106 protein-coding genes and 4 pseudogenes (2 of these 110 running past the window's edge) are annotated in these 115,343 nt (G+C 48.1%); 55 read left to right on the top strand and 55 right to left on the bottom strand.

Translation table 11 applies throughout. The features are described 5' to 3' along the window. Window positions 1–561, top strand: partial view of a pyridoxamine 5'-phosphate oxidase gene (pdxH, locus tag AOT11_RS17955; protein WP_017421353.1) — the 3' portion only. Its footprint begins 75 nt before the window's first position; the window shows 561 of its 636 coding nt (coding positions 76–636); its start codon lies off the left edge, out of view; its stop codon occupies window positions 559–561. A 49-nt stretch (window positions 562–610) separates the two neighbouring features. Here pdxH and AOT11_RS17960 read toward each other — a convergent pair whose 3' ends face one another. Next, window positions 611–1,339: a helix-turn-helix transcriptional regulator gene (locus tag AOT11_RS17960; RefSeq protein ID WP_371286977.1), complete on the bottom strand. Its 729-nt coding sequence runs from the start codon at window positions 1,337–1,339 to the stop codon at window positions 611–613. 555 nt (window positions 1,340–1,894) lie between these two features. Here AOT11_RS17960 and AOT11_RS17970 point away from each other — a divergent pair. The 5 genes and pseudogenes from AOT11_RS17970 (at window position 1,895) to AOT11_RS17990 (ending at window position 8,718) form a co-directional block, all read left to right on the top strand. Beyond that, the gene (locus tag AOT11_RS17970; RefSeq protein WP_026050497.1) at window positions 1,895–2,713 is read left to right on the top strand and encodes an AraC family transcriptional regulator; all 819 of its coding nucleotides are present in this window, start codon (window positions 1,895–1,897) and stop codon (window positions 2,711–2,713) included. Window positions 2,714–2,896: 183 nt separating this feature from the next. Beyond that, window positions 2,897–6,028: a bifunctional proline dehydrogenase/L-glutamate gamma-semialdehyde dehydrogenase PutA gene (gene putA, locus AOT11_RS17975; protein WP_017421356.1), complete on the top strand. Its 3,132-nt coding sequence runs from the start codon at window positions 2,897–2,899 to the stop codon at window positions 6,026–6,028. 11 nt (window positions 6,029–6,039) lie between these two features. Beyond that, a complete protein-coding gene (locus AOT11_RS17980; protein WP_011082014.1) occupies window positions 6,040–6,747 on the top strand; it encodes a 1-pyrroline-5-carboxylate dehydrogenase in 708 nt (235 codons plus the stop codon). Window positions 6,748–6,816: 69 nt separating this feature from the next. Next, window positions 6,817–8,138, top strand: a pseudogene (putP, locus tag AOT11_RS17985) (sodium/proline symporter PutP). Between the two features lie 328 nt (window positions 8,139–8,466). Next, window positions 8,467–8,718 carry a hypothetical protein gene (locus AOT11_RS17990; RefSeq protein WP_072599289.1) on the top strand — a complete coding sequence of 84 codons (252 nt, stop codon included), beginning with the start codon at window positions 8,467–8,469 and terminating at the stop codon, window positions 8,716–8,718. 10 nt (window positions 8,719–8,728) lie between these two features. Here AOT11_RS17990 and AOT11_RS23635 read toward each other — a convergent pair whose 3' ends face one another. Further along, window positions 8,729–8,893: a hypothetical protein gene (locus AOT11_RS23635; RefSeq protein ID WP_017421358.1), complete on the bottom strand. Its 165-nt coding sequence runs from the start codon at window positions 8,891–8,893 to the stop codon at window positions 8,729–8,731. Window positions 8,894–9,258: 365 nt separating this feature from the next. On the opposite strand from AOT11_RS23635, the gene AOT11_RS18000 reads away from it, so the two are divergent. Continuing rightward, on the top strand, window positions 9,259–9,753 hold the full coding sequence (locus tag AOT11_RS18000; protein WP_011082011.1) for an Lrp/AsnC family transcriptional regulator: 495 nt from the start codon (window positions 9,259–9,261) through the stop codon (window positions 9,751–9,753). Between the two features lie 109 nt (window positions 9,754–9,862). Here AOT11_RS18000 and AOT11_RS18005 read toward each other — a convergent pair whose 3' ends face one another. Beyond that, window positions 9,863–10,567 carry a DUF445 domain-containing protein gene (locus AOT11_RS18005; protein ID WP_011082010.1) on the bottom strand — a complete coding sequence of 235 codons (705 nt, stop codon included), beginning with the start codon at window positions 10,565–10,567 and terminating at the stop codon, window positions 9,863–9,865. A gap of 152 nt (window positions 10,568–10,719) precedes the next feature. Next, complete coding sequence (locus AOT11_RS18010) at window positions 10,720–12,579, bottom strand: ABC transporter ATP-binding protein (RefSeq protein WP_026050498.1); 1,860 nt, start codon at window positions 12,577–12,579, stop codon at window positions 10,720–10,722. Between the two features lie 333 nt (window positions 12,580–12,912). On the opposite strand from AOT11_RS18010, the gene AOT11_RS18015 reads away from it, so the two are divergent. After that, window positions 12,913–13,890, top strand: coding sequence for an arginine deiminase-related protein (locus AOT11_RS18015; protein WP_049797993.1), 978 nt, complete (start codon window positions 12,913–12,915; stop codon window positions 13,888–13,890). Window positions 13,891–13,981: 91 nt separating this feature from the next. Here AOT11_RS18015 and AOT11_RS18020 read toward each other — a convergent pair whose 3' ends face one another. The 7 genes from AOT11_RS18020 to AOT11_RS18050 all read right to left on the bottom strand — a co-directional run bounded on the left by AOT11_RS18020 (window position 13,982) and on the right by AOT11_RS18050 (window position 20,010). Further along, the gene (locus AOT11_RS18020) at window positions 13,982–14,410 is read right to left on the bottom strand and encodes a hypothetical protein (RefSeq protein ID WP_026050500.1); all 429 of its coding nucleotides are present in this window, start codon (window positions 14,408–14,410) and stop codon (window positions 13,982–13,984) included. A 222-nt stretch (window positions 14,411–14,632) separates the two neighbouring features. Further along, on the bottom strand, window positions 14,633–15,514 hold the full coding sequence (locus AOT11_RS18025) for an L-ribulose-5-phosphate 3-epimerase (protein ID WP_017421362.1): 882 nt from the start codon (window positions 15,512–15,514) through the stop codon (window positions 14,633–14,635). Window positions 15,515–15,522: 8 nt separating this feature from the next. Beyond that, complete coding sequence (locus AOT11_RS18030) at window positions 15,523–16,170, bottom strand: 3-keto-L-gulonate-6-phosphate decarboxylase UlaD (protein WP_017421363.1); 648 nt, start codon at window positions 16,168–16,170, stop codon at window positions 15,523–15,525. 5 nt (window positions 16,171–16,175) lie between these two features. After that, complete coding sequence (locus tag AOT11_RS18035) at window positions 16,176–16,997, bottom strand: Cof-type HAD-IIB family hydrolase (protein WP_026050501.1); 822 nt, start codon at window positions 16,995–16,997, stop codon at window positions 16,176–16,178. A 4-nt stretch (window positions 16,998–17,001) separates the two neighbouring features. Further along, window positions 17,002–17,694 (bottom strand): L-ribulose-5-phosphate 4-epimerase, encoded by a 693-nt coding sequence (locus tag AOT11_RS18040; RefSeq protein ID WP_017421365.1) that lies wholly within the window; start codon window positions 17,692–17,694, stop codon window positions 17,002–17,004. A gap of 9 nt (window positions 17,695–17,703) precedes the next feature. Further along, on the bottom strand, window positions 17,704–18,180 hold the full coding sequence (locus tag AOT11_RS18045) for a PTS sugar transporter subunit IIA (RefSeq protein WP_017421366.1): 477 nt from the start codon (window positions 18,178–18,180) through the stop codon (window positions 17,704–17,706). A gap of 69 nt (window positions 18,181–18,249) precedes the next feature. Beyond that, window positions 18,250–20,010: a PTS ascorbate-specific subunit IIBC gene (locus tag AOT11_RS18050; RefSeq protein WP_017421367.1), complete on the bottom strand. Its 1,761-nt coding sequence runs from the start codon at window positions 20,008–20,010 to the stop codon at window positions 18,250–18,252. A 386-nt stretch (window positions 20,011–20,396) separates the two neighbouring features. Here AOT11_RS18050 and ulaR point away from each other — a divergent pair, with 386 nt between their 5' ends. Continuing rightward, window positions 20,397–21,152: an HTH-type transcriptional regulator UlaR gene (gene ulaR, locus AOT11_RS18055; RefSeq protein WP_011081979.1), complete on the top strand. Its 756-nt coding sequence runs from the start codon at window positions 20,397–20,399 to the stop codon at window positions 21,150–21,152. A gap of 123 nt (window positions 21,153–21,275) precedes the next feature. Next, entirely contained in the window at window positions 21,276–22,343 is a 1,068-nt protein-coding gene (ulaG, locus tag AOT11_RS18060) for an L-ascorbate 6-phosphate lactonase (protein ID WP_017421368.1), read from the top strand. 45 nt (window positions 22,344–22,388) lie between these two features. Here the strand turns inward: ulaG and AOT11_RS18065 are convergent, their stop codons facing one another. From AOT11_RS18065 to AOT11_RS18080, 4 genes are all read right to left on the bottom strand, one after another. Beyond that, on the bottom strand, window positions 22,389–23,483 hold the full coding sequence (locus AOT11_RS18065) for an alkene reductase (RefSeq protein ID WP_017421369.1): 1,095 nt from the start codon (window positions 23,481–23,483) through the stop codon (window positions 22,389–22,391). 10 nt (window positions 23,484–23,493) lie between these two features. After that, window positions 23,494–24,123: a GrxB family glutaredoxin gene (locus AOT11_RS18070; protein WP_017421370.1), complete on the bottom strand. Its 630-nt coding sequence runs from the start codon at window positions 24,121–24,123 to the stop codon at window positions 23,494–23,496. A 78-nt stretch (window positions 24,124–24,201) separates the two neighbouring features. Next, a complete protein-coding gene (locus tag AOT11_RS18075) occupies window positions 24,202–25,389 on the bottom strand; it encodes an MFS transporter (protein WP_017421371.1) in 1,188 nt (395 codons plus the stop codon). A 100-nt stretch (window positions 25,390–25,489) separates the two neighbouring features. Continuing rightward, window positions 25,490–26,158 carry an SDR family oxidoreductase gene (locus tag AOT11_RS18080; RefSeq protein WP_026050502.1) on the bottom strand — a complete coding sequence of 223 codons (669 nt, stop codon included), beginning with the start codon at window positions 26,156–26,158 and terminating at the stop codon, window positions 25,490–25,492. Window positions 26,159–26,279: 121 nt separating this feature from the next. Between AOT11_RS18080 and AOT11_RS18085 the strand changes: the two genes are divergently transcribed. Continuing rightward, on the top strand, window positions 26,280–27,206 hold the full coding sequence (locus tag AOT11_RS18085) for a LysR family transcriptional regulator (protein ID WP_017421373.1): 927 nt from the start codon (window positions 26,280–26,282) through the stop codon (window positions 27,204–27,206). Here the strand turns inward: AOT11_RS18085 and AOT11_RS18090 are convergent. The 7 genes from AOT11_RS18090 to AOT11_RS18120 all read right to left on the bottom strand — a co-directional run bounded on the left by AOT11_RS18090 (window position 27,182) and on the right by AOT11_RS18120 (window position 34,186). Next, a complete protein-coding gene (locus tag AOT11_RS18090; RefSeq protein WP_017421374.1) occupies window positions 27,182–27,703 on the bottom strand; it encodes a YgjV family protein in 522 nt (173 codons plus the stop codon). The two genes, AOT11_RS18085 and AOT11_RS18090, sit on opposite strands and share 25 nt — an antisense overlap. Window positions 27,704–27,797: 94 nt before the next feature. After that, on the bottom strand, window positions 27,798–28,427 hold the full coding sequence (locus AOT11_RS18095; protein ID WP_005429019.1) for a bifunctional 4-hydroxy-2-oxoglutarate aldolase/2-dehydro-3-deoxy-phosphogluconate aldolase: 630 nt from the start codon (window positions 28,425–28,427) through the stop codon (window positions 27,798–27,800). Window positions 28,428–28,436: 9 nt separating this feature from the next. Continuing rightward, window positions 28,437–29,414: a sugar kinase gene (locus AOT11_RS18100; RefSeq protein WP_017421375.1), complete on the bottom strand. Its 978-nt coding sequence runs from the start codon at window positions 29,412–29,414 to the stop codon at window positions 28,437–28,439. A gap of 3 nt (window positions 29,415–29,417) precedes the next feature. Beyond that, window positions 29,418–30,830, bottom strand: coding sequence for a glucuronate isomerase (gene uxaC, locus AOT11_RS18105; RefSeq protein WP_017421376.1), 1,413 nt, complete (start codon window positions 30,828–30,830; stop codon window positions 29,418–29,420). A 12-nt stretch (window positions 30,831–30,842) separates the two neighbouring features. Then, on the bottom strand, window positions 30,843–32,306 hold the full coding sequence (locus AOT11_RS18110; RefSeq protein ID WP_017421377.1) for a fructuronate reductase: 1,464 nt from the start codon (window positions 32,304–32,306) through the stop codon (window positions 30,843–30,845). A 51-nt stretch (window positions 32,307–32,357) separates the two neighbouring features. Continuing rightward, window positions 32,358–33,659, bottom strand: coding sequence for a TRAP transporter large permease (locus tag AOT11_RS18115; RefSeq protein WP_017421378.1), 1,302 nt, complete (start codon window positions 33,657–33,659; stop codon window positions 32,358–32,360). Between the two features lie 11 nt (window positions 33,660–33,670). Further along, window positions 33,671–34,186, bottom strand: coding sequence for a TRAP transporter small permease (locus tag AOT11_RS18120; protein ID WP_005461368.1), 516 nt, complete (start codon window positions 34,184–34,186; stop codon window positions 33,671–33,673). A gap of 322 nt (window positions 34,187–34,508) precedes the next feature. Between AOT11_RS18120 and AOT11_RS18125 the strand changes: the two genes are divergently transcribed. The 4 genes from AOT11_RS18125 to AOT11_RS18140 all read left to right on the top strand — a co-directional run bounded on the left by AOT11_RS18125 (window position 34,509) and on the right by AOT11_RS18140 (window position 39,156). Beyond that, window positions 34,509–35,492 (top strand): TRAP transporter substrate-binding protein, encoded by a 984-nt coding sequence (locus tag AOT11_RS18125; protein ID WP_026050503.1) that lies wholly within the window; start codon window positions 34,509–34,511, stop codon window positions 35,490–35,492. A gap of 107 nt (window positions 35,493–35,599) precedes the next feature. Next, on the top strand, window positions 35,600–36,391 hold the full coding sequence (locus AOT11_RS18130; RefSeq protein ID WP_011081967.1) for an FCD domain-containing protein: 792 nt from the start codon (window positions 35,600–35,602) through the stop codon (window positions 36,389–36,391). Between the two features lie 129 nt (window positions 36,392–36,520). Continuing rightward, entirely contained in the window at window positions 36,521–37,708 is a 1,188-nt protein-coding gene (uxuA, locus tag AOT11_RS18135; RefSeq protein WP_026050504.1) for a mannonate dehydratase, read from the top strand. A 209-nt stretch (window positions 37,709–37,917) separates the two neighbouring features. Further along, window positions 37,918–39,156 carry a DEAD/DEAH box helicase gene (locus tag AOT11_RS18140; protein ID WP_026050505.1) on the top strand — a complete coding sequence of 413 codons (1,239 nt, stop codon included), beginning with the start codon at window positions 37,918–37,920 and terminating at the stop codon, window positions 39,154–39,156. Between the two features lie 77 nt (window positions 39,157–39,233). Here the strand turns inward: AOT11_RS18140 and AOT11_RS23960 are convergent. From AOT11_RS23960 to AOT11_RS18170, 7 genes and pseudogenes are all read right to left on the bottom strand, one after another. Further along, window positions 39,234–39,404: pseudogene (locus AOT11_RS23960) on the bottom strand (aminotransferase); the annotation flags it as partial. Window positions 39,405–39,424: 20 nt separating this feature from the next. Beyond that, window positions 39,425–39,508: pseudogene (locus tag AOT11_RS18145) on the bottom strand (LacI family DNA-binding transcriptional regulator); the annotation flags it as partial. A 266-nt stretch (window positions 39,509–39,774) separates the two neighbouring features. Beyond that, window positions 39,775–40,464, bottom strand: coding sequence for a hypothetical protein (locus AOT11_RS18150; protein WP_017421380.1), 690 nt, complete (start codon window positions 40,462–40,464; stop codon window positions 39,775–39,777). Between the two features lie 130 nt (window positions 40,465–40,594). Next, the gene (locus AOT11_RS18155; protein ID WP_017421381.1) at window positions 40,595–41,059 is read right to left on the bottom strand and encodes a hypothetical protein; all 465 of its coding nucleotides are present in this window, start codon (window positions 41,057–41,059) and stop codon (window positions 40,595–40,597) included. Then, entirely contained in the window at window positions 41,049–41,585 is a 537-nt protein-coding gene (locus AOT11_RS18160; protein WP_017421382.1) for a type II toxin-antitoxin system MqsA family antitoxin, read from the bottom strand. Before AOT11_RS18160 ends, AOT11_RS18155 begins: the two co-directional genes overlap by 11 nt. 10 nt (window positions 41,586–41,595) lie before the next feature. Next, window positions 41,596–42,024, bottom strand: a complete 429-nt coding sequence (locus AOT11_RS23640; protein WP_017421383.1) for a hypothetical protein — start codon at window positions 42,022–42,024, stop codon at window positions 41,596–41,598. A gap of 145 nt (window positions 42,025–42,169) precedes the next feature. Then, window positions 42,170–42,766, bottom strand: a complete 597-nt coding sequence (locus AOT11_RS18170; RefSeq protein WP_017421384.1) for a tyrosine-type recombinase/integrase — start codon at window positions 42,764–42,766, stop codon at window positions 42,170–42,172. 110 nt (window positions 42,767–42,876) lie between these two features. Between AOT11_RS18170 and AOT11_RS18175 the strand changes: the two genes are divergently transcribed. Genes AOT11_RS18175 through AOT11_RS18195 form a run of 5 tightly spaced genes read left to right on the top strand, consistent with a single transcriptional unit; the run spans window position 42,877 to window position 53,386 of the window. Further along, on the top strand, window positions 42,877–44,580 hold the full coding sequence (locus tag AOT11_RS18175) for a type I restriction-modification system subunit M (protein ID WP_017421385.1): 1,704 nt from the start codon (window positions 42,877–42,879) through the stop codon (window positions 44,578–44,580). Then, a complete protein-coding gene (locus AOT11_RS18180) occupies window positions 44,570–45,865 on the top strand; it encodes a restriction endonuclease subunit S (protein ID WP_017421386.1) in 1,296 nt (431 codons plus the stop codon). Before AOT11_RS18175 ends, AOT11_RS18180 begins: the two co-directional genes overlap by 11 nt. Next, a complete protein-coding gene (locus tag AOT11_RS18185) occupies window positions 45,862–48,630 on the top strand; it encodes an AAA family ATPase (RefSeq protein WP_017421387.1) in 2,769 nt (922 codons plus the stop codon). The genes AOT11_RS18180 and AOT11_RS18185 overlap by 4 nt, the downstream gene beginning before the upstream one ends. A 29-nt stretch (window positions 48,631–48,659) precedes the next feature. Continuing rightward, window positions 48,660–50,114 carry a DUF7017 domain-containing protein gene (locus AOT11_RS18190; RefSeq protein WP_017421388.1) on the top strand — a complete coding sequence of 485 codons (1,455 nt, stop codon included), beginning with the start codon at window positions 48,660–48,662 and terminating at the stop codon, window positions 50,112–50,114. A gap of 14 nt (window positions 50,115–50,128) precedes the next feature. Next, window positions 50,129–53,386 (top strand): type I restriction endonuclease subunit R, encoded by a 3,258-nt coding sequence (locus tag AOT11_RS18195; protein ID WP_017421389.1) that lies wholly within the window; start codon window positions 50,129–50,131, stop codon window positions 53,384–53,386. A 224-nt stretch (window positions 53,387–53,610) separates the two neighbouring features. Here AOT11_RS18195 and AOT11_RS18200 read toward each other — a convergent pair whose 3' ends face one another. Both AOT11_RS18200 and AOT11_RS18205 read right to left on the bottom strand, forming a co-directional pair. Then, on the bottom strand, window positions 53,611–54,300 hold the full coding sequence (locus AOT11_RS18200) for an MOSC domain-containing protein (protein ID WP_026050506.1): 690 nt from the start codon (window positions 54,298–54,300) through the stop codon (window positions 53,611–53,613). Window positions 54,301–54,345: 45 nt separating this feature from the next. Beyond that, window positions 54,346–54,588, bottom strand: coding sequence for a hypothetical protein (locus AOT11_RS18205; RefSeq protein ID WP_026050507.1), 243 nt, complete (start codon window positions 54,586–54,588; stop codon window positions 54,346–54,348). 84 nt (window positions 54,589–54,672) lie between these two features. Here AOT11_RS18205 and AOT11_RS18210 point away from each other — a divergent pair, with 84 nt between their 5' ends. Then, window positions 54,673–55,491 (top strand): AraC family transcriptional regulator, encoded by an 819-nt coding sequence (locus tag AOT11_RS18210; protein ID WP_017421391.1) that lies wholly within the window; start codon window positions 54,673–54,675, stop codon window positions 55,489–55,491. A 61-nt stretch (window positions 55,492–55,552) separates the two neighbouring features. Here the strand turns inward: AOT11_RS18210 and AOT11_RS18215 are convergent, their stop codons facing one another. Next, window positions 55,553–56,248: a VC0807 family protein gene (locus tag AOT11_RS18215; protein WP_015728402.1), complete on the bottom strand. Its 696-nt coding sequence runs from the start codon at window positions 56,246–56,248 to the stop codon at window positions 55,553–55,555. Between the two features lie 380 nt (window positions 56,249–56,628). Here AOT11_RS18215 and AOT11_RS18220 point away from each other — a divergent pair, with 380 nt between their 5' ends. Next, a complete protein-coding gene (locus AOT11_RS18220; protein ID WP_017421392.1) occupies window positions 56,629–58,428 on the top strand; it encodes a hypothetical protein in 1,800 nt (599 codons plus the stop codon). Window positions 58,429–58,485: 57 nt separating this feature from the next. Here AOT11_RS18220 and AOT11_RS18225 read toward each other — a convergent pair whose 3' ends face one another. Beyond that, the gene (locus AOT11_RS18225) at window positions 58,486–59,334 is read right to left on the bottom strand and encodes an AraC family transcriptional regulator (RefSeq protein WP_026050508.1); all 849 of its coding nucleotides are present in this window, start codon (window positions 59,332–59,334) and stop codon (window positions 58,486–58,488) included. A gap of 114 nt (window positions 59,335–59,448) precedes the next feature. Between AOT11_RS18225 and grxC the strand changes: the two genes are divergently transcribed. Together grxC and AOT11_RS18235 are read left to right on the top strand one after the other, a co-directional pair. Then, window positions 59,449–59,718: a glutaredoxin 3 gene (gene grxC / locus AOT11_RS18230; protein WP_011081949.1), complete on the top strand. Its 270-nt coding sequence runs from the start codon at window positions 59,449–59,451 to the stop codon at window positions 59,716–59,718. Window positions 59,719–59,762: 44 nt separating this feature from the next. Further along, on the top strand, window positions 59,763–60,248 hold the full coding sequence (locus AOT11_RS18235; protein ID WP_017421393.1) for a YkgB family protein: 486 nt from the start codon (window positions 59,763–59,765) through the stop codon (window positions 60,246–60,248). 66 nt (window positions 60,249–60,314) lie between these two features. Here the strand turns inward: AOT11_RS18235 and AOT11_RS18240 are convergent, their stop codons facing one another. Then, window positions 60,315–61,043, bottom strand: coding sequence for a hypothetical protein (locus AOT11_RS18240; RefSeq protein WP_017421394.1), 729 nt, complete (start codon window positions 61,041–61,043; stop codon window positions 60,315–60,317). Between the two features lie 520 nt (window positions 61,044–61,563). On the opposite strand from AOT11_RS18240, the gene AOT11_RS18245 reads away from it, so the two are divergent. Both AOT11_RS18245 and AOT11_RS18250 read left to right on the top strand, forming a co-directional pair. Next, window positions 61,564–63,543: a HAMP domain-containing methyl-accepting chemotaxis protein gene (locus AOT11_RS18245; protein ID WP_026050509.1), complete on the top strand. Its 1,980-nt coding sequence runs from the start codon at window positions 61,564–61,566 to the stop codon at window positions 63,541–63,543. Window positions 63,544–63,551: 8 nt separating this feature from the next. Next, window positions 63,552–64,814 (top strand): annotated as a pseudogene (locus AOT11_RS18250) (ABC transporter substrate-binding protein); the annotation flags it as partial. 180 nt (window positions 64,815–64,994) lie between these two features. Here AOT11_RS18250 and AOT11_RS18255 read toward each other — a convergent pair. From AOT11_RS18255 to msrB, 4 genes are all read right to left on the bottom strand, one after another. Further along, window positions 64,995–65,252: a DUF2999 family protein gene (locus AOT11_RS18255; protein ID WP_026050510.1), complete on the bottom strand. Its 258-nt coding sequence runs from the start codon at window positions 65,250–65,252 to the stop codon at window positions 64,995–64,997. 204 nt (window positions 65,253–65,456) lie between these two features. Beyond that, window positions 65,457–65,705 carry a DUF3297 family protein gene (locus AOT11_RS18260; protein WP_011081943.1) on the bottom strand — a complete coding sequence of 83 codons (249 nt, stop codon included), beginning with the start codon at window positions 65,703–65,705 and terminating at the stop codon, window positions 65,457–65,459. 152 nt (window positions 65,706–65,857) lie between these two features. Then, the gene (gene msrA / locus AOT11_RS18265) at window positions 65,858–66,385 is read right to left on the bottom strand and encodes a peptide-methionine (S)-S-oxide reductase MsrA (protein ID WP_017421398.1); all 528 of its coding nucleotides are present in this window, start codon (window positions 66,383–66,385) and stop codon (window positions 65,858–65,860) included. Continuing rightward, the gene (msrB, locus tag AOT11_RS18270) at window positions 66,382–66,837 is read right to left on the bottom strand and encodes a peptide-methionine (R)-S-oxide reductase MsrB (protein WP_026050511.1); all 456 of its coding nucleotides are present in this window, start codon (window positions 66,835–66,837) and stop codon (window positions 66,382–66,384) included. Before msrB ends, msrA begins: the two co-directional genes overlap by 4 nt. Before the next feature lie 195 nt (window positions 66,838–67,032). Between msrB and AOT11_RS18275 the strand changes: the two genes are divergently transcribed. Next, complete coding sequence (locus AOT11_RS18275) at window positions 67,033–68,040, top strand: tetratricopeptide repeat protein (RefSeq protein WP_017421400.1); 1,008 nt, start codon at window positions 67,033–67,035, stop codon at window positions 68,038–68,040. A 35-nt stretch (window positions 68,041–68,075) separates the two neighbouring features. Further along, window positions 68,076–68,501 (top strand): GNAT family N-acetyltransferase, encoded by a 426-nt coding sequence (locus AOT11_RS18280; RefSeq protein WP_017421401.1) that lies wholly within the window; start codon window positions 68,076–68,078, stop codon window positions 68,499–68,501. A 22-nt stretch (window positions 68,502–68,523) separates the two neighbouring features. Here the strand turns inward: AOT11_RS18280 and AOT11_RS18285 are convergent, their stop codons facing one another. Next, window positions 68,524–69,057, bottom strand: a complete 534-nt coding sequence (locus AOT11_RS18285; protein ID WP_017421402.1) for a dihydrofolate reductase family protein — start codon at window positions 69,055–69,057, stop codon at window positions 68,524–68,526. 33 nt (window positions 69,058–69,090) lie between these two features. Here AOT11_RS18285 and AOT11_RS18290 point away from each other — a divergent pair, with 33 nt between their 5' ends. After that, the gene (locus AOT11_RS18290; RefSeq protein ID WP_399462340.1) at window positions 69,091–69,735 is read left to right on the top strand and encodes a GNAT family N-acetyltransferase; all 645 of its coding nucleotides are present in this window, start codon (window positions 69,091–69,093) and stop codon (window positions 69,733–69,735) included. 39 nt (window positions 69,736–69,774) lie between these two features. Next, window positions 69,775–70,401 carry a hypothetical protein gene (locus AOT11_RS18295; RefSeq protein WP_017421404.1) on the top strand — a complete coding sequence of 209 codons (627 nt, stop codon included), beginning with the start codon at window positions 69,775–69,777 and terminating at the stop codon, window positions 70,399–70,401. An 84-nt stretch (window positions 70,402–70,485) separates the two neighbouring features. On the opposite strand, the gene AOT11_RS18300 is transcribed toward AOT11_RS18295, so the two are convergent. Continuing rightward, window positions 70,486–70,914 (bottom strand): MarR family winged helix-turn-helix transcriptional regulator, encoded by a 429-nt coding sequence (locus tag AOT11_RS18300; RefSeq protein ID WP_017421405.1) that lies wholly within the window; start codon window positions 70,912–70,914, stop codon window positions 70,486–70,488. Then, window positions 70,911–71,552, bottom strand: coding sequence for a cytochrome b/b6 domain-containing protein (locus tag AOT11_RS18305; protein ID WP_017421406.1), 642 nt, complete (start codon window positions 71,550–71,552; stop codon window positions 70,911–70,913). Before AOT11_RS18305 ends, AOT11_RS18300 begins: the two co-directional genes overlap by 4 nt. 121 nt (window positions 71,553–71,673) lie before the next feature. On the opposite strand from AOT11_RS18305, the gene AOT11_RS18310 reads away from it, so the two are divergent. Continuing rightward, the gene (locus tag AOT11_RS18310) at window positions 71,674–72,141 is read left to right on the top strand and encodes a c-type cytochrome (RefSeq protein WP_017421407.1); all 468 of its coding nucleotides are present in this window, start codon (window positions 71,674–71,676) and stop codon (window positions 72,139–72,141) included. A 27-nt stretch (window positions 72,142–72,168) separates the two neighbouring features. Next, window positions 72,169–72,843 carry a hypothetical protein gene (locus AOT11_RS18315; RefSeq protein WP_017421408.1) on the top strand — a complete coding sequence of 225 codons (675 nt, stop codon included), beginning with the start codon at window positions 72,169–72,171 and terminating at the stop codon, window positions 72,841–72,843. Between the two features lie 94 nt (window positions 72,844–72,937). On the opposite strand, the gene AOT11_RS18320 is transcribed toward AOT11_RS18315, so the two are convergent. Further along, entirely contained in the window at window positions 72,938–74,905 is a 1,968-nt protein-coding gene (locus tag AOT11_RS18320; protein ID WP_017421409.1) for an alkyl/aryl-sulfatase, read from the bottom strand. A 134-nt stretch (window positions 74,906–75,039) separates the two neighbouring features. Then, the gene (locus AOT11_RS18325; RefSeq protein WP_026050513.1) at window positions 75,040–75,948 is read right to left on the bottom strand and encodes a LysR family transcriptional regulator; all 909 of its coding nucleotides are present in this window, start codon (window positions 75,946–75,948) and stop codon (window positions 75,040–75,042) included. A gap of 444 nt (window positions 75,949–76,392) precedes the next feature. Here AOT11_RS18325 and AOT11_RS18330 point away from each other — a divergent pair, with 444 nt between their 5' ends. From AOT11_RS18330 to AOT11_RS18385, 11 genes are all read left to right on the top strand, one after another. Beyond that, on the top strand, window positions 76,393–77,592 hold the full coding sequence (locus AOT11_RS18330) for a type III PLP-dependent enzyme (protein ID WP_038969292.1): 1,200 nt from the start codon (window positions 76,393–76,395) through the stop codon (window positions 77,590–77,592). Between the two features lie 323 nt (window positions 77,593–77,915). Continuing rightward, window positions 77,916–78,686 carry a transcriptional repressor AgaR gene (agaR, locus tag AOT11_RS18335; RefSeq protein WP_011081930.1) on the top strand — a complete coding sequence of 257 codons (771 nt, stop codon included), beginning with the start codon at window positions 77,916–77,918 and terminating at the stop codon, window positions 78,684–78,686. A gap of 331 nt (window positions 78,687–79,017) precedes the next feature. Then, on the top strand, window positions 79,018–79,806 hold the full coding sequence (gene agaR / locus AOT11_RS18345) for a transcriptional repressor AgaR (protein WP_026050515.1): 789 nt from the start codon (window positions 79,018–79,020) through the stop codon (window positions 79,804–79,806). 8 nt (window positions 79,807–79,814) lie between these two features. Continuing rightward, on the top strand, window positions 79,815–81,122 hold the full coding sequence (locus AOT11_RS18350; RefSeq protein WP_017421413.1) for a D-tagatose-bisphosphate aldolase, class II, non-catalytic subunit: 1,308 nt from the start codon (window positions 79,815–79,817) through the stop codon (window positions 81,120–81,122). Further along, a complete protein-coding gene (locus AOT11_RS18355; RefSeq protein ID WP_026050516.1) occupies window positions 81,122–82,297 on the top strand; it encodes an AgaS family sugar isomerase in 1,176 nt (391 codons plus the stop codon). Before AOT11_RS18350 ends, AOT11_RS18355 begins: the two co-directional genes overlap by 1 nt. 11 nt (window positions 82,298–82,308) lie before the next feature. Further along, complete coding sequence (agaV, locus tag AOT11_RS18360; protein ID WP_011081926.1) at window positions 82,309–82,782, top strand: PTS N-acetylgalactosamine transporter subunit IIB; 474 nt, start codon at window positions 82,309–82,311, stop codon at window positions 82,780–82,782. 16 nt (window positions 82,783–82,798) lie between these two features. Further along, window positions 82,799–83,575, top strand: a complete 777-nt coding sequence (agaW, locus tag AOT11_RS18365) for a PTS N-acetylgalactosamine transporter subunit IIC (RefSeq protein ID WP_011081925.1) — start codon at window positions 82,799–82,801, stop codon at window positions 83,573–83,575. Next, window positions 83,565–84,449, top strand: a complete 885-nt coding sequence (agaE, locus tag AOT11_RS18370; RefSeq protein WP_017421416.1) for a PTS N-acetylgalactosamine transporter subunit IID — start codon at window positions 83,565–83,567, stop codon at window positions 84,447–84,449. Before agaW ends, agaE begins: the two co-directional genes overlap by 11 nt. A gap of 80 nt (window positions 84,450–84,529) precedes the next feature. Beyond that, window positions 84,530–84,985, top strand: coding sequence for a PTS galactosamine/N-acetylgalactosamine transporter subunit IIA (gene agaF, locus AOT11_RS18375; RefSeq protein ID WP_011081923.1), 456 nt, complete (start codon window positions 84,530–84,532; stop codon window positions 84,983–84,985). Then, window positions 84,975–86,168 (top strand): N-acetylglucosamine-6-phosphate deacetylase, encoded by a 1,194-nt coding sequence (gene nagA / locus AOT11_RS18380; protein WP_017421417.1) that lies wholly within the window; start codon window positions 84,975–84,977, stop codon window positions 86,166–86,168. Before agaF ends, nagA begins: the two co-directional genes overlap by 11 nt. After that, on the top strand, window positions 86,159–87,013 hold the full coding sequence (locus AOT11_RS18385) for a tagatose bisphosphate family class II aldolase (RefSeq protein WP_011081921.1): 855 nt from the start codon (window positions 86,159–86,161) through the stop codon (window positions 87,011–87,013). Before nagA ends, AOT11_RS18385 begins: the two co-directional genes overlap by 10 nt. A gap of 266 nt (window positions 87,014–87,279) precedes the next feature. Here the strand turns inward: AOT11_RS18385 and AOT11_RS18390 are convergent, their stop codons facing one another. From AOT11_RS18390 to AOT11_RS18420, 7 genes are all read right to left on the bottom strand, one after another. Next, window positions 87,280–89,436 carry a TonB-dependent receptor gene (locus tag AOT11_RS18390; protein ID WP_017421418.1) on the bottom strand — a complete coding sequence of 719 codons (2,157 nt, stop codon included), beginning with the start codon at window positions 89,434–89,436 and terminating at the stop codon, window positions 87,280–87,282. Between the two features lie 340 nt (window positions 89,437–89,776). Further along, the gene (locus AOT11_RS18395) at window positions 89,777–90,730 is read right to left on the bottom strand and encodes a GntR family transcriptional regulator (RefSeq protein ID WP_026050517.1); all 954 of its coding nucleotides are present in this window, start codon (window positions 90,728–90,730) and stop codon (window positions 89,777–89,779) included. Between the two features lie 168 nt (window positions 90,731–90,898). Further along, the gene (fhuB, locus tag AOT11_RS18400; RefSeq protein WP_017421420.1) at window positions 90,899–92,896 is read right to left on the bottom strand and encodes a Fe(3+)-hydroxamate ABC transporter permease FhuB; all 1,998 of its coding nucleotides are present in this window, start codon (window positions 92,894–92,896) and stop codon (window positions 90,899–90,901) included. Then, window positions 92,893–93,789, bottom strand: coding sequence for an iron-siderophore ABC transporter substrate-binding protein (locus tag AOT11_RS18405; protein ID WP_017421421.1), 897 nt, complete (start codon window positions 93,787–93,789; stop codon window positions 92,893–92,895). The genes fhuB and AOT11_RS18405 overlap by 4 nt, the downstream gene beginning before the upstream one ends. A gap of 17 nt (window positions 93,790–93,806) precedes the next feature. After that, window positions 93,807–94,574, bottom strand: coding sequence for an ABC transporter ATP-binding protein (locus tag AOT11_RS18410; protein ID WP_017421422.1), 768 nt, complete (start codon window positions 94,572–94,574; stop codon window positions 93,807–93,809). A 139-nt stretch (window positions 94,575–94,713) separates the two neighbouring features. Beyond that, entirely contained in the window at window positions 94,714–95,448 is a 735-nt protein-coding gene (locus AOT11_RS18415) for a siderophore ferric iron reductase (RefSeq protein WP_017421423.1), read from the bottom strand. Window positions 95,449–95,651: 203 nt separating this feature from the next. After that, a complete protein-coding gene (locus tag AOT11_RS18420; RefSeq protein WP_017421424.1) occupies window positions 95,652–96,029 on the bottom strand; it encodes a hypothetical protein in 378 nt (125 codons plus the stop codon). Window positions 96,030–96,340: 311 nt separating this feature from the next. Here AOT11_RS18420 and AOT11_RS18425 point away from each other — a divergent pair, with 311 nt between their 5' ends. From AOT11_RS18425 to AOT11_RS18445, 5 genes are read left to right on the top strand one after another with little or no spacing between them, the layout of a single operon-like run. Then, window positions 96,341–97,477, top strand: a complete 1,137-nt coding sequence (locus tag AOT11_RS18425) for an efflux RND transporter periplasmic adaptor subunit (protein WP_026050518.1) — start codon at window positions 96,341–96,343, stop codon at window positions 97,475–97,477. Further along, window positions 97,470–98,741: a TolC family protein gene (locus AOT11_RS18430; RefSeq protein ID WP_017421426.1), complete on the top strand. Its 1,272-nt coding sequence runs from the start codon at window positions 97,470–97,472 to the stop codon at window positions 98,739–98,741. Before AOT11_RS18425 ends, AOT11_RS18430 begins: the two co-directional genes overlap by 8 nt. Next, window positions 98,738–99,952 carry an ABC transporter permease gene (locus AOT11_RS18435; protein ID WP_017421427.1) on the top strand — a complete coding sequence of 405 codons (1,215 nt, stop codon included), beginning with the start codon at window positions 98,738–98,740 and terminating at the stop codon, window positions 99,950–99,952. The genes AOT11_RS18430 and AOT11_RS18435 overlap by 4 nt, the downstream gene beginning before the upstream one ends. A gap of 2 nt (window positions 99,953–99,954) precedes the next feature. After that, the gene (locus tag AOT11_RS18440; RefSeq protein WP_017421428.1) at window positions 99,955–101,238 is read left to right on the top strand and encodes an ABC transporter permease; all 1,284 of its coding nucleotides are present in this window, start codon (window positions 99,955–99,957) and stop codon (window positions 101,236–101,238) included. Window positions 101,239–101,260: 22 nt separating this feature from the next. Further along, window positions 101,261–101,953 carry an ABC transporter ATP-binding protein gene (locus tag AOT11_RS18445; RefSeq protein ID WP_058666317.1) on the top strand — a complete coding sequence of 231 codons (693 nt, stop codon included), beginning with the start codon at window positions 101,261–101,263 and terminating at the stop codon, window positions 101,951–101,953. A gap of 39 nt (window positions 101,954–101,992) precedes the next feature. On the opposite strand, the gene AOT11_RS18450 is transcribed toward AOT11_RS18445, so the two are convergent. After that, window positions 101,993–102,607 carry a 3'-5' exonuclease gene (locus tag AOT11_RS18450; RefSeq protein ID WP_017421430.1) on the bottom strand — a complete coding sequence of 205 codons (615 nt, stop codon included), beginning with the start codon at window positions 102,605–102,607 and terminating at the stop codon, window positions 101,993–101,995. Window positions 102,608–102,972: 365 nt separating this feature from the next. Between AOT11_RS18450 and AOT11_RS18455 the strand changes: the two genes are divergently transcribed. Genes AOT11_RS18455 through AOT11_RS18465 form a run of 3 tightly spaced genes read left to right on the top strand, consistent with a single transcriptional unit; the run spans window position 102,973 to window position 106,162 of the window. Then, window positions 102,973–104,220, top strand: a complete 1,248-nt coding sequence (locus AOT11_RS18455; RefSeq protein ID WP_089529835.1) for a DNA methyltransferase — start codon at window positions 102,973–102,975, stop codon at window positions 104,218–104,220. Beyond that, complete coding sequence (locus AOT11_RS18460) at window positions 104,217–105,341, top strand: DUF262 domain-containing protein (RefSeq protein WP_017421432.1); 1,125 nt, start codon at window positions 104,217–104,219, stop codon at window positions 105,339–105,341. The genes AOT11_RS18455 and AOT11_RS18460 overlap by 4 nt, the downstream gene beginning before the upstream one ends. Next, window positions 105,341–106,162 (top strand): MAE_28990/MAE_18760 family HEPN-like nuclease, encoded by an 822-nt coding sequence (locus AOT11_RS18465; RefSeq protein ID WP_017421433.1) that lies wholly within the window; start codon window positions 105,341–105,343, stop codon window positions 106,160–106,162. The genes AOT11_RS18460 and AOT11_RS18465 overlap by 1 nt, the downstream gene beginning before the upstream one ends. 320 nt (window positions 106,163–106,482) lie before the next feature. Here the strand turns inward: AOT11_RS18465 and AOT11_RS18470 are convergent, their stop codons facing one another. After that, window positions 106,483–107,532, bottom strand: a complete 1,050-nt coding sequence (locus AOT11_RS18470; RefSeq protein ID WP_026050519.1) for a linear amide C-N hydrolase — start codon at window positions 107,530–107,532, stop codon at window positions 106,483–106,485. 82 nt (window positions 107,533–107,614) lie between these two features. On the opposite strand from AOT11_RS18470, the gene AOT11_RS18475 reads away from it, so the two are divergent. From AOT11_RS18475 to AOT11_RS18485, 3 genes are all read left to right on the top strand, one after another. Further along, complete coding sequence (locus tag AOT11_RS18475; RefSeq protein WP_017421437.1) at window positions 107,615–108,616, top strand: GGDEF domain-containing protein; 1,002 nt, start codon at window positions 107,615–107,617, stop codon at window positions 108,614–108,616. 373 nt (window positions 108,617–108,989) lie between these two features. Continuing rightward, entirely contained in the window at window positions 108,990–109,964 is a 975-nt protein-coding gene (locus AOT11_RS18480) for a DUF1852 domain-containing protein (protein WP_026050520.1), read from the top strand. A 30-nt stretch (window positions 109,965–109,994) separates the two neighbouring features. After that, window positions 109,995–111,023, top strand: a complete 1,029-nt coding sequence (locus tag AOT11_RS18485; protein ID WP_086016754.1) for a methionine synthase — start codon at window positions 109,995–109,997, stop codon at window positions 111,021–111,023. Between the two features lie 165 nt (window positions 111,024–111,188). Here the strand turns inward: AOT11_RS18485 and AOT11_RS18490 are convergent, their stop codons facing one another. Continuing rightward, the gene (locus AOT11_RS18490) at window positions 111,189–112,196 is read right to left on the bottom strand and encodes a DUF2955 domain-containing protein (RefSeq protein WP_017421440.1); all 1,008 of its coding nucleotides are present in this window, start codon (window positions 112,194–112,196) and stop codon (window positions 111,189–111,191) included. Between the two features lie 8 nt (window positions 112,197–112,204). Continuing rightward, a complete protein-coding gene (locus tag AOT11_RS18495) occupies window positions 112,205–113,269 on the bottom strand; it encodes an HlyD family secretion protein (RefSeq protein ID WP_026050521.1) in 1,065 nt (354 codons plus the stop codon). Window positions 113,270–113,369: 100 nt separating this feature from the next. Between AOT11_RS18495 and AOT11_RS18500 the strand changes: the two genes are divergently transcribed. Next, window positions 113,370–114,230, top strand: coding sequence for a LysR family transcriptional regulator (locus AOT11_RS18500; RefSeq protein WP_017421441.1), 861 nt, complete (start codon window positions 113,370–113,372; stop codon window positions 114,228–114,230). Here AOT11_RS18500 and AOT11_RS18505 read toward each other — a convergent pair. Beyond that, a protein-coding gene (locus tag AOT11_RS18505; protein ID WP_017421442.1) for a heavy metal sensor histidine kinase crosses the window boundary here: on the bottom strand, window positions 114,224–115,343 show its 3' portion. It continues 272 nt past the right edge of the window; 1,120 of the gene's 1,392 nt are visible here — the last part of the coding sequence; the start codon falls outside the window, past its right edge; its stop codon occupies window positions 114,224–114,226. The genes AOT11_RS18500 and AOT11_RS18505 overlap by 7 nt on opposite strands.

Genomic DNA, 115,343 nt, shown 5'->3' on the forward strand with positions numbered 1-115,343 from the left:
GATCAGTTTAACTTTTGGCTAGAGCAAGCGATCAAGGCGAACTTGAGTGATCCGACGGCCATGACGGTCGCGACCGTGGACAAAGATGGCATGCCTTTTCAACGTATCGTTTTGCTGAAAAACGTCGATAAAGACGGCTTTGTGTTTTATACCAATTTGGGCAGCCGCAAGGCGCAGCACTTAGAGCACAACAGCAAGATCAGCCTTCACTTTCCTTGGCACCCGCTTGAGCGTCAAGTGCACATCACGGGTGTGGCAGAAAAACTGACCGCAATGGAAAACATGAAGTACTTCACTTCTCGCCCGAAAGAGAGCCAATTAGCGGCGATGGCCAGCCGTCAGAGCAGCCGAATTTCCGCTCGTGGCGTTCTCGAAGGTAAGTTTCTTGAGCTAAAACAAAAGTTTGCCAACGGTGAAATTCCGGTGCCGAGTTTCTGGGGCGGATTCCGCGTGAGGCCACAAAGCATTGAGTTTTGGCAAGGGGGCGAGCATCGCCTGCACGACCGTTTCCTTTACAGCCAAGAACAAGGCGAGTGGCATATCGATCGTCTCGCGCCTTAAGCGCTATTTGCACGTTAAGCTTGCACGGTTAGCGCCATTATCATGGCGATCATTGGCTTAAATGATCGCCATTAAGTACCACAGAGAGCTGGGTGTTGAGTAAGCTTTCTGGGATCAAAGATCCAAAGCCTGCTTCTAATGCCTTATCAATCAATTCGTTTTTGCTGTTTGCCGCGAACTTGGTGCGCAGCCTCGCCACGTGACCTTCAACGGTTTTAATTGAAATCCCCATAATGTTGGCGATGTACTGCGGCTTGCGTCCGTACAGTAGCAAAAACAGCGTTTCTTGTTCCCGAGCGGTCAAATCACTGATCGACAAGCTGGCATCATTAAAGCGAAAACGAGGCAGGTTGCCATCGGTAATCCCGGTTGCGCGACAGATCCAATACCCCACTTCTAACACTGCGGTGTCGGTGAGCTCTTGACCATAAAAAATCGTCCCTTGCACTTCGCCGCTGTCGTTGTACCAAGGGGATTTGGTAAAAATATGCGCGTGCCAGCGGCCATCTGGGTAGGGGTGAATATCGAGAATTTTCAGTGTTCGTTCGCTTTCCATCACATATTGATCTTGGCGCTGGAACTCAGCTGCGCATTCTACCGTCGGGCTCGGCATATCGAAGTCGGTGAGGCCAATACAATCTTCAGGGCGACGATGGCCAACCAGCCAAGCGTAATCTTGGTTAGCGTAACGAAAAACCGAGTGGCGATCTTTACAGCCCCAACAGCCGGGAAGTTGGTTAAAAAGGGAAAATTCGATATTGCTCAGACAATTAGACACAGTACAACTCACCTATACAGCACAGTGGTAACGTGTAAATATGCATTTAATTGGTGTGCAATTCTTTGTTTTTAGCCAAGTTATCCCTCGAAAAGCGTCGTTTTTTGTGGAATTTATCAATATTGGTGAAAAAAAATGGAATCGCAGACAAAAAAAGGCCAGCCTGAAGAGGGGCTGGCAACACAAGATATCAATCTTGTCGACGTGTAGAAGAGGTTCTAAATCACATAGCGAGGGTCTTGCTACGCCAATTTAGAGGTATCACAAGATACCAAGAGACAGCGACGTATGCTTGTCACGATCTCTCGCAAACACTGTATGCAAAATTGTTATGTAGCAAAAGGAGGGAAAACCCTCTATTCATCAATGAGATGGATTGCCTCTGTATGATTTGGTCCGTGGAACGATGACCGTAGAACGTCACTACATGATCATCGTTCCGGAACAATGATCAAAGGGAGCGCCATAAAGATCTTTGCACCTCTTCTCGGTTTGACTTGCATGCGGGTTGAGGTGAGGTATCATTCTTCTGTCCTTGTTCTACTCTGCATCCCTATGAACGAAAGCACTAAGCCTCAACCTGAGATCATCGCCAATATCAAGCTGCCCAAGCCGGCAGAGCTGGTGACGTTACCTTCTTACATGGATTGCCATGATCATCTTTACACGCAAATTGTGATTGGTTTGAAGGGGCAGGCGGAGTTTGAAGTGCGAGGGCAGGGTAATCTTGTTGGACCGGGTCAAGGCTGCATTGTCACGGCTTGCTCTGATCACGCGTTTGGTGGCGTGATTGGCCAGTCGGATATCTTAGTGCTAAATATGCCTGTACCCAATGATGATGATCCGCTGCTGCTGCAAAAAATCAATCAAATTGAAAAATCTCACCTTTATTTTCAATTGGATGCGCAAATTCAGAAGTTGATCCAGATGTTGGTGCATGAAATGCAGTCCAACCCCGAGGATCTTTTATTGAGCCGGGCTTGCAACGATACCGTGATGGCGTTGATGCAACGTCATATGTCGGCGTTTGAGACGCCAAGAAAAGAGTCGCGTTTTGATCTCGATGCGATTGATCGCTATATCGAAACCCATCTGAGCCACAAGATCAGCGTGGCGCAGCTTGCTGGCAGTGTTTTCCTTGGGGAAAGCCAGTTCCACAGCCTCTTCAAAGAGCAAATGGGCATTACGCCGCATCAATACCTGCTCGGTAAGCGCATCGATATGGCCAAAGATCTGATTGAAAAAGGCACATTAAGCTTGGGGCAAATTGCCGAGCTGACCGGTTTTTCCGGCCAAAGTACCTTTACCCACTCCTTTACTCGCTTACAGGGCGTTTCACCTTCTCAATACAAAAAGCAATTTGGCGTTAAATAAGTTGCTTTTTACGACACAATATTTTGCTTAAATTCGTGTGATCATGTAGTTGTTTTGTTAAAAAAGCGAGTTTTTAGCAAAAAGCTCGGAGTTTTTGACAAGTAATCCTCTCAGGCTCAAAATACACTGCCAGCCATTGTGTAGCCCCGAAGCGGTTTTCGGGGATGAGATTGAGGAAAACGCATGTTTACAGCAACAGATGTGTTAAAGCCGGAGTTTGTCGCGCAGCCGCTCGATAAGCTATGGGCATTGATCTCCCCATTGTATATGGTGGACGAATCTCAATGGCTGGAGCAGCTCCTGCCACTGGCAACCCCTTCAGCGGAAGAAAAGCAAGCGATCGCCAGCCGAACGACTCAGCTAATTGAAGCGATTCGCGCCGACAAGAAGTCGATTCAACTGATCGATGCACTGTTGTTGGAATACAGCCTAGACACGCACGAAGGCATTTTGCTGATGTGTTTGGCAGAAGCACTGATGCGTATTCCGGATGCGGCCACGGCAGACGCTCTGATCAAAGATAAAATGAGCGTGGCAGATTGGAAATCGCATCTTAAGAACTCAGAATCTGTGTTTGTTAACGCCTCGACTTGGGGCTTGATGTTAACAGGCAAAGTGATTGGGTTAGCAGACGAAGAGACACAAAGCGCAAACCAAGCGCTTAATCGCTTAGTGAACAAGCTTTCTGAGCCAGTGATCCGCAAAGCCATGTATCAGGCAATGAAGATCATGGGTCATCAGTTCGTTCGTGGTCGCACCATCGAAGAGGCGCAGAAAAATGGCCGCCCGATGCGCGATAAAGGTTTCACTTACTCTTTTGACATGCTGGGTGAAGCGGCGCTGACCACAGCGGACGCCAATAAATACTTCAAAGATTATTTGATGGCGATTGAAGCGGTGGGTCGTGAAACTTATGGTAACGACACCAGCCCCGCGCCGTCGGTATCGATCAAGCTCTCTGCCTTGCATCCTCGCTATGAAGTGGCCAATGAGCACCGAGTGATGAGCGAGCTGTTTGACACCTTAGCACAACTGCTTAAACGCGCCGTCGAGCTAGACGTTGCGATCACCATCGATGCGGAAGAAGCCGACCGTCTAGAGCTCTCTCTCAAACTGTTTGAAAAACTCTACCGCAGTGAAACGGTAAAAGGTTGGGGTAAGTTTGGTCTGGTGGTGCAAGCGTATTCCAAACGTGCTCTGCCGGTGTTGGTGTGGCTCAACGCTCTTGCTAAAGAGCAAGGGGATTTGATCCCACTGCGTTTGGTGAAAGGCGCGTATTGGGACAGCGAAGTGAAGTGGTCTCAGCAGCGCGGTTACGATAACTACCCTGTTTACACTCGCAAAGAAGCCACTGATGTGGCGTACTTAGCGTGTGCTCGATTCCTGTTAAGCGATGAAGTGCGCGGCAACATCTTCCCGCAATTTGCTAGCCATAACGCGCAAACCGTTTCCTCGATTGCCACCATGGCGACTCACAGTGACTACGAATTCCAACGTCTTCATGGCATGGGTGATTCACTTTATAACCATGTGATGGAGCAGTATCGTCAGCCAGTGCGCATTTACGCGCCTGTGGGCAGCCACAAAGATTTGCTGCCATACCTTGTACGTCGTCTGCTGGAAAACGGTGCCAACAGCTCGTTTGTCCACCGTTTGGTCGATGCGCGCTGCCCAGTGGCAGAGCTCACCAAACACCCAGTAGAAGCGCTGACCTCATTTGAAACCCTGAACAATACCAAGATCCCATTGCCAGCGGCGATTTTCCCTGAGCGTAAAAACTCCTATGGCGTTAACGTGGATATCGAAAGCGAAGCTAAGCCGTTTGAAGCTCAGGTCGAGTCCTTCTTGGGCAAACAGTGGTTAGCAGGCCCAATCATCAACGGCGCATCACTGGCCGAAAGCATGATCAAGGACGATCAAGCGGAAAGTGTCACAGCGCCGTATGATCGTCGTATCCAAGTGGGGCAAATTGCGTTTTCCAACCTTGATCATGTTTCCCAAGCGATCGACATCGCACAAGCGGCTTTTGCCGATTGGAATCGCACACCGTTGGTGGAGAAAGCGCGTTGCCTAGACAACCTCGCTGACTTGATGGAAGCCAACTTGGCTGAGTTGGTGGCGCTTTGTCACCAAGAAGCGGGCAAGACACTGCATGACAGTATTGATGAAGTGCGTGAAGCGGTCGATTTCTGTCGTTACTACGCTAAACAAGCGCAAAATCTGCAACCTTTTGAACTAGAAGGTTTTGATGGCGTGAAACGCATTGCTAGCCGTGAAGGTTTGGGGGTATTCGTCTGCATTAGCCCGTGGAACTTCCCACTGGCGATTTTCCTTGGTCAAGTGACCGCAGCGCTCGTGGCGGGCAACACTGTCGTAGCGAAACCGGCAGAACAAACCAGTTTGATCGCGGTGCGTGCGGTAGAGCTCATGCTACAAGCAGGTTTCCCAGCAGGCGTTGTTCAACTGATTCCTGGTCGTGGTGCGGATATTGGCTCGGCGCTCACCTCTCACCCTGCAATTGCGGGTGTGGCGTTTACGGGCTCCACCGCCACGGCGCAACGCATCAACGTGACCTTGGCACAACGTGAAGCCAAACCGGTGCCGTTTATCGCCGAAACCGGTGGTCAAAATGCGATGATCGTTGATAGTACTGCGCTGCCAGAGCAGGTGGTGCGTGATGTGATTCGCTCTGCCTTTGCTTCTGCAGGTCAACGCTGTTCGGCATTGCGCGTGCTGTTCGTTCAGCAAGACATTGCCGACCGAGTGATTGGCTTGATCCAAGGGGCGATGAATGAACTGAGTGTGGGCGTGCCGCATCTACACAAAACCGATGTGGGGCCAGTGATTGACGCACGCGCGAAAGAAAAGCTGCTGCAGCATATCGAGCAGATGAACCAAACTCAGAAGCCGATTGCGCAACTGACACTGGCGGACGATTGTCAGCATGGTGATTTTGTCGCACCAACGGCGTTTGAAATCTCAGGCATCGACGTACTTAAAGAAGAGCAGTTTGGCCCGATCCTGCACATTGTGCGTTTCAAAGCGTCTGAACTGACTCGCGTAGTGGAACAAATCAACCGCACAGGCTTTGGTTTGACCATGGGCATTCACAGCCGTAACGAAACTACCTATCGCTGGATCGAAAAACACGCGCGAGTGGGTAACTGCTACATCAACCGTGACCAAGTGGGTGCAGTGGTTGGCGTGCAGCCATTCGGTGGTCAGGGCTTATCGGGGACTGGGCCAAAAGCAGGTGGTCCACACTACTTGTACCGCTTTACCCAAGTGCAATTTAACCAGACTGAGAACGCATAAGGAGCAACATCATGGTTCATCAAGTGACGAGTTTTTCGGATGCTTTCTCAGCATGGGAACAGTGGAATCTGACCAATTTTGATTACAAATGTGAGCACTTGCTTGCATTTAAAGCCGCTCTGGATGGGAAGCATGCGCTGGTTGCCAAGGTGGTTTCTTACCACTTGCAACAAGCCTCTTCGCTATTGGCTGACGCTCACCTTTTGGTTGGGCCTACCGGAGAAACCAACGAGTTGTACACCGCGGGCCGTGGGGTGGCGCTGGTGATCGTTGAAAACGAGCAAAGCGATTCAGAGCAAGCTCTGTACAACGCTTTTGCTTTAGTGACCTGCGCGCTGATTGCTGGTAACAGCGTCATCGTTTGCAGTGATAACTCAGAGTTCAACGGCTTGCTCAGCAGCGCCCTTGAACAGACGCATTTCCCTTCCAACCTAGTACAAATGGTCGCCTACGATGCGCTTTTACAGCTCATCGACCGTGATGTACGCAGTGTCGGTTACGTGGGTAATGCGCAGGTTGAGCATGAGCTCAATCTACAATTGGCCAAACGTGACGGTGCTATCGTCGGTTTGGTTTCTGCAACGGATCAAGCAGGTGCTCTGCTTGCTCATGATCCGCATCTTTCGCTGCGTTTCATTACAGAACGTACGCGTACCATAAATATTACCGCAGTGGGTGGTAACGCAACTCTACTCGAGTTGGGGAACGATACTCACTAACCTTTCCATGCTCCCCCACGCCGTTTGGGGGAGCCAAGGAAGGATTATTATTCTAATGAGGACTATCTAATGATAGAGAGTAGCTTCGCTATTACGGGCACTTTTATTGCCTATTTACTTCTTATGGTGGCAATCGGGGTTTACGCCTATAAGAAAACGTCTAGCTCAAGTGATTATTTCTTGGGTGGCCGTAGCTTAGGTCCATGGCCAGCGGCGCTGTCTGCTGGGGCATCGGACATGAGTGGTTGGTTGTTGTTGGGCCTACCAGGTTACGCGTACGCTGCGGGTATCGAGTCGTTCTGGCTTGCTGGTGGTTTGTTGGTGGGTACTTGGGCAAACTGGTTAGTCAGTGCCAAACGTCTTCGCACCTACAGTATTCAAACGGATGCACTTACATTGCCTGAATTTTTGTCACGTCGCTTCGATGACAAATCAAAACTGATTCAGACAATTTCTGCTTTCTTTATTCTGCTTTTCTTCCTTTTCTATACCAGCTCAGGCTTGGTTGCAGGGGGCAAACTGTTTGAAACTGTGTTTGGTCTAGATTACAGCACCGCAGTGATCATTGGCACCTTGTGTGTGGTTTCGTACACGTTGTTTGGTGGTTTCCTCGCGGTTTCTTGGACGGATTTGGTGCAGGGCCTATTGATGGCGGCAGCATTGATGATTGTTCCTATTGCCGTGATGGAAGGGGGCTTTGGCCAACTGGCAACCGACATGCACAACATTAACCCAGAGCTGCTGACGCTATGGAACGATGCCAAAGGTGAGCCTCTTAGCGCGATTGCGATTATTTCACTGGTCGCTTGGGGTCTAGGTTATTTTGGTCAGCCACATATTTTGGCGCGTTTTAAAGCCTCTCGTACCAACCGTGAATTGGGTACGGCTCGTCGTATTGCGGTGGGTTGGACTGCGCTATCGATGGCGGGGGCAATTCTCGTTGGTTTGGTTGGCCTTGTATGGGTTAACGGCCATCCAGGTACCGAACTGGCCGACGGCGAGAAAATCTTCATGTTGCTGGTGAACACTGTGTTCCACCCAGTGATTGCAGGTATCTTGTTGGCTGCGATTCTAGCAGCGGTCATGAGTACTGCGGACTCTCAACTGTTGGTTTCATCTTCAGCACTGGCGGAAGACTTCTACAAGCAAGTGATCAAGCCAGACGCAAGCTCGCAAGAAATCGTGATGGTGGGTCGTATTGGTGTGGTGGTATCACTATCGTGGTTTGGAAACAATTGACTGGCGGTTGGTTTGACGTGTACGAAATCGTACCGGGAATCATCTTCTCAACCATCGCGATTGTTGGTGTGAGCAAACTAACTGGTGGCGCTGACAACACCGTTCTAGAGCAGCACCGTGAGTTTGAGAAAAAGTTGGTCGAGCTAGAGTAATCTTGATCTCGTGTTCAACAAGAACGAACACGATACTCAATTTACATTGTAAATAATCGAGCCCCTCGTTGGTGATACTGGTGAGGGGTTTGTTTTTTAACGACCGACAGAATCTTTTCTTGCCGCTAACAAATCCGCTAAATGTTTGCTTTATTCTTGCGTTCAATCCGCACGGCATTGGGCGACAAAGATCGCAATTTGTTGAAGTTGCAGAACTATTTTTTGTACCTAGAGCACAAAAATTAAAAAGCGCTTTTTGAGTGTGGAATTAATTTGGTCAAAATGTGTCAATTATCATTAGCAGCATTCGTACATCAGGGGAAGGGTCATGCCACAAATCTATTGCTCAGCGTGTAAAAAAACAACCGCACACAAAGTCGTTATGCGTCGTTGTCAGGTAGAGCAGAGTGATACGTTTTCAAGTCGGCTACACAGTTTTACCCAACTGATGACCAAGTTTGTTTCTGGTGACCACTATTACCACATGGAACCTCAGCATTTCTGCCGTTACTGTAATACGCAGAATACAGCAACGGTGAAATCCCTTTCACCGCAAATGGTTCAACCGACGATCGGCTAGACCTTCTTACTTAAGCGAAATCGCTTTCGAGCTCAGTACACTCTCGGTTGACCTCTACAGGCCAGCCGTAACTCATATACTCTTTCTCTAATGCGTTTGCCAAATCAGTGGAAACGTAAAGAGTCGTCCACTCGCCGATGCCAAAAGGCTGGTATTTAATCATGACGGTTTGCATGCTTTCTCCTGTGTTCAATCGCTTTAAAGTGCCGGTTGAAACTGACGAGTAAAGTAGATTGACAGCAGCTTGAGTTGTTATAAATATCGCTGCGTAAAAACGACATGGGAATATCATTCTGTATGATGCATTATGATTCATATCGTCTGTCTGCATTATCTCTGTTTAGAATAAAGACTCTTTTCTTTCTGGCTCATTAAATTCATCAAGAAGTTCAATAAATAACAGAAAAATAAGAAAAAAATCTTATTAACCATCGAAAAATATCTCTACTGAATAACTCCCTACATTTCATTAAACTCTCAGCTATTGATAGCGAACTGGGTTAGCCAGTAAACTGGCAAAAAAATGATAAGGGACGAAGGATGTCTGGTTACCCGTTGGATCGCATCGATCTGCAAATTTTACGCATCTTGCATTTAAAAGGCCGTTTGCCGGTGGTTGAGCTGGCTAAGCAGGTCAACTTGACCACCTCACCGTGTTCTGAACGCGTCAAACGTTTAGAGAAAGAAGGGTACATCAAGGGGTATCACGCTGAACTCAATGCCGAAAAGTTGGGCTTGGATGTTCAGGTGTTTATTCATATTCGTCTTGATCAAACCAGCTTTTCCATCTTTGAAAAGTTTGCCAAAGCCGTCGCCGATATGCCGGAGATTGAAGAGTGTTACTCATTGTCGGGCGATTTTGACACTATGATCAAAGTGCGTGTCAAAAGCATGAAGGCGTATCAAGAGTTTATGTCGAGCAAGCTCGGTACTCTGCCGGGGGTGATTCAAACGCGTAGCGAAGTGGTGATTGAGGAGCACAAAACGGGCTTTGGTGTGAACCCAGAGCTGTTGTCGACCTTGTACCAAAAGTAACGCGACAGGTCAGCGGTGCGGGATATACCCCAGTGAGGGGGCAAGTCAGCGCCAAAATAGAAGAGGGAAGCACTGGGCTTCCCTCTGTTGTTTCTGCTGCGGTCAGTGGCTAAGCAACGACGGAAGTGATGACACCAATCAGGCCGCCAAACACGCCACCCCAAACCACAAGCCAGCCCAAATGCTGTTTGATCATCTTCTGCACCATCTCTTTCACCAACTTAGGCGTCAACTCGTTAAGACGCTGATCAATGATGTTTTCAATGTTTTGTTGGATCTCTTCCATCATCGCGGGCGCTTCGAGTTCTTCTTTCAATGCCTGCTTGATGGTGTCGCTGTGGCTGAGATCCACCATGGCTTGCTGCATCTTCTCGACAAATGGTTGTTTGAGGGGAATCAAGGCTTCTGTGCCGCCAAACATCGCCAACATGCCCCCAAATTGCGATTGGGCGATAACATCAACCAGCGAGTCGAACGTTGGGTTGAAATCGACTTTGGCAATGATGGGCTCAAGATTGAAGCTCTTGCCACCGGCCATCTCTTTGCTGAGAAACTTATCGATGTTCTCGCTGGTAAAAAACTGTTCCATCATTAGGTTTTTGATCGCCGCTTTAAACTCCTCAAAGCGCGCAGGAATGACGCCTGAGCCGTATAACCCCGGCACTTTTTCAAACAGCATATGAATCGCTAGCCAGTTGGTAATGGCGCCAGAGAAGGCAAACAAGCCAGCATAAAGAAGGTAGTCGTTTTTCAGCGCGAAACCTGCTGCCAAAGCCGCTAAGGCAATCACGTTGGTCAATAAGCTTTTGTTCATTTTATCGTGTTCGTTTTTATCGTTGGTTATTCGGATGGCGGAATTCTAATCCTAATTGGTGCTGGTTGCCACAGGATGGGGGGAAGTGTTGGTATGTAAATGACAACGCCCTGTGGTGAACAGGGCGTTGATTTGATGGTATTTAACGTCGATTAAGCGATTTGGTTCTCTTCCATTTCTGGGCAATCGTCGGCAAGAAAACCGCCGGTTTGGTGCGCCCACAACTGCGCGTAAATACCGTTTTTTTGCAGCAGTTCTTGGTGCGTGCCTTGCTCGACAATATTGCCCTTATCCAGCACGATCAGGCGATCCATCTGTGCGATGGTCGACAAGCGGTGGGCAATGGCAATGACGGTTTTGCCTTGCATCAGCTCGTTCAAGCTCTCTTGAATGGCCGCTTCCACTTCCGAGTCGAGGGCTGAGGTGGCTTCATCCAGCACCAAAAGTGGCGCGTCTTTGAGCAGTACGCGAGAAATCGCGATGCGCTGACGTTGACCACCCGAGAGTTTCACCCCGCGCTCGCCCACTTGCGCATCGTAGCCGACATTGCCAAACGGGTCGGTGAGGGTTTCGATAAACTCATGCGCGTGCGCTTGCTTGGTGGCGCGCAACAGCTCTTCTTCGCTGGCATCGGGATTGCCGTAAAGAATGTTCTCGCGAATCGAGCGGTGCAGCAGTGAGGTGTCTTGCGTCACCATACCAATTTGCGCACGCAGCGAATCTTGCGTTACCTCAGAGATGGTTTGGCCATCGATCTTGATTTTGCCGCTCTCCACATCGTGGAAACGCAGCAGTAGGTTAACCAGCGTTGATTTGCCCGCGCCAGAGCGCCCTACTAGGCCAATTTTCTCACCCGGTTTGATGTGCAAATTGAGATGGTTAATCACGCCTTTGTTTTCGCCGTAGTGGAAACTCACGTCGTCAAACTCAATGCCGCCCTGCTTCACCACGAGTTCAGTGGCCTGTGGTTTGTCTTGAATATCAATCGGTTTGGATAGCGTCTTCATGCCATCGACCACAGTACCCATGTTTTCAAATAGCGAACCGACTTCCCACATGATCCACATCGACATCCCGTTGATACGCAACGCTAAGCTCACCGCAATGGCAATCGCGCCAACGCTGATCGCACCGCCTAACCAAAGGTGGATGGAGAGCGCGCCAATCGAAAACACCAGCACATAGTTGGTCACTTGCACCGCAATATTGAAGCCGGTTACCAAGCGCATTTGACGATGAACCGTGTCTAAGAATTCGCGCATGCCACTCTCGGCATACTCGGTTTCTCGTTTGCTATGAGAAAACAGTTTCACCGTTTGGATATTGGTGTAGCTGTCGACAATGCGACCGGTCATAGTAGAGCGGGCGTCTGCTTGCGCCGAAGCAACATCTTTGAGCTTAGGGACAAAGTAAACTTGAATGCCGATGTAGATCAGCAGCCAAATCACCATTGGCACCATCAAACGCCAGTCGGCCGCCGCGAGCATCACAATGATGCTGGTGAAATAGACGGACACGTAAACAAACACGTCCATGGTTTTCATCACCGATTCACGCACCGCCAATGAAGTTTGCATCACTTTGGTGGCGACACGCCCGGCAAAATCATCTTGATAGAAGTTCAAGCTTTGATTAAGCAAGTAGCGATGCGCCAGCCAGCGGATCGACATTGGGTAGTTGCCCAGCAGACTTTGATGCACCAGCAGTGAGTAACCCACGATCAGGGTTGGCATCACCACTAAAAGTATCACGCCGTAATAAATCAGCTCACTTTGGTTTTGCTCAAGGAAGGTTTGTGGATCGCTGTTGCTCAGCCAGTCCACTAGCTGTCCCATGGCACCAAACAACGACACCTCGACAATCGCGACGATGGTGGACAGCAGTGACATCAAAATCAGCGGTTTTTCAAACCCACGAGTGTAGTGGCGGCAAAAAGCCAGTAACCCTTCAGGTGGTTGTTCCGGCGTTCCGGCCGGAAACGGATTGGTAAAACTTTCAAATCGTTTAAACATAACGCTTCCTAAAAATAACAACGCCCACACTGCCAGAAGGTGCGGTAAAAAAGAAGTGGTGGAAGGGCGAAAAGTAGTCTAACGGATTGACCGGCTAAATGTAACCAGTTGGTTATCACTTTGCGGCATATCCTAAGGGATTTCTCAGCCTTATCGCAGCGAAGTGCGCAGTGAAGTGGCAATATATCGTAAGGGTGGCCATAAAAATTGCTATCAAATGCCTTTTATGCAGCAATTATTACTTTACGTTGTGTTTGGAAAGCTGAAATTCAGCAAAAACAGAGTTAACAATAAATTTACAATCTGCCTTATCTAGTGATAAGGAATGAACAGATGCTGTTACCGAATGAGACAATACGACCTCAGCTTGATGCGACCCAAAATGCAGACTGTGTGGTAATGGTGCCGCCAAAAGAGTTTCGCTTTAATGAAGAAACCGCGCGTGACAACGAATTTCAGAATCAGATCGCCCTCTCTCAGGAAGAGGTAAGAAGCAAAACATTGGCCGAGTTCCGAGCAATGGTGAGCAAACTTCGTCAGGAAGGGGTGCAAGTGGTGGAGTTTGACTACCCTGAATCGGACATTGCGACCCCCGATGCGGTATTCCCCAACAACTGGTTTAGCACCACGGCGGAAGGGGGCTTTTATACCTTCCCGATGGCGTGTGAAAACCGCCGTGAAGAAGTGCGCCCACAAGCCTTGATTGAAGCACTGACGGCCGCTGGCCGCGAAGTGCATCGCCAAGATTCTTTGACCTATTACGTGACGGAAGAGGCGTTTTTAGAAAGCACAGGCGTGATGGTGATTGACCATCTGAATCGCACCATTTATGCCGCATTGTCGCAGCGTTGTGATCGCCTTGTATTAGAAGAGTACGCCAAACGCATTGGTTACGAGCGAGTGATCTCCTTCCAAACCCTGTTGCCATCGGGAAAACCGATTTACCACACCAACGTAATGATGGCGATTGGTGAGCAATTTTGTGTGATTTGCGATGAAGTGATCCCTGAGTTTGAGCGTCGTTTCGTCTTGAAATCACTGGCCAAAGACAAGCAGGTGATCTCCATTTCCATTGAACAGATGAACCGTTTCTGCGGCAACATTTTGCAACTGGAAACGGTCAATGGCAGCAAAGTGATCGCGATGTCGCAATCGGCCTATGATGCGTTTTCAGAAGCGCAGCGTAATCAGTTGGCAACGCACGGTAAGTTGCTGCCATTTGACGTAACGACCATTGAAGATATTGGCGGCGGTTCAGTGCGCTGCATGCTTGGGGAAGTCTTTTTACCCAAACGCAAAGCGGTGTTGTAACGACGCGGTTTCACCCTGAAAGACACCAAATCATGAGCGAACAAGGGAGATGCCACATCTCCCTTTTTTCTTAGGAAGGGATTGGGATTGTTTACGCACTCATGATTTGGGCAAATTTGCTGTATGTGCTGACTTTGCCATTAATGTATTCAATGCCGCAGTGAATGTTCTGCTCTTTGTTTCCTACGATTTGATACTCGACAATAAACTCGCCACTGATCACTTTGATAAACAAAAAACCGTCTATGACTTTCCAAAGCCCCTGAAGGGCTTTTTCGCTGAAGAGATCTTTTTCCACCAACGTACCATTGGGTTTTAGATGCAATGTGGAAGAAAAACCGTCGACATTCACTTTTAACCAAGCGTGCTGATGTACTTCATAGCTCAGAATTTTGCGGCGAGTTTTCGCCCACTCGCGCAGCTCTTTTTCTTGCGCAGGGGTAAGAATGGGTAGGTCTTCCATCTCCAGTAAGGTGTGATGTTTTTCGTACCAGAACAGTTGTAGATGGAGTAATTTCATTAAAATCAACAGAGTTTCATAAGGCAAGATCGCCACTGTGCGCTAAGCAAAATAGTAAGTCAACCAATCAGATGAAAGAGTGCAGTTTTCTACGGGGGGCAAAACTGCACGTTCCCAGTGTGGGAAAATTCGGCGCCCACTCCCTGAACGCCGAAACAGAAAAACGATATTAGGGTCTGTTGGCCTTTTGAGATGATTTTTTCCGCCGTTGGTGGTGTTGCACTAAGCGGCAAACAACCGAGGTAAATCTGCGTGGTCACAAGCTCGGTTTAAGCGTTGCTGCGCAGTATGAATGTGCGCACGCCAATCTTCGTCTTGTGCCCACATTTCTATCACCAATGGCACCACACAGTCGGTCTCTTTTAAGGTTTTAAAAATCGCATCAAAGTTCACTTCGCCATCACCAATCACTAAGTCTCGGAACTGCCCCTGCGAGTCAGGTGTCACGCGGTGTGTATCTTTGAGATGGATTTGCGTAATGTGGGGCTTACTCAGTTTCAGCTCGGTACAGACGTCGTAGTTCCAGCCCGAGATGTTGCCGACATCCGGATAAGCGGTGAAATACGGAGAGTTGACTTCACGATTAAGCACTTCAAATTTGCTGAGTGAATTCAGGTAGTCGGTATCCATGATTTCAACTGCCAGCATCACGCCTGCTCGCTCAGCCAGTTTGGCCGCCAGTTTCATCCCCTCAATAAAGCGCAGATGGGTAGCACGATTCGCCGGTTCGTAGTAAACGTCGTAACCTGCCAACTGAATCGTGCGAACGCCGAGCTTATAAGCCAAGGCAATGGCTTTTTCCATGTGCAGCAACGCTTGCTCACGGATTTTTGCATCGGCCGAGCCAAATGGAAACTTGCGGTGTGCGCTTAAACACATGGAATGCAGCGGCAGTCCGTAGCGCTCGCATTGGTGACGCAGGGCGTAGATCGTCTCGTCGTCCCAATCAAGGCGGCTGCGTCGTTCGTCTGATTCATCCACAGAAATCTCGAGAAAGTCAAAACCAAGCTCTTTGGTGACGCGGAGTTTTTCTTCCCAGCTCAATGAGTTTGGCAGCGCTTTTTCATATAAGCCGACACGATGGCGTTGTAAGTTCTGATACATACCTCCCCCTAATTCCAGTAGCGGTTGATTTGTGCTTTCAGTGCTTCTGCGGTTTGCTGCCCTTGTTCGCCTGCGAGTGCACGCCCGGCAATAAAGGTTTTTGCTTTGATGCCTTCAAACAGATAGATATCTTCAGGCACGATGCCGCCTGTAATCGAAAGCTCAAGGCCCAGTTGAGACAGCTCTCTCATTTTATTGAGGTCGGCCTCTGTCCAGCCCACGCCAGCGAGTTCAGCGTCGCGAGAACGGTGGTAAATCGCTTGAGTGATGCCTAAATCTACCCACGCTTGCGCATCTTGCATGGTCCAGTTGCCATAGATTTCGATTTGGATTTCACCATTGAATTCGTCGGCGACTTTTTTACACGCTTTAATCGTCGCAATGTGCGCCGCGGCTGAAACTGTTATCCAATCGGCGCCGGCTTCAAAGGCCATGCGAGCCAAAATTGCGCCGCCGTCAGTGGTTTTCATATCACACACCAGAATGTGATCCGGGTGGTTCTCACGCAATGTCGATACGGCGTTCATCCCTTCGGCAAACGCTAAAATGGTGCCGACTTCAATCACATCGACATAGCTGTGAACGTTGCTTGCCACGGCAATGGCATCGGTAAGATTGGTTTGATCGAGGGCGATTTGGATCATTGGTTTGGTCATGATGCTTATCCTTGAATTTTTTCACGTATCAGACGGGCTAATCCGTCATGGTTGTTATCGGTTTCGCAAACCAAGCGAGCGTTCGCACGCACTGTTTCGTCTGCATGATTCATGGCAACGCCTAATCCGGCGTAACGGAGCATGGAAATATCATTGTGGTTATCCCCCACGGCAATGACATGATTCGGGTGATAACCCAGCTCAGAAACGTATTCCGCCAGTCTTAAGCCTTTGCTGTTGCCTTTTGCTGCAAAGTCGATGCGATTCGACCATGAGCGTTCGCCGTTAAATTTTGCGCTGACCCATGGGTTTTCGAGTAAGCGTTCAACCGAGCTTGGCAGCCCTTCCACCACAAATTTCCAGACATATTCCGTGTCACGAACTTGATCGCTGAATGAGTCGATTTTGTAGATCTTCGGCTGGTGGTGTTTGGGGGCCGTTTTGGCCCACTTTTCCAGCGCTTCCATATAGTGAATAGGGTTGTAGTTGGAGTAGGTCATCGCATCGGTCACGTACATCACCATCTTGACCTGAAACTCTTTCGCCAGCGCGATGAAGGTCAGTGCGTCTTCTTTGTCGATGGAGTTGTGTTTCAATACTTGGTCATTGTGGTAGTCATAGACATAAGTGCCGTTGCAGCAGATGATCGGCGTGGTCAAGCCCAGTTCATCGTAATACGGGCGCGCCGCTGTATGATGGCGTCCAGTAACGATCACCACGTGACACTTGTGTTTTGCCTCCATAATCGCGCTTTTTACTTCCGGATGAATGCTGTGATCATCGGTGAGCACAGTTCCGTCTAAATCTAACGCAAGCACTTTGTACATCTTGTTACCTCTGTCCGTAGTAGGCATTTTCACCGTGCTTACGCAGGTAATGTTTGTCTGACAATTCTGGCTGGATCTTGATGCCGCTGTTGAGCGAGCGAGTGGCGAGAGCCATGGCCGAAATCTCTTCCAGTACCACTGCGTTGTGCACCGCATCATCGGCATTGGTACCCCAAGAGAAAGGTGCATGACCTGCGACAATCACGCTTGGGACAGCCATTGGATCGATGCGACGATGACGAAACTCTTCCACAATCACTAACCCGGTGTTCTTCTCGTACTCTTGCGCAATCTCGCTTTGCGACAGTTTTCGCGTGCAGGGAATGTCGCCATAAAAATAGTCGGCGTGAGTGGTACCGAGTGCCGGAATGTCGATCCCTGCTTGTGCCCAAATCGTTGCGCTGCGTGAGTGGGTATGAACCACGCCCCCAACGTCTGGAAACGCTTTGTAGATTTCGAGATGCGTCGCGGTATCGCTAGAGGGATTCAGCTTGCCCTCAATGATGTTGCCATCGAGATCAACCACAACGATGTGCTCTACCCGCATTCCCTCATACTCAACGCCTGATGGCTTAATCGCGATCACGCCGCGTTCACGGTCAATCTCAGAGACATTGCCCCAAGTAAAAGTGACCAAACCGTACTTGGGCAGTTTGAGATTGGCTTCGAGCACGCGTTGTTTCAGTTCGCTATACATGATTCCTCCTTAGGCTGTCATAGCCAGAGCGTCATCTATGACGTTGAAGACATCAGTGAGGCTGCGGCAGCGGCGAAGTTTATCCAGATCAACGCCAGTATCGCTCTCTTCATCATCCAAGACCTGGGTCACTTCCATTAGCCCTTCCATGTGTTCGTCAGAAGAGCTGCCCGCGAGAGTGATGAGCACATCGACAGGTTCGTCTTCACCGTCGAAGTAGATGGGTGTTTCTAGAGTCACGAGTGCGAAAGCGGTACGATTTACGCCGTTTTCTGGACGTGCGTGTGGCAAGGCGAGGTTAGGCGCGATGCAGATGTAAGGACCGAGCTCTTCAACGCTGCTGATGATCGCGTCATGGTAGCAAGGCTCTATCGCGCCAGAGGCAATCAGCATATCTGTACCAATCTTGATCGCGTCGCGCCAGTTAGACGCTTGCGCTTGTAACTTAATTGAGTTGTTTTCGATCAGTGATTGTTTTAATCCCATTGTTCTATCTCCAGGTTGGGTGCCAGCTTTACTGGCACCTCATTTGTTATAAGTTATTGAGTCATTAGGCTATTTGGCTGAGACGAAGTTCTTGTTGATGATGTCGAGCAGCTCATCTCCAAATGAATTCGGGTTCAGCATGTTTTGCACCCCAAGAACAAATTTGCCTTCGCCAGGTTCCATCTCAGCAGACAAGTGCTTTGAGGAGACGATGATGTCGGTGCTGGCCAGTTTCGACTTGTAGTCAGAGACGGCGCATGAATCCATCACATGAGGAATGCCTTTTTTCTCTAGATATTTGCCGATCTTCATCTTCATCATCATTGATGAGCCTTGGCCGTTGCCACACACGGCAAGAATGCTGACTGGGCGCACACCATCACTGGCTTTGATGGCTTGTTCCACCGCTTCAATGACGTCAGGCTCTTCACTGACCATAAGCGTGCCTTGTGCATCTTCTTCTGCGCGCAGCTTGCGTGATGCGAAGAACATATAAACCAGAGATAGGCCAACCAAGACAAAGAAGAACATTTTCGATGCAGAGAGACCTTGCATGATTGGTGGGAAGACCAGTGCCCAGTCTGCCATCCCCATCCAACCGTTGAACTCGGTGCCTTGTTGGTTAAAGAGGTGGATAGCCCAAGCAGAGCCGACGACTTCAATAATGCCCATGACGAAACAGATCTTCATCACCGCTTTCCAGCCACCGAAGTGGTTGGCAAAAACACCGATGGTCGCGTTGGAGAAGAACATTGGGATAAAGCCGGGAATGATCATGATTGGCGCATCGAAGGCCAACATGGCCAACACGGCGGTAAACTGACCCACAGCACCCCACATGAAACCAAACACCATCGCATTAGGAGAGAAGGCGTAAATAGCAGCACAGTCAATCGCCAGTACGGCATTGGGGATGACCCGTTCAGAAATACCTTTAAATGCTTCAGACAGCTCAGCAACGAACATGCGCACACCAGCCACGATGACTTGAATAGCAACCGCAAATTTCAAACCGGTTTCGAGAATGTAGATGCTCCAGTGGGTGCTGCCCGCCATGGCTTGCAGATTATCCAAACCAAAAGACAATAAAATGATGCCGAAGAAGACGGTCATGACGATAGCGGTTGCCGCGATACTGTCGTGGAAAATGTGCAGCCATTTCGGCAGTTCTAGATGATCGACGCTGTCATTTTTGTCACCCAGTTTGGGGGCCACTTTGGTGGCGATCCAAGAGGCCACTTGTTGTTGGTGACCAATCGAGAAGCCTGCACCGCCCGTCACTTCCTCTGTGGGTTTAAACATGATGTTGGATGAAATGCCCCAGTAGAGCGCCATCAGCACTGCCGAGTAGATGATGGTTTCCCACATGCTTGCACCAAGCACAAAGTAGAACACCGCAATCAAGCCCGCTTGCTGGAACATGATGTGACCAGTCAGCATGATGGTGCGGATCCCCGTGTAGCGGCGGAACAGCACTAAAAGAATGTTGATACCCAGTGCAAGCAGCACCGTGTAACCAACCCAAGAGTAGTTGTCACCCATGGCTTCCATGGTGGACATCATCGATGTGTAGGGATCGATGACGGAACCCGTCAGTCCATGAAACTCAGAAAGTTTGGAAATCACAGGTTTAAAGCCAGCGACGAGGGTGCCCGCCCCAACTTGAACCAGCATGAAACCGACGATCGTCTTGATCGAACCTTTGATGATGGTCGTGGTGTCTCTTCTTAGCAGCCAGTAGCCAATTAATGTCACTAAGCCCAGTAGCAACGGGGCTTTGGTCATGACTTGGCTGTAAAAAATATAGAAGATGTCGTATAAGAACTCCATATCTTTACCCCTTGATGGATTTGTATTTGTAATCGTTTGTAGGTCAGAGAGGATTCCTTTGTAGGGTAAGAATCTACTCAGTTATTGCTCACGAAATAAACTTTAACAATCAAAAGTAATCATGCAATGCTCATTTGTGATTATTTTGATTTTTGTCAATTTCGCCGCTTAAAAAAGGCAATAAATGGTATTTTGATCACATCGCAAATATTGAATTTCTTTAAATACAATGGCTTAATAAAATTTGTGATGAATTCGAGATTTTATGAACACCTTGATTTGACAATCAAGAGCGTGATTAATAGAATCAAAACGAATCACAGGTAATCACCATGTAATCACTAGATAGACATTTCGGTGAATTTGAATTGAATAAGGTGATAGTTATGAATGAAGTGCAAAGGCACAACGGCATTCTCTCTCTGCTTGAAGAAAATCAGACGATTAACGTTGCGCACATCATTGAACGTTTTAATGTGTCGCCAGCAACGGCGCGACGCGACATTTCGAAGTTAGATGAGCTAGGCAAGTTACGCAAAGTACGTAATGGCGCAGAGCGTGTTGAAGCGAAAAAGAGAAAGTGGTCACCACTGAACATCAATAGCACTGAGCATTATGAAGAAAAGTCGCTCATTGCCATGCAAGCGGCGGAGCTCTGCCAACCGGGCGACAGTGTGGTGATCAACTGCGGTTCGACCGCATTCCTGCTTGGGCAAAGGCTCTGTGGTCAGGATGTGCAAATTGTGACGAACTACTTTCCTTTGGCCAGCTATTTAATCAACGAAGATCATGACGACGTGATCATCATTGGTGGCCAATACAATCGCTCGCAAAACATCTTTCTTAATCCCGCGCCGAACTCGTTAGGCGGTTATGCGGGCAACTGGATGTTTACGTCTGGTAAAGGCCTGACGGAAGCGGGGCTATACAAAGCCGATATGCTGACCGCGGTTGCAGAGCAACAGATGCTTGAGCAAATCGACAAGTTAGTGGTGGTGGTCGATAGCTCGAAAGTGGGGCAGCGCACAGGCATGCTTTTCTGCCCAGCGGAGAAAATTGACATTTTGATCACCGGTAAAAGCGCGAATCCCGATGTCATCAAAGCGATAGAAGCAAAAGGGACGAAGGTCATTTTGGTGTAACGCGACCTCGTTTCTTTCTCAAATCACGAACACAATTCTGCTCAGTGCCTTAATCACCCTTTAAGGCGCTTGGCTCCCTACATCCTAAATTTAATAAAAGTTGTGAAACAAGAAGGTGTTGCTATGAGTAAAGTAAATGAAATTACACGCGAGTCATGGATCCTAAGTACCTTTCCTGAATGGGGAACTTGGCTGAACGAAGAGATCGAAAACACAGTAGTAGAGCCGAATACATTCTCCATGTGGTGGTTGGGTTGTACTGGTATCTGGTTGAAAAGTGAGGGTAACACTAATATTTCCATCGATTTTTGGTGTGGAACGGGCAAAAAAACGCAAAAGAACGCCTTTATGAAAAACCAGCACCAAATGATGCGCATGGGAGGCGTGGAAGCACTGCAACCGAACTTACGTACAGCAATCTTCCCGCTTGATCCCTTTGCGATTAAAGAGATTGATGCCGTGTTGGCATCTCATGATCATGGTGATCATATTGACGTCAATGTCGCGGCGGCGGTGCTGCAAAACTGTGGTGAACACGTGAAGTTTATCGGCCCGCAAGCGTGCGTCGATCTTTGGATGGGATGGGGGGTGCCAGAAGAGCGTTGCATCGTGGCCAAAGTTGGCGATGTGCTGGAAGTGGGCGATATGAAAATTCGTATCCTCGATTCGTTTGACCGCACAGCACTTGTGACCCTTCCGGAAGGCGTCTCTTCTTACGATAAAGAGATCTTAGATGGAATGGACAAGCGTGCAGTGAACTACTTGATTGAAACCAGCGGTGGTTCCGTTTACCACTCGGGTGATTCTCATTACTCCAACTACTACGCAGCGCACGGCAATGAATACCAAATCGATGTGGCTTTATTGTCTTTTGGTGAAAACCCACGTGGTGTGACCGACAAAATGACCTCATCCGACATTCTACGTGCAGCGGAGTCGTTAGATTGTGAAGTCGTGGTGCCATTCCATCACGATATCTGGGCAAACTTCCAGAACGATCCGCGTGAGATTGAAGTGCTATGGAACATGAAAAAAGACCGCTTACAATACAAGTTTGCGCCGTTTTTCTGGCAAGTCGGTGGTAAGTACACCTTCCCAACCGATAAAGGCCGTATGCATTACCAACACTTCCGTGGCTTCAGTGACATCTTTAAAAATGAACCTGAACTGCCTTACAAAGCGTTCCTCTAAGCAATACAAACAAAGGGAGATGGCCACATCTCCCTTTTCGTTCACTCACACATGCAAAGCCGTGTAATCTGTATAACCTCGTTCATTGCCGCCAAATAGGGTTGCTCCATCCAGTTCTGCCAGAGGTTGTTGATGCTTTAAGCGTGCCACCAAATCTGGATTAGAGACAAATGGGCGGCCAAACGCCACTAAATCTGCATACCCTTTCTCAAGTACCTCATCGGCTCTCGCTTGAGTGTAACTGCCAGCGACGATAATGGTGTTGGTGAAGTATTCACGCAATTCGATGCGGAAACTCTCTGGAATCACGGGCGCGTCGTCCCAATCCGCTTCAGACAGATGCAAGTACGCGATATCACGAGCTTGAAGTTGTTTCGATGCATCGAGGATGGTTGGCACAATGTCTGGGCAGTTCATGTCCTTGAAAGTGATGAAAGGCGCGAGTCGTACTCCTACTTTGTTGGCACCTATGGCTTTACTCACCGCATCGACCACTTCTAACAAAAAGCGAAGTCGATTTTCTCGAGTACCGCCGTAGTTGTCGGTTCTGTGGTTTGAATTGGTACGTAGGAACTGGTCAATCAGGTAACCATTGCCGCCGTGGATTTCGATGCCATCGAAGCCTGCTTCAATCGCCCGTTTCGCGGCATAGGCAAAATCACTCACAACACGGTCAATATCCGCTTGAGTCATGGCTCGTGGCTCTACACAATCGACCATATTGCCGTTGCCTTGCTCATCGGCGATCCACACTTTAGTCTCTACCGGAGCAAGCGCAGATGGTGCGATGGGCTGTTCACCTTTTTGGAAAACTGGGTGCGATACTCGGCCCACATGCCAAAGCTGGCAGAACATGGCGGCGCCTTGTGATTTCACCGCTTGAGTGACTAACTTCCAACCGGCCACTTGTTCATCGGTATAAACGCCGGGTGTGAAGGAGTAGCCTTGTGAATCATCGGAAATCTGGGTGGCTTCAGAGATGATCAAGCCTGCGGTAGCGCGCTGCTTGTAGTAAGTCGCCATCATTTGGTTTGGAATGTTTCCCGGTTGACTAGTGCGAGCTCGGGTCATTGGCGCCATCACCACACGGTTTAGTAGATCCAGTTGTTTTAGCTGTGTTGGTTCAAACAGTTTGCTCATGATCGATTCCTTACTTAAGTAGTGGTACTTGGGTTTTGTTGCTTACTGATTCCATCCAATCTTTCACGGTGTTGTCCCATTGGATTTCTGTGGCACTGAAGAACCCGCGCAAAATAGAAAACAGGATCGCTTCGTCTACCAAAGTTACGTGCTGGTAGGAATCGAGATTCAACACGTTTTTCGCACGTTCGATGAGCGCTTCTACCTCTTTGGCAATGTTTGGAGTGTCCTGCAGGAGTGCATCAAAATTGAGTGCATCCGTTTCCTTTTTTGTGCGCCAAGCTTGTTGTGCAGACTGAGTGGCAAACTCTGGCAAATCCATATTTGACCAACGTGGGTAGCCGATTTTTTGCAGTGGGAGAAACGCGCTTCGCTGCCAATCCAGCACCGATTCAGACGGTTGATGGCTTTCTGAAGATTGAGCGAGCTCGATAAAGTAAGCGATGATGTCCAAGCTTTCCGCGAGGGCTTGGCCGTCATTTTTAAGTAATAGCGGCACTTGTTTGGCCCCAATCAGATCGTTGGTGGTTGTGTCATCGTCGTAAGCGAGGTTTATGATCTCAAGTGGGATATTCAGCATGCCTGCAACATAGCGGACGCGAGCACTGAATGGGCAATGTTCGTAAATGTAGAGTTTCATAGTGTTTTCCTAGTGATTTAATTGGGTAGCCCCGCTTGTTCGGAAAGCGTTAAGTCAGGACTACCAGTAGGGATGAAATTAGTTGTTGAAGCTTGGCGCTAAGTCGATTTGTTTGTTTTCTTTGCGGTTCGCCTTGGCGATGAATAGCAAACCAATCAGCGGAACAATGACGGCTGCGTAAGGGATCATGCCTGCGCCCATTTGGCTATCGAGCACCATGCCGCCTAAGAAACCGCCAAAGGCATTGGCTAAGTTGAACGCGGAGATGTTTGCTGTCGCTGCTAATTCCTGGCCTTCACCACCGTGGTTCATTACTCGGAGTTGCATTGCTGGTACGTTAGCGAATGACGCAATACCAAATACAAAGGCGGTGGCAATGAACAGCACTTTGCTGTCGACAGTGATTCCGACCAGCACCAGTGACACAATCATCGCGATAGCCCAGAACATAGACGCTTTTTGTAGGTTTTTATCCGATGAACGACCACCCATGGTGTTCCCAATAATTAGACCGACGCCAACAATCACCAAAATCCAAGTCACGGCACTTTCACTAAAGCCAGTGATGTGCATGGCGATAGGGGCGATGTAGCCATACAAAGTCATAAACCCCGACCAAGCGAATACGGTGATCGCAAGGCTGATAAGTAGCATTGGGTTTTTGAACGCAGCCAATTGTGCTTTGACATCTTTTGCTTCGCCATGACCAGTCGATTTGATCACTGAAGTGATGAAGAATAGAGCCACTAAACCAAAAGCGGCAACGATTAAGAAAGTGGTGTGCCAGCCGAATTGCAAGCCAATCCAAGTACCGCCAGGAACACCTAAAACGTTAGCCAGTGTTAAGCCAGCGAACATTTGTCCGACCGCACGGCCTGCCATTTTTTCTGAAACCAAATTGGTCGCGACCACGGCTCCGATGCCGTAGAAAGGACCTTGAACCAAGCCCGTGATCACTCGGCTCACCATCAACACAAAGTAGTTCGGTGCGAAAGCGGACAATACGTTGCCGAGAATAAACAGCACCATTAGCCCAGCCAGTACGGCTTTCTTGTTAAAGCGTGCTAAGTAAATCGTAAGTAGCGGACCGCCAAACACAATGGCAAGTGCGTAGGCACTGATTAGGTAACCCGCTTGGCCTTCCGTGATGGACAATGAGTTGGCGACTTGAGGAAGGATTCCTGCAATAACAAATTCTGCGGTACCGATAGCAAAAGCGGCAAGCGTTAAGATCCATACCTGCAGCGGCATTTTTTCTTTATTCATGGGAGAGTCTCTTTTTTTATTTCGTTTGAACCCATTGGTGCCATGTCTTTTTCTTGTTCTGGCACCTTGTTTTTATTTACGGTTAGTTAAGCGTGTGTTGTTAGCCAAGCAGTGCGCCACCATCAACATCAATCACTGCGCCGGTCATGTAGCTGTTTTCAATCAGAAGTAGGTAAGCTTTTGCAATGTCACTGGCTCCACCAACTTTGCCCACTGGTAAGCTATTTTGTGTGCGTTGGTACATGGCATTTCTGTCGTCTTCGCTCATGCCTCGATACGCCTCAGTTTTGGTTAAACCTGGGCTGACCGCATTCACTCGGATAGGAGCCAATTCTTTCGCCAGTACTTTCGTGGTCGCTTCAATGGCCGCGTTGATGGCGGTCTTTACGTAGGTGTTAGCGACAACTTTGCGCGACAACATGCCGGAAGTTAGCGTGATTGAGCCGCCTTTCTTGATGTAGCGCGCGCCATGTTTCGCCGCGTTGATGGCGCCCCAAAACTTGGTATCAAACGCGTATTTTGCTTGGGAAACTTCGACGTCCGTTACTTGGCCTGCCGGAGCATAAGAGCCTGCTGTGACGATCAGATGGTCAAAAGCACCAATGGTTTCGAAGTAGTGGTAAACCGACTTTTCATCGCTGATGTCTAACCCTGTTTTACGGCTTGCTACGTGGACAACCGCATTGTCGCTCGCAAGTTGTTGGCTAAGTTCAGCACCAATACCTGATGTGCCACCGAGTACGACGTAGACAGTTTTTTCTGTTTTCATGATTTGTTTCTCCAATCTCGTTTCGATGGCGTCAGTATATTGATTGGAATAAATTTTATAATTGGTTAAGATTTGAATTGATTATTCAGCTCAGGTGAATAATGAGATTTGAGGAGGGAATGTGGATAAGTTTTCCGATATGACGTTGTTTGTCAGCATAGTGAAGAACCAAGGGCTGGCAGCGGCTGGCAGAGAGCTCGGCTTATCACCGGCAACAGTAACGGCAAGATTGCAGTCGCTGGAAGATCGTTATGGGGTGAAATTACTTAATCGCAGTACAAGGCATATTTCATTGACGGACTCTGGCGCGATGTACCATCAAGCATGCCTGGAAATCATCGACAGCGTTAAAGAGACGGAAAACTTACTCCAAACTGGCACCAAAGAAGTGCGCGGCGCACTTAAAATCTCGGCTCCTCGTGATATTGGCAAGCAATACATTTCGCCAATACTGTCGGAATTTAGTCAGCTCTATCCCGATGTGATCCCTTATCTGTATTTGAACGATAACTTGTCCAACTTGGCAGAGTCCGGTTTGGATATTGTTATTCGATATGGGGAGCTGGCCGACAGTAACCTTATCTCTCGCAAACTGGCGTCCAGTCGCCGAGTGCTGTGTGCTTCTCCTCAGTATTTGGCAAAGAAAGGCACGCCGATCACGCCACAAGATTTAGCTCAGCACGATTGTCTAGCCATGGTTCGCAGCAATGAAGAGCTGAAAACATGGCACTTTCAAGATGAAGAGCTGCACAACGTTGTTACCGTCGTACCAAAGCGTTTTTCTGATGATGGCGAAGTGATTCGTCAATGGGCGTTAGATGGGGCGGGTATTGCATTGAAATCGATTCTCGATGTGCAAGAAGACATTAAACAGCAGCGTTTAGTGACGGTGTTAAATGGCTACATGAAGAACTTCAACGCTTCCACCTCATCTGCTGGGGCGGACTTGAATGTGATTTATCTGAGCCGCCAGTACCAACCCAAGCGACTTCGATTGTTTATTGATTTCTTGCTAGCGCAGTTTCAAGCGCGATTTCCCGCCTCGTGACGCTGGGCACTGCGTTGTTGATACAAACGATAAATGGTGAACAGGTTGGTGACGATAAAGGTGCTCTCAACCAAAGAGCCACCAATCGAGCCCAGCCAAAGGTTGTGGCTCACCCAACAAAATGAGTTGAATAGAATCAGACTGCGCAGAGCGATGCCTTGTTTGGAAAACAGTGCCCAAGTGGCAACGGAGGAACCAAACACGGTGATGAACTCAAAAAAGTGGCTCATGTTTGGCAGGGTCATTAGCCACATAAGAGCAATGAAGAACCACATCACTTTGCGTGATTGGGTTTTGATGGAGGCGAAACTGCGAATGCCATTAATGACTACACCAATGGCCGCCACGGTTGCGCCCAGTAAGGCGAAATGAATGCCCATGATGAAGCAAAACGCCATCATCTGATAGCGAAAGCGTAGGTCATCTTTCTGCCAGAAGGCCATCACGCCAACCAAAAATGCGATGCCGCCAATGCCTTGTGCTAACCCGTTTTCCATCTCGGTTCCTTAACCATATGAGTGAATGTGAATGCAAACGAATCAGCCCTCCGCAGAGGGAGGGCTGGGCACTTTATTCAATCGCTAAAAGCGATTACTCATTGACAAGCGCAACCGCTTCGCGAGTTAGGCGCGCAAGCTCTTCCCAGTTACCTGCTTCAATCAGTTTCTTGTCTACCATCCAGGTTCCGCCGCAGGCCAATACGCGCGGGATAGCTAAGTAATCTTTGATGTTCGCAGGGTTAATACCACCTGTTGGCATTAGTTCGATGTCGGTGTAGGGGGCAAGCAGTGATTTCACCATGTTGATGCCGCCAGAGGCTTCTGCAGGGAAGAACTTCAAGGTGGTTAATCCCATTTCCAGTGCGGCTTCAACTGTGCTTGGGTTGTTCACACCCGGTACGATATCAATGCCGATTTCTTGGCACGCTTTGACGGTATTGGGGTTGAAGCCAGGTGAGACGATAAAGGTTGCGCCCGCTTCTTTTGCTGCGATCGCTTGCTCACGATTCAGTACTGTACCTGCGCCAATCAGCATGTCTGGCTGGGTTTCACGCAGTAGGCGAATTGCTTCTGCAGCCGCTGCTGAACGGAAGGTGATTTCAGCGGCTGGGAGTCCGTTTTCTGCCAGTACTTTACCCAGTGGGATAATGTCTTCTGCTTTATCGATGGCGATAACAGGGATGACTTTCAGAGCTTTCAATTGTTCTTTAATGCTAGACATGAGTGTTCCTTAAACGACGCCAAGCGCCGGTTGTGTGAATGCTTTGGGAATGATGGCACCGCGATGTTGAATCACAGCACCTGCCAGTGCGTTGCCTCTTTGACATGAGGTCGCGAGATCGGCGCCAGCAAGGTATGCCGATAAAAAGCCACCATTGAATGAGTCGCCCGCCGATGTGGTGTCCACAACTTGAGCGACAGGTTGGGTTGGCACGGCTTGTGGAGCCAGAGCCGCGCTCGAACCCTGATTGGTTGAGTCTTGAACCAAACAGCCATCTGCGCCGAGCTTGACGATGCATTTGCCCACGCCAAGAGAGGTAAGGCGTTCAATGGTTTGCTCTGGTGTTTCGTCACCCCAGATCAATTGCTCATCATCAAACGTCACCAAGGCAACGTCCGTCAGTTGGTACATAGCTTGGTAAACATTTTTGACGGTTTGATTATCGTCGTTAGGCCACAATGCAGGGCGAAAGTTGCTATCAAAAGCGATTTCAACGCCTTGAGCTTTCAGTTCAACCAATAAATTAAGCAGTGAAATTCGGTCTTCATCTGGCAAGATGGCCAAAGAGATACCGCTGAGAAACACCGCATCAACCTGAGTTAACGCTTGTTTAACCATTCCAAAATGTGGATGTTGAAGTAAGTAACGCGCAGCTGATTGGTTACGCCAATATAGGAACGTACGCTCACCTTGGTCATCAAGTTGAATCAAATACAAACCCGGCGTTCGAGTCTCATCGCGCAGCACTAAGTTTGTCGAAATGCCTTCTTCTTCCCAGCGAGTCAGCATACCCGTACTGATTGGGTCATTGCCAAGCGCTGTAACGTAAGAGACCTTAACTTCATCAGGCTTGCTATTGGCTTCGCAGCCGCGGCTCAAATAAACCGCAGCGTTGAGCGTATCCCCACCAAATGTTTGATGCATTGAGCCGAACGGTTTGCCATTCAGCTCAATCATACATTCACCAATAATGGCGATGTGCTTCATTGGTTACGCCCTCTCTTCAAAGTAGCGCTTCGCGTTACCAAAACAGATGCCTTCAACCATAGGACCAAGCAACGATAGGTCATTTGGAACTTCGCCGTTCTCTGCCCAACGACCGACCATGTCACACAGGATACGGCGGAAGTATTCGTGACGAGTGTAAGACAAGAAGCTGCGCGAGTCGGTTAACATGCCGACGAATTGGCTGAGCAAACCAAGTTGAGAAAGCTGTTCCATTTGGCGTTGCATGCCATCTTTCTGGTCGTTAAACCACCAACCCGAGCCAAACTGCACTTTGCCCGCGATGCCGCCACCTTGGAAGTTACCCATCATGGTCGCCATCATTTCGTTATCACGAGGGTTCAAACAGTAAAGAATAGTACGAGGCAGCTCGTTGGTTTGGTCCATTTCATCCAACAGGTGTGCCAGCTCAAAAGCAAATGGGCGATCGCCAATCGAGTCAAAGCCAGCATCAGCACCTAACAGTTGGAACATGCGTGTGCTGTTGTTGCGTTGAGCGCCAATATGGAGCTGCATGACCCAGCCCAACTTCGCGTAGCGTTTTCCGAGCCAAACTTGAACCGCGGTAGAGAACTGCGCGCATTCAAGCTCAGACAATACTTCGCCATTCAAACGACGGGTCAGCAACGCATCTAAATCAGCCTCGCTTGGGATCGGCGCGTAACGGACGATCTCAATGCCGTGGTCTGCCGCACGACAACCATGCGCATCGAAGTGTGCCAAACGTTTATCGAGTGCACTCAATAAATCATCAAAGCGGCGGATCTCAATGTCTGCGACTTCGCCCAGTTTGTGCATGTAATCCGCAAACACGTCCAATTCAATCTTGAACGCTTTATCCGGACGCCAGCTCGGCAGCACTTTGACGTTAAAGGTATCGTCTTCTGCGATCGCTTTGTGGTGTTCTAGTGAATCGATAGGATCATCAGTCGTGCCCGCCATTACGACATTCATTTGCTGCATGATGCCGCGAGCTGTAAATTCAGGTGTCGCCAGTAGCTCATTACATTGATGCCAAATTTGGTCAGCGGTATCTGGGCTAAACAGTGTATTGGTAATGCCGAATGGGCGACGCAGTTCTAGGTGTGTCCAGTGGTAAAGCGGGTTGCCCAAGGTTTGAGGAACCGTCTTCGCCCACGCCATGTATTTGTCGTAATCGCTCGCATCACCCGTAATCAAACGCTCTTCAATGCCTGCCGAGCGCATGCCACGCCATTTGTAGTGATCGCCTTCAAGCCAGATTTGACCCAAGTTATCGAACTGGCGGTTTTGCGCTACTTCCGCTGGATTTAGGTGGCAGTGGTAATCATAAATTGGCTGGTGGAACGCATGCTCATGGTACAAGCGACGCGCAGTTTCATTTGAGAGTAAAAAGTCTTCACACAAGAAATTCTTCATCGTTAACTCCTATTACAACGCGGCGACAGTGGCACGAGCACCGTTATCGATTAGCGATTGGTAAGCACTGCTCACCGCATCAATCACTTGTGGGTGTTGACCAAGCTCTGCAGGGAAGATGGCTTCAACAGCGAGCAACGCAGGCACAACAGAAACGTTCAAGCCGTGCTGGTCGCAAATCTGACGTAGTGTCTCTGCCATGGGATCGCGGACATCAATGTCGTTGCCTTGCTCGTCCACGCCGGATACGTAGCGCATCCAACCTGCAATTGCTGTTGCCAACCATGAGAAGTTAGAGCCTTGAGCAAGATGGAATCGCAAGCTACCACCCATGCGTTGTGGGATCTTCTGGCTGCCATCCATCGCGATTTGCCATGTTTTGTGTTTCAAGCTTGGGTTAGTGAAGCGCTCGATAAGCAGCTTGGCGTAGCCTTCTAGAACGGTGCCTTCTGGCATGGTCAGCGAAGGGGCTTGCGCTTGCATCATCATGTCGAATGCCGCTTTGCGGTAGCCTTCGTCTGTCATGGTGTCAGAGATATGCGCGTAACCACCAAGGTAGCCTAGGTAGGCGAGGAACGAGTGGCTACCATTTAGCATGCGCAGCTTCATTTCTTCGTAAGGCACAACGTCGGCAACAAATTCTGCGCCAGCCACGTTCCAATCCGGACGACCTGCCACGAAGTTGTCCTCGATAACCCATTGACGGAAAGGTTCACAAGCGATGCCACATGGATCTTCACAGCCAAGCAGATCGGCGATTTCGCTCAGTGTCTCTTCTGTGGCTGCTGGCACAATGCGGTCAACCATAGTGCAAGGGAAGGTGACGTTGGTTGCAATCCAGTCGCGCAATTCAGGGTCGAGCAGTTGAGCGAACTCCAGTACCGCTGCTTTTGCTACGTGACCGTTTTCTTGCACGTTATCACAAGACATCACGGTAAATGGTGTCAGACCGCGTTCACGACGCATCTTCAGTGCTTGCACGATGTAACCCAGTGCCGATTTTGGCTCAGTTGGGTTAGCAAGATCCGCAATCACGAGCGGGTTATTTTTATCGAGCGTGCCCGTTGCGGGGTCGGCGCAGTAGCCTTTTTCGGTAATCGTCATTGAAACGATCGCCACTTGTGGTTCGGCCATTTTTTCTAACACCGCTTGAATGCTGTCGAGGCTTGGGTGCAGTGACTCGGTGACTGAACCAATCACTTTTATCTCTGTCGATTTTGCGCCTTTCTCTGCCACGGTGTAGAGGTGGTCTTGCGCGCGCAGCGATTGAATTAACTCTTCACCGCCAAATAGGTTGATTTCGCAAATGCCCCAATCAGAACCCGTTTTGCTCAGCATTTCATGGGTGAACAGAGCTTGGTGCGCACGGTGGAAAGCACCGAAACCGAGGTGAACAATACGGCTTGTAAGCGTTGAACGGTCGTAATCTGGCAGTGAAACAGCAGCATTTAGGGTAGAGTTTGCAATGGTTTTCATTTTATTTCCCTTCTCCCGCAGAGTGCTCTGCGGGATGATTCATTGAAAGAGTTAGTAGCCTAGGACCAGTTTTGGTAAGAACAGACTGAGTTCAGGAATAAAGGTCACCGCCATTAGGGCCGCAATCAGTGCAACGTAGAATGGCAGCAGTGGCTTGATCACTTTGTCGATGGCAACGTTCGCCACGGAACAACCGATAAACAACGCACTACCAACTGGTGGAGTACAGATACCGATCGCCAAGTTGAAGGTCATCATGATGCCAAAGTGAACCGGGTCGATGCCCATATCCAGTGCGATTGGCAGGAAGATCGGCGTGAAGATCAGTACTGCTGGCGTCATATCCATAAAGATACCGACAATCAGCAAGATGATGTTGATGATGAGCAGAATCATCATAGGGTTGTCAGAGATCGCCAGTAGCGCATCGGCAATCATGTATGGAATGTCGGCATTCGCCATCGCCCAAGACATGCCCATAGACGCGCCAACCAACAACAAAACAATCGATGTGGTGACGGCAGATTCTAAGATGATCTTCGGAAGGTCACGCCATTTCACTTCGCGATACACCAACACCGCCAAAACAAAGGTGTAGACCACGGCGATGGCGGAGGCCTCGGTAGCCGTAAAGATACCGCCGATGATGCCACCCATAATGACCATAATCAGAGCCAATGAAGGTGCCGCTTTTAGAAAGGTATCCCAAACCATTGCTAGCGTTGGACGAGCCGCAATTGGGTAACCACGACGTTTGGCGATGATCCCAGCCACCACCATGATGCTCAGACCCATCAAGATGCCCGGAATGTAACCGGCAAGGAACAGCGCCGCGATAGAGGTACCGCCAGAGACTAACGAGAACACGATCAAGGTGTTACTTGGCGGGATCAACAAACCCGATGGACAAGAAGTGATGTTTACCGCGGCAGAAAAGTTTTCATCGTAGCCATCTTTCTTTTGCAAAGGCGACATGGTGCCGCCAACCGCTGCGGCAGATGCGACGGCTGAACCAGAAATTGAACCAAACATCATGTTCGCCATCACGTTCACGTGCGCTAGGGAACCAGGAAGACGGCCACCTAACACTTTGGCAAAGTTAATCAGGCGCAGTGCGATACCACCTTGGTTCATGATGTTACCCGCCAAGATAAAGAACGGGATCGCCAGTAGAGCAAAGTTATCAAGACCTGCGGCCATGCGCTGAGCGACAACCGCAATCGCAGGCTCTAATGGTAGGCCCATTAAAATGGTCGCCAGTGAAGAAAGACCAATCGCAAAGGAAACCGGTACACCAATTGCCAGTAATACAGCGAAGCTGCCAAATAAGGTAAGAATTAATTGCCATTCCATTGTGGAACCCTCTAAGAATCAAGTTGTGAGTCGGTGACTAGGGTTTCACCAGACATTAATTGTTTGACGCGCTCATAAGCGAAAATCACGGAATAAAAGATCATCAGTGCGCCACTGATAGGCAGACAGAAATAGATGTAGCCCATCTCTAAGCCCAATGCTGGGGTTAGCTGGCCAGTGGCCAATGTTTTGAGTGCCAATTGTGTTCCGCCGTGGACCAACACCACATAAGAGAAGAGCGCGATGGCCACTTGGATGACGATTTCATTCACCAGTTTTTTCTTGCCTTTGAGTTTCATCGTCAAAAGGTCAATGGCGAGGTGACGTTTGAGACCTGTGGTGTAAGCGGCACCGATAAGCGCCACCCACATAAAGAGATAGCGAGCCAGTTCATCTGTGACGGTGCTTGGTTTACCGAGTACGTAGCGTGAAAGCACCTGCCAAACCACGCAGAAGACAAGAAAGGTCGAAAGAGAGACAGTAAATGCTGCCAACCCCCTGTTGATATACGTGACCAATTTATTCATTTTCATTTCCTTAAAGTAAACACGCGGACTGCATAACAATTGGTTTACCAATGTGGGCGAGCGTATTTGTGTAGGGTCTCAAAATAGGCATGTTGTTCTGAGTGGATTATAAGTTAGGCGATTTGGTTGTCACGTGAGCAGCTTCACAAATGAATTGGTTAACCAATTTAAGGGTGATTAGTGTGATTTTGGTCAATCAATTTGCTTTTTTGTTTTGACGGTTGCTTTTTTGATCGCCAATAATGGCTTCGAAACAAGAAATACCGTTTAAAAACTAAAAATACCCTACACATTGGACAACCAATCCACGGAGACAAGAACAATGATGACGCGTAAGACTCTAATAAGTGCCCTTGTCGGTGCTGCAATGACCTTCGGCGCCACTGCGTCTGCTTATGCTGCGACCACTTTGAAACTCAGTCACAACCACCCACGTGACCATGCGGTGCACAAAGCAATGGATTACATGGCAAAAGAAGTACGTGAGTTAACGGGTGGGGAAGTACGCATTCGTATTTATCCTGATGCTCAGCTAGGCACACAACGTGAATCGATGGAGCTGATGCAAAATGGCGCTCTGGACATGGTGAAGAGCAACGCGGCAGAACTGGAAGCGTTCTCGCCTGCTTACTCAGCCTTTAACTTACCGTACTTGTTCCGTGATAAAGAGCATTACTACAAAGTGACCGATGGTGAAGTTGGCCGTGAGATTCTTAACTCTTCTGCCCAAAGTGGCTTTATTGGCGTGACCTACTACGATGCGGGCGCACGCAGTTTCTACACCAGCAAACCGATTAATACCCCAGCGGATCTCAAAGGCTTAAAAGTGCGCGTGCAGCCAAGCCCATCCGCGATTGCGATGGTGAAAGCTCTGGGCGGTAACCCAACGCCACTGGCCTACGGTGAGCTATACACTGCACTACAACAAGGCGTGGTGGATGCTGCGGAAAACAACATCCCGTCGTTCAGCTTGAGCCGTCACAGCGAAGTCTCAAAATTCTTCAGCTTGGATGAGCACACCATGGTGCCGGATGTGCTGGTTATCTCGACCAAAACTTACGACAAGCTGACGCCTGAGCAGCAACAAGCGTTGATGAAAGCCGCGGCAGATTCTTCAGAATATATGAAGAAATTGTGGGCAGAATCGGAAGCCAAAGAGCGCGCAAAAGCAGAAAAAATGGGCGTGACATTTGTTGAACCCAATAAAGCGGCTTTTGTGGAAGCTGTTCAACCAATGTATCAAGAGATTGAAAAGAGCAATCCTCAATTAAATCAACTTATTGAGAGAATCAAAGCAGTACAGTAATTAAAATAAATCGTCGTAATTGTAAAATAAAAACAAGGTGTTACCACATTCTGGTACATATAGGTTGACCAATTATAATTGGTCGTTATGATGGCGTGAGTAGTTAGATGGAATATAGTGACAATATCATCATGATGCCTTTTGAACCGAAAAGACCGTATCAAGAGATAGGCTTAGTACTGAGAAAAGAGTTGATCAACGGCCACTATAAAGTGGGGGATCGATTACCGCCAGAACGCGATATTGCTGAACGTTTAGACGTTAGCCGTACCGTGGTGCGTGAAGCGATCATTATGTTGGAACTGGAAAACTTAGTCGAAGTGAAAAAAGGTTCTGGTGTTTACGTCATTAATATTCCTTCTAAAAATAACGCTCGTGAGAACGTGATCAGCGATGACGCAGGTCCGTTCGAAATGCTCCAAGCGCGTCAGTTGCTCGAAAGCAATATCGCTGAATTTGCTGCCACGCAAGTGACGCCGGGAGACATCGTGAAAATGCGTGCCGCACTTAAGCTCGAACGAGATGAGCTGGCCAGTGGCACGGAAGATTGTAACGGTGATGAGAAGTTTCACATGTGCATTGCAGAGGCAACACAAAACTCTGTGCTGGTGGACATGTTGAGACAATCATGGGAACGACGCGAAAAAAGCCCGATGTGGAAAAAACTGCATTCTCACATCAGCAGTCAAGACTATCGTGAAGAGTGGCTTGATGATCATGCAAAAATCTTAGCAGCATTACAGCGCAAAGATCCTATCGCCGCCAAAAATGCCATGTGGCAGCACCTTGAAAACGTAAAACAGCGCCTGTTGGAACTGTCTGACGTCGACGATCCTAATTTCGATGGTTACCTTTTCAGCTCAAACCCTGTGGTGTTACTGAGCGCAGAAAAAGTGTAACCACCTTGCCAGCTTCGGCTGGTTCTCGTCAGCGCAGCCGCCTTGCCGCGGCTGCATATTAAGAAGTCGTTATGCATTTAGCTTGAAGAAATTGAGCGGGCTAAGTGCGTCTTAAAAAAGGTGAGTGTCATGGAACAAACTTGGCGTTGGTACGGCCCGAATGATCCGGTTTCGCTAGACGATATTCGTCAAGCGGGCGCAACAGGCATTGTGAATGCCTTGCACCACATCCCAAATGGGGAAGTGTGGTCAAAAGAAGAGATTTTAAAACGTAAAGCCATCATCGAAGCGAAGGGCTTAACGTGGTCAGTGGTTGAAAGTGTGCCAGTTCACGAAGAAATCAAAACTCAGACGGGCAATTTCCAACAATGGATCGACAACTACAAGCAAACCCTGCGTAACCTCGCAGAGTGCGGTATTGATACCGTTTGCTACAACTTTATGCCGGTGCTTGATTGGACGCGCACCGACTTAGAATTTGAAATGCCAGATGGCTCTAAAGCGCTGCGTTTTGACCAAATTGCCTTTGCGGCATTTGAGCTGCATATTCTTAAGCGTCCGGGCGCGGAAGCGGATTACACCGAAGCTGAGCAAGCGCAGGCATTGGCATACTTCAACAACATGTCTGAAGCGCAAATCCAGCAGCTCACCAGCAACATTATTGCAGGCTTACCGGGCGCAGAAGAAGGCTACACTTTAGAAGAGTTCCAAGCACAATTGGATCGCTACGCGGGCATTAGCAAAGACAAACTGCGTGAGCATATGGCGCACTTCTTGGCAGAGCTTATGCCAGTGTGTGAGGCTCACGGCTTGAAGCTTGCGGTGCACCCAGATGATCCACCGCGCCCAATTCTTGGCTTGCCGCGTATCGTTTCAACCATCGAAGACATCGATTGGTTGACCGAAAAAGTGCCAAGCAAAATGAACGGTTTGACCATGTGTACTGGCTCTTACGGTGTGCGTGGTGACAACGACCTAGTGAAGATGATCAAAAAGCACGGCGAGCGTATTTACTTTACCCATTTGCGTTCCACCAAGCGTGAAGAAAGTAACCCGATGACATTCCACGAAGCGGCGCACCTTGATGGCGACGTGGACATGTACAACGTGGTGATGGCGATTCTGGATGAAGAACAACGCCGCGCAGAAGTGGGCAACCACCGTTTGATCCCAATGCGACCGGATCACGGCCACCAAATGCTGGATGACTTGAAGAAGAAAACCAACCCAGGCTACTCCGCCATTGGCCGCTTGAAAGGTTTGGCGGAAGTGCGTGGCCTAGAGATGGCACTAAAACGCGCTTTCTACACCAAGTAACGATTTACAATGTAAAACCGACTTTTAAAAGCGCAGGGTTTCGGCTCTGCGCTTTTTTGTTTTTGCCGCACGATTCTCAGACCATGCTTAGTTTTCGCTTCTAAAATGGGATGGTTCGCCCACTAGATTGTGGTAAAGTCCGCGCCTGCGCTTTAGCGCAGTGTGACTGTTTTTACTGACTCTTCAACCCAAAGCACAAGGTTAAGCCAATGCCATTTTCTACTCTCTCATTGAGTTCTGAGCTGATCCAAGCCCTGCCAAAAGACTTCAAGAAACCGACCGACATTCAAGCGTTGGCCATTCCTGAGCTGTTGGCTGGTCAAGACCTATTGGCATTAGCAAATACAGGCAGCGGCAAAACACTGGCTTATGGACTGCCTTTGTTGGAAAAACTAAGGGTACATCCAGAGCAAAAAGCGCTGATTTTGGTACCAACACGCGAGCTAGCAACGCAAGTGAGTGAGGCGATTAACCAAGTTGGTCAAGCGCTTGGCCTTAACGCGGTGTGTTTGTGTGGTGGTGTGGACAAAGAGCAGCAGCTGCAAGCGCTTGCGACAAATCCTCATCTTCTTGTTGCCACAACCGGTCGTTTGGTTGATCTGGCAAACAACGGTTTAGACCTAAACAATATCCATTATCTGGTGTTGGATGAGGCGGATCGTCTGTTGGATATGGGCTTTTGGCCTGACGTACAAAACATCTCTGCGCTGATTTCAAACCAGCGTCAAACGGCGATGTTCTCGGCTACCTTTTCTGATGAGCTGAAGGGCAAAGCGAAGCTGCTTATGCAGGCTCCAAAGCAAGTCGCAGCGCATCAAGAAAATAGCACCAACCAAGATATTGCTGAAACGCTGTACCTCGTCAACAAAGGCAGCAAAACCAAGGCATTGATTGAACTGATTCAAAAAAATGCGTGGACTCAGGCATTAGTTTTTATTGGCGCAAAAGAGAACGCAGATGGTTTGGCGAAGAAGCTGAATAAAGCGGGCATCTCAACCAATGCACTGCACGGTGACAAGAGCCAAGCAGAGCGAGAAGAAGCGCTGGCGCAGTTTAAATCTGGGCAAACTCAGGTGCTGATTGCGACAGATTTATTAGCGCGCGGCATTCACATTGAACAACTGCCCGTGGTGATCAACTTTGAACTGCCGATGCATGCGGAGACCTACGTTCACCGCGTAGGGCGCACCGCCCGCGCTGGCGAGCAAGGCGTGGCGTTATCATTGGTCTGTCACGGTGAAATGGATGCGCTCATCGCGATTCGCCACCTCACTCAACGTGAGTTGCCTGTGCAAGATCTGGAAGGGTTCCCAGTCACAGACAAGCCTTCGACAGGCGAGAGCAAACGGGCGCCTCGCGACAAAAAAGCCAACCGCCGCACGCAAAATAAAAAGAGCGTTAAGCAGTTTCAAGGTAAGGCGAAGCGCCCAGCGCCTAAAAGTAAGTAAACAAAAAGAACCCAATAAACAAAAAGCCACGCTGGTGATTGAGTCGCGTGGCTTTGTTTTATCTGTAGTTTTTACGACTAGCTTAGTGCTTGTTTAATTCGTATCAAGGTTTCATCTAGTGTGCCTGCTGGGCAGCCTAGATTAAGGCGAACAAACCCCGCTCCCTCTTTACCAAAAGCAATGCCCATGCTTGGGACAAGCCCAGCTGAGGCAAAATTTTGCTCCAGTTTAGAGTCAGTTAGGTTGAGTGTTCCACGCGCTCTTACATCACAGGATCAACATAACTGGTGCGATTGATAACACGCGAGACGGTTGCCGTGGATACACCTGCTAACTCCACGACGTCTTTCATGGTTGCTTTGTCAGCTCAAAGGAAGCCGTAACGGTGCCCTTCGGAAGTTACAGACAAACCGCCTCAATGGTGGCTTTGGGTGAGTAAACTAGAGTGTTTTTGCCCCATTATCAGCTTCGTCGAACAAATTCGCATTTTCAATCAATCGTAATATTCCCAAATTTTTCTCATGTGGCGTCTTTAATATCTATGCATTGAAAGTAAGTTTTTAGAAAGGAATGCTAGGTCACTTCGGGACAAAAGCGAGTTGGCAACTCGCTTGAGTTTTAAATTTTCGGCCACTTCCAGTGGTCTTGGTACTGTTCATAATATCTATCTTTAAGCCACTGTAAGTCATCTTCCCAATCACGAATAGCTGCGCCCATACTTTGATTTTTCCGTTTAGCATTGCGAGTTAAGGCTGCTAATGTTTCAGCCATTTTTTTTAGTCTTCCAGAAGAACTAGGCTTTGCCCACTGTGCGATATATTCCTCACTTTCCACGAGAGGTAGGTACTGCGTATATACGTTTTTAAGAATCTCAATGCGTTCATTTTTTTGAATACCGTATGATCCAACTCGATATCCCACAGCCTTTAGCATGCCAACTTTAGGCCATTGAGATTCTGGTAGGTCTCCGGTGCCATGGTTTGCAAAGGTAGTCGGCCATTTGAAGGCGTGAGGTTGCAACTCTGGTTCATCTTGATCAGAGCCAATAGCATCATGTTTTTTCTTTAACTTGATGAGTTCAACCGCAAGTTCTTCACTAACAAATGGTGACATCCAACTGAATGGAAGATTTCGGACGTCGCCACCATTTTCCATATATAAATCACAGAGATATTTCTTCTTGTTTTTTCCTGATTTTCTTAAAAAATGGTCAAACAGATCTTTGCTTCCGCCCCATTTGGCATAAAGAGAGTCATCACTCCACTCGATTTGATGGAAAGAGTTTTTAGCTAGGGATGTTTTGTTCATATCTATGTTTTTTCAGGTGCTTAATAATTGACTTACAATTAAGTTTATGAGCAATGGCGTTCAGGGACAAAAGAGACTTAGGGATGGAAAAACCAGCGCAGGTAGCACTGGTTTGATAAGAGGTGTTTAGCTATTTAGTAAACTGTACGGTAGGGAGGACAACTCTTGGTAGTCTCATGCGTTCACATTGGGAACTTAAGTATTCGCGCCAGTATGGCCAAACATGATAGCTAGCATTTTTCAATGAGAACGCATCGATGCATTCTTGTTCTAAATGAGCGTTTATTCTATATTCCGCTATAAAATCGCTTTCAATAGCGGCTTTGATATCTGGCTCGCTTTCATCATCAGATGGTACTACCCATCGTGTACCAAGGCGCACGAAGACACGAAGTAGTTCACCGTCATCTTCAACCTGAATAGTTTCACTCTTATGAACAACGTGCATTTGTTGGATGTGTAGATGTTCCATCTCACTATATGATTTAGGATCAAAGTCATCAGCACAAAATGATCTTGAACTTTTCTGGTACACATCTTCAATTACTAGATTTTCAATGGCTTTCTGTAATTGGTTACTATTTTTAGTAGCCATAATTCGCCTCTAAGCCAAATTCATGTTGGTACACAACGTGAGTTCGCTTGATATTTGATTTTTCGTGGAAATTGACCACTGCTACTGTGGTCCAGTCGGCATCGATTTTGCGCTTAACGCCAGCATCAGCCATTAGTTTATCGAGAGAAGCTGGCACATCACGAGCGATTCTGATTAGTCTATCCATCGCTTCGGATTGCATTACGTCATCAGACTCGTATTTTGAAAATGCTACTGGACCACCGCCAAATACTTTAGCAGCATCTTCTTGACTGAAATTCCAGCCTTTACGTAGCTCACGTACCTCAACTCCGGTCAAAAGGCCTTGAACTTGCTTTTTGAAAGCAATCATTGCACGTTTATTAAAACGAGCATTTGCAGGGGTTGCTTGTTCACTTCCACATACATCACAAGTTGAAAATTGACTAGTAATTGAACCTTGCTGTCCCATGTGTTCAACATGGATAACTTCTTCTTGGTCGCTCAAGTGACCTTGTTCGCAGATCGGACAAATTTTGGTTGTCATTGCTCAATCCTTATTGCGAGACGTGGCATGACACAAGTAAAAGAATTTTACCAGTCTTACCAATCGCAAATTTCACATAATAATTACAGCTCATATACTTATATGCATGCTCGCGCCACTCCTCTCTCTGTAAGCGGTAGCTATCACATGCTGCCCAAGGACCAGTTGGCTTTTGAACACACCATTCAGAATTCACGTATTGGCCTTGGGTTATGGCTTGTCTTAATAAATCTCGAATATCGTCAGTATCAAGTGCAAGTGATTCTATATCGTGTATACACTTGCGAGTCCAAGGGATAGTTGTATTCCCCTCAGATTCCAGAATTTTTAGAACGTCTCCTACCGCATACAATGGACCATCGATATGAATCCGTTTAGTCGTTGTGGCAGTGGGTGGTTCTTGTTCAAAAGCACTTACGTTGAATTGATTATTTACCATTATGGTAAGTTTTTCCAGTTGTTTTTATGAGATTTGCATTTCGAAATCTAAAGAATGCGTTTGTTTTGCGTCCAATCTTACATGGTATGAAGTGCATATGGCAATGAACTGACCCAGCAATATTATTGTCAATTGACTTTGTTCCTCACGTCTCACAACTCTCCGAAATTCTCAGCGCATCTTCAATCTCGACACCAAGGTATTCAATCGTACTTTCGAGCTTAGCATGACCCAGAAGTAACTGAATAGCCCTAAGATTCTTGGTTTTAGCGTAGATCAAAGAAGCCTTGGTTCGGCGCAGTGAATGCGTGCCGTATTGCGTTTTGTGTAAGCCGATATCGGTCACCCAGCGGTTCACTAGCGTGGTGTAGTAATGGTATGAAATCGGCTGCCCCTCACGGCGTGGACTGGGAAAGAGGAAGTCCGTTGGTGCCAACGCATTTTGAATGATCCACTGTGACAGTGTTTGTTGTGTCTTTGGTGTGATTTCGAAGTGTACCTCTTGCTGGGTTTTCTGTTGTTTAACAATGGCTCTCGACATCACACAACCACTGCGGCTGACATCTTGTACCTTTAGGTTCCTCAGATCACAAGACCTCAGTTTGCTATCAATGGCAAGATTAAACAGTGTCAACTCAAACAAGCGTTCTTCAAGCTCTAAGCGAATTCGAATCCGCCAAATATCTTCTAGTTTGAACGCTTTTTTCTGACCAACTCGTTTACCTTTGTTCCAAGCCACCATGATGTGCTCCTTACTTCATAAAAATCCCTATTAAGTAAGGCAGAAATCAGTGAAAACCCCATGGTTACTGGTAGAATGCACGCAATATTTTCGAATCAAAGAAAACCGAAATGAACCAACAAGAACAACTATTCCTGAAAGAGCTTGAAAGCAAGCTCTGGACTGCGGCAGACAAGCTGCGCTCAACGTTAGATGCAGCACAATACAAACACGCCGTACTTGGCTTAATCTTCGTTAAATACGTTTCTGATGCGTTTAAGCTGCGTCAGGAAGAGATCAAAGCAGACCTTGCTAACCCAGATCACGAATACTATCTAGATCCAGCCGACTTCTCAGAAGAAGAGTTGGCAGCCGAGATCGCCGTTGAACTTGAGCAACGCGACTTCTACACCGAGAAGAACGTATTCTGGCTACCAACCGAATCTCGCTGGCAGTTCTTACAAGATAACGGCCCACGAGTGATTGGTGGTGCTGATCTTGAGATCGACGGTAAGGTGAAGAAAATCACTTCGGTTGGTCACCTGATTGATAACGCACTTGAGGGCATCGAACGCGATAACCCGAAGCTGAAAGGTGTATTGAATAAGTCATACTCTGCTTTGAAGATTGACCAAGCTAAGCTAAATGAGCTAATCAACCTGATTGCTACCATTCCGTTCGATCACAACTCTCTAAACAGTAAAGATATTCTTGGTCACGTATACGAATACATGCTTGGTCAGTTTGCTCTGGCTGAGGGTAAAAAAGGTGGTCAGTTCTACACGCCAGCGTCCATCGTATCGCTGATTGTTGAAATGATTGAGCCGTTTGAAGGCCGTGTGTATGACCCTGCAATGGGCAGCGGCGGTTTCTTTGTGCAATCAGAAAAGTTCATTGAGCGCAGAGCGAATCAAAAAGAAATCGACCCGCTGACGCAAAAGCGAAAGATCTCTATCTACGGTCAGGAATACAACCACACCACATGGCAGCTAGCAGCGATGAACATGGCGATCCGTGGTTTGGATTACGACTTTGGTAAAGAGCCTGCCAGTACTTACACCAACGTTCAGCACCCTGATTTACGTGCCGACTTCATCATGGCGAACCCACCGTTCAACATGAAAGAGTGGAACACAGGCGTAGATGATAACGACCCTCGCTTTAAATACGGTAAACCGCCAGCAGGTAACGCGAACTTTGCGTGGATGCAGCACATGCTTCACCACCTAGCGCCAGATGGTTCTCAAGCGTTACTACTAGCAAATGGCTCAATGAGTTCAACCACCAACAACGAGGGTGAAATTCGTAAAGCGCTTATCGAGAACGATCTTATCGAGTGCATGGTGGCACTACCGGGTCAACTGTTTACCAATACCCAGATCCCTGCGTGTATTTGGTTCCTAACTAAGAATAAAACCGCTCGCACTGATAAAGCGGGTCGTAAACTTCGTGATCGTAAAGGTGAAGTGCTGTTTATTGATGCGCGTAACCTTGGCTACATGAAAGACCGCGTTCTGCGTGATTTCACTCGTGATGATATTCAGAAAGTCGCTGACCTTTACCACGCTTGGAAAACTGGTGCAGAAGTGAATGGCATCACTTACCAAGAGCAAGCTGGTTTCTGTAAATCAGCAACCCTAGCAGACATCATCAAGCATGATTTTGTGTTAACTCCGGGACGTTACGTTGGAGCAACTGAAGAGCTAGATGACGGCATTCCATTTGGTGAGAAGATGGCAGCGCTAACCGCTAAGTTGAGCGAGCAGTTCGCTGAGTCAGCAACGCTAGAAGCGGAGATCAAGAAGAACCTAGCGGGGTTAGGTTATGCAATCTAATTGGTCAATTGTCGCATTGAGCGATGTACTTGAAACCATTATTGACTACCGTGGAAAAACTCCGCCAAAATCTAAAGACGGTATCGCCGTGCTTACCGCCGCTAGTGTGAAGGATGGCCGCGTACTGAAGGATAAAGTTTCTTATATTTCTCAGGAAACGTACGAAAAAGTCACCACTAGAGGTTTCCCAAAAAAGGGGGATGTACTAATTACAACCGAAGCTCCCGTTGGCGAGGTGGCTCCATTTCCAGTAGATAAAACTTATCATATCACCCGTCGCATCATGGCTTTAAGAGGACAGTCTGATGTGATCGATTCTGATTTTCTTTTGTATGCTCTTTTAGGCCCTAACAATCAATCTCAACTAAAAGCATGTATTAGAGGATCAACAGTACCTAGAGTATTGAAAACTGATATTACAGGGTTGAAATTTCCTCTCCCTCCTTTGCTTATTCAAAAGCAAATTGGTCGATTTTTAGCTTCAGTTGATGAGAAAATCCACCTAAATAATCAAACCAACCAAACTCTAGAACAAATGGCGCAAGCTATCTTTAAGTCATGGTTTGTCGACTTCGATCCAGTCAAAGCCAAGATGAATGGTGAACAACCGGAGGGTATGGATGCGGCTACCGCCTCGCTATTCCCAGAAAAGCTAGATAGCGAAACTGGTATTCCTGTTGGCTGGAGTCAGGGCGTGATTGCAGATATTGCCAAAGTCAATGCGAAGTCATGGACAAAGAAAAACCAACCCGAACAAGTTCACTATGTTGACCTAGCAAACACAAAAAATGGTGTAATTGAAACAGTCACAAGTTATGACTTCAGTGAAGCGCCATCACGAGCGAGAAGAATCTTGAACTCTGGGGATACCATTGTTGGCACTGTTCGTCCGGGAAATCGATCTTTTGCATTTATCGGTGATACAGAACAACCACTTACAGGTAGCACAGGCTTTGCTGTTTTATCGCCAAAAGAAGAGTGTTGGACATCGTTTGTTTACCTAGCTACTACCAATGATGACTCTATTGACGAGTATGCTCGTTTAGCTGATGGTGGTGCGTACCCTGCAATTAAACCCGTAGTTGTTGCCGATACTCCATGTGTAATCCCTACAACAGATATTGCTCAAAAATTCTGGCAGCTTACAGGAGCGATGTTGAAGAAAGCTCATCAAAATCGCCTTGAGAATGAAGAACTGGCTAAGCTACGTGACACATTGCTTCCTAAATTGCTTTCGGGCGAAATCGAGTTAGGGCTTAATGAGGCAGTGGAGCTTGAAGCATGAGTTTCTTCGCCTATCGTGCTGCGCCTTTTGAGTTTACCCACGAAAATAAAGTGTTCAATCGCCTTTATGATTTGTTGTATCAAGCATGGGGAAACCGAGATGAATCGCTACATTTGATCGGGAATGTTTATGTTGCAGGGCGTCCAGTAGATGCCCTTGTGATTAAGCATAATGCCATTGTTGTGATTGATTTTAAGGACTACGGCGGCGAGATTGCTTTCAGTGAAAATGGTCGTTGGATGGCTGGTGACGTTACTGTAAAAGGTGGCGGCAGTGTTAACCCGTACCAGCAAATTCGCAATAACAAGTTCTCTTTGCTGAACTACCTTCAAGAGCAAGTGACGTTTCAATCTGAGCCGAATCTTGGGCATATTGCTGGCTTGTGCCTCTTTCATCAAGACATCCATTTTGATGAGAAGCAATTGCCATCAGGAATTAGTCGATGGTTCCATGTTGCAGATGTGGCGCATTCGGTAAGAACACTAGAGTCGCTGGCAAGTCCGGCGATTAACTTGGCTCCATGGGAAATTGAACACATCATTGAAAAATTGGCAGTTTCGCGTTTTTACCCAGATGGAGAGGCAGTTAAAGTGAAGACTGGCGAGTCATTGAGAGAAAGAACCGAGCCAGTTGAGATTAATGATTGCTTTCAAGGTGTGGATTTAACCGAAGGGCAAAAGAATGCTATTGCGGGTATTGGTGCTTTTCTTTCTTCCAACGGTTTTGGAGGCTATATCCTCCATGGTTATGCAGGTACGGGTAAAACCTTTATTGCTAAAGGGATCGTTGACTTTGTTACGAGGCAAGGCAAGAGCTGCGTGCTGATGGCACCGACAGGTAAGGCAGCCAAGGTTATTGCAGAAAAAACGAACCATCATGCGTCGACAATTCACAAAGCGATTTACGACTACTCAGATGCTTTTGATGATGACTCTGAAGCTCATGTACCTGTTGCCACCATAAAGCCAAATAATGACGGCACAGACACGGTTTATATCGTAGACGAATCCTCGATGCTGTCTGATGTGTTCTCTGGCACTGATAATATTCAGTTTGGCTCAGGCTATTTATTACGAGACTTGCTTATGTACGTCCGTGATGGTGGTCAACAAGCACAACGTAAAATTATTTTCATTGGTGATGATGCCCAGTTGCCCCCTGTTGGTATGCGTAGCTCTCCTGCATTAGATGCCAATTATTTGCGTGAGAAGTACGCATTACCATTAGCCGAATCAACCTTAGAGGAAGTCGTACGTCAAAAAGCGGGGAGCGGTGTCATGGATAACGCATTGGTATTAAGGCATGCGTTAGACACTGATACTTTCAATGAACTTGATTTTAATACGACAAAAGCGGATATCGAGTCGTTGTCTTCTGATGTATTTATCGAACGCTACATGGCTCTGTGTGAAAAGCAGATTTCGAAAACAAAAGAGGTGGTGATAGTCGCTCACTCTAATGCACAAGTTGATTCTTATAATCGCCGTTGCAGAGAGATCTTTTTCCCTAACCACTCAACGTTATGTGCAGGAGATAAAGTCATAGCTGTAGCAAACCATTATCGAAATGATATCACTGTGACTAATGGTGAATTTGGTTTGGTGCGCCAGTTGTTGTCAGAACCAGAATCTAGGGTTGTTACTTTTAACAAAAAGCTAGAAGACAAAAGTACTGAAAAGGTGACTGTTAACCTAACATTTCGTGATGTGGAAATTCTTTTCCGTGATGAAAGCGGCTCTCCAATTTCGGTCACAGGCAAAGTTGTTGAACACTTACTTTATAATGATAAGGCGTCGTTAACCTCAGATGAAAGCAAAGCATTATACGTCGATTTTTTGAATCGTAATCCGCATTTACAACGAAAAGGGATGAGCGATGAGCGTAAGCAAGCTCTGAAAGATGATCCTTACTTTAATGCATTTAAAGTCAAATTTGGTTATGCGATTACATGTCATAAAGCGCAGGGCAGTGAGTGGCAACATGTATTAGTGAATTGTTATTCCCCTTATCAGAAAACGTTATCTCGTGATTATTTTCGTTGGCTGTATACCGCTATCACTCGTACTGCCCAGAAGCTGTATGTACTTAATGAGCCGACGGTTCGAATTGGTGAAAAACCTGATATTGTGGGTGACACAAGTTGGATGAACGAAAGTGACTCAATAAGACCAATAGATGTCCCCACCAATTCAGTGGAGCTTGTACTAGAAGGTTTTGATATCGATTTGGACTCTTCTCTTGGTCATCTTTACAAGAAAGTACAACTCTCTATTGGTGACAGCGGAATCAAGCTCACTGACATTCAACATTTTCCGTATAGAGAACGGTACATGTTCACGGCAGACAACCAATTTGCTGACGTTGAGTTTATCTATAACGGTAAGAATGTCGTATCAAAGGTTAATGTTCGTGGAACGGGTTTGCTCGCAACCATGTTACAAACATTGCTAGTGCCACTCGAAGGTATGGTGATGTCTACCTATAAACAAAATCAACATGATAAGGCATTTGATTTTTTAGATGATCATCTTGAAGTATTTCATAAGCGTGTTGTAGAAGTTTTCTCTGCTCATGAAATAGCAGTAGCCGAACTCTCGCAGAACCAGTGGGTACAACGATATACATTTGCAAATAATGGTGAAACGGCAGTCATCGACTTCCATTACAACGGCAAAAAACAATTTAAAAAAGTGACGCCATTAGTCAATCTTAGTAGCTCTAAGTCTTTGCTGTCTCAGGCAGTACGGATTTGGAGCGAAGCGTAATTAAGTAAAAATATAGAGCTGAATTTTCAATGTCAGAACAACCATTTCGTACTGTTACAAACTTGCGCAAAGCAGGTAATTTACAAGAAGCATGGAATGTCGGCTTTGCTGCATTAGAACACTCCCCGCAAGATGCGTATCTCAAAGGTGCATTATTTTGGGTGTGTTATGAATTTATCAAGCAGCAACAAGAAAGAATTTCGAAACGCGCAGCTTCTTCGAATAACTTTAGACCTAGCGACTTTGAATTTGAGCGTATAGAAAACTTGCTTCAAACCATCGTGAGTTTTGATATTCCAACGGGCGGGTTGGAATATAAGATGCTGCTAGTTCAATTCAAAAAGAATCTTGAGTGGTTCCCAAGCCTAGTTAACTTGGTGCTGCACCATCAAAGCGCGTTGTTTGATGATGAAAGCAAAAAACCTTTTCAAGCCGAGAAAGGAGAAGTTCCTAGTTTAATGCTATCTACGGCTCGTCAAGTTGCTAGCGCTTGGCTACGTGCTCGTGAGTTTTGGCAACTCGATCTTAATCAGGTTTTGGGGTTTATCAATCAAACGCGTCAGCAAGTGGCAGATACGAAACACTTGATTTGGCTCGACTACGATCAATCAAAATGTTTGATTGTATCTGGTCAATATGAACAAGCTCGCGAACTATTGTTGCCAATCCTGCGAAAAAAACAGAAAGAAGCATGGGCTTGGGGAGCATTGGCCGCAACCTATCAAAAGCAAGACCGTAGCTTAGCACTGAAGTTTTTTGCAAAGGGAATCGTCTCTGCTCATGATGTCACATTCAGTTTAAAGCTGCTTCAGGGGGCGATCCCGCTGTTGCTTGCTAATCAGCAACCTACAGAAGCGTCAATGTGCTTAAAGACAGCGTTGCAGGCATACCAAAGTAATGGCTGGAAAGTAAAGCCAGAGCTTGAACAGTTGATGAATCAACCATGGTACGACGCCAGTGTAGATGAAAATGAACTGAAAGCGTTTTTAAAATCACTTTGTCGAGATGCCATTGAATATCTTCATGGCCCAACCGAGAAAGTCATTGGCGTTATCGAGAACATTCATAAGTCTGAAAAAGGCTTTCAAGTTTTTGTGAATAAATCCACCACATGGTCTGTCCGCATGGGCATACACAAAAGTAGTCTGAAACCTCAAGCGGGTGACTATGTTGAGTTGTCACTCTCTATGAATGGCACTGAGAAAGAGGTGATAGCGTCAGTTCCGTGCCAGTCTGTTGAACTTGCGGATGTTGGCACTATTGAAGGTGAACTTCGCATTGCTCCGAAAGGCTTTGGGTTCGTAGAAGATACGTTTGTTCCGCCTTTTGTTATTGGTGATATCGCTAATGGATCACGTGTAACGGTATTACGCATTATGGCGTGGGATAAAACGAAAGCTCGTCATAACTGGAAAGCAATCAAACTTGAACAGGTTGAGGTTGTATCAACATTAATGCCTGATTTTGATGATATTCCATTCTGAGTGGTATGTATTGAATGAAAATTACAGAAGACCAACTAGAGCAGCTCTGCCTTGACTGGTTTACCGACCAAGGCTACCTATACAAAAATGGCTACGACATCGCCCCTGATGGCGATTCACCAGAGCGTGATGATTACCACCAAGTTGTGTTGAAACAGCGCTTACTGGAGCGTTTAGAGGTGTTGAACCCTGAATTGCCACAAGAGAGCTTGGATGTGGTGCTGAATACGGTCAGTACGCCAGACACGCCAGTGCTGATTAAAAGCAACCGCGCTTTCCACAAGTACCTAATTGAAGGTGTGCCTGTTGAGTACACTGTGTATGAAGACGGTGAAACCAAGACTAAGCACACTCATGCTCGCTTAATGGATTTTACCAATCCAGATAACAACGAGTTTCTGGTGGTGAATCAGTTCACCATTACAGGTAAAAAAGGCAATCGTCGCCCAGATGTGGTGGTGTTCATCAATGGTTTGCCTATTGCGGTTATCGAGCTGAAAAACCCTGCCGACGAACATGCGGACATTTGGCATGCTTACAACCAGCTTCAAACCTATAAAGATGAAATCCCAGATCTGTTCGTTTTCAACGAATCTTTGGTGGTGAGTGATGGCTGGACAGCGCGTGTTGGCTCTCTCACCGCAAACAAAGAACGTTTTTTGCCTTGGAAAACCGTCTCAGGTGAAGATGACAAACCACTTTGGGATTACCAGCTTGAAACCATGGTTAAGGGTTTCTTCAAGCCTGATTTGCTGCTTGATTACATTCGTTACTTTGTCTTGTTCGAAACCGACAACGACACCGTTATCAAGAAAATTGCTGGTTACCACCAATTCCACGCCGTGCGAGCGGCTGTCGAGGCCACCGTACGTGCAAAACAAGCCGATGGCGAACTGCCTTTAGTTGCTGAAAGCATGGGGCAGTACCAAGTTCAAGCGACAAAAGGCTTAGATAAAATCAAGCCCGGCAGTGGTAAAGCGGGTGTGGTTTGGCATACGCAAGGCAGTGGTAAAAGTATCTCTATGGTTTGCTACGCAAGTAAACTATTGCAACAGCCTGCGATGAACAACCCAACGATTGTGGTGGTGACAGACCGCAATGATCTTGATGGTCAGCTTTTTAATACCTTTGGTATGGCGCATGAAACGCTTAAGCAAGTGCCATCGCAAGCGGACGGTCGTGATAAGCTGCGTGAATTGCTGCTCTCTCGTCAGTCTGGCGGCATCATCTTTACCACAATCCAGAAGTTTGCCCTACTTGCAGAAGAAACAGAGCACCCAGTGCTATCAACGCGTGCCAACATCGTAGTGGTATCGGATGAAGCGCACCGCAGTCAGTACGGCAACAAATCAAAGTTGGTGGACGTGAAAGACGCTAACGGCAATGTCATCTCTCAAAAGTTTGTCTATGGTTACTCCAAGTACATGCGTGATGCGCTGCCAAATGCATCGTTCATTGGCTTTACGGGAACACCCATTGCTATGGATGACAAAGACACCCGTGGCGTATTTGGTGAGTACGTTTCTATCTATGATATTCAAGATGCGGTCGATGATGGTGCTACGGTGCCAATCTACTATGAGTCTCGCTTAGCCAAGCTTGATATCAACCAAGCTGAAATCGAGCAGCTTAATGACCAAATCGAAGATGAGATTGGTGAGGATGAAGAGACTGCGAGCCGCGAGAAAATCAAATCTCAATGGGCAACGCTTGAAAAGCTTGTTGGCGCAGAGCCTCGAATCCAGCAAGTAGCTCAGGACTTGGTTAATCACTTTACCACGCGTACCGAAACGTTTCCCGGCAAAGCCATGATTGTGGCGATGAGTCGTGAAATCTGTGTCGATCTCTACAATGCGATTGTTGCGATTAAACCAGAATGGCACAACGATGATCCCGCTAAAGGCGCTATCAAAATTGTCATGACAGGCAGCGCATCTGACAAAGCTAAGATGCAGCCACACATCCATGATAAGAAAACCAAGAAGCTCTTTGAAGCCCGATACAAAGATACTAGCGACGAGCTAAAGTTGGTGATTGTACGTGATATGTGGCTAACAGGCTTTGATGCGCCGTGTTGCCATACCATGTATGTCGATAAGCCAATGAAAGGTCACAACCTGATGCAGGCTATCGCACGCGTAAACCGCGTTTTTAAAGATAAACCGGGCGGTCTGGTAGTTGATTATATCGGGATCGCCAATGAGCTGAAAAACGCACTCAAAACCTACACCAATAGCCAAGGTAAAGGGCAACCAACAGTCGATACTGCCGAAGCCTTTTCCGTGCTGATGGAAAAGGTTGATATCGTTCGCGGCATGTTTGCGACTCCAGTTGATGGTAAGGTATTTAACTACCGTCCTGACTTCGAAACCGAGGCTTTACGCTTACTGCCCGGTGCGGTAAACCACCTATCTGGTTTGTCACATACCGATAGCAAAGGTAAAGAAGTGCGCGATGGCAAACGTCGATTCCTAGATGTGATGGCTGCGCTGGGTAAAGCGTACTCGTTGTGTAACACCATGGATGAAACGCGTGGTTACAAGAACGAAATCGCCTTCTACTCTGCGATTAAAGCTGCGTTCATGAAGCATTCTACTGTTGATAAAAAGCGTACAGATGAAGAGCGCAATACGGCTTTGAAGCAGATCCTCGATAATGCGGTGATTGCTGATGGTGTCGATGACATTTTCTCAATGGTTGGTTTAGATAAGCCTAACATCGGTTTGCTTTCTGAAGAGTTCTTAGAAGATGTAAAGAACATGAAGGAGAAAAACCTTGCTGTTGAGTTGCTTGAGAAGCTTCTGCGTGATGAAGTCAAAGCGCGGATGAAAAACGATGTGGTGCAAGAGAAAAAATACTCAGACCGCATTTTGACGACACTAAACAAGTACCACAACCGTAGCATCGAAACCGCTCAGGTCATTGAAGAACTGATCCAGTGGGCGAAAGAGATGCAGGAAGATGCGGAGCTACTTGATAAGCTGAACCTTTCTGTGGATGAGATGGCGTTCTACCGTGCTTTGGTTGAAAACGAGTCTTCAGTACGTGAGCTTGGCGATGATGCTTTGCGTAACTTAGCGATTGAGTTAACAGGTCAGCTTCGTAAATCAGCCACGGTTGACTGGCAGAAGCGAGAAAGCGTCCGCGCCCGTATGCGCAACCTAGTACGCCGACTGCTGCGCCGCTGGAAGTACCCACCGGATGCGGCAGAGGAAGCTATCAAGCTTGTTCTTGAACAAGCAGAAGTGCTGGCTGACGGTTGGTATAAGTAAATATAAAGGCAAGGTTGATACCTTGCCTTTTGCATATTTATGCCATCCAGACGGTTTCTTGTGATTTATGAAAGTTTCATTAGCCATATATGAGCTAATGGTTTGGGTGCTATCCGGTGCCGTAGCTCTAAATGATAAATGCCCAAAAACGTTTGCCATCTTACTATCCCTCATCAATGAAGGCTCGCTTGCTTCGAGCCTTCATCATGCGGTTATCGAGTTGGTTAGGCTGTTGGGCCAACTAAGCGCATTTCCCAATCTTCGACTTTGCCGGTTTCTAGGCGGCGTTCGACAAGTTTGCCCCAAGATTCAACCAATGGCAGTTCTGCCAGTTGGCTAAGCTCATTTTTATCCAGACAGCCAGTAAACACCGCGCCCATGATGCGAGCTAGAGACCAGTCTGGATAAGGCCTTTCACACAGAATAATCTCGTCACCTGCGCCGATATCGCCTTCTTCTAACACTCGGAAATACCAACCCGTTCGAAGCGTGTCTTGCAGCCTTCTCGCCATGTCGTTTTGCTCAAAGCGTACGTTGAGCTTCCAACAAGGCATGCGCCCTTGCGACACTTCTAGCAAGGTTGTGCCGATGCGGATTTTATCTTTCAAGCAAATTAAGGCTTCTGTTACGCCGCTTGAGCTGAGGTTCTCCCCAAACGCACCCGCAGATTGGAAAATCGCTTTGTTACCCAGTTCTTGCTGCCAAACTGGGTAGTGTTCGCTTGGGTAAATATGAAGGGCTTTTTGAATGCCGCCATGAAAGCGCGGATCGCCTTGCTCGTCATTGGTGAAACCCAGTTCAGTTGCGTGTAGACGCTGTGACATAACCTGTTTGTTAATCGCACTTTTCGTGCCATGCGCAAAGGCAACGGTTTTTCCTGCTAATACGCTGTTAACGACGCCTAACTTCTTCATATTCTTCCCTTATTGCGTGAAATGGATTGGTCAAAAAAACCAAGGTTAACGCTCGCCCAATGAGGCAAATACCGGAATCGCTGCCAGTACTTCAATGCGCTTTTCTGTGCTTTTTAAGTAGCGTGTTTCGCTATCAGAAACCAACACATGGCGTTGATAACCTTCGGCTTTTGGAAACTTAGCCAATACGGTTTCGAGCAATTTTTCGCACTTGGCTGGGTTGATGTTATCAATCTCGACTTTGAATAAGAGTTGGTTTTCTTTGGATATTTCAACTTGATATCGCATACGTCGCACCTCACAGCTTCATTCACTTTGCCGAGCATGATAGCCTAGTGCACTTGTGTCAGAGTAGGGATGTAAGGACAGTTAATGATGCCAACCCGCCAAATCGATTCTCACACCGGTGTGATGACGTCTAATGAGATGATGTCCGCGAATCCCCATTCTCCTGCGCTGGTTAAAACCATCGACATGCCCAAAGGTTACATAGATGCGCTGCATCAACACACTTGGCATCAAGTCATTTTCCCGCTCAAAGGGCTTCTGCAAACCCAAACCGATCACTATCAGCACCTTGTGCCCCATACCTCTGCACTGTTTGTGCCTGCGGGCATTCAACATGAATCTATCGCGCTAAGTCATACCACGTTTGTTGGTATCTACCTCAATCCGGCTTTTGGAACCGAGTATCAGCATCAAGTGCGAACCATTACGCTAACGCCGTTTTTAAATGAGCTGCTACAGGAAATTCGCCGCCAATGCGAAGGGTTTGTGAATGATGGGGAAGTGTCGCGCTTGCTTGCGGTGCTGCATGACCAAATCATGAAAGACAACGTGCAGACGTTTCAGTTGCTGCTGCCAGAAGATCGGCGCTTAAAGCTGATATTTGAAGCGCTGACCGACACGCCAGCATTGGATTGGTCGTTAAAAGAGTGGGGTGAAAAAGTCGGCGCATCCGAGCGAACGTTGTCGCGCTTGTTTGCCAAAGAGTTCAACACGTCGTTTCAGCTATGGCGACAGCAAATTCGGCTGATCTATTCGCTCTCTTTGTTAGATGAAGAACTCTCTATTCAAAGCATTGCCGATCAAGTGGGTTATCAAAATGACTCTTCCTACATCAAGGCATTTAAAGCCTATTTTGACGTCACCCCACAACAGTTCCGCGTGACTGGTCGGCGAGGGCGGTAAGAATAAAAAAGGGATGGTTTTCACCATCCCGTTAGGTTCAGTAAACAATCCCACTTACAGATCATTTCGTATGAAAAATTTGCTCGGTTTCCAGTGATGTCATAGAGCGAATCTGGCGCCAAACGTAATAAAAAATACCAAACATCATCAACATGCTCGGAATGGCAATCACAGGGTAGCTGTATAAGGTCAGCTTACCGAGTTCCTCATTGAATTCCACGGTGCCTGCCGGGCTGGTGACAATCCAAGTGGCAAGGAAATAGTTCATCACAGAAGAAAAAGCAAAGGTACTGGCGAACAGGTAGTTGGACGACATTAAACAGCGCTCGAAGGCGTCTGTTTTGCCTCTTTCTTTGAGACGCTGGGTGATCAAATCAAGGTTCAATACGGTGTCGTTGAGCACCATCTTCTGCATTAACGGGTAGCGTGTAAAGGTCGAGCCAAATACCGCTAAGCCGATCAAACCTGGGATCAACGCTTCTTTTAGGGCGAGCCATTTTGTATCCAGTTCCAGCAAACCGATGCCGCCAGTCAGCAATACACTGACAAAGCCAAGGGCGGAGATGAAGTTGAATTTTTTATTACGGATCAGGTCCATGCCACCGTAAACAATGGGAAACAACAAGGCGACCACAAGGGCAAGCGCTGTTCCTAGGTGTTCTTCTCCGCTGAATTTCATCAAGATGAATGAAGGGACAAATACGTTAAAAAGGATCTCGACAAGGGGATTCGATTTTTTCGCCGTCGTGTTACTCATATTTTTCTGACTCTATGTTATCGGCTGCGATTTTACGTTGAGGGGCAGTGTTCCTTCCCCAACTCCAGATGTAAAGCGTTAATGTGCCAAGTTATGTAACGACTTATGAAATAAGTGAGTGAAAGCTCATTTAATTTTACGTTTGTGTGCTCGATTTTGCTCATTCTTGCTTCGTACGTCGTCTATTCGAACAGGTTAACAAGTGGGTGTAAAGTGCTCGCCGTGCGGTCGTGAATTTGAGATTAAATATTCAGTTACATATTGAAATATCAAAGAGTTATTAGTTTTAAGTAAGTCGTATTTTTCACGTTTATCTATCTGACGGTTTAGCTAAGTTAAATATAATTTTGCTGGATTTAGTTGGATAGGATATCAGGATTATGTATAGAACGACGTTGGCGTCATTGATCGCTTTGACATTGGTTGGTTGCGGTGGAGGAGGAGGCGGTTCTGACGCTGGCAATTCACTACGCGTGTTTACCACAACACCTTCAGTTCATGTTGAAGGGAACAGCATGAAATACACCTATGCGACCGTCGATATTGATTCTCGGGGTGTGGTAACCGATGGTAGCCAAATTTTCTTTGGTGTGATGGAGGATACGGGGGGATTATTACGCAACGCGGAACTTCAATTTGTCACAGAGCAAGCGGGTTACTATATGCTTGAATTTTACCCAGGTTACCTGTTTAAAGAGGGTGACAACACGAGCCAAGTCAGCTTAGCGTTTTGCTATGATTATTACTGTAATCAGCATGTTGCGGGTTCTCCAATCAAGGTCAATGTGAATTACGCGAATCCCTTGGATGAGCAGATTTCACTTTCTTCGGTTTCACCTCAAAATTTTGATAAAAGCGCGAGGTTGAATGAAACGGTATTGGATAACACGCCAGTGACGTTTTTTACGCAGTTGACGGGGCAGAATGCTGATCTCATCACCTTACGAAATCAAAATGATTACAAAGTCGCGAGCCACGTTGCAATGGAAGATCTCGGTAGCAATGTTTATCGTTTAACCGCCGATGTTCGTTTGCCAACGTCTTTGGGGGTGGGTAGCCATAGCGGCAGTTTGACCGTCGACGCCTGTTACGATGCAGATTGCCAATACCCAATTAAAGGCAGCCCGCTAACCATCCCGATGAACTATCAAGTGACGCCTCCGGTGTTTGCCGCAGATAGCCCTGCTGCGGTCAATGAATCTCAAGAGTTGCCATTTAAAGTGCGAGAAGCGAAACATGTTCCTGGGCTAGATATCATTGTCATGGTGTCTGATTCACCCACAAACGCAGTGTACGTATATGACATTGCCTCAAATACGACATTCAAATACCCACTGACCAGTGAGCCTAAAGATTTGTCTGTCGATTTGGTATCAACGCAAGGCCGTATAATCGTCGCGCACGACTATCAGGTCACTCAGATTGATTACAACCCAGACTATGCGGCAACGCCTTTGATCACCGTTCACAACACCAGCGTCGCTAATCCGATAGCAGTGGTGAAGAACGATCACGTTTATCTTGTCGATCGCCATGATGGCTTCTCTAAATATTCGCGCTTTAACCTAGAGAGTTCACACGAGACGTTTCTGCAAGATTCTATGTTACGCAGAATGTCAGTCTTTGAGTTGCACCCGAGTGGACACGGCATTTACTTCACTTCAACCGCGTTTTCACCACAAGACATTAGCCGCACCAACATCAATGAAGAGCGTGGTCTCGACTATCCTAGTGATTCGCCATATCACGGTGATTACGACATAGGGGGGAATTTCTGGTTCTCTTACGATGGCACAAAGCTGTATACCTCAACTGGTAGCATTTTTACCTTATCCAATAATCCGGAAGAAGATATGCGTTACGCAGGACGCTTACCTCTGATGGCCACTCCTGGGAATTATGGTACGGAGTATTCTTATGTCAGTTCTACCGCTCAAAACGAAACGGTGACGATCTTGGCAGATTCCTACCCAAGCTATACGGTGCGAAAGTTTGATACAGGCAGCATGACGGTAGAAAAAACCTTCCCTAAGACGGCTCGTACTATCGACAGCCGTATCGATAAAGTGATAGACGAAGAGCCAATCTACGCGTTTATCTCGGATCGTGGCTATGTCTATACCATTAAGGAAACCAACGATTTTCCAGATATGTACTACCGTTTGGAGCGTCTAGAATAAAAAGGTGACTTTGTGAGCTCTGAGCCCTCGCCTATGCGAGGGCTTTTTTTGTCTGAATTACTGAGCCCGAAAACGCTTGGGTGTGGTGCCGGTGTGTTTTTTAAACGTCAGTGTGAATGCTCGCTCAGATTCGTACCCCACTTGTTCGGCAATCTCGTCAATCGGTAACAAGGATTCGACTAGTAATTCTTGCGCTTTTTGCATTCTCAGGTTGGTTAAATACTCAAACATGGGTTTACCGACCAAGCTTGAAAAGCGATTGGCAAATGCCGCGCGTGACATACCAATTTGATTGGCGACGGTTTCCAATGTCCAGCCAGTTTCCGGATGGTCATGGAGAAGTTGCAGAGCGCGAGAGATGCGTTTGTCGTTGAGTGCTTCCAAAAAGGGACTGGTTTGCTCACGTCCAAAATTAATCCGAATCAGTTCGACCAAAATGATTTCGGTGAGCTTATTGACGATAAGCTCTGAACCCGGCCCTTGTGAAAGATACTCTGAACTTAATTGGTCGAAGGTGCTGCGTAGCCAAGGGTATTTCGCCAAATCTTGATCACGAACGATGGTGACGCGCGGAAATACATCCAGCAGCGGTGTGGTCGCTGTGCGTGTAAAGCTAAAGGAACCACATAAAAGCAGTGTCGATTCGGTTAAATCGGATTTCCCTTTTTCAGGTGATTGACTGGAGAGAAGGTGATTTTGTCCGGGGCCGAGAAAAATAAGATCGCCCGCGTTCAGCTGTTCGATACGCCCATCCACATTGGCCCAACAAGCACCACGGCGGATCATGTGAAAGCTGGCGTGATCCAAATCGTTGAAGGTTTTGGTCCACGGTGCTTCGACCTGACTGCAAAAATACACACTGCCGACAACGCGTATTGCACGAAGAATATCGCTCATCACTTCCATGTATTACCTCCTATGAATATACGATCGATGTATTAATTCAAGATTATTGTGCATAGATAGTACGAGTGGCAAGCGCTAAATTAAACCCATAGCGAAACACACGGGAGCAAGACCATGCCAAAGATTGAAATCTACACCAAAAGCTACTGCCCACACTGCAAAGCAGCCAAACAGACCTTGGCGAGCATGGGGTTGGTTTATCGAGAAATCGAAGTCAGCGATGACCAAGCACTGTTTAACGAGATGCTAAATCGCAGCCAACGCAGAACGGTGCCACAAATTTTTGTCGGCGATGTGCATGTTGGCGGGAATCAAGACCTTATCACTGCAATCCGAAAAGGCCGATTTGAGAAGATTCTACGTAGCCAAGCAATCCGTCACTAAATCATTACCTATTGAATAAAAATCAGAATTGAAAGGAGAACATTATGTCAACGCTCATCAATACTCATCAAAATCGCAGCGAATTTGCCCATTCACTCAACCAGTTTGCAGATCACGCTGTGCGCTTTTCCATCGTTATCGTACTTGCATGGATAGGGGCGATGAAGTTTACCAGCTACGAAGCGGGTGCTATTGAAGGTTTAGTGGCTTCAAGCCCATTGACTAGCTGGTTGTATAGCGTGTTTAGCTTGCAAGGCGCATCAAACCTCATTGGTTTTGTAGAAGTGGCGACAGCGGTTGCGCTACTGTTGGCCCCGGTTCATCGTGGTTTTGCGATACTTGGAGCTGCCAGCGCAACATTGACCTTTGCTGTGACAACCAGCTTCTTGTTTACTGCCCCAATTGCTGAAGCGAGCCTAGGTGGATTCCCTGCCATTTCCGTTGTGCCGGGACAATTCTTGCTTAAAGACATTGTGTTACTTTCGGCAGCGCTTTCTTTACTCGCAAAAGCTTTGCTGCGTGATGAGTAATCTGTGCTTGGTGTGAAAGACAGGGTAAAGATAAGAACATGAAAAGGGGCTGATGCCCCTTTTCGATTAATAAACGGTTTGGAAAGTTGTACGATATGTCCAACGTTTTCCTTGCACAATGACGACAGCTCGGCTGTCTTCCGCCACCTTATAGATGACGCCGTGCATATTTGAGTCGATACGTGGATCGTTTGGATCATTGCAGGTTATTGCACCATTAGAGACACGATAGAAGTTCGACATCCTCTTTACATCAGCATTTAATTGGCATGTCAGCATAAAGTCCAGTTGAGCAAACATGCGATCATCATTAGAGAAGATGAGTGTCATACGTTCCCAATCTGCATAGCTTTGATACATCAGATCAAAATCAGCGAGTGTTGGCAGTTTGGTGTACGTGGTGTCAACAAGTGTTCTGTCACCCTCATCTTTGACTAGCGCGGACACATTACCCTTTGAAAAATGAAACTGAACGGTGGAGTTTTGGTAATGATAGTAGTCGCCAAGTTCCGATTTCACGAAATGGTTCGTATCTATATAAGGACCAATTAAACTGTTGTCGACCACAATGCTACGATTTGAGCTGCTTATATAACCATCCTTGTATCGTTGTGGTGGTCTATATAAATAGATCGCATCTTCATTCGAGCTATAAAAAAGCGACTCCCCGTTTTTATCTTTATAAACACCATCGTAACTTTCTGCTAACTCTGATGAAGAATCAGAAGAACCATTACAGCCCGATAATGCGATTGACAATGTTATTGCCATTAACAAGCTTAAATATTTTTTCATTTTCTTTATTAATCTCACTTAAAAAATGTCATTAAAACATGACCTTATGATTATTATGCGAATGGTTATCATCAGCAAGATAAATATGATTGAACGGGCGTATATATCTGTATTTTTCTCAGGTTTGAAAATTAGAAAAAGCTAACGTTGAATGATGTTATGAACGTGAATTTAATAACTAAAATACGAGAGGAAATTCGCTTCGCTTTTTTATTGTCTACGAATGATGTTTTTTGAAGAGGCGGATTTTTCGTCAGCATAAAATTGCATAACTTGCTTTCTTGTTGAGCAATGATGGCTATCGTCTGATCATGAAGCGTGTTGATCATTGTCAGTATAAAATAAACAAATCATCTGAAGAGCTAGTCCACGTCCTTCTCTTACCGTGTCAGCTTTCGTTGTAATAACCCTTCTCATACCAACACTCTCAAACATCACAAATCTTGATCTTCTTCCCACCGGTTTGGCAAATCACAACTATGTTTAATTTATCTTTTCATGCATCAGTAAGGATATGTTCATGAGCTTATCTATCGTGCAGCGGATCACCGCTGGATTCGTGTTAATGCTCCTTTTGCTCATCCTGTTGGGGGTTATCAGTACCCTTAAAATTCAAGGGATTAATGACGGTTTGTCTGAAGTGTCTGATCGCGCGACACCCTTGGTGGTGGCGGTCGCGGGGTTGAAGGAAGCACTGCAAGAGAGTAACCGCTGGGTGTTGGAGTATCGAGCCAGCGAGGAGGCAGCAGAGTTACCACAGTTTTCTAGCCGTTTTAAAGCGCAGCAAGCACGCTTTCGTGAGTTAAGCCAAGAGATGAATCAGTTCACCTCAGCATCAGAGAGCCAAGCACAGTTCCAGCAAGTGTTGCAGGCAACCAATCAGTTTTACGCCGATTCGGATAAGGTACTGGCGAAACATGGCGAGTGGGTGGATACCTTAGTCAAACGTCGTGAGCTCGAAATTGCCTTTATTCGTCTTGAAGATACCTATCAATGGGCTGCAGATTTGCTTTTGCAACAGAGCTCTAGCCAGCGATCCATGCGCAATAAAGCGGAGCTGATCACCTCTGGGATTGCGCGGGATCTAAAAAACATCCGCCGTGCCGACGCCAAGACGGATCTCAATGAGCTGGAAAAGGTACTGAGTAAAGATATTGAAATGGCGCGCAAACGCCTTGAGCGCGTGTTAGTGCCAGAAGATGTCAAAGCGCGTTATGTAGCCAACCTCAATCGCTTACAAGAGCTGGCGCTGGGTAAGCAAGGTCTGCTTGAAACCATGCGCCGAGCTCAGCAACTGGAAAATGATCTCGTGATTCAAAACCAGCAAGTGGATAACAGCCTTTCCAATAGCTTGGCAAAACTGGATGAGATGGCGAGAGCGGCGGGCACCATTGCGGAGCGAAGCCGAATGGTGGCGGATGAAGCGGTGAGCAGCGCGAACTTCTGGATCATGGCGGTCTCGGCGATTTCCGCCGCCGTGGCCTTGATCATCGGCTATACCACCGCAATGAGCATCAAAAACCCACTACAGAAGATCAACAAAGAACTCGCCTACATGGCCAAAGGGGACATGACGCGGCGCATCAATTATCAAACGGGTTGTGAGTTTGGTGAGCTTTCACGCTCCATCGACATGTTGGCGGACAAAACAGGTGAGTTGCTGTCGCAAATTACCGCGGGTTCTCGTCATTTAGTGGATGAAGCGAGCCGCTCGGCGGAAATCAGTGAGCGTGCCATGGCTCGAGTTCAAGAGCAGAAAAGCCAGACAGATCAAGTGGCTGCGGCGATTACCGAGCTAGAGGTGAGCGCAACGGAGGTGGCCCGCTCCACCGATGGGGCGAAGGATGAAGTGGATCGCGCCGATGCGGAAGCGAAAAGTGGCCGTCAGAAAGTGGCCAACACGCGCAAAATCACCGAGCAATTGGCTCATGACATGGAATCTGCGGTGGGTATTACGCACAAGTTAGGTGAGTTCAGTAACAACATTGGCAGCATTTTGGATGTGATTCGTGGTATCGCCGAACAAACCAACTTGCTGGCACTTAACGCGGCGATAGAAGCGGCGCGCGCAGGGGATGCAGGACGCGGTTTTGCGGTGGTGGCTGATGAAGTTCGCGCCCTCGCGACACGCACGCAGACCTCAACCGAAGAGATCCAGAAAATGATTGAGAACCTTCAACAGTCCAGTAAGGAAGTGGTTGAGGTGATGGGGCGAAGCCAAGATCAAACGCGAACTTGTGTGGAGCAAACGCGAGAGATGGATACGGCGCTGCAATCGATCGCCGAGCGAATGAGTGCGATCAAAGAGATGGCCGATCAAGTGGCGCATGCCGCGCAAGAGCAGATCATTGTGAGCCAGAGCGTTGCACACCACGTGACGGGCATTTCAGAAGTGGCGCACGAGACAGAGCGTGAAGCGAGAGAATCGGCCAGCAGCAGTGAAGTGTTGGCAGATTTAGCGGCCAAACAGCAACAACTGATCGCACATTTCAAGGTTTAGGAGGGCGTATGATCAACAAGTGGATTGGAGCGCTGGGTCTCCTAGTGTGTAGTCAAGTCATGGCGAGTGAGTTGGTGATTGAAAGTTGGCGAGCGGACGACAAAGCGCTGTGGGAGCAGAAAATTATTCCAGCGTTTGAAGCCTCGCATCCGGGCATCAAAGTTATTTTTCGTCCGGTGAAAAACGTCAACTACATGCCGACATTGTGGGAAAACCTCAAAGCGGGCAAAGCGGGGGATTTAATTACTTGTCGCCCGTTTGATGATTCTCTCGCGCTTTTTAAAGCGGGGCATCTGGCCGAGATTACCGAAATGGCGGGGATGGAAAACTTCCCAAGCTTTGCGCAAGCACCTTGGCAAACCGATTCCGGCGCGCAAACTTTTTGTGTGCCAATGGCATCGGTGATTCACGGTTTCTTCTACAACAAGCAGATTTTCAATCAGCTTGGTTTGAGTGTGCCAAAAACGCGTGACCAATTTTTCTCTGTCCTCGATACAGTGAAAGCCGATGGGCGCTATGTACCTTTGGCGATGAGTGGCAGCGAGAGTTGGGTTTCGTCCGAATTGGGTTTTCAAAACATCGGGCCGAACTACTGGAAAGGCGAAGATGGCCGCTTGGCGCTGATTAATGGCCAAGAACGTTTAGATGATGGGCAGTACGTGCAGGTATTTGAAGAGCTGGCGCGTTGGCGTCGCTACTTAGGTACGGGTGGGGAAAAACGAGATTATGGTGCAACCAATGATCTGTTCACCTCTGGCAAGGCGGCGTTTTATGTTGCAGGTTCGTGGGAGATCGCCCCTTTTACCGACAAACTCGACTTTGGTGTGATGCCGCCACCGGTCGCCAATCAGGGTGATGGCTGTTTTTTCACTGACCATACCGACATCGGCATGGGGATGAATCCGGCCAGTAAAAATCCGCAAGCGGCGATGGCCTTTTTGCAATGGCTGACGACGTCACAGTTTGCAGAGCTTTATACCAACTCTTTGCCGGGCTTTTTCTCGCTATCAAACCACTTCTTTGAGGTGAGTAATCCTGCGGCGCGCGAAATGATGGAGTGGCGTGACCAATGTGATTCCACCATACGTGTGGCTACGCAAATTCTGTCGCGTGGTCAGCCTAAGTTAGGAGATGAATTGGCGGAAGTGAGCCAGGCAGTGCTGCTCGGTAAGATGGCTCCGAAAGCGGCGGCAACGCGCTTAGAAAACGGGCTGAAAGATTGGTATGCACCCCATAAAAACAGCAAAGCCAAAGGTCAGGAATGTCAATGTTCCGCGGCGACGCCATTGGCGACATCAAGCGTCAGTGTGACAGAATCCGCTGTCGTTACGGTTGAAGGAGAAGAGAGCCTTTCGGAATAACATCGACTCTGGGGTAAGGCACAAAGCGGCTGTTTCAGGCCGCTTTCTATTACTCAGCAGCCTGAACAGTGATGGTCTAACAGTGGGGGTCTATTGAGGCTGTTGCAGTTTCGCTTTCGCCTCTTCCACTTTAGAGAAATCGAGCCCAAGTTCTTCCACGGCTTCTTTAATCAATGCCGGGTTTTGCATCACTTGTGCCATCAGCATTTGCAGTTGCTCTTGAGGTAAGCCGAGTTGTGCGATGGTCGCCATGGCGGCCAGTGGGTTCTGCGTTAGGATTTGAAATAGCTCGTTGATTTGTTCGTCGCTGATATTGTTCTCTTTCAACATTGCTAGAATCGGGTTCATCACAGTTCCTTTTATTACCAAATGAAATAGTAGTGAATTCTAACATTGGCAATGGCTGGCGTGAACCTTGATTCGCCCGCAGCGGCAGACGTTATTTTGGATCGACAAGTTGTTTTTGAACCACAAATAGAAAAGCCCAAGTTGAGAAGTCTCTCCACTTGGGCTTTTGCATTGGAACTGAGGCGTTCGCTTTAAACGTATAGCTTACACGTAGTACGCTTCAACCGTGCCTTTCAGTTGGATCAGCATTGGGTTGCCGTAGCGGTCTTTCGCTTTTGGAGAAGCGATTTTGATCCAACCTTCGCTAACACAGTATTCTTCAACGTCGTTACGCTCTTTGCCGTTAAAACGGATACCGATTTGGTGATCAAAGCACTCTTTTACGAAGAATGGGCTACGTGCGTTGCCCGATAGACGGTCTGGAAGTGCTGGTTTTGCAGTTGTATCGTTCATGTTCTTTAACCTGAAATCGCTAAAAAGTGCGCCATTGTAGACAGAGCCAGCGCTCTGTTCAAGCTCTCTGCTTGCGGAACGTGGCTGGGCAAGTTTGCACGAAGGAAAAAGCCGCCTTGCGCTAGGCACAAAGGCGGCTTGCAACACGGAAACTAGCCGAGGAGATCGGCATAGCGTTCTCTCAAGCGGCGTAACTTCGGTTCAATCACCACCGCGCAGTATTGCTTTTCAGGGTTATCGCTGTAGTAATTTTGATGGTGAGTTTCTGCTTGGTAAAACTGTTCGAAATCCACCACCTCTGTCACGATTGGCTGATCAAAATAAGGCGCGACCTCAGCAATCACTTGCTGTGCGATACGTTTTTGCTCCTCATCATGCGCCAAAATGATGCTGCGATATTGCGTGCCGCGATCCGCCCCTTGGCGATTGAGCGTGGTGGGGTTGTGTGTGGTGAGATGAACCAGCAACAGCGCTTCATAGCGGATTATTTCAGGGTCGAAACTCACTTGAATCACTTCGGCGTGGCCCGTTTTTCCACTGCACACTTCGCGGTAACAAGGGTGTTTAACATGGCCACCACTGTAGCCACTTTTCACATCCAGTACGCCTTTGAGCTGAGAAAACATCGCCTCGGTACACCAAAAGCAGCCACCGCCAAAGGTCGCAAGTTGCGTGGTCATGATGCCTCCTGATTTACTTTTTCAATTGAAACGGCATTCACACAATAGCGAAGCCCTGATGGTGCCGGCCCATCGGGAAATACGTGTCCAAGGTGCGATTCACATTGGTTGCAGCGTACCTCGATTCTTGGCCTGGCCAAGGTGTCATCCAGATGGTAGGAAATCGCATTGCTTTTCATCGGCTGAGCGAACGATGGCCAACCGGTTCTTGAATCGAACTTGCTGCCCGAATCAAACAGCAGGTTTTGGCAACCTGCACAGTGGTACAAACCCGGTTCAAACAGTTCGCACATTTGGTTAGAAAAAGGACGCTCAGTACCATGTTGCCTCATCACGTAGTACTGCGCTTCGCCAAGTTGTTCACGCCACTGCGCATCGCTTTTTCTCACGACGGTATCAGGCTGAGGATTTCCTTGGTGGGTGAAGGTGATGATATCTTGCCATGTCAGCATAACGCCTCCTTTGTTTATTCTTTCAATCAGACCGCACATCGCCTCGATTTCTTTCACGTTCTCTTGTACGCAGGTTGACGATAAAGTGTGCAGAATGTCACGTCCTAAGCAACCGTAGGAATAAGTGCTCGGTTTGGTATTCACCAAACCGCTACAATGCGAGTTCTTAATACAATCATAATGGACTTATTAACTATGACACGTCGTTGTACCGCGTGGTTGGCTGCGCTTCCCCTTCTTCTTTCCAGTGTTTCTCACGCGTATGATCTTACTTACGAAGATTTTGACGAAGAAACGTTAGCGGTGTTAAAGCAAGCAGAAACGTCTAAAGATGCACAACTGCTTTTCAAAGCGTCTGAAATCCTCATCGATGAATCGATGATGCAAGAAAACGTTGATCAAGGGTTGCTCTATCTCAAGCAGTCCGCCGATCTCGATAACCTAGAGGCACTGAGTGCTTTGGCGGAGCACCATTACCATGAGGAAGAATATCAACAGGCTCTACCGCTCTATCAAAAACTGGCCGAGAAAGGCGATGCCATCGCGCTTTACTACTTGGGTGTGATGTACTTTGATGGTGAAGGTGTTGAACAAGATCAGAAAAAAGGCAACGAATACTACCTCGCATCCGCGCAGAAAGGCGATGAAGATGCGATGTTCCAACTGGCTTTTTCATACAATGACGGCTTAGGCATTAAGCAAGATTTTGAGCAGGCGAACCATTGGTTCGCGAGCGCCGCTGAAAAGGGACATGCATTGGCGACTTTTAATCTTGGCGTCAGTTACTTGCAAGGTGAAGGTGTGGCGCGTGACTGCCAAAAAGCCATTACGCTATTTGAGCACGCCATTGAACTTGATGACGAATCAAAGGCCTATCAGATCATGGGTAAAATCTACTCCGAGCCTAGTTACATGCGAATTTGTGGAATCAAATCGGCAGACTACAAAAAAGCGCTGGAGTATTTCCAATATGCTGCGGAATGGGGTGAGGAGCACAGCCAGTTTATGATTGGTTCTTTCCACTTTAAAGGGCGTGGTGTGGAGCGTAATTATGTCAAAGCACTGGCTTGGTACAACATCGCTTATGACAATGGTTATGATGAAGCTGAAAAGGCGATCAAAGAAGTGAAAGGAAAAATGAACGAGAAAGAGATCGCCAAAGCAAGTGAATATCAAGAAGCGCTTGAAGAGACGATTCTGTAACGCGTGATGGTAATGACGCTCAGGGAGGAGCAAAAATGCAAGGATATCGAGTAACCACGGATCAATCTGAGATGGATTTTTCGGTGATTTTTGACTTCATTTCAAAGAGTTATTGGGCGAAAGGGATCCCCCAAGCTACGATGCACAAAGCGATCGACAATGCCTTTTGCTTTGCCGTGTTGCAAGACAATGGAGAGCTAGTGGGATTTGCGCGTTTGATCACCGATAAAGCGACCTTTGCCTATTTGGCGGACGTGTTTATTTTGCCGCAGCACCGAGGGCAAGGATTGAGTAAGTGGTTGATGGAAAAGATCATTGCTCATCCAGAGTTGCAAGGATTAAGGCGAATGATCCTCGCAACGCGGGATGCTCATGGGTTGTATAAGCAGTTCGGCTTTACACCGATTGAACCAGTCGAGAATTTTATGCAGATTTGGCAACCCAACGTTTATCAGGGCTAACTTAGCCCTGACTACGCTTCAATTAACGCACTCTCACATAGTGATTTTTCACCATGTGATCCGCTAAGCGCTGCGCATGAATATGCTTAAAATTCAACGTTTTTGGTAAGCTGCCAAACAGTGGAATGCCAGCACCTAACAGTACAGGAATGGTGGTGATGATCATCTCATCAATCAAATCCTCGGCCAAAAAGCTTTGCACCGTTTTTCCGCCATCGATATAAAGGCGTTGATAGCCCTGTTGATGTAACTGTTCAACCACTGTTGGCAACGCCCCTTGCACCAAAAATACTTTGTCTTGATAGCCTTCTGGCACACTTTTCAAGGTATTACTCAGCACAAAAACTGGCTTATTGTAAGGCCATTCCACGCCAAAACTGAGCACCATTTCAAAGGTGTTTCTGCCCATCACCAACGCATCAATATTGGCCATAAAATCGGCAAAGCCAAAGTCCGAACCATCTGGATTGGGTACTTGATGCAGCCAGTCCATATCGTTGTTTGGTCCTGCGATATAGCCATCTAAGCTGGTGGCAATGTAGACAATGTTGGACATCGATTTTCTCCAGTAGGTGATTGAGGGCTGAGGGTGTCACAACCCACTGACAATCTCTGTCAGTATGGTGTGCAGCGTCCCAATTTGGGATGGGAAATCCGCTATAATGACGGCACGTTTGTTGTGACACAGGATCCCCCGATGCACTATACCTTAGCAGATAAGAGCGCGATTGAAGCGATAAAAACACTTTTTTGCCAAACCTTTACCGATTCGGAAGGTGAAGTTGAAGGGCAGTTGATTGGGCAACTGGCGTCGGATTTGATCGAGCAAACGCACAATGACGATCTTTTTATCTATATCGCAGCGGAGGGTGAAGCGGTTGTGGGCGCGATTTTGTTTACTCGCTTGCATTACCCCTGTGGTACGCCCGTGTTTGTGATGGCTCCAGTTGCGGTGGCCACTTCCTATCATGGTCAAGGAATTGGACAAGCGTTAATTGCTTTCGGCTTGCAGGAGATCAAAGCGCAAGGCGTTGAAGTTGCCGTCACGTATGGGGATCCGAATTTTTATCACAAGGCTGGTTTTGTTCCCGTCGATACCCAAACCATTGCTGCGCCGTACTCGTTGCAATTTCCCCACGGCTGGCAAGCACAGTCGCTAACAGGTGAAGCACTGCCCGTTTTAAAAGGGCCTGTGACGTGTGTGGCGGCGTTTTGCGATCCGCAATTTTGGTGATCGGTAATCTAGTTACTAACGCGATAAAAAGGAACAATGATGAATATGCAGCGTTTGAAAGCCGCCGAGGAGGCGTTTCTTCTTCACTATCCGGGCGGGTTTGAGCATCCCGAAATGGTGAAAATCGGCAAGAAGCACCAAATGCCACAGCGTGTCCAGCAGGCGCAAGCGTTCTTTGCGCCAGAAGCGTTCAGTCAGCCTCAGTTAGTGGCCGAGAATATGGTGAAAACCATCACTCGCTCCTCCATGGTGTCGGTTTTTGAAAAACCTAAACTCCGTGATTGGGTTAAGGGAATGAGCCATGACGAGCGAGAAAGCTATGCCTATGCGCTGAAAGATATGCTGCATGGTGATAAGGAGTATGGCTTTAATATGATGCACTCTTTGCTCAAACCCGCGCAGCTAGCAAAGTGGTCACTGATGACGATCTTGCCCAACTACTATGCCCCGATGGATGAAGTGTTTGTCAAACCGACTACAGCGAAAGGCGTGATCGGCTTCTTTGAGCTGCCAGATTTGATCTACAAACCGGATCCAAGCTATGCGTTCTATTGCCGCTATCGTGAGCAAATATTAGCGATGAGGGATTGTGTCGACCCAAGCTTGGCGATCAACAATGCCGCTTTTTGTGGTTTCTTGATGATGACGGTCAAGGGAATGGTGTAATGCATGATAAATGTGTATTAGCCACTGTACCTATTCACTTCAGCCCGCATTATAGCGGGCTGTTTGCGTGGTGTTGGCCAGACGTTAAATGCCATCAACCAATTTCTGTAGCGCACTCAGTAGAGCTTCCTGTTCGCTATCAGCTAACGTTGATAACAAGGACTCATTCACCTCAACGGGCAGATGGATCACTTCACTCTTTAATGCTTTTCCTTTGTCAGTGAGAAAAATGCGAAATGAGCGGCGACTCTCTGGATCGGGTTGGCGTTCGACTAATCCAAGCGCTTCCAGTTTGTCGAGAGTGCGGGTGGTTGTGGAGCTTTCCACTTTGGACATTTGCGCAATTTCGCGCTGAGTCACGCCTTCTTTTTCCCACAAACACATCAATGTTGGCCATAGAGCCACAGTGAGCCCATGCTCTTTTAGACGTTTATCGAACTCTTTTGTCGCGTGATTGGCGATGACATTGATAAGCCAACCAAAACTGGACTGGCGATTAAATTCTTGATTCATGATGACACCATTGAAGTAGCAACTATTGCCATGGTAACTAATATTGCACTGATAAGCACTAGTATGGCTTTGAAGTTGCTCGACAAAACGGGTTGAGAGGTCGTGTCAGAGTGCTGCTTCCCAGTCAGCATCACCAGTAACATCGGTTTCCCCATTAGCTTGTACACCATGATGGCTGCCACATGCACAGCAATGAGCAGAGGCAAAAGGTTTGCTAATTGGTGATGAATCAGCGCTGCTATGTCGTAAATGTTTTCTGGCAGAGTAAGTCCAATTACCGTAAACCCATCGATTAGGCCACTCATGATCATTCCTGTCAGGCATTGAATCATCAGTATTGAAAGCAAAGAGATCACCATCAACGCGCCCAGTGGGTTATGGCCAATGGTACTTTCGTGTTTGCCAAGCAAATAGAGAATTACCTTGCGTGGACGGGTAACAAAATGACTGAATCGGCTGGTATCACTGCCCACAAATCCCCAGCAGATTCGCCACAGCAACAGCGTAAAGAGAATTAGCCCAAGTTGAAGATGAGGTCCTTCTCCGCGAGTTCCTGTGGCCATAAGTCCAATGAAAATGGCCGCTTGAAGCCAATGGTATAGGCGTGTTCCAAGATCCCAAACTGTAACTTTTTTCATCGTGTTGATTTCCGCTGTGATTGATATTGACGTTAATTTACACAACAACTGTTGCGCATGCAACAGTTGTTGTGTAAATTAAGTTTCATCGAATGTATTGAGGATCATCAAGGAGAAGAACGTGAGTTTTAAAAATGTGAAAAAAACCGTTGGTATTGCACTCACTCTGACACTGACCGCTGTCACCGTCAGTGCCGAGCAAAGCAGTGTTGGAGATGTGGAATCATCTATCGAAATGAGACAACAGGCTTTCAAAACGATCGAAAACGACACCAAAGCGGCCAAAAGACAACTCAATGAGCGAGATGTCGATTGGCAAGGATTATTGGCAGTGAGCGAGCGTTTGGTGGCTAACAGCGAGTTGTTGCCAGCCACTTTTGTGGCGAATAGTCATCAAGGCAGTAAGGCAAAAGAGAGCATTTGGCGTAATCCAGGGAAGTTTGAACAGCTGCTCTCTGAGATGCGCGAAGGTTATGCCATCGTGCTGAAAGCCAGCCAGAGCCACGATGTTGACTTGGCCGAAAAAGGACTAAAAACGGCGCAAGCAACATGTCAAAGCTGCCACCGAACGTATCGTTCGCGTTGGTAATAACAATATAAAATAGAGAGTAAAGTTATGAAAATTATCACTAAATTTGTTTTGCTAACCACCATGCTATTGGCAGGATTAAACAGCGCTTACGCGTATGATTATGGCGTTGAACTCAAATGGAATACGCAAGATTTCTCACAAGTTCTATCCCAATTTCCGGAACAACGAGCTGCGTTTAGCCGTTTCATTGAAGAGGGAAAAATAAAAGATATGTTTGTACGTGATTCAGCAATTGGCGAACAAAAAGTTCAGATACTGCAATTTGTTATGCAAGGTGAGAGCGAACAGGCTGTGCGTGATGAATTGGCGACGTTACCTTTCTTTGAACAAGAGCTAGTGAAAATTAATGCTATCCAACTGTTAGGGGCGAAGTGGTTAGACAATACGCCAGAGCACAATAATTATGGTTTGACTTTCACTTGGAAGGAAGGGATTGAGCCGTTGGAAATAGACAGAGTTTTGGGTATCGATCTCCAGCGTGTAATAACATTCAATCAAGTGGGTACGGTGACGTCGTCTTATATTAATACGCAAGCGATAAACACGGACGTGATTCGTCCGACCTACTTGGTGGCCGTCTTAGCACAAGATGCAGAGCATGCCCTGAAGATGAGCCAACAGTTTGAAGCCGTTCGACTGGGCTATGCCGATGTAGACGTTGTGTATCTTGGAAAAAAGATCAACATGAGCAAGCTGTAAATCCGTGGTGAGACTCCTTGCCGAAGGATGACTAAGAACAACAAAAAAGCCCACGATGTGACTCGCGGGCTTTGTCGGTAGGGTGGGGATACCTTTATGGTGTTACCACACCGAACCACATGTCGAACTTATCAAAGACCGACATCAGCGTTTGGAACTGTGCCTGGTCAGAGACCTTGAATGAGCCTGCTTTGACCTGATCTTGCAGTGTCGCTTGCTTGGTCAGCATTTTCTCAAACGCTTGGCGGGTTAAGGTGATGGTTAAATCGGCCTTTTCGAACTGCGTGCCAGAGTAGGATTTCAATACCGAATTGCTCAGTTCCATCGAGTATTGACCATCACCTTTGACATTGATGTTCACTTTGATATTGAGGCCATTCGCCGCGTCAGGTTTTACCGTCACGCCGAGGTACTTCATGAACTGATCAAACGGCATGTTCTTGGCAATCGCGGCCGTGTCTGGCGTTGCGACTGGTTTGATGCCTTGGCGCAGCTCTTTCGCGCCACCAAGATAGTAGTTACGCCAAGGGCCAGATTCTGCCTGATAACCCAACTGCTCCATCGCGTCCGCTTCTAAGTAGCGTGCGTCCATATTGTCTGGGTTGGAGAAGGTCACGTTGTTAAGCAGTGTCACCGCCCAGCGGTATTCACCGTTTTTCACTGCTTGCTCAGCCAGTTCTATCACTTTCTCTTCCCCGCCCATCGCTTCAACGTATTTTGCGCCTTGTTCACTTGGTGTCAGCGGGTTCAAGTTCGCTGGGTTGCCATCCCACCATGCACCAAAGTAGAAGTCGTACGTCGCGCGAGCATTGTGCGAGACCGTGCCGTAGTAACCGCGGTTGTACCACTCTTTGCCCAGCGAATCTGGCAGGGTAATTTCTGCTGAAATCTCATTTGGCGTATAGCCTTTATTGGCAAGACGCAGAGTTTGGTCATGGACAAACTTGTACATGTCGCGGGTTTTCTCAAGCTGAGTTTGGATCTTCTCTTTGCCAAAGGTTGGCCAGTGGTGAGAGGCGATCATGGTATCGGCCTTATCACCGTAGGTTTTTAGCGCTTGGTCAACGTACTCAGCCCAAGAAGAAGCATCACGCGTTTTCGCCCCACGCAGTGTCGAGATGTTGTGGATAGTGTGCGTCATCACTTCCGCCGCCATCATGGTTTTGTATTGTGGGAAGTAGAACATAAATTCCGAGGGAGCTTCGGATTCTTGCGCCATGATCACTTCCAGCTCCACGCCATCGACCGCCATTTTTTGCCCGGTGATATTGGCAATGTGCGTTGGTTTCACGATGCCTGGCGCACCGGATGAGGTGGTTTTACCCAAACCGCCGTCCACTTGCCCTTGGCTACTCGCTTCAAGCAAGTTGCCATACATGTAAGAAGCGCGACGCGACATGGTGTTGCCTGCCATTAAGTTCTCGGCAATCGAGTGAGAGAAGAAGCCCTCTGGTGCAAGAATATCGACTTTACCAGCATCAATATCTTCTTGGCTGGTGATGCCAAGGATGCCACCAAAGTGGTCAACGTGTGAGTGGGTGAAAATCACACCGGTTACTGGCGCATCTTCCACTTTGTCACGCAGCAATTTCAGGCCAGCCGCTGCGGTTTCTGGTGAAATGAGTGGGTCGATCACGACCCAACCTTTGTCACCACGGATAAAGGTCATCACCGAGAGATCAAAACCGCGCACTTGGTAAATGCCCTCTTTCACTTTAAACAAGCCATCGATGTTGTTCAGTTTTGCTTGGCGCAGCAGTGAAGGGTTGACGGTTTGAATGTTCTTCTCTTGTTCAACAAAGTCGTATTTGCTGAAGTCCCAAATCACATTGCCTTTGGCGTCTTTGATGGTTTTTTCTGGCCACGTGGCAATGTAGCCGCGCGAGGCATCTTCAAAATCACTTTGATTGGCGAAGTCGAGGTAGCTTTTGAGTTGGTTATTTTTCTCGATGGTGAATGAAGACGCTTGTTTAGGCTCACTGCTGGTTGGGGCTGCGAACGTCAGCGCTGGGGATAGAGTGGCGATAATCGCTAGCGATACAATCGATTTTTGAAGTTTCATTGTTTATCTCTCTCTTATAGCGGCGCGTTGAGCGACCGTCGTTAAGGAGAGATTAATGAGTGCGGATTAAACAATCGATAGACTAAACCTGAAAAGTAAATTTAGTTTTATTTAATCCATTTTGGCTTTAGCCTTCAGTTTCGTTCACGAAATGTCGCGGTTACTTGCATCAGGGCGCTCTTAAGCCATTGATGTCCCGAATCTTGTTGTTGGCTATGGTGCCATGTCATGTAGATAGGCAACTTATTTAGCTTAAAGGGCAGCGGCATTACCTGCAGTTGGTGCGCTTTGGCCATCAAATCGGCATGCCATTGGCCAGTAACGCAGATCCAATCGGTTTGTGCTGCCATCATGATGGCGTTGCAGCTGGAACCCGTTTTATAGGCGATGTTTCTCTGTGGTTGTGGCTCCAGCGCCAGTGAGTCCACGATGTCTTGGTTTTGCCTTTTGGTTTCCCACAATAAGTGCTGCTCGGCAAAAAACTGTTGATGAGTGATGGCGTTTTGAATGCGTGGATGATCTTGTCGGCACACCATCACCAAAGGCAGTTCGAACAACAACTCGTTGTGATACCCGTGTTCATCAAACGGCACTGTGGCGAGAATCATGTCCACTTTGCGGGTACGCAAATCCGCTTGGCGATCGCGCTCGTCTAAATGTTCGACATCGGTACAGAGCTTGACGTTTGGAGCGTGCTGCGTGAGGTGATCGATCAAGGGAGGCAGCAGCATTAAATCGATGTCTTTATGACTGGAGAGACGAAAAGTGCGATGGCTGGTGTCAGGATTAAACTGCTGACGGGATTTCGCGCCGTTAAGCAGCAGGCTAAGTGGCTCTTGGATTTCAGCATGCAGCTCAATAGCAAAATTCGTTGGCGTAATGCCCCTACCTTGGCGAATAAAGAGCGGATCTTGGTACTGCTCGCGCAAGCGATTCAGGGCGTGGCTGACCGCTGGTGCGGTAATGCCAAGCGTCTCTGCCGCTTCGTTTACGCTGCGCGTTTTCATCACCACATCAAAGGTTTTCAGTAAGTTTAGATCCATTGTCATCTCGTTAGGTGCCCATCTTGTGCATCGACCAAACACTGATTTTTACCGATTCACCCGTTTGGCTCAAGTGATGTTCGGTGAGCACAAAACCTATTTCTAAAGTTGGTGGGCCACTTCAATTCCTCTAAACACGCCAAATTAAATATATAAGCAAATTATATAAATATTTATCCATTGCAAGATGTAATCCTGACAACAAAAAATTGTTACCTTTCTCAGGGCATTTTTTATTGCGCTGAGTAAATTATGACCTTACTATCGCATCGCTTCTTGATGATAGCCAATCCGAGTACATCACAGCTGTTTATGTGGCAAGGCGATAGAGCAACTATCCAAGAGTGACTTTGACGGCGCACCAGCGCTTTTATTGACGCTCCACTTTTCATACCCACTCATCTCTTATGTATGAAAAGTGCCCCATTACTTTGGAGGTTTGCTATGGCACATTCACAATCTATTTCTGATATTCATTCACTAACTTCACCAGTGCTAAGCGCAGAAGAAATCCATTTGATCGAAGCGTCGGTTGAGCAATTTGGTGCGCCACTATTGTTATTGGACTGCGATGTGATTCGTCAGCAGTACCGCGCTTTGAAAAACGCTCTGCCAAATGTGACCCTGCACTACGCATTGAAACCGCTGCCACACCCTGTGGTGGTTCGTACTCTGTTGGCGGAAGGCGCCAGTTTTGACCTTGCAACAACAGGTGAAGTTGAGTTGGTCGCCTCTGAAGGCGTGCCAGCAGAACTCACTATCCATACTCACCCAATCAAGCGTGATGCCGACATCCGCGATGCACTGGCTTACGGCTGCAACGTGTTTGTGGTGGATAACTTGAATGAGCTAGAGAAATTCAAAGCTTATCGCGATGAAGTGGAATTGCTGGTGCGTTTGAGCTTCCGTAACTCTGAAGCGTTTGCCGATTTGTCGAAGAAGTTTGGTTGTTCACCAGAGCAGGCATTAGTGATCATCGAAACGGCGAAAGAGTGGAATATTCGCATCAAAGGTTTGTCGTTCCATGTGGGCTCACAAACCACTAACCCAAACAAGTATGTTGAAGCGATCCACACTTGTCGTCATGTGATGGAACAGGTGGTTGAACGCGGCTTACCAGCGTTGAGCACACTCGATATTGGTGGTGGCTTCCCTGTGAACTACACTCAGCAAGTGATGCCGATTGATCAGTTCTGCGCGCCAATTAATGAAGCGCTAAGCTTGTTGCCAGAAACGGTCCACGTTTTGGCTGAACCGGGTCGCTTTATCTGTGCACCTGCGGTGACCAGTGTGGCTTCAGTGATGGGTCAAGCAGAGCGTGAAGGGCAAATCTGGTACTACTTGGATGACGGTATTTATGGCTCGTTCAGTGGCTTGATGTTTGACGATGCGCGTTATCCGCTCACCACCATCAAACAAGGTGGCGAGCTGATCCCAAGTGTGCTTTCTGGCCCAACGTGCGACAGCGTGGATGTGATTGCAGAAAACATTCTGCTGCCAAAATTGAACAACGGTGATTTGGTGATTGGCCGTACCATGGGTGCCTACACCAGTGCAACGGCGACCGATTTTAACTTCTTTAAACGCGCTCAAACCATTGCGTTGAATGAAATTGTTGCAAGCAGCGAACGCATGATTGGCTAAGCCAAACACACTCGAATATCAAAGACGCTCACTTCGGTGGGCGTTTTTACTTTTGAGTGGATTCAATGCTACTTGCTTGACCTGTTCCAAGCGTGCGTAAAAACAGTTTGGAAAATTCACAGAAAATGTGGCCTCTGCTGTTGGCCACGCCAAAGGGGTTTCTACATGGTGCGGTTGCCGATGTGCGTAGGGCATTTATTGTTTGGTGATACAAAGTGCAGCAAAAAGTGACTGAACGCAAACCCAGATGGTATGCATTCTTTTGACCATGACCAACAACTGCTAAACTGCGGCCATATTTACAAAATTGCCAAATGAAACGTATGACATCCAACGAGCGCCGCGACGCGATTCTTAAACATATTCAGCAACATCAAAGTGGTTCGGTGAACGACTTTGCGGTGAAGTATCAGGTTTCTGAAGTGACGATTCGTAATGATCTCAATATCTTAGAGAAAAAAGGTTGTGTTACGCGCTGCTATGGTGGGGCGATGATCAACGCCCAATTCGCCTTTGATAAGCCGCTTCAGGATAAAAAACAGATCAATCAAGACATCAAAAGCTTGTTAGGCCAATACGCCGCTTCTCTGGTGGAAGATGGCGATACCTTGATTTTGGATTCCGGTTCAACCACGGAGCAAATCGCTTTCCATTTAACGGAAAAACAGCACCTAAAAGTGATGACCAATGCCATCAACATTGCCTACCACTTAGCTAACCGTGACAACATCGAAGTGATTGTCACGGGCGGTTTAATGCGCAAAAACTCCTATTCCTTGCATGGCGAATCGGGTGAGGCATTGCTGGGGCAATTTCGCTTCAACAAACTGTTCTTAGGGGTTGATGGTTTTGACAAACTGGCGGGGGTGACAACGCCGCATTCTGGCGAAGCCAGCATTAACCGCAGAATGGTTGAGGCTGCACAAATGGTTATTGCGGTTACCGATTCAAGCAAATTTGATCGGCAAAGTTTTTGTCTCATTGCTCGCCCAGAGCAACTGGATATGCTGATCACCGACAGTGGCATCCCCGAAGATTACCACCGAGAACTCACCGAAATGGGGGTGGATGTTCGCCTTGTAGACCTGCTGTAAAGCAGGTTTATTTTTCTCTCAATTTCACAAAGTGTGATCTTACGCAGGTCGCGATGTGAAATCCTGCTGCTATTTTGACCAACCCTCTCTCTTTCACTTTCATTTCTCCGTTTTTCTTATTTTCCTTACGTTTGGTGGGTTTTTCTGCCGTTTGAGTGAAAGTAAAGTCTTTCACTTTGTGTGAATCGAAAGGTTTTTTGACTTGAAAACGAAAGGTTATCCACTGTGATCTCCCTTTCACTTTTCATTTTTTAGCCCTGTTTTAATAACAACGAAAAGAGAGCGAAAGCTTTCTGATGGCAAATGAAAGGTAACGAAAGGCGAGTAAGTGATGACCAGTGCAGAGCGTAGACAACGAATTATGTCTCACATCCGACAACACGGCAGTGGCAAAGTCGACGATTTTGCTTTGGCGTTTAATGTGTCGGCGGTCACCATTCGTCATGATCTCAATCTCTTGGAAAAAGAGGGATGCGTTTTCCGCTGTTATGGTGGTGCCAACCTCAATCCCAACTTTGCTTTCGACCAGCCGCTTTATCGCAAAGATCAAATCAATCGCGATATCAAACAGATGATTGCTTATGCCGCCGCGCAACTGATTGGGGATGGCGAGGCGATCATTTTGGACTCCGGCTCCACCATCGCTTTGATGCCTCAGCACCTTACCCAGAAAAAATTGGTGGTGATGACCAACGCCCTCAACACCGCCTACCAACTGAGTCACAACGACAATGTGGAATTGCACGTCATTGGCGGCAGTCTGCGCCGTGCTTCATGCTCGCTGACAGGGCATCACGGTGAGCAGCAGATCCGCACTTACCTGTTCGACAAATTGTTTTTAGGCGTGGATGGCTTTGATTTGCAAGCGGGCATTACCACGCCGGACAACCACGAAGCGCAAGTGAACCGCGCGATGTGCGATGTGGCGAGACAAGTTATTGCGGTGACCGACTCGAGCAAATTTGGCCGCAAAAGCTTTTGCATGATCCGCGCTGCCAACCAAATCGATGTGTTGGTGACGGACAGCCACATTCCTCATGCCACCCATGAAGCGCTTCTTGCGATGGGGGTTGCAGTGATTCTCGCCGACCAAATGGCGCCAAACCGTAAGTTGAACTAGGACCAAACATGAAAACGCTACTTTCTTTAATTCAGCAACACAAACAAGGCCACGCGAAGGGAATTTACTCGGTGTGTTCCGCGCATCCTTTGGTGTTGGAAGCGGCGATAAAACAAGCGGCGCGTGATGGTCAGTTGGTGCTGATTGAAGCAACCTCAAACCAAGTAAACCAGTTTGGCGGCTACACCGGGATGACACCACAAGTGTTTGCCGACTACGTAATGACCTTAGCGGAGCGTTTGAATTTTCCGAAAACGCGTTTGGTGCTGGGGGGAGACCACCTTGGCCCAAACTGTTGGCAGCATCTACCTGCAAGACAAGCGATGGAGTACTCCACGCAACTGATTCACGATTACGTGATGGCGGGTTTTAACAAAATTCATCTCGATTGCTCCATGGCGTGTGAAGGCGATGCCATTCCCCTCAGTGAGCAAGTGATGGCCGAGCGCGCTGCGCAGCTCTGTTTAGTTGCTGAGCAAGCATGGCAAGCGCGTGGTGGCGAAGCGCCTTTGTATGTCGTGGGGACGGAAGTGCCAACCCCGGGCGGCGCGTTGGAATCGCTGCAAGAACACGAGTTGCAAGTGACCAAACCAGGGCAAGCTTTGGCGACGCTGGACGCGCATCACCAAGCGTTCAGTGATTTAGGCTTGGGTTACGTGTGGCCTCGCGTGATTGGTTTGGTGGTGCAGCCAGGGGTGGAGTTTGATCACCACCATGTGCATCACTACCAAAGTGATAAAGCACAAGCCCTGAGCCAGCTTATCGACACTCAGCCGCATTTGGTGTTTGAAGCGCACTCAACCGATTACCAAAATCCGGTGGCTTATCATGAGCTTGTTCGTGATCACTTTGCGATTTTGAAAGTGGGCCCAGCATTAACGTTTGCGTTGCGTGAAGCGCTATTTGCGCTCGATCGCGCTGAAAAAGAGTGGCTGGGTGTTCATCAAGCCTCACACCTACGTGACACCATTGAACAAGTAATGCATGAGCAGCCCAACTATTGGCGTTCTCATTATCAAAGCCAAGGCCATCAACAGTTTCTTGATTGCAATTACAGCTTGAGCGACCGCATTCGCTACTACTGGACACACCCAGCTGTGCAAGCGGCGCAACAAGCGATGTTTACGCACCTTATTTCCCAGCCTCTGCCAACAACGCTGCTGAGCCAATATTTGCCAGCGCAGGCACGAGCGATTGCCCAGAACCAGATTTGTAACCATCCCGCTGACATCATCATTCACAAAATTATGGAGGTCACGCAGCTCTATTCCGACGCGTGTTACCACAATGCAGCGGTATGCAAGGAGACCATCTAATGACGACTTTTTTAGGCTATTCATCCACTTGGCTTGAAGCGCACAACGGCATTCATACCGCGCAAGAGATCAGCCATCAGCCCGCGCTTTGGCGTGCATTGGCGGAGATTCTGCAGCAGCAAGCGCCAAGCATTGAAGCGTTTCTTGCACCGCTGCTGGCACGCCAGGATCTACGCATTATTTTGACGGGCGCGGGCACGTCTGCGTTCGTCGGGGATGCGGCGCTGCCGTTTATTCAAGCCGATCTGCGTTTTCAAGTGGCGTCGATCCCAACGACGGATTTGGTTTCCAACCCTGAACAATATTTGGATCCCACTCGCCCGACGTTACTAGTGTCTTATGCACGCTCTGGTAACAGCCCAGAGAGCGTGGCGGCCGTTGAGCTGGTTGATCAGTTAGTCGACGAGGCTTACCACCTGTTTTTGACCTGCAACGGCGAAGGCGCACTCTCTCGCTATGCTCAGCAAGCCAGCAATGCGTTGTGTGTGTTGATGCCTGAGGGCTCAAATGACAAGAGCTTTGCCATGACATCGAGCTTTAGCTGCATGTTGATGTCGACGTTCGCCCTGCTTGGTGAATTCTCAGCAGAGGCCATTTTCGCCACGGCGGCGTTGTGCGAAAGCAAATTGACGCAATGGCCAGAAGCGGTCAAACAGCTGGCCACGCTGCCTTATGAAAGGCTCATCGTACTTGGCAGTGGCGGTTTTGCGGGTTTGGCGCGCGAAGCATCGCTCAAATCTCTCGAATTGAGCGCAGGCAAAGTGATGACCGCATTTGATTCCTCACTGGGTTTCCGCCATGGGCCAAAATTCACCATTAACGACAAAGCGCTGGTGGTTCAACTGCTGTCCAGTGATGACTACACCCGCCAGTACGACTTGGATCTGCTGCGCGAAATTCGCCGCGACAACCAAGCCCTGCGCCACGTGGCCTTAACGGAAAAACCGTTGAGTGAGGAACACGTCTTCGAGTTAGGGCAGATCGGCCTTGGCGACCGCTGGCTCTGTTTCCCATACATCCTATTTTGCCAAATGTTGGCGTTTGAAAAATCGCTCCAGCTTGGCTTTGGCCCTGACAACCCATGCCCGACAGGGGAAGTGAACCGCGTGGTTCAAGGGGTCACCATTTACCCGTTTCACACCAATCGTCCACAACCATTCACCTCGAATCTATAAGGAAATTGAACATGCCAAATATCGTACTCAGTCGTATTGATGAACGTTTAGTCCACGGCCAAGTCGGCGTGCAATGGGTCGGGTTCGCTGATGCCAATATCGTAGTGGTGGTGAACGATGACGTTGCTCAAGACACCATTCAACAGAACCTGATGGAGATGGTGTTAGCCGATGGCATTGCCATCCGTTTTTGGACGGTGCAGAAAACCATCGACACCATCCACAAAGCGGCCGATCGCCAACGTATTTTGTTGGTGTGCCGTACGCCGAAAGATTTTCGCCAGTTGGTGGAAGGAGGCGTGCCGATCCAAAACATCAACGTTGGCAACATGCATTACGCCGACGGTAAAAAACAGATTTCTAAAACGGTTTCGGTCGATGCCGAAGACGTGGCGGATTTTCAACAACTAAAAGCACTAGGCGTGCGCTGCTCTATTCAGGGCGTCCCAACAGAAAGTGCGACCGATCTCTTTACTCTACTCTGATAAAAGGACATCTATCATGGAAATAGGACTCTTACAGGCATTGTTGCTAGGCATACTTGCCTTTTTGGCCGGTCTTGACCTCTTCAATGGCTTGACTCACTTCCACCGACCTGTGGTTTTGGGTCCTCTCGTTGGTCTGATCTTGGGTGATCTGCAAACCGGTATTTTGGTGGGCGGTACGCTAGAACTGATCTGGATGGGCTTGGCGCCTTTAGCGGGTGCTCAGCCACCAAACGTGATCATCGGTACGATTGTGGGCACCACTTTTGCCATCACCACCAAAGTGGAACCGAACGTGGCTGTTGGCGTGGCGGTACCGTTCGCCGTTGCGGTGCAAATGGGCATCACGTTGCTCTTCTCTGCGATGTCGGCCGTGATGTCGAAGTGTGACGAATACGCACAAAACGCCGACACCGATGGCATTGAACGTGTTAACTACTTCGCGCTTGCTGTGCTTGGCACCTTCTACTTCCTGTGCGCGTTTCTACCTATCTATCTTGGTGCAGAACACGCAGGCACCATGGTTTCTGCCCTACCAAAAGAGCTGATTGATGGCTTGGGTGTGGCAGGTGGCATCATGCCCGCTATCGGTTTTGCGGTACTGATGAAAATCATGATGAAGAATGCCTACATCCCTTACTTCATCTTAGGTTTTGTTGCTGCCGCTTGGCTTGAGCTGCCTATCTTGGCGATCGCTTCTGCGGCCACGGCCATGGCGATTATCGACTTTATGCGCAAATCAGAACCGACTCCTGTGACTGCCCCTGCTGAGGATCTTGAAGATGGAATCTAACGTAATCAAACAAATGGATCTGGACAACGTTAATCCAGACGTAAGACCGGCTCCCGGTGTGGCGGCGGACGAATATGAGAACAAAGAGATTGGCGCTGAGTTGACGAAAGCAGACATCAACCGCATGGCGTGGCGCTCTTTGCTACTGCAAGCCTCGTTCAACTTTGAACGTATGCAAGCGTCTGGTTGGCTTTACGGCTTGTTGCCAGCGTTGAAGAAAATTCACACCAACAAGGCCGATCTCTCCAAAGCGATGCAAGGGCACATGGGCTTCTTTAACACCCACCCATTCCTCGTCACCTTCGTGATGGGCATCGTACTGGCGATGGAGCGTTCAAAACAAAACATCAACAGTATCCAGAGCACCAAAATTGCCGTGGGTGCGCCAATGGGCGGGATCGGCGATGCGATGTTCTGGTTAACCCTGCTGCCGATTTGTGGCGGTATCGGCGCGGACCTTGCGCTACAAGGCTCCATCATGGGTGCGGTGTTCTTCTTCGTCTTGTTTAACGTGGTGCATTTTGGTTTGCGCTTCGGTTTGGCGCACTACGCCTACCGCATGGGTGTGGCGGCGATTCCGATGATCAAAGCCAACACCAAGAAGGTGGGGCATGCCGCTTCCGTGGTCGGTATGACGGTGATTGGTGCGCTGGTGGCCACTTATGTTCGCCTCTCTACCACCGCAGAAATTACCGCCGGTGACGCAGTGGTGAAACTGCAAGCCGATGTGATCGACAAGCTAATGCCGGCCTTCTTACCACTACTTTACACCTTGGCAATGTACGCATTGGTGAAACGTGGTTGGAGCCCACTCAAACTGATTGCCATCACGGTGACATTGGGTGTCGTGGGCCGCTTTATGGGCTTCCTATAAGCGCGGATACATCGCAACAACAACGAAAGATAACGCAGTAAAAACGGGGCTGGTACGCCAGCCCCAAGAAGGAACCAAATATGATAGCGGTAATTTTATCGGGTCACGGCGGGTTTGCCTCTGGCATCGCTCAAGCCATTGCACAAGTGATTGGCGAGCAAGAGCAGTTTCGATTCCTCGATTTCCCAGAGCAGATGACCACGCCTCAGTTGGAAGTGGCTATGCGCCAAGCGATTGAGGAAATCGACAGCGGTGATGGCATTGTTTTTCTCACCGATTTATTGGGCGGCACACCATTTCGTACCGCTTCCTTGCTGAGCCAAGAGCGCGATGACATCGAAGTCGTGACGGGCACCAACATGCAAATGGCCGCCGAAATGTTGCTTGAGCGCGACGAACTGACCTTAACCGCGTTTCGTGAGATGGCGGTGGAATGTGGTCATCGTGGCATCACCTCTTTAGCCGCGGAAATGGCGCTCAAAGCGCAACAAGCCGCCACACAACCGAGTGCAGTGGTAGAAGAAGATGGCATCTGAACAACAACACTATCGCGCTCAGCGAATTCTACACGGTGATCACTGGTTGCAAGACGCCGTGCTCAGTGTGGATTCGCAAGGCAACATCAGCGCGATAGCGGCATATGACCCGCAACAACATCGCACAGTGACCGATTTAGGTGCTGTGAGCCTAATGCCCGGCTTGATCGACAGTCATGTCCATGGCAGTCAAGGGTGCGATGTGATGGACGCAACACATGCCAGTTTAAACACCATGTCGCGATACTTCGCCAGCTTAGGTGTCACCGCTTTTGTGGCCACCACAGTCACCGCGCCAGTGGCCAAGATTCGCGCGGCACTAGCGCAAGTGGCGAAAAGCAAGCAGCAAGGCGTTGAGGGTGCCGAGATCCTCGGTGCGTATTTAGAAGGGCCTTATTTCACCGAGAAGAACAAAGGCGCACACCCAACGCAATGGTTCCGTGAGTTGGCGGTGGAAGAGCTAGATAACTGGATCTCCTACAGCGACAACCAACTGTTTAAAGTGGCACTCGCGCCGGAAAAAGAGGGGGCTACGGCGGCGATTCGCTACTTAGCCAGCCAAGGCATTAGCGTCATGTTGGGCCATACCGACGCCAGCTATCAACAGGTCAAACTCGCGCTGGACGCGGGTGCAAAGGGCATCGTCCATTGTTACAACGGCATGAGAGGTTTACACCATCGCGACCCCGGAGTGGTCGGGGCGGGGTTACTTCACCCTGAGTGCTATGTCGAGATGATCGCCGATGGTCATCATGTGCATCCCGCAGCGATCGAAGTCGCGCACCGCTGCTGTGGCTCACGCATGACCTTAATTACCGATGCCATGTGCGCTACAGGCATGCCCGATGGTCAATACACCTTGGGTGAGTATCAGGTGGAGATGAAACAAGGCGTGGTCACGACTCAAGATGGTGGTCTCGCGGGCAGCACATTAACCCTGATTGAAGGGGTAAAAAATATTCAACGCTGGCTCAATTTGCCGTTTGAGCAAGCGTGGTTGATGGCGTCACACACGCCCGCCAAATCGTTAGGCATTCAACATCGACTAGGCACATTAGAAGTCGGCAAACGCGCTTCAATGGTGGCTTTAGGTTCCGATTTCTCAATTGATAAAACGTGGGTGAATGGCCGTCTGGTGTTTGACGCCGTGGTTTCCCCTCGTCAGGAGGCTTTATGTATCTGATTTCTTCTCGCGAAATGTTAAAACGCGCGCAACTTGGTGGCTATGCGGTTCCTGCCTTCAATATTCATAACCTTGAAACGGTGCAAGTGGTGGTCGAAACCGCATCGGAAATGGGGTCGCCGGTGATTTTAGCTGGCACACCAGGGACTTACGATTACGCGGGTACCGATTACTTGATCAGCATTTGTAAAGAAGCTGCGCACAAGCATTCGATTCCTTTGGTGCTGCATTTGGATCACCATGAAGATTTGCAAGACATCCGCAACAAAGTGGAGCACGGCATTCGCTCGGTGATGATTGATGGTTCACACCATGCGTTTGACCAGAACATCGACATTGTTCGCTCAGTGGTGCAGTACTGCAACCGTTTCGACGCCAGTGTCGAAGCTGAGTTGGGCCGCTTGGGTGGCCAAGAAGACGATTTGATTGTCGACAGCGCCGATGCGTTGATGACGGATCCTGCCTCTGCCGCCGAGTTTGTTCGTCGCACTGGCATTGATTCATTGGCAGTGGCGATTGGCACCGCACACGGTCTCTACAAAGCGGAGCCAAAACTCGACTTCGCCCGTTTGGAAAAAATCCGTTCGGTGGTCGACATTCCATTGGTTTTACACGGTGCCTCTGGTGTGCCAGATGAGATGGTTCGCCGTTGTATTGAGCTTGGTGTATGCAAAGTGAATGTGGCGACTGAGCTGAAAATTGCTTTTGCTGATGCGGTCAAAGGGCACTTCGCCGAACACCCAGATGCAAATGATCCAAGAAAGTACATCACCCCAGGTAAAGCGGCGATGAAACGCGTGGTGATGGATAAAATCCGCATGTGTGGCAGCGAAGGTAAACTGTAATTACCGTTTCACTTTACTAATACTTCCCCCTAATTTGGTATTAGTCGGGCACTGGAAACAGTGCCCTTTTTTACACTGTAAATTTTGTGAGGGGAGAGGGATTTTTGAACAACGTCGAAGCATCAAGGTTCTTGGCATTTCTGAACAAGCGTTGAGTTAAGCGTAATCTGTTTCGGTAGGTTAATCCTGCAGATATTTCGCGGCGGCGGAGACAAAAAACCGCCCATCGAGAGCGGTTCCATCTTTAAACCTAAAACCGACATGTCTTAGAACTTCACTTGGTAGTTGAGCGTGTATGTACGGCCACGGCCTTTGTAGTCGTAAGCGGCGGACTCATAGTGCGCTGAGTAAATCAGCTGCGCGCGTTGACCCCAAGCGGTGGTGTACTCTTTATCCAACAGGTTCTGAATGCCGAAACCTAAGCTACCGACCGGAAGCTGATAGCTGCCCACAAGATCAAACAGGGTGTAGCCGTTGAGCTTGTTGTTGGAGGCATCTTCGTAGTCAAACATGGTTTGGCTTTGCAGTTTAATGTTGAGGTCGGCATCGCTCCAGCCTGCCCAAGCATTGGCTTTCGACGTGCTGGCGTAACCCGCATCGTAATCTTCCCAGCCCTTGTCCCCTTTCACTTCAGAAACCACATAGTGACCAGAAGCACCCAACTGAATGTTGTCATGAACCCAGTAAGAGAGCATCGCTTCTAAACCGTAGACTCGTTTCTTGTCTTCGATTTCTTCAATCAGCAAGGTGCTCTTGTTGTACTTAATGTTCTTATCGGATTGCGAGTAGTACGCCGCAGTTTGCAGATTCACATCGCCACTCTCTAGGCGGTAACCCAACTCGACGCTGTTGGTCTTAATCCCTGACATTTTTGATTGATTGACATTGATGCTATCGTTCAGTTGCCAATGATCACCAACCAGCGTGTAATTCCCCTGACCGTAGTACTTGGCTGGATCGGCAAGATCAAAACCTTGCGAGAAGTTTGCCCAAACTTGCGAGTCGCGGTTGAGGTGGTAGATCGTCCCCAAGTTGAACAGCGCAACGCTGTAATCCGTTTCTCCACCGGGTACCGCATCGGCTGAGGTGCCATTGCCTGCGGCGATCTTCTTCTGTTGGTTGTAACCCACGAAGTCATCGATCTTGTTCAACATGTATTGATAGCGAACACCACCTTCAACGCGCCAATCGTCGGTGATGGCGTAATCGACTTGAGCAAAAGCCGCCACCGAACTTACTTCCACGCCTGGGTAACGGCCCACTTGGGCGTAAGTTTTGTTCACCAAATTGCCAGAGTTGTTCGCGATGGTAGAGTCGTAAAGCGCTTGGTTGCTGTCGAGCTTGTCTTGGTAGGCATCGATGCCATAGACAATATTTAGCTTGTCGAAGCTTTTCGCCAGTGCCGCTTTTAGCGAGATCACATCGGTAATCTGTTGGCCAGAAGATTGGTAATAAGGCGTGTAAGTTTGGTCTTCTTTGCGGTATGAGGCTTCTGCGATGAGCTGCTGGCCAAGAAATTGTTCATCAGCATAAGAGGCGCTCAGCATCATGCGCTTGGTGCCGTGTTCACGGTCAGATTCAAAGCCTTTGCGCACATCCACAAAGTCTCTGCCGACAATGTACAAGCCATATGGCGAGTCTTGCTGGCTATCATAGTATTGCGCTAGAAAGTTCAGCTTTTGCGTCTCAGATACATCAACGCTAACCGTGGTTAAGAAATCGACCGTCTGGTTAAACTGCAGTGAGCCTTGTGAGATATCCGGTGTCACAATGGTACCGCTGGCATCGAAGAAACCTTGTGTTTCGGTGTAAACCACAGAGGTGCGTGCTTGAACTTTTTCATTGCCACCAGAGACAGACTGAGCCACTTTGTAGTCAAAATCTTCGCTGGAGTTAAAGCCAGAAGTCCCGCCCACATACGATTCAAACTCAAGCTCTTCGCTGCGCGCTTTTTTGGTGATGATGTTGATGACACCACCCGATGCGCCAGCGCCATAGATGGATGTGGACCCCGACAACACTTCGATACGATCAACGTTGAACGGATCAATGGAATCAAGATGACGACTGATCGAACGTGAAGATTGCAGAGAAACGCCATCTATCATTACCAGCATCTTACGCCCACGGAGGTTTTGGCCTAGGTTGGTGCGAGCGCCACTGCTAACGTCCAGAGATGGAATTGCCGAAGCCAGAATATCGCCAAGGGTCTTGCCACCGCGGTATTCCTGTTCAATTTTGTCGGACTCGATATACCAAACCGTACCAGGAATGTCGCTGATCGCTTTTGGAGTGCGGCTTGAAACCACCACCATTTTGTCGTTGGTTGAGGTTTCTTGTGCTTGGGCAGTCAATGCAGTACTTGCGGCGATAATCGCAAGTGCCATGGTTGATAGAGGGAACTTCCCTTTACTTGCTGTCATTATTTTCTCTAAGTTTATCCATTATAAAGCGGCACAAATCCACGGTTTGAGCGCGCGAAGGCTTGTTATTGATCGTAAATGAGAATTGTTATTATTGTATTTTTGTTGTGAAAATACAATATGCAAATGCGAATTATTTTCTTTTAACTCAATAACGCTGATGACGATGGGGTTTTTTAGGGAGAGGAGAGAGCGACGAAGAACGAGGGATTAGGTGAGAGGGACAAGGGGCGAGTAGGGAGGAACTAGAAGGGGAGCCTCGTGTTAAGACATTATCCCCTCAGCTAAGTGACTTAAGCTAAGGGGCATGCAGGTTTAAGTTGGCGCACGACCAAACGAGTTAGATGGTGTTGGCGATGCTATTGACCAGCTTTTCCCGCTCCGACAGAGAGAGATGGATAACATTGCTGTAGGTGCGCTGCATGACGCGAATATCATTTTCTAGCAGCTGAGTGAGTTTTTTTGCCGCCTCTTTGTTTTTGCTCTCAAGCACCAGATCGAGGATCTCAATCCGGCGTTGGCAAGATTTAATGACCGACGATTGGATGTGCATAGAGACGAGGTCGGTGGCTTTGCGCATGCGATTATGCTGCTGCATATTGCCCAGTAAAAAACGGTTGCCTGAACAGGCGGCGAGCAGCTCATGAAAGTCCGCGCTTAGGTTGAACAAATCGCTGGCATTGACGGTGTCTGGCTGTTGAATCGCTTGCAGATGGCGCTCGCGACACTGCTGTAACGCATTGAGATCGGCTGACCAACTTGGCTCGAGCAAGCCTGCGGGTTCGAAAATCAGCCGACATCGGTAGCTTTCGGTGTGCCTTTCCAGCGTATTGAGAACGCCGTCGAGGTGCCACTTATAGCCGGGGCTTCGGCGCAAAATGCCATCATTTTCGAGCAAGCGGAGTACGCATTGTATCTCGCCTCGATTGGCGTTGTAGCGCTCTTGAAGCTCCTTTTCTGAAAACGCCGTGGCGATCTCCCCAAAGAAGAGATCCATCAGCAACCTAAGATACAGTTTCTCCTGACGAGATGCTTTATTGTCGGCATTCTCGTTGGTTTGAATGGAGTGAGCATCGATCTGCAACGTGAATCCCTTATTGGGCACAGCTTTAGCGATGCCTAAGGCAGACATGTAGCTGAGTACGGCGCGCATCGGAGTTCTCGATACTTGGAACTGGTTGGCTAATGACGATTCATTCAGGCTGGCGCCGATTTTTGCGTCGTCGGCTTTGAGCTTGCTGACCACTTGATTGAACAAATCTTGCTGAAGTTTGGTGATGGGGGCTTTTTCCATGAGTGACATAGGCTTAGTGTTTTCCCCACATGGTAAACACAAATTTATCTTATGGCCATTTATTGCTTTTTAGTTCCCAAAATACAATTTAAAAAGTCACGCTACAGTGACCGTAGAAGGCGAACGTTAAGCCTTCTACGGTGAGCGATTTTTTTCATTTGAGGAAGATTAACGCCTCATCAGATAAAGGAAGTAGCCACCTCCAATCAAAGAGGCCAAGAGACCAGCGGGGAATTGCCATGGGAACCAAAGGGTTCGCCCAATCCAGTCCGCCGAGACCATAATGGTCGCCCCCAATAGTGCTGCGGTGAGCATCTGTGGTCTTGCTTGGTATTGATGCAGTGAGCGCGCCATATGCGGAGCCAATAGGCCAACAAAGCTTAGTGGGCCAATCACAATGGTGCACAACGTGGTGAGTGCGGCCACCAGTAGTAACAGCACCAACCTGACCAGCGTGGCATTCATGCCGATGCTGTTGGCGGTGATTTCTCCTAGGCCGATTAACGCTATCCAGCGGCTTAGTGACAAGGCGATGCCACCCACCAAAGCTACGCCAATGGCGAGCAACACAACGTCACTGCTGGCCACTAAGTAGGTGGAACCCGACAACCAAGTGAGCAGAGCGGAGGCATTGTCGTGTCCTGAGCTCATGGCGACTCTGAGCAGGGCATCCAAACCGGCGCTTAAGGCAATGCCGGTCAACAAGGTTTGTGTCGGAGCGAAGTGATGCTTTCTCCCCATGAACCACACCACTGCTGCCACCGAGACCGCACCCAGCGTACCCAACAACATTTGCTGCTCTCTACCCACGGCAATACCAAATAGCGAACCGAGTACAAGGGCGAGCGCCGCGCCAGAGCTGATTCCCAATACTTCTGGGCTAGCCATGGGGTTGCCGGAGATGCGCTGGATAATGGTGCCAGCAAAGGCCAGCCCTATCCCGGCGATCAGCGCAACCAGCAGACGTGGTGCACGCAGCTCAAAGAGCGATTGAGTGAGGCCAAAGCTCCAGCCAAATTGGTTTTTACCCAACAAGAGCGCGAATAGAGAAACGATGGAAAGCACCAATGCCAGCGCGGTTAGCACGTATCGAGCGTTAACCCGTTTATAGTGTTCGATGTGTTCAGAGCGTGCTTTCAGATCGGACTGGAGTTTACTTCGTTGCAACAGCCACAACAAAAATGGTGCACCGATTAAGGCCGTCATGGCGCCGGTAGGTAGCAGTTCACCCCCCACACCAGAGAAAGGTTGGATCAGCAAATCGACGATAAGCAGAATCGCGCTGCCAATCACGCCGCTGGTAAGAATTTGCTTCGCCAGCGTTCGAGCGCCGAGCATTCTCGCTATTGCGGGCGCAACGATGCCGACAAACCCTATCAAACCGACTTCGCTGACCACCGCAGCAGTAATGAAGATGGCGAATGATAAGCACAACAGTTTAATTTGCTTGATGTTAACGCCTAACGAAGTGGCGACATGGTCACCAAACTGCAGTGCAGACAATGGCCGTTGCAGCAGTAAAAGCAACATCGTCGGGATCAAAACCAAAGGCAACAGCATTTGCGTGCTCGACCAGTCGTTTTGGTTGAGCACACCCGCTCCCCACACAAAAATGCTGGTCAGGCGCTGCTCATTGAGCATCAAGAGCATGGTGTTGAGTGAGCCCAAAAACAGACTCACCACCATGCCCGCAAGCACCATGTGTAAGGGCGAAAACCCTCTAGCCGCGCTCAAGACAAACACCAGCCCAGTGGCTAGGCAACCGCCGATAAACGCGGGTACAAAACCAGGTATCGCCAAGTTCGCCGGGAGCAATAAAATTCCCAATACCATCCCCAGTTCAGCGCCCGCCGCGACGCCTAATGTGGTTGGTGAGGCAATCGGGTTACGTAACACAAATTGCATCACACACCCAGCCACCGCCAAAGCAAACCCGCAAATAATGGCAACGCTCAGCCTCGGCAAATAGGTTAAATGCGTAATGAGATGCTGATAATTCGACGCATCAAAATGGAAGAGAGTGTTCCAAATCAGGCCAATACCTTGGGAATAGGGTGCGGTGAGTTGCAGCAGTAAACCAATAAGTAAAACCGCCGCGCTCAATAACGCTGCGGTTTTAAAAGGAAATCGCCCTTTGGCCGGGGCTGTGATGTTTAAGGTATTCATTTTGGCTGGGTGAGTTGTCCAGTCATGTGATCACTCAATCGTTGCGCGGCCAGCAATCCACCAAAGGTCCAAATGGCAGGAAGTTCGTAAACAGAATCGGTGCGGCTAAATTCCATGGCTTGCCAAAGCGGAGACTGCGTCAGCTGCTGGCGTTCTTCCTGGCTCAAAGGGCCAAAAATCATCACATTTGCTTTTTGATGTTCCGCCAGTTTTTCTGTTCCGGTGGTGGTGAAACCCCAAAGATTGGTGGGTTCCTGCCAATCGTTTTTGAGCCCCATCGCATTGAGGGTGTCTTGAGCCAAAGAGCCTTCACTGTGAATACGCAGGGTTTTGTTGTTAATAAAACGAGCAAACAGCAAGGGCTTGTCGGCTTTTCCGGCTGAGGTGATTTTTGCCCCGTTGGCCGCAAGACGCTGGTCAGTTTGCGCAATCACTTGCTCCGCTTGCTGCTCTTTATCGAACAGCTTGCCGAGTGAGCGAGTAATGCGTTTGGCCGATTCCAACGGTTGCTTTTCTTCGCTGTAGACGCTGTAAACCAGAACCGGCGCAATCTTACTGAGTGGCTCATAAGCGGCCGCGAGATGCTTGCTGATTAAGATCACATCGGGCTGGATGTTGCTCAGTAGCTCTAAGTTAGGCTCTCGGCGTGAACCGACATCAATCGCATCGGCGTTTAGATGGGGTTCGGCCACCCATTGTTGGTAGCCGCTAATGTTTGCCACGCCTTCAAGTTCAACGCCTAAGCTGAGTACGGTTTCGGTGAGCACCCAATCGAGTGCCACCACTTTCTTTGGCGTGGTTTCAAAAGAAGCGGTGCCCATTTCATGGGGGATGTCGAGAGCATAGCTGTTGAATGCCAAGGCTGCAGAGAGCATCAAGATGATTTTTTTCACAACAGATTCCTTCTGATTTAAGGGATGTAACTGATCGGTTTGCCCGTTTTGGGGTGAGCGAATAACGCGAGCTCCATACCATAGATTTTCATCAATGTTTCTGGCGTCATTAACGCTTGAGGGGCGCCTTCTGCAATCACTTTTCCGGAGTGGAGAGCAACAAGGTGATCGCTAAACTTGGCCGCCATATTGACGTCGTGTAGCACCATGATCACGGTTAAGCCCATGGATTGATTGAGCTCGCGGATCAACGCTAACAGCTCATGTTGATGCGCCACATCCAAGGCGGAAGTCGGTTCGTCGAGCAAAATGCACTGGCTTTGTTGTGCGAGCAGCATCGCGACCCAAGCGCGTTGTCGTTCCCCGCCGGACAAGGTGGCAACGAAGCGTTGAGCAAACGCCGTTAAGCCCACTTTTTCAATGGCTTCATCGACAATCGCATAGTCTTCTTTGCCATAACGACCAAAGGCCCCTTTCCACGGATAGCGCCCAAAGCAGACCAGCTCACGAACCGTCACTCCGTCTGTGATGGGGGGATGTTGGGGAAGGTAGGCCACTTGATGGGCAAACGCTAAGCTGGTGAGCGAAGCGATTGGCTGTTGGTTAAACAGAACTTGCCCCTGCGTTGGCGCGTTTTGCCGACTCAGCAATTTAATTAAGGTCGATTTACCACACCCATTGTGACCAAGCAGTGTAGTGACTTTCCCCGATGCAAACGTGAGATTGGTCGGAGAGAGGATCACCTTATCGTCGATTTCGAACGACGCATCGACAAGTTGATACATAAGCGAAATAGGAAGTTAGTTATTGGCTACGAGCCGTTCACTTTAGCATGTGGAAATTGCAATGAGAATTATTTTCACAATCAATCTCTCTATCATTGGATATGTAACGCACCGTTGATGCGGATGATCGCGCTTCACGTTATTCGCGTTTGTTATCTGGATGTCTCGGGCAGTCACGACACAGCTTTCGCCCTTGGCATTTGTAGACTAAACAGCAACTGGTGCGCACCAAGCAAAGCTGTCGTGATGTTTCATCGTAGCGAAGAGAGTGGATAAGCTTTTCAGGCAACTGGCAGGCTGCAAGCCACAGCCGCGCGTGTTCAAGGAAATAGTCGCCCGAAAGGGCGGGATAAAACTGGCTAAGTTTCACCAAACAGCCGAATACGCCATCCGCAAACAAGTGTTGGGTAAAACCGGGGCGGATGCGGGTCCAGAGACTCATCTCCTGGCGGAAGTAGTCGAAGAGCGCGCAGAGTTCTTTGCCTGCATGGGCAATCAATTCTTGCTCGCTGCCTTGACGATATTCATGGTCGTCAAATTGATAGCCACTGACGAACCGTGGTTGAACGTGTTGGCCTATGGATGAAAGCTTTGGCAACCCTTGGCAAGAGTAGATGGCAATAAACGCCACATACAGCGGTTGCCAGCAGAGCAGCGTCCAAGTGCGCGTCAGCCAATAGGCCGCCCCAGCTTCGGGATGCGCGAGTTTGAGGCTTTCATACAGCGCGCGGATAGGCTCGGAACTCGCGTGATCGATATGGATAAACCCATGCTCGGCGCAGACTTCTGGCGGCGGTTTGATCGCGCCATGCAGATAAGGGGTGACGTGTTGTGAGTGTTCGAACAGATGCTCAAAAAACGAATGGCCACTCATGTTGTTGTGCTTATGCCGTGAAAGGGTGAGGCAAGAATAAAGAAACTGTGCCGTTATTACAATTGATTCTCATTTAAATAATTGATTGGGATGTCTGATGCGAAACCGCCAACCTTTGACGACAAAAAAGCGCTAGCCACGCAAGGGGGCTAACGCTTTCAATCAAACTGAGCACGATGAACCATCATGCACTGCGTGTTGAGTTATTCGTCAATTTCGCAATCGGTGCAGCTTTGCAGTGCGATTTCGTGTTCGAAAACCACCATCTCTTTGCCATCGGCGAGTAGCTCAGCGATTTCATCCGCGACTTCTTGCTCGTCTTCTGCTTCCACTTGGTCTGCCAGTTCTTCGTCTGAATAGCCGTAGAAGTTCAGCAATAAGTAGTCACGCGCTTCTTCTTTTGTGCACGTTACGTTCACAGAAAGATCCGCTTCAACGTTTTCTTGCGCGATGATTTCAGCCATTTGAGCAATAACATCTTCTTTCATTGCTGCCGTTAACCAACCCAGATCCGTGCTTACTGTGGTCTTTTTGCAGTCAAAACAAGGAAGTTGATGAAAGTAGTATTGAAAATCAGTCATAGGTCATTTCTTCTTTGAGTGTTGATAGCAAGATTATGCGTGTTTTTTGACAAATTACTATCTCAATCAATGTGGGCGGGGATATTACCGATGTCGATCGGCCAAGCTGAATGTTGCTACTGCGTCCATAACTTGCTTTTTTATCCGAAGTTACAATGAATTTCGTAATTTTTCTGCATAAGTTTTTGTCAATTCCCTCTGACATAGCAATACCAAATCTGACAATGTCCAGACATTAAAGCCGATATGATTCCTGCAACTTTGTGTATGAGGTGTAGTCATTCGACTACCTAATAATGGCTGGAATCATAATGACGAAACGTTGGCTTGTCTCTGCTGTGAGCGTAGCGCTGCTCGGCGGTGGTGCGTATTTCTATCTGCAATCTTCGGCGGAGCCGGACGCTTTTCCCACGCTTGTGGTGACAACGGGCACCATTGAAAAACAGGCGGTGGCGGTCGGCAAAATTGTTCCAGCGCATTCCGTGTCAATTAAGTCGCAAATTGATGGTATCGTCGGGGAAATTTACGCGAAAGTGGGTGAAAAGGTCACGCAAGGTCAACCGCTGATCAAAGTGCGTCCAAACCCGACCCCTCAAGCCCTAACGGATGCCTCGGCGGCGTTAATGCGCAGCGAAGCTGATCTCGAATCCGCCAAGCAAAAACTCACCAACCTAGAAAGTTTGGTGAAGCAAAATATCATCCCGAAAAACTACGATGAGTATGTCAGTGCGCGCTCGACGGTCAAATCCGCCCAAGCGGATGTGCTGCAAAAACGGCAAAATCTCGAACTGATCCGCAGCGGTGAGGCCTCTATTGGTGATGCGCGCTTAACCTCCACGATCTACGCGCCCATTGATGGCACGGTGCTCAACCAAAAAGTGGAAGTTGGCGAGCCGATCATTTCCACGCAATCGAGTCAGGCCGCGACCGAAATGATGTCGTTAGCCGACATGAACAATTTGATCTTTAAAGGCAGCGTCAGTGAGCATGATGCGGCGCAGCTCTCCCCGGGGATGCCCGTTATGCTCACCGTTGCTCCCTATCCAGATGTGGCGATTTCTGGTGTGCTCACCAAAGTGGCGATTCAATCAGAGAATCTTAACTCGCCAGAAGGTAATGCCTCTGCCAAGAGTTTTGATAACGGTTTTGAAGTTGAAGTAGGGCAGCTCAACATTCCAAGCGAAGTCTTGTTGCGCTCGGGGTTCTCGTCAACGGCGAAAATCACGCTGAAGAAATCTGAAAACGTCTTAACGCTGCCAGAGCGCGCATTGCAGTTTGAAGGCGATGCACCTCATGTGCTGATCCCAGATAGCTCCGAACAAGGTTTCCACGCGCAGCCTGTGCAGTTGGGGCTCTCTGATGGCATTCACGTTGAAGTGCTGGATGGCGTGGCGTTGGATGAAGAAATCATCGACAACAGCATGATGATGGGAGGCGCGCATGGTTAACAAGCAACTATCGAAAATCGGCTTGGCCGTGCTGGCGGCGACGCTGAGTGTACCCAGCCATGCCATCTCCATTGAGCAAGCCTGGCAGCAAGCTAAGCAAAACGATCCGAATTACGAAAAAGCCAAGATTGGCGTGCAACTGGGCCAAGCGGGCGTGGACAGCAGCCGCAGTGCGTTGTTGCCGGATCTCAGCGCCAGCGCCTCACTCAATTGGAGTGAATCGGCTAACAGCTCCAACAGTTATGGTGCAACCTTATCGCAAACCATTTGGGACAGCAGTTTGTGGTCGAGCTTAGATCAAGCAAAAGCCAACTACCTGAAATCGGAGCTGGAATTGTCTCAAGCGCACAATGAACTCGCGCAGAAACTGCTCGCTGCCTATTTGGATCTCGCCAGTGCGCAAGGCGACTTGGTGTTGGCGCAAACCAAGCTGGATGAGGGCAACAAACTGTTGCAAATCATCGAGAAGCGCTATCAAGCGGGTAAGGTCAAATCGGTGGACGTGGAAGAGATGCGCGCGACGCAAGTCTCTGAGCAAGCGACGATTCTCAATGCCCAAGCGGATCTTGAAGTGAAAAGAGCGGAACTGGCGGCACTGATCAACCAAGTGCCAGAGAGCGTGGATCAAATTCGCACCGACACTCTGATTCAACCGCCGATGCTGGTGACCTCTCAGGCGCAGTGGCTCAAGTTAGCCAAAGACAGTAGCCCAGAGCTGCTGGTGGCGGCGCAAATGGTCAAAGCCAGTGAGTTCGCAAAGCAGTCCGCCAAAGGGGGCTATTACCCGACCCTCAGAGGCAGTGTGGGTTACAGCGATGGTGATCAACGCTCCAACGGCGAGTTTAATGCGGGCCTGACGTTGAGTGTGCCGATTGATCTCAACGGCTCGGTGAGGAGCAAAGTTGATGAAGCGTCGTTGAACATATTGAGCGCCAAACAAGAGATGCGCCGAGTCGAAATCGACATCCAAAAGCGCGTGATTCAGCAATTTACTCAGGTTGAGATCAACTGGAACCAAGTGTTGATTGCCAACGAGCTGGTGGCCTCTCGCGGTAACGTATTGGCCAGCAAAGAGAAACTCTATGATGCAGGTTTGTTGGAAGTCTCCGATGTGATCAGCGCGCACAATAGCTTGTTTGAGGCTAAACACAGCCTGCAAACCAATTTGTACAACTACTGGCGCCAGCGAATCGCGTTGCTGCAAACCGCGGGTAAGCTCGATGACGATATCATGGCCCTCATCTCCCGAGCTTTTCATTCATGAGCGCGTTATTGCAACAAACATGGCAAACGTTGATGGCGCACCGCATGAAAAGCGTGTTGGCCATGATTGCCATTGCTTGGGGGGTGATCTCCGTGGTGGTGCTGATCGCCCTCGGTGAGGGATTTTATCGTCACCAAACTCAGCAGTTGTCGTTTTTGGTGAACAACGTGCAAGTCGCTTTTCCATCCAGCACCAGCAAGCCGTGGCATGGCCTTCCTTCGCGACGCCAAGTTCAGCTCTCGCAAGATCACGTCGATATGATCACACAATCGGGCTTTGTGAAAGCGGCCTCAAGTGTGTACGCCAAATCGGACGCCAGAGTCACCAATCAGCGCGGGCAAAACTTGATGAGTAACGTCAGCGGGATAGATTCCTCTTACTTGTCTCTATTGCAACTCAAATTGATGCCCGGCTCTCGCTATTTGTCGCCCAGCGATATTCGCAACCATAGCCGTGTGGCAGTGCTGGGGAATCAAATCGCGCAAATGGGAGGAATCCAAATCGGTGACACGCTCAACGTGAATGGCATTCCTTTTTTGATCATTGGCATCACCGCCAGTGAGGATATGGGCATTTCATTTGGTGAAAGCCGCAGTGTACTTATTCCGCAAACCACCTTCCGCGATTTGTGGAATGCCAAACCGGAGATGATCATGCTCAAGCCGATGGATGGCATGGATGGCGCGTCATTTCGACAAGCGATTGTTCAATTTTACGCTAAGCAACTGCATTTTGACCCGAGCGATAAAGAGGCGATCAACTTGCCCGATTTCAGCGAAGGCGCAGCACTGATCACCGCGATTTTCCGTGGCATTCAGATCTTCCTTGGTGCAAGTGGTGCCATGACCATGGCGGTGGGCGCCTTGGGAGTGGCCAACATCATGTTCCTTTCAGTGACGGAACGTACGCGAGAAATTGGGGTGCGTTTGGCCATTGGCGCGACGCAAAAATCGATACTCAGCCAGTTTATTCTGGAAGGATTGTTCTTAGTGGCGGTGGGGACGGCGCTTGGATTGCTGGTGGCCTATTTGGTGGTGGGGTTACTGAGATCCATCGCGCTACCTGATTGGTTAGGTTTTCCGGTGATAACGGGCGATTCCATTGTCTGGTCTTTGCTTGTGACCTTGATTTTGGCGCTGTTGGCGTCGTATTTCCCCGCAAGACGAGCTTCACGCCTCACGCCCGTGATTGCGTTAAGTGCGAGGGCGTAACCATGCTGCTACCGATGAGACAAATCTTTCAAGAAATGGCCGCAGAGAAGCTGCGACTGGGCTTGACCATTCTTGCCGTGGCATGGGCAACGCTGTGTATTGCGGCGATGTTGGCGGTGGGGGAAGGCATTCGTCAGGGCGTGTTGAGAACTGCGCAAAATGGCAACGGCAACCTGATTTATTTAACAGGCGGGATGGCCAGTATCGATCACGGCGCATTCCATCAAGGCAAATTTCTGACTCTGAAAATCGAGGATGTGGGTGTGGTTCAAGCCTTGCCAGAGGTGAAAAGCGTTGCGCCAACCGCGCGATGGAATGAGCCGATTACCGTGGGTGACCGCGGTTCATGGCAACAGCCGTTAGCCGTGACTACCGAATTCGCCGCAATGACCAAACTTGCGCCTAGAGAGGGTGGGCGCTGGTTCAATCCACTCGATCAAAAACAGATGCGCAAAGTGGTGGTGCTGGGTTACTCCTTGGCGGCGGATCTGTTCAACCCTGTGGAAGATTTCAGTTGGTTCGCGCCAGTGACCTTACAAGTCGACCCTGTCGGCCAAAAAGTCAAAATTGGCAGTGAAGTGTTCACCGTGATTGGGGTGTTGAAAAAGAACAGTGCCGAGATCGAACAAGGCGATTTGATCAACTACTCAAGCTTTGTCCCGCTGGCGACTTGGAAGCGATTCCATGCCAATGGCGAGATTGGCGGCATTAATGTCGAGCCACAAGCACACGCCAACCGCATTCAACTGGCGCAGACCATTCGCCAAGTGATTGCACGCAAACACGGCGCGAGCGTCAGTGATGAGCAAGTGGTGCAAGTGGATGACATGTTCCTCAAACAAAAAAGCATGCAGCAGTTCTTGATTGGCCTGCAAAGCTTCCTTGGCATTATTGGTTTCGTCACCCTAGCGGTGGCGGGTGTCGGCATTGCCAACGTGATGTACGCCACGGTGAAGCGCTCGACGCGAGACATTGGCGTGCGCATGGCCGTTGGTGCCACGCCCACCGCGATTCGTTTGCATTATTTGGTGCAATCGTTAATGACCATGATGCTCGGCGGTGTTCTGGGCTTGAGCGTGACGTACGCGCTGGTTTCGGCCATCAGCGCCATCAATCTCGATGGCAACGTCTTTTATGAAGATCTTGGCAAGCCTGTGCCAGAGCTGTCATGGATGGTGGTGACGATTGTGATCACCACCTTGGTGATCATCGGTGTGGCCTCGGCTTGGTTGCCAGCCAACCGAGCGGCCAAAGTGAGCCCATTGGAGGCGTTACAAAGTGAATAATAAGCAAGATTGTGGAGAGAAAATGTCGAACACGCCGCTGGTTGAACTAACCAACATCTGCAAATTTTACGCCAGTGGCGAGGCGGAAGTGCGTGCGCTAGACGGCGTTGACCTCACCATTCACCAAGGCGAGTTTTTGTCCATTTTGGGGCCGTCGGGCTCTGGCAAATCAACGCTAATGAACATGCTCGGCTGCCTCGACAAACCCACCGAGGGCGAATATCAACTCGGTGGCCAGAACGTTGCGAGTTTAAGTGCCAACGAGCTGGCAAGTATTCGCAATCAGAAGATCGGTTTTGTCTTTCAAAGCTTCAACCTGCTGGAATACGCCACTGCGCTAGATAACGTGGCCTTGCCGCTGGTGTACTCTGGCATCAAAGCCAAAGAGCGCCGCCAGCGCGCGGCCAAATTGTTAGAGCAGGTGGGGCTGGGGGATAGGCTAGACCACAAACCAAACCAGCTTTCCGGCGGCCAAAAACAGAGGGTGGCGATTGCCAGAGCCTTGGTGAACGATCCGCAAATCATTCTTGCCGATGAACCGACCGGCGCGCTGGATTCGAAATCGGGCGCGGAGATTGAAGCGCTGTTTAATCAACTCCACGCCGAAGGCAGAACGCTCATCATTGTGACGCACGACAACGCTTTAGCCGAGCGCACCAAACGTATCATCACCATTAAAGATGGCAAGGTAATCTCAGACAGAGCGCCGAGCTAGCACCGGGATCTCGGAAAGGAAAGCTTGAATCGCCGCGCGTTATGCGCGGCTTTTTGCCAGTAGCTGAGCCACTTTGCCTTTGGTGGTTTTACTCACGGTTTGCATAAATTGAAAGCTTGGGTTGGCGATACCTGAGTGCTGTAACTCTTCCACCATCAGTAGCCACAATTTGGCCGTCATTTGAGCATCGGCTAACGCTCGGTGAAATACGCCGTCGTTGTCGATGTTTTTATAACGAACCAACTCACCAAGCTTGTGTGATGGCGCGTCTTGGATAAGCCGCCTTGCCACTAATAAAGAACACGCGAACTCGCCAGAATAGCCACAGTGGATTCGTTCAAGCTCTGCATCCAGAAAGCGTTTATCGAATGAGGCGTTGTGCGCAATCAGGTTTTCACCCGCGATAAACTCACTAAATGATGCCATTACCTCATCGCAACTGGGCGCGCTGCGCAGCATGTTATTGGTAATGCCGGTGTAGCTTTCAATAAAGGAACTGACCCGAAAGCCAGGGTTCATCAACTGCTGGAACGTCTCCACCACCTCGCCATTCACCAGTTTTACCGCACCAATTTCTATCGCGCGATCCCCCAAGTTCGGTGAGAGACCAGTGGTTTCAAAGTCGAGTACGACAACGGAATTGGCTTGAGGCATAAGGATTTCCAACTAAACAATAACGCGCAGAGTATCTGCGAAAGTGGTGAAAAAGGGAAGGAGGGGGGCGAAGTGAGGGGATTGGTAAGTTGGGATTGGCCCATTATTGGCTAGACTTTTTACTTAGTCACAACCTGTCTGTGAGCTTTTCCTCACCAACAATTATCCATTTTGTATTGAATTCGTGGTGAAGCCTGTGTTGTATATCGGGGTAAATTCCAACATGATGCGTGACATAACTGATTACTAACAAATAGACGTGCTATGGTTCAATCTAGCGTTAGTATGGATATTTCTATATAATCGGACGAATTTTTTTTGCTGCCTCTAATGCAGCATTTTAGTTTCACCTAGGTTTAAAATAAATGATTGCAAACGCGAAAAGAACCTCATCAGAAAAGGTAAATGTCCACAATTGGTATCCATACTATGCGGGTTACTCCGAAAGTTTTGTTCGCTCTGTAATCAATAATGAAATAACTAATCTAGATCAGGATTCAATTATATTGGACCCATGGATCGGAAGTGGGACTACAGGCATAGTTTGTCAAAAACTTGGTTTTACCTGTATCGGCGTTGATATCAACAAAGCTATGGCTGTTTTTTCATCAGCTAAGGCATCCTCATTAGTTAATCAAAAACCGGTACTCGATGAATGTTTGAGTCGCATAATTGATCGTGCAAGGAAATCCCGAAAAAAGGTTGAAGCCTCGCATCTTGGCGAAATAATGAGCGAAGAGTTGGGGGAGAAAGTTATTAAGTTACTTCTTTCAATCAAAGAAGAATTTAGACTTTATGACACTCCGACAGGGAAACTTAACCCGATAGAATCATTTTTTAAAGCGGTTCTTTTAGTCACTAATCGTCAAGTTATGGGATACAAGAAAGGCTCAAATCCTACTTGGTTTAATAAAACAGAACCTAATCAACGCATCTCATTTAAAGCTCTTACCCTATGTTTTCAAAAAAATTATGAGAATATGTTCAAGGATTTGGACATCGTATACAGTGGCACTGAATCTTGCGAATTTAGTATTTTTGAAGCTAGTAGTACATCTCTTCCGGTACCTGACGCTTATGTGGACTTAATCATAACTTCCCCTCCATACTTAACTCGAATTGACTATGCTGTGTCAACTCAAGTAGAACTGCTATTGTTATCAGGAAAGGATGGCTATAGAGGTATTCGTGAAAACACGATAGGCACTACGGCAATATACTCTCAAGAAAAGTTTGGTAGAAAAGAATGGGGAAAACTATGCAATAGTGTTATTGATAGTATCAATAATCATGAGTCATATGCTTCGCAAAATTACTATATCAAGAATAAAATACAATATTTTGATAGTGCTTATCGGTCTTTGATGGAACTCTATAGAGTGATGAAAAGTAATGCATCTGCTTATTTGGTGATTCAAAACTCTTATTATAAAGAGGTTCCTATAGATTTGCCTGGAATATATATGGAAATGGCTGAAAATATAGGCTTTTCTAATACTGAGTCCATGAGAAAAGATGATTTAAGAATTACAATGGCATCTATAAACTCGAAGTCCAAAAAATATACGGATAATAAAGTTTATTATGAAGAAATAATAAGGGTAATAAAATGAGTGAAACGTCAAACATCGCTAGTTTATTGGAAGATATAAGAACGAATAGAGAAGAAATAGCAACGGATTCGTATACGACTTCTTGGCGAGAAATAATTAACCTCTATAAGGAAGGTGATATAAAAATATCACCTGAATATCAGAGGTTATTTCGTTGGGATATGGAGCGACAAACTCAATTTATAGAATCTTTACTCCTCAACATACCGGTCCCAACTCTTTTCTTCTACATTGATGAAGAGGGTAGGCAGGAAGTTATTGATGGACTTCAACGTATAAGTACAATTATTAGGTTCTTCGCTCGAGATATCTTCACAAAAGATGAAATAGAATCAGGTATTGCTTGTGGCAGTATAAATGAACTTAAAAACCCGACGGTTTTAGGTAGTGCGCCGATTATTCCAAGTTTAGAAGGATGGAGCGCAGCTGATCTCCCAGATAAAGTTACTCGTACAATTAAGAATGCTCGAGTAAATATTGTTATTCTTGAGCAAGAAACTAAGACTCAAACCAAATATAATGTTTTCAAAAGATTAAATCGCTCCGGTGCTAAGTTGAGTGATCAAGAGATTCGAAACTGCACCGCGCGACTTGTAGGGAATGGTTTCGCTGATAAACTAAGAACTTTAGCCGCTAATGATGATGTTATTGGTGCTTTAGGCTTGAGCAAGGATAAACAAAAGACCCAAGCTGGTGAAGAAGCCTTGCTTCGGACTCTTGCTAGCCTTCTACACGCCGACAACTTCGACCATTATGTTGACGAATTTTTAGATGAGTTTATGTACATTGGATCTGAAACAAATGCTATCAATGCAGAAATTGAAATGAAAATCAAGCGTACGTTCGCTCTAATTAACGCTGCTTGCCCCAATGGAAAAGCATTTAGATTCAGAAAAACCGATAATACGCCAAGTGGACAATTTAGTACAAATCTATTAGATATAGTAGCTACTGGCGTGTATAAGAATATCGACAAGTTATCTTCTTCTGATGTCGCAGATAAACTAGATGCTCTTTGGGAAACTCAGCGAGATCAAATTACCCAGTGTACTGGTTCGGGCTCTAATACTAAAGCAAAATTGAAACGTCGCTTAGAAATTGGCGAGGAGGCATTCAAGTAATGTCATTGCTAAATATTGAAGCTATTCTTCTTGAATTAGAGGATGCTCGAAGTGATTCACTGAAAGTATTGACTGCTATTGAGTCTATCCATACAGCATTACAAAAGCTTACGAATGAACAAAATCTTGCAGATGAATATAGGAAGATATCTATCCCAATGATTTATTCTTCATGGGAAAGTCAATTTACATCTTCAATCGCGCTATGTTTCCGATCTTTAAAAGACATTGATAAATCTGCTTGTGAGCATACTCCTAACATTCGTGCCGTTTGGCTACAACAAGCTAGTTTTTTTGTTAGCTATATAGATATGATAAAGAACATATACGATATAGACTCTCATAAGACCTTGTCTGAAAAAATGAGCAATATGAAGAAGAAAGTAAAAAAAGGACATTATAAATTAACAACAGATGTTCTGAATAACATAGATACTTTCAACTCAACTCGCCTTGACACAGATGTAAATGTTGACGACTTAGTTATGACTTTTTCAAATGTAAATAAAGTAGTAACTGAGATGAATATGGACGTTCTAGGAATAGATCATTCAAACCTTGACCTTAGTAGGCTCGATGCTCTTGTCGGTTTACGCAATGCTTTTGGACACGGTCAATTTACATCTCGAGTTGGTTCTAGACAATTCAATGACTGGCTTACCTACACTCGCTCCCTTATTGAAGAGCTTTTTCAAGAGATTAAATCTTGGCTAGAAGAGCTTAATGTAAGCCTTTGCGAGGCTAAAAAAGAAAGTTGGAGAGTAAAAGGATATAGCGGTGTTCACGAGTTCTCTACTTACGAACATAAAATGGCTCCCTAGTGAGCCATTTTCCATACTTTATATTTCGTTCTTGCATCTTTCTCCTTAGAAAATGAAGTGCTAATGTTAGATTCCCAAAACGCAATTATGTCCAAAACAAGCCACCACACACAACCCCTAACCGTGATCAAGTAAATCAAAATCACAGACATGGTGATGGAAGTTTCCGCCTTCCAACTCTTTGTTTTTATGCTGTTTGTGTTTGTTCCCCAGATAAACTTGGGCGTCGACAAACCGCTTCACCAAATCGCCGTTGAGTTGCCTTTTTCCTCAGTCGATTCCCCCGCAGATGTTATCTGCGAGGGAGACGCAAAGGAAAACTAGCTGAATGGGTTGTCACAAATGACAAGGTGGTCAGTCACGTCGCCTGCGTTTATCGGGCAAGCTGATTTGGTTGATTTTTCTTTTTGCAGCAACAAGCGTCGACATGTCGTGAGTTCGGGAGAAAAGTGCAGCGACAGTGTGTTCATACTCACGGTGTTGGACAGGGAGTAATTCTTCTTGTGGTGATCGGCAAGGTTCGTCCAAATCGTGTAGGAGGCTTTCTCCGCGTGATACGGGTTAAAGTGTACAGGTACTGAGCAAGCGGCCACCATTGATTTCGCTTGATACACCGCTTCACGCCGTTTTTGGGCGGGTTGAGCAAAGGTAAAGTAATAACTGGCGCGCTCAAAGCGTTGTGTCGCGCTATTGCCTCCAGGTGCGGAGTACACTGGGTGCTCAACGGGAGCGTTCGGTCTTTGGCCCCAAATGTACTGCCAATAGGCCGTTAACAATCGTTGAGTCTCGTAGTCCGGCTGATTGGTGACTACGGTATCATGACGGCTCTCATACAGCTCAAAGCAACCGTTGCGCACTTCGATCACGCCTGAATTGCCTTCGGCATCGGAAAGAGCAAGGTGAAGATGCGATTGAGTCTCAGAGGTATCGGGTAAAAGTTCCGAGACAATCGTAATGTCTTGAGTCGCAAAATACTGAATAGCCTGCTGCACGTTAGCGAACTGGTCGAGTACAAACTGGACCCAGCGATTGGCGCTGAGGAAGTGACCTTTACCGTCAGTAGGTCCATAGCTGACATGGGAATCGTATAAACCATTGACTGCCAGCCCCGCTTCATTTAATCCGTCGACGGCGGCATAGCCCTTTTTGTTACTACCCATGACAGTGGTTAAACTGGCGTATTTAGATGTCCACTGCAGTACCTGCTGTGGTGCAATGTGAAGTTCCGCCGCTGACTCGGCGCTCAGGCCACGGTTTACGGTACCCTTGGGAAACGCGTAGAAGTAAGTATTGACGGGCCAATACCAGTCCATATTGCGTGCTGTCACTGGAAATTTATCGTTTAAGTTGTTGAATATACGTGTGCACATATACATTGATGCCCTTGTTATCAATAAGTTGATCAGGTTATCATCTTTGATGTTTTTAGACATTGAATCCATGGATGGAAATATGAACATAAATGAGCTCGGCGGCAGCTTAGCGCTGCGCCTCAAAGTGCTCAAAGGCATGAGCCTCGGGATAGGAAGCTTAGCTTTCTTGATGGCAATTGGTAACTATGTTGTTAGTCAGAGCTATATCTTTGGCACGTTGGAAGGCTTGTACGCGCTTTACTCTTGGCACGTTTATCGTCAAATTGATCGGGGTAATGTATTCAACGGTCACAAGTACATTATGTCACTGTGTATTACGCTGCTCGTTATTATTGGTACTTTCCTTAAGCCAACGGTCTACGGTGTCTTTTTTTGGTCACTGGTTTTGCCTATCGTTTACTATTTGTTGCTGGGTTACAAAGTCGGTTTTGTTGCGAGTGTGTGTTTGTTTCTGATTCAGATCGTCAATATTACTTATCAGTTTTACCTAGAACAGTACTTTGATATGTTTACGATGATGATCAATTTCTCCTTTTGTTATTTCAGTATTTCTGCAATCGCGCATGTGTATGAATTCAACCGCGAGTCAACGGAAAACAAGTTAAGTAAGTTGGCCACGCTTGATCCGCTGACTGGAACCAATAACCGCCTCGCTCTGAAACATCGTTACCAAGCGCTGAAAACTCAAGGTTTACCCTTCTTTTTATTGGTCTTAGATATCGATCACTTTAAAGCGATCAATGATGAATACGGTCATGACGGAGGAGACAGTGTTCTTCAGTCTGTGGTGAAAACAATGGCCCATGTAGTGGGAGAGGAAAATGTGTTCCGCCAGGGGGGAGAGGAGTTCTGTATTTTGTTGGCGGGTGTTTCTCAGCAGCATGCGCTTAAGAGTGCGGAGACTATACGTCAAGCCATTGGTTGTACGCCTGTTCATTATCGCGAGGGGGTGATCTCAGTGACGGTCAGTATTGGTTTGGCTGAAGCGCATGCGTCGAGCTGCGTCGATGAAATCAATCGCCAAGCGGATGCCAATCTTTATGATGCAAAATCCCAAGGGCGCAATAGAGTGGTTGCGTAACGCCTTGTAAATTGGTCTGCTGTTCTTTGATTGGATAGCGCGCACATTGAGCTCGCTACGGACTATAAGTACAGATAAAACCTCATCTTTCATCTTTCATCTTGTTGGCGGCTGGTAGGCGCTGTTCCTACCTCCGCTCATTCTTAAACCATGAATTTCCTTCATGTTCAATGTGAAACAATACCAATATTCTTCAAGTCGCGAAGCAAGTATAAAAACCGGACTGCTCTGGTGCTTGCCAAGGTGAGTGCGTTTTTGTGTCAAAGACGAAACGCAGCGCAAACTGGCGATTGGGAAAACCAAAAAACACAACCACCCCATGCCCAGAGAGGAAAAGTCAGCGTTATCTAAGGAAATAGGAGACCCACTCAGCATGAACAACGATTTCACTTTTGCGATCAAACGCATTCGCTTTGACGAGAACTACCAGCCCTCGGACAACACGCGCATCACCACCAACTTTGCCAACTTGGCTCGTGGTCAGCGCCGTCAAGAGAACCTGCGCAATGCGCTTCGCATGATCGACAACCGTTTTAACGCCATGGCGAGCTGGGATAACCCAACCGGCGATCGTTACTCAGTGGAGTTGGACATCATCTCCGTGGATATCGATATTCAAGGCAGTGGCGAAGCGTTTCCCTCGATTGAAGTGCTCAAAACCAACATCCTTGACCGCAAAACCAATGAGCGCATTGAAGGCATTGTCGGCAACAACTTCTCTTCTTATGTACGCGATTATGACTTCAGCGTGCTGTTGCTCGATCACAACAAAAATCAGCCTCAGTTCAGCATTCCTGCGAATTTTGGAGAGCTACACGGCAAGCTGTTTAAGGCGTTTGTCAGCTCGGCTGAGTATCAACAGCATTTCAAAAAACGGCCAGTAATCTGCCTGAGCGTGTCGGACAACAAGATCTACCGCCGCACGGAAAACCAGCATCCGGTGTTGGGGTATGAGTATCTGCCTAACGACTCGTCGCTCACAGAGCAATACTTCCAGAAAATGGGCTTGCAGGTGCGCTACTTTATGCCGCCAAACAGCGTTGCGCCGCTGGCGTTTTATTTCTTTGGAGACTTGCTGAACGATTACTCGAACCTTGAGCTCATCAGTACCATCAGCACCATGGAAACGTTCCAAAAAATCTACCGCCCAGAGATTTACAACGCCAATGCCGTGGCAGGGCAACGCTACCAACCAAATTTGAAGAACCTTGACCACTCGTTAACTCAAATCGTCTACGACCGAGAAGAGCGCAGCCAATTGGCCATTGAACAAGGTCGCTTTGCCGAAGCGCATTTCATCAAACCGTACCAATCGCTCCTTGAGCAATGGTCGGCCAATTACGCGTAAGCAATCAGCACAATCGAGAAGGGAATGACGATGAAAACACTATTACCTACTTCCACCGCGGGCAGCCTACCGAAACCGTCATGGCTGGCTGAGCCGGAAACACTGTGGTCGCCATGGAAGCTGCAAGGCGATGAACTGACGGATGGCAAACGCGATGCGCTGCGCCTCGCTTTGCACGAGCAAGAGGTGGCGGGCGTGGATATTGTCAGTGATGGTGAACAGACTCGCCAACACTTTGTGACGACCTTTATTGAGCACCTGAGTGGGGTGGATTTTGAAAACCGCAAAACGGTGACCATTCGTAACCGTTATGAGGCAAGTGTGCCGACGGTCGTGGGGCCGGTAAGTCGCACTAAGCCAGTGTTTGTGGACGATGCCAAATACTTGCGCCAGCAAACCAAGCAGCCGATCAAGTGGGCGCTACCGGGGCCGATGACGATGATCGACACGCTCTATGATGATTACTACGGCAGCCGTGAAAAACTGGCGTGGGAGTTCGCTAAAATCCTTAACCAAGAAGCGAAAGAGCTTGAAGCGGCGGGTGTCGACATCATCCAATTTGATGAACCCGCGTTTAACGTCTTTTTTGGTGATGTCAACGACTGGGGTATCGCTTGTTTGGAGCGCGCTATCGAAGGGCTGAAATGCGAAACGGCAGTACACATCTGCTATGGCTACGGCATCAAAGCCAACACCGATTGGAAGAAAACGCTTGGTTCTGAGTGGCGACAATACGAAGAAGTGTTCCCGAAACTGCGGAAATCCAACATCGACATTATCTCACTGGAGTGCCACAACTCGCGTGTGCCGATTGAGCTGCTTGAGTTGATCCGCGGTAAGAAAGTGATGGTCGGCGCGATTGATGTCGCCACCAACGAGATAGAAACGCCAGAAGAAGTGGCCAACACCTTGCGTGAAGCGCTGAAATACGTCGATGCAGATAAACTCTACCCGTGCACCAACTGCGGCATGGCGCCACTTGCTCGTGATGTTTCCACCGCTAAGCTCAACGCCTTAGCCGCCGGCGCTGCGATAGTGCGAAAAGAGCTGGCTGGCTGATTTACTGGCGAATATCCGGCTGAGACTTGTGCAACGAACGTGAACTTCCGAAGAGCGATGACAGCGAGTCGCTCTTTGTTCTCGTCTTGCTTAGTGGTGAGCGTGTTTTTTTCGACCACGTTGCCAGTGGCTTTTTCTCTTCTTCTTCTTCCTCTTCCTGTTTCTCTATACATTCTGAATTTCAGGATGCTTGAATAGCAACGCGCGAATTCCATGATGCACTACCCACATCAACATCGCCGTGGCGGTGACGGCGACAAAGATAGAACTAAAGCGATACAAAATCGAAAAGAACGCGTCTTTGCCTTCTGGGACGATAGCGGTAAGTGGCACCGCTAATGCCGACATAGCAGAAAACGCGAGTGCACTTTTGATCGGACCTTTGCTGAACCAATGACAAAACGGCCCCATCGCAATAGTTAAAGCAAGCCAAAATAGCAGGCCGTGGCCGTACCAACTTCCCAACATTAACTGCACAGCCAAGCCCGCAAGGCAGCCAAGCGCGGTGCCAATGACGCGAACTTTTGCGGCCGCCATAGAGCCCGCTAACGTCATGGGTGTCAGAATGATGATGATCGACGATTGCGCTGAGAGCGAGTCATAAAGATCGGCAAACTGAAACAGCAAAAAGGCACTCATGGCGACAACCCAGCCCATCGCCACCTGACTGATGTAGTCCATATCGCTTTTGACGGGGGTGGTCATGGTGTTGTTCCTCTGAGTGGTGTTCTGTTCAGGGAACAGCCAATAGGCGAATGCGCAAATGGCAATGTTCGCGAGGGAAATGACCCACAAGTTGAGGTTAAAATCTTCGATATCGATGAAATCGTAGCTGGCAAAGTTGAGCACGATCGAGCCAACTAATAACCCCATATAGCCAAACAAGTAAGTGTTGGGGTTCATCATGGCGATGCACTTGAGTAAGAAAAACAGCCCCACTGCCACCGTCATGAGCACGGGGTGGAACTGCAAGTACTCAAGCAAAAACGTCGCCTGTAACGTTGTCCAGATGGCGGAGAACACCACGAGCAGTAGGCGAGAAAGCTGAAACTGATCTGCACGGCTCAAAATAAACAGTGGCAGCATGATGGCAAAAAAACCATAAGACCAACCAAAGAGCATGCTCAGGGCAAGGCCGCAAGCGCAGCCAAACCAAATTCGTTTTGTTTTCATGCCGTCCCTTAGTAAAGGTAGTGGAAGAAGCTCGCAAGTTGAATTTGCCCTGTGGCTAACCAGCGCCAAAGGGTATTTTCTTTCGGGTAAAGCACCACGGTAGCGCGAGAACCTACAAACAGCGCGGGTGGCATGGCGTCCTCAACGGCGAGGTTGACTCGTGTTCTCTGCGCGTCACGTACCCAGCGGTTGTTGATTTCTACGCTGGTTAATGATCCGTTAGGCTTTTGCTGCGCCGCAGCAACGCCGTAATCCCGGCTAGATATGGAGAAATCGAACACTTGGCCTGGGTAGGCATCAAAGGCAACCATAGCGCGGTAGTGTGAGTTGATATTGGCGACTGATTTTTCACGAAAATCCCCTGTCACCCAAAGTGACCCTGTCGGGACAAAAGTGAGCAAAGGCATGTTACTGCTTGCCATGGTACCAATGTCTAGCTGCATGTTAGTGACGACGCCATCGCTGGGGGCGAGCACTTGAGTGTTGGCCAAATCTAACTGCGCTTTTTCAATACCATTTTGCGCCACGCGCACAGAGGTGCTCTGCCCTGGACCATCACCAAGCTGGGTATCAATCACTTTTAGGCTCTGTTGCTCGGCTTTTAAGTTAGCGCGGGCAACCTGGTTTTGTGCAAAGGCGTTGTCGAGGCTAGATTGTGAAATCACCTGTTGTGTGGAGAGCTTTTGTAGGCGTAAGTATTCACGATGGGCGTTGTCATAAGTCGCTTGTGCACGTGCAATATTGGCCAATGCCGCCTCACGTTGTGAGTAGAGCGTGGCTTCTTGCTCAAGTGCTGATTGCAACGCGAGCTGCGCTTGCTCTAAGGCGATTTGATATTTACGTGAATCAATCTCAAACAACACGTCTCCTTGATGAACGAGCTGATTGTTTCTCACCATTACTTGCGTCACTTTCCCCGAAACTTCTGGAGAGACTTGCACCACGTATCCTTGGACGCGTCCTTCTGTGGTCATTGGCACGCGTTGGTCAGCGACAATGATGTACAAAAATAGCACAATGAACAGGACAATCAGTGTACGCATCCACAAGCGGAATTTATGGTCAGCAGTCATGATACCTACCTAAATAAGAGTAAAGATGCAGGATTATAGAGAAGAGCGCGGTTGTGCAGTAGAATGCAAATAAAGACACTAATGCGCTAAAAATAGGACAATGAAGATAAATCTTGATGATCTTTACCTCTTTACCCAAACCGTGATTCATGGTGGCATCAGCGCTGCGGCCCATGCGCAGCAGTTGCAGCGCTCCAAAGTGAGCCGACGCCTACAAGAGTTGGAGCATGCACTTGGGTGCCAATTGTTGATTCGCACCACGCGCTCGATTGAACTGACCGAGCAGGGACAGCGTTTAATGGAGCTGGTGGGGCAGCCGATGGAGCATTTGCAACAGGGGCTGAAAGTGATGTCTGAACACAGCCAAACGCAAGGAGGCAAAGTGCGTTTGGCGATTCCTTCTGCCTTGATGACTTCGGCGGCGTTTAACGCGATCATTACGGAATTTAGCCGACGCTACCCAGCGGTGGCGTTGGAGATTGAAAACCACCAACAGAGTGTCGATTTGCGACGACAAGCGTTTGATCTTCAATTGCTGCCAGATATGGTGAAAGTGAGTGATGACAGCTATGTGCAGTTTAGTTTGCTGCCCTATCGCTCGCATCTGGTGGCCTCAAAAGCCTATCTTTCCGCCCACCCTGAGATCACTGGTATTGAGGATTTGCGTCATCATCGTCTTCTCACTAACCGCTACAGTGCTGATTTGCTTGCGCCCAATTTGCCATTAGCGCTAAAGTCAGACGACTTACATTTATTGCGTTCAATGGCGATAGCCGGTCAAGGGGTGGCGTTTATTCCGATGGTGCATTCCAAACCCGCTTTGGAGGAGGGCAACTTGGTGGAAGTGTTGCCCCACATTACGCATCCCAAGCAGCACCTGACGTTGATTTATCCGTCTGCGCTTTATCTGCCGCAGAAGGTCAAAGTGCTGATTGAGCTGTTTCGTGAAAAATTTCAGTGAGCCGGATGGATAACCACATCACTCAAGGTGAGGGTAAAGGTGGTTAACTCGTGCTTGGACTGGGCGTAGATATCGCCGCCATGCAATTTGGCGATGGAACGAGAAATGGGCAAGCCCAAGCCAGCGCCACCACTTTGTTGGTGAGTGCGCGATTTGTCGGCGCGGTAGAAACGCTCGAATAAGCGTGGGATTTGCGTGGATTCGATGGTCTCTCCGTGATTGGTCACGGCAATTTGGTAGCCGATCAAATGCGGGAAAATCTCGACGGTGATATTGCTCTCTGGGTAACTGTGGCGCACCGCGTTGGAGAGCAAATTGGCGAACGCGCGCTTCAGCATGTTTCTATCGCCGACCACTTGGCCTTCACCAAAACAGGTAATGGTGAGAGACTTTTCATCCCCCGCTAGCTCGTAGTATTCCGCCAGATCCCCCAATAGCAACTTGAGGTCGATCGGCTCATTGTTTTTCATCAACAGGTTGTGCTCCGATTTGGCCAAATAGAGCATATCGGAGATGGTTTTGGTGAGACGACTGAGCTCTTCGGCGTTGGATTCCAAAATATCGCGATATTCTTGCTCGCTACGCGGTTTGGCCAGCATCACTTGGGTTTGCGTCATCATATTGCCGATGGGAGTGCGCAGCTCGTGGGCGATGTCGGATGAAAACTCCGATAGGCGTTCAAAATCGCCCTGAAGGCGAGAAAGCATTCGGTTGAAACGCGCCACCAATGGCAATAACTCTTCCGGAAAGGGCTGCTGTGGGACGCGAACACTGAGCTCTTCAGTAGAAATGGCATCCACATAATGCTCAAGTTTGGCCAAAGGTTTGAGCCCTTTGCGCGCAATGAACCAACTGAGAAAGCCACTGACGATGCTGGCGAAAAAGGTGATCCACAGCAGCACCTTTTTGAAGTTGGACAGAAAGGTAATGTGCAGGTCGATGTTCAGCCCCAACACCGCGTACCAGTCTGGCGAACTGCTCAGCGGGAAACGGATGGCTCGGTAGTGATGGCCATTTTCCTGCCAATCAATGCGTTCCATGCTGGCTTTGTTGATGAACCTTTTCGGCAAAGCGAGCGATTGAGACTGGTATTCCACCTGATTGCCATTGAGC

Origin of the sequence: Vibrio vulnificus NBRC 15645 = ATCC 27562 (assembly GCF_002224265.1) — a bacterium.
Lineage (GTDB): Bacteria > Pseudomonadota > Gammaproteobacteria > Enterobacterales > Vibrionaceae > Vibrio > Vibrio vulnificus.

Bases quoted from the DNA above. Each gene is read 5' to 3' on its own strand.
- AOT11_RS18100 (WP_017421375.1), bottom strand. From the start codon at position 29,414: ATGAAGCACATCGCCATTATTGGTGAATGTATGATTGAGCTGAATGGC.
- AOT11_RS18280 (WP_017421401.1), top strand. From the start codon at position 68,076: ATGCAAGGATATCGAGTAACCACGGATCAATCTGAGATGGATTTTTCG.
- AOT11_RS18090 (WP_017421374.1), bottom strand. From the start codon at position 27,703: ATGGAAAACGGGTTAGCACAAGGCATTGGCGGCATCGCATTTTTGGTT.
- AOT11_RS18225 (WP_026050508.1), bottom strand. From the start codon at position 59,334: ATGGAAGTGATGAGCGATATTCTTCGTGCAATACGCGTTGTCGGCAGT.
- AOT11_RS18160 (WP_017421382.1), bottom strand. From the start codon at position 41,585: ATGACAACCAAAATTTGTCCGATCTGCGAACAAGGTCACTTGAGCGAC.
- grxC (WP_011081949.1), top strand. From the start codon at position 59,449: ATGCCAAAGATTGAAATCTACACCAAAAGCTACTGCCCACACTGCAAA.
- AOT11_RS18110 (WP_017421377.1), bottom strand. From the start codon at position 32,306: ATGAAAACCATTGCAAACTCTACCCTAAATGCTGCTGTTTCACTGCCA.
- AOT11_RS18440 (WP_017421428.1), top strand. From the start codon at position 99,955: ATGCTGCTACCGATGAGACAAATCTTTCAAGAAATGGCCGCAGAGAAG.
- AOT11_RS18425 (WP_026050518.1), top strand. From the start codon at position 96,341: ATGACGAAACGTTGGCTTGTCTCTGCTGTGAGCGTAGCGCTGCTCGGC.
- AOT11_RS18495 (WP_026050521.1), bottom strand. From the start codon at position 113,269: ATGACTGCTGACCATAAATTCCGCTTGTGGATGCGTACACTGATTGTC.
- AOT11_RS18450 (WP_017421430.1), bottom strand. From the start codon at position 102,607: ATGCCTCAAGCCAATTCCGTTGTCGTACTCGACTTTGAAACCACTGGT.
- AOT11_RS18275 (WP_017421400.1), top strand. From the start codon at position 67,033: ATGACACGTCGTTGTACCGCGTGGTTGGCTGCGCTTCCCCTTCTTCTT.
- AOT11_RS18155 (WP_017421381.1), bottom strand. From the start codon at position 41,059: ATGGCTACTAAAAATAGTAACCAATTACAGAAAGCCATTGAAAATCTA.
- AOT11_RS18410 (WP_017421422.1), bottom strand. From the start codon at position 94,574: ATGTATCAACTTGTCGATGCGTCGTTCGAAATCGACGATAAGGTGATC.
- AOT11_RS18200 (WP_026050506.1), bottom strand. From the start codon at position 54,300: ATGAAGAAGTTAGGCGTCGTTAACAGCGTATTAGCAGGAAAAACCGTT.
- AOT11_RS18140 (WP_026050505.1), top strand. From the start codon at position 37,918: ATGCCATTTTCTACTCTCTCATTGAGTTCTGAGCTGATCCAAGCCCTG.
- AOT11_RS18045 (WP_017421366.1), bottom strand. From the start codon at position 18,180: ATGGGATTAAAACAATCACTGATCGAAAACAACTCAATTAAGTTACAA.
- AOT11_RS18470 (WP_026050519.1), bottom strand. From the start codon at position 107,532: ATGTGCACACGTATATTCAACAACTTAAACGATAAATTTCCAGTGACA.
- AOT11_RS18500 (WP_017421441.1), top strand. From the start codon at position 113,370: ATGAAGATAAATCTTGATGATCTTTACCTCTTTACCCAAACCGTGATT.
- agaW (WP_011081925.1), top strand. From the start codon at position 82,799: ATGGAAATAGGACTCTTACAGGCATTGTTGCTAGGCATACTTGCCTTT.
- agaF (WP_011081923.1), top strand. From the start codon at position 84,530: ATGATAGCGGTAATTTTATCGGGTCACGGCGGGTTTGCCTCTGGCATC.
- AOT11_RS18080 (WP_026050502.1), bottom strand. From the start codon at position 26,158: ATGAAAACAGAAAAAACTGTCTACGTCGTACTCGGTGGCACATCAGGT.
- AOT11_RS18035 (WP_026050501.1), bottom strand. From the start codon at position 16,997: ATGTACAAAGTGCTTGCGTTAGATTTAGACGGAACTGTGCTCACCGAT.
- AOT11_RS18150 (WP_017421380.1), bottom strand. From the start codon at position 40,464: ATGAACAAAACATCCCTAGCTAAAAACTCTTTCCATCAAATCGAGTGG.
- AOT11_RS18220 (WP_017421392.1), top strand. From the start codon at position 56,629: ATGTATAGAACGACGTTGGCGTCATTGATCGCTTTGACATTGGTTGGT.
- AOT11_RS18415 (WP_017421423.1), bottom strand. From the start codon at position 95,448: ATGAGTGGCCATTCGTTTTTTGAGCATCTGTTCGAACACTCACAACAC.
- AOT11_RS18015 (WP_049797993.1), top strand. From the start codon at position 12,913: ATGCTGTTACCGAATGAGACAATACGACCTCAGCTTGATGCGACCCAA.
- AOT11_RS18215 (WP_015728402.1), bottom strand. From the start codon at position 56,248: ATGAGTAACACGACGGCGAAAAAATCGAATCCCCTTGTCGAGATCCTT.
- AOT11_RS17970 (WP_026050497.1), top strand. From the start codon at position 1,895: ATGAACGAAAGCACTAAGCCTCAACCTGAGATCATCGCCAATATCAAG.
- AOT11_RS18295 (WP_017421404.1), top strand. From the start codon at position 69,775: ATGAATATGCAGCGTTTGAAAGCCGCCGAGGAGGCGTTTCTTCTTCAC.
- agaR (WP_026050515.1), top strand. From the start codon at position 79,018: ATGACCAGTGCAGAGCGTAGACAACGAATTATGTCTCACATCCGACAA.
- uxuA (WP_026050504.1), top strand. From the start codon at position 36,521: ATGGAACAAACTTGGCGTTGGTACGGCCCGAATGATCCGGTTTCGCTA.
- AOT11_RS18485 (WP_086016754.1), top strand. From the start codon at position 109,995: ATGAAAACACTATTACCTACTTCCACCGCGGGCAGCCTACCGAAACCG.
- AOT11_RS18125 (WP_026050503.1), top strand. From the start codon at position 34,509: ATGATGACGCGTAAGACTCTAATAAGTGCCCTTGTCGGTGCTGCAATG.
- msrA (WP_017421398.1), bottom strand. From the start codon at position 66,385: ATGACCACGCAACTTGCGACCTTTGGCGGTGGCTGCTTTTGGTGTACC.
- AOT11_RS18190 (WP_017421388.1), top strand. From the start codon at position 48,660: ATGTCAGAACAACCATTTCGTACTGTTACAAACTTGCGCAAAGCAGGT.
- AOT11_RS18350 (WP_017421413.1), top strand. From the start codon at position 79,815: ATGAAAACGCTACTTTCTTTAATTCAGCAACACAAACAAGGCCACGCG.
- AOT11_RS18020 (WP_026050500.1), bottom strand. From the start codon at position 14,410: ATGAAATTACTCCATCTACAACTGTTCTGGTACGAAAAACATCACACC.
- AOT11_RS18300 (WP_017421405.1), bottom strand. From the start codon at position 70,914: ATGAATCAAGAATTTAATCGCCAGTCCAGTTTTGGTTGGCTTATCAAT.
- AOT11_RS18235 (WP_017421393.1), top strand. From the start codon at position 59,763: ATGTCAACGCTCATCAATACTCATCAAAATCGCAGCGAATTTGCCCAT.
- AOT11_RS18050 (WP_017421367.1), bottom strand. From the start codon at position 20,010: ATGGAGTTCTTATACGACATCTTCTATATTTTTTACAGCCAAGTCATG.
- AOT11_RS18120 (WP_005461368.1), bottom strand. From the start codon at position 34,186: ATGAATAAATTGGTCACGTATATCAACAGGGGGTTGGCAGCATTTACT.
- AOT11_RS18390 (WP_017421418.1), bottom strand. From the start codon at position 89,436: ATGACAGCAAGTAAAGGGAAGTTCCCTCTATCAACCATGGCACTTGCG.
- putA (WP_017421356.1), top strand. From the start codon at position 2,897: ATGTTTACAGCAACAGATGTGTTAAAGCCGGAGTTTGTCGCGCAGCCG.
- AOT11_RS18460 (WP_017421432.1), top strand. From the start codon at position 104,217: ATGAGTGAAACGTCAAACATCGCTAGTTTATTGGAAGATATAAGAACG.
- AOT11_RS18475 (WP_017421437.1), top strand. From the start codon at position 107,615: ATGAACATAAATGAGCTCGGCGGCAGCTTAGCGCTGCGCCTCAAAGTG.
- AOT11_RS23640 (WP_017421383.1), bottom strand. From the start codon at position 42,024: ATGGTAAATAATCAATTCAACGTAAGTGCTTTTGAACAAGAACCACCC.
- AOT11_RS18465 (WP_017421433.1), top strand. From the start codon at position 105,341: ATGTCATTGCTAAATATTGAAGCTATTCTTCTTGAATTAGAGGATGCT.
- AOT11_RS18245 (WP_026050509.1), top strand. From the start codon at position 61,564: ATGAGCTTATCTATCGTGCAGCGGATCACCGCTGGATTCGTGTTAATG.
- AOT11_RS18170 (WP_017421384.1), bottom strand. From the start codon at position 42,766: ATGGTGGCTTGGAACAAAGGTAAACGAGTTGGTCAGAAAAAAGCGTTC.
- AOT11_RS17980 (WP_011082014.1), top strand. From the start codon at position 6,040: ATGGTTCATCAAGTGACGAGTTTTTCGGATGCTTTCTCAGCATGGGAA.
- AOT11_RS17990 (WP_072599289.1), top strand. From the start codon at position 8,467: ATGCCACAAATCTATTGCTCAGCGTGTAAAAAAACAACCGCACACAAA.
- AOT11_RS18430 (WP_017421426.1), top strand. From the start codon at position 97,470: ATGGTTAACAAGCAACTATCGAAAATCGGCTTGGCCGTGCTGGCGGCG.
- AOT11_RS18180 (WP_017421386.1), top strand. From the start codon at position 44,570: ATGCAATCTAATTGGTCAATTGTCGCATTGAGCGATGTACTTGAAACC.
- agaV (WP_011081926.1), top strand. From the start codon at position 82,309: ATGCCAAATATCGTACTCAGTCGTATTGATGAACGTTTAGTCCACGGC.
- AOT11_RS18255 (WP_026050510.1), bottom strand. From the start codon at position 65,252: ATGAACCCGATTCTAGCAATGTTGAAAGAGAACAATATCAGCGACGAA.
- AOT11_RS18130 (WP_011081967.1), top strand. From the start codon at position 35,600: ATGGAATATAGTGACAATATCATCATGATGCCTTTTGAACCGAAAAGA.
- AOT11_RS18030 (WP_017421363.1), bottom strand. From the start codon at position 16,170: ATGACCAAACCAATGATCCAAATCGCCCTCGATCAAACCAATCTTACC.
- AOT11_RS18205 (WP_026050507.1), bottom strand. From the start codon at position 54,588: ATGCGATATCAAGTTGAAATATCCAAAGAAAACCAACTCTTATTCAAA.
- AOT11_RS18000 (WP_011082011.1), top strand. From the start codon at position 9,259: ATGTCTGGTTACCCGTTGGATCGCATCGATCTGCAAATTTTACGCATC.
- AOT11_RS18040 (WP_017421365.1), bottom strand. From the start codon at position 17,694: ATGTATAGCGAACTGAAACAACGCGTGCTCGAAGCCAATCTCAAACTG.
- nagA (WP_017421417.1), top strand. From the start codon at position 84,975: ATGGCATCTGAACAACAACACTATCGCGCTCAGCGAATTCTACACGGT.
- AOT11_RS18095 (WP_005429019.1), bottom strand. From the start codon at position 28,427: ATGTCTAGCATTAAAGAACAATTGAAAGCTCTGAAAGTCATCCCTGTT.
- AOT11_RS18420 (WP_017421424.1), bottom strand. From the start codon at position 96,029: ATGACTGATTTTCAATACTACTTTCATCAACTTCCTTGTTTTGACTGC.
- AOT11_RS18445 (WP_058666317.1), top strand. From the start codon at position 101,261: ATGTCGAACACGCCGCTGGTTGAACTAACCAACATCTGCAAATTTTAC.
- uxaC (WP_017421376.1), bottom strand. From the start codon at position 30,830: ATGAAGAATTTCTTGTGTGAAGACTTTTTACTCTCAAATGAAACTGCG.
- fhuB (WP_017421420.1), bottom strand. From the start codon at position 92,896: ATGAATACCTTAAACATCACAGCCCCGGCCAAAGGGCGATTTCCTTTT.
- msrB (WP_026050511.1), bottom strand. From the start codon at position 66,837: ATGCTGACATGGCAAGATATCATCACCTTCACCCACCAAGGAAATCCT.
- AOT11_RS18185 (WP_017421387.1), top strand. From the start codon at position 45,862: ATGAGTTTCTTCGCCTATCGTGCTGCGCCTTTTGAGTTTACCCACGAA.
- AOT11_RS18385 (WP_011081921.1), top strand. From the start codon at position 86,159: ATGTATCTGATTTCTTCTCGCGAAATGTTAAAACGCGCGCAACTTGGT.
- ulaR (WP_011081979.1), top strand. From the start codon at position 20,397: ATGAATGAAGTGCAAAGGCACAACGGCATTCTCTCTCTGCTTGAAGAA.
- AOT11_RS18070 (WP_017421370.1), bottom strand. From the start codon at position 24,123: ATGAAACTCTACATTTACGAACATTGCCCATTCAGTGCTCGCGTCCGC.
- AOT11_RS18260 (WP_011081943.1), bottom strand. From the start codon at position 65,705: ATGAACGATACAACTGCAAAACCAGCACTTCCAGACCGTCTATCGGGC.
- AOT11_RS18330 (WP_038969292.1), top strand. From the start codon at position 76,393: ATGGCACATTCACAATCTATTTCTGATATTCATTCACTAACTTCACCA.
- AOT11_RS18320 (WP_017421409.1), bottom strand. From the start codon at position 74,905: ATGAAACTTCAAAAATCGATTGTATCGCTAGCGATTATCGCCACTCTA.
- AOT11_RS18490 (WP_017421440.1), bottom strand. From the start codon at position 112,196: ATGAAAACAAAACGAATTTGGTTTGGCTGCGCTTGCGGCCTTGCCCTG.
- AOT11_RS23635 (WP_017421358.1), bottom strand. From the start codon at position 8,893: ATGCAAACCGTCATGATTAAATACCAGCCTTTTGGCATCGGCGAGTGG.
- AOT11_RS18240 (WP_017421394.1), bottom strand. From the start codon at position 61,043: ATGAAAAAATATTTAAGCTTGTTAATGGCAATAACATTGTCAATCGCA.
- AOT11_RS18315 (WP_017421408.1), top strand. From the start codon at position 72,169: ATGAAAATTATCACTAAATTTGTTTTGCTAACCACCATGCTATTGGCA.
- AOT11_RS18065 (WP_017421369.1), bottom strand. From the start codon at position 23,483: ATGAGCAAACTGTTTGAACCAACACAGCTAAAACAACTGGATCTACTA.
- AOT11_RS18010 (WP_026050498.1), bottom strand. From the start codon at position 12,579: ATGTTTAAACGATTTGAAAGTTTTACCAATCCGTTTCCGGCCGGAACG.
- AOT11_RS18175 (WP_017421385.1), top strand. From the start codon at position 42,877: ATGAACCAACAAGAACAACTATTCCTGAAAGAGCTTGAAAGCAAGCTC.
- AOT11_RS18005 (WP_011082010.1), bottom strand. From the start codon at position 10,567: ATGAACAAAAGCTTATTGACCAACGTGATTGCCTTAGCGGCTTTGGCA.
- AOT11_RS18075 (WP_017421371.1), bottom strand. From the start codon at position 25,389: ATGAATAAAGAAAAAATGCCGCTGCAGGTATGGATCTTAACGCTTGCC.
- ulaG (WP_017421368.1), top strand. From the start codon at position 21,276: ATGAGTAAAGTAAATGAAATTACACGCGAGTCATGGATCCTAAGTACC.
- AOT11_RS18305 (WP_017421406.1), bottom strand. From the start codon at position 71,552: ATGAAAAAAGTTACAGTTTGGGATCTTGGAACACGCCTATACCATTGG.
- AOT11_RS18455 (WP_089529835.1), top strand. From the start codon at position 102,973: ATGATTGCAAACGCGAAAAGAACCTCATCAGAAAAGGTAAATGTCCAC.
- AOT11_RS18355 (WP_026050516.1), top strand. From the start codon at position 81,122: ATGACGACTTTTTTAGGCTATTCATCCACTTGGCTTGAAGCGCACAAC.
- AOT11_RS18395 (WP_026050517.1), bottom strand. From the start codon at position 90,730: ATGGAAAAAGCCCCCATCACCAAACTTCAGCAAGATTTGTTCAATCAA.
- AOT11_RS18025 (WP_017421362.1), bottom strand. From the start codon at position 15,514: ATGTATCAGAACTTACAACGCCATCGTGTCGGCTTATATGAAAAAGCG.
- AOT11_RS18435 (WP_017421427.1), top strand. From the start codon at position 98,738: ATGAGCGCGTTATTGCAACAAACATGGCAAACGTTGATGGCGCACCGC.
- agaE (WP_017421416.1), top strand. From the start codon at position 83,565: ATGGAATCTAACGTAATCAAACAAATGGATCTGGACAACGTTAATCCA.
- AOT11_RS18325 (WP_026050513.1), bottom strand. From the start codon at position 75,948: ATGGATCTAAACTTACTGAAAACCTTTGATGTGGTGATGAAAACGCGC.
- AOT11_RS18115 (WP_017421378.1), bottom strand. From the start codon at position 33,659: ATGGAATGGCAATTAATTCTTACCTTATTTGGCAGCTTCGCTGTATTA.
- AOT11_RS18210 (WP_017421391.1), top strand. From the start codon at position 54,673: ATGATGCCAACCCGCCAAATCGATTCTCACACCGGTGTGATGACGTCT.
- AOT11_RS18480 (WP_026050520.1), top strand. From the start codon at position 108,990: ATGAACAACGATTTCACTTTTGCGATCAAACGCATTCGCTTTGACGAG.
- AOT11_RS18195 (WP_017421389.1), top strand. From the start codon at position 50,129: ATGAAAATTACAGAAGACCAACTAGAGCAGCTCTGCCTTGACTGGTTT.
- AOT11_RS18285 (WP_017421402.1), bottom strand. From the start codon at position 69,057: ATGTCCAACATTGTCTACATTGCCACCAGCTTAGATGGCTATATCGCA.
- agaR (WP_011081930.1), top strand. From the start codon at position 77,916: ATGACATCCAACGAGCGCCGCGACGCGATTCTTAAACATATTCAGCAA.